We start from the raw sequence: 115,343 nt of genomic DNA on the forward strand, positions 1-115,343 counted from the left end.
TTCAACTTGATCGTGAATGATTTCGTTTACCATGTAAGGGTTGATCGCACTTGCGCCATATCCAAACAATAAAGCAAAATGATGCGGTTCGCGTGGTTCAGCAGATTCGATGATGATTCCGAATTTAGAACGAACTTGTAAAATGTTCAAAGAGTGGTGAATGTATGAACAAGCCAATAACATCGGAATTGGAGCTAATTCTTCGCTAACACCTCTATCAGATAAGATAATGATGTTGCATCCTTCTTCAACTGCTTTAAAAGTAGCTTGAACACATTTTTCAAGAGCACGCTCTAAACCGTTAACTCCTTTTTCTATTTTATATAAAGTAGAAATAGTAGCCGATTTGAAATCTGCATGATCGATATTTCTAATTTTATCCAAATCCTCATTAGAGATAACTGGATTTTGGATTTTTAATTTTTTACATTGTTTAGATTCGATTTCGAAAATATTGAAATCTCCTCCAATTGCTAAACTGATATCTGTAATGATTTCTTCACGAATACCATCCAAAGGTGGGTTAGTAACCTGAGCAAACAATTGTTTGAAGTAGTTGTATAGCAACTGTGGCTGATCAGATAATACAGCTAACGGCGTATCGTTACCCATAGAACTGATCGCTTCAGCTCCGTCGCTTCCCATTGGGTTGATGATTGTTTTTAAATCTTCAATTGTATAACCAAATAAACGCTGTCTTGTTAAGAAATCTAATTTTTCAACAGGAGTTGGGTTGTTGGTGTAAGGAACTTTAGCAAGTGGCAATAAGTTTTCGTCAACCCATTGTTGGTAAGGACGTTTTGTAACTATCGCTTTCTTAACTTCCTCGTCTTCGATGATACGACCTTCGTTCATATCAACCAAGAACATTTTTCCTGGCTCTAAACGACCGTGTTGAATTACATCTTCTGGATCGATGTCTAATACACCAATTTCAGACGACATAATTACGAATCCGCTATGCGTTAATGTATAACGAGAAGGACGTAAACCATTTCTGTCTAGTAAAGCTCCAATTACGTTACCATCTGTAAACGGAATAGAAGCAGGACCATCCCAAGGCTCCATGATACAAGCATTGTACTCATAGAAAGCTCTTTTTTCTGGAGACATTGTTTGGTGTTTTTCCCAAGCTTCAGGAACTACCATCATCATTGCTTCAGGAAGAGAACGACCTGTCATTAATAAAAGTTCAACCACCATATCCATAGAAGCAGAATCTGATTTTCCTTCTAAGATAATTGGGAATAATTTTTTGATATCATCGCCAAAAACTTTGCTCTGCATAAGCTCTTCACGAGCACGCATACGGCTTACGTTTCCACGAAGTGTGTTGATCTCACCATTATGACACATGTATCTAAACGGTTGAGCTAAGTCCCAAGATGGGAATGTATTTGTAGAGAAACGTTGGTGTACAAGTGCAAGACGTGTCACCAAGTCTGGATCTTTCAAATCTATATAATAACGGCTGATGTCTTCCGGCATCAATAGACCTTTATATATTATAGTAGTGGTCGATAAACTAGTAAAATAAAACATGTGGCTTTCAGAAGTTTTAGATCCTCTTACGGCATGTTCAGCAATTTTTCTAGCTGCAAAAAGTTTTGCATTAAATTCATTTTCAGTTAAATCCTGACCGTTTTTAGAAACGAAAACTTGTTTAACTGTTGGTTCTTTTTCTGCGGCGATTTCACCTAAATTTTCAACGTCAACTGGCACATCTCTCCAACCTAAAACTTTTAAGTTTTGGTCTTTAATAGTAGCCTCAAATGCATTAATACAGAAAGAAACTTGGTTTTTGCTTTTTGGTAAAAAAACCATTCCAACTGCATATTCACGTGCTTCAGGGATTTCAAAGTCACATACTTTCTTAAAAAAATCATGAGGAATGTCGAATAAAATTCCAGCTCCGTCTCCAGTTCTACCATCAGAACTAACGGCACCACGATGTTCTAATTTAATTAAGATGTCTAATGCTTTGTGAATAATATCATTTGACTTAATACCATTCAAATTACAAATAAATCCTGCACCACAATTGTCGTGTTCAAATTCAGGCAGATAAAGCCCTTGTTCTTTAACTCTCATTCTTGATATTTTTTCTACAAAAATAAAGATTTCGTTAAACATAATGTAGCGAAATTATATATTCACTTTCATTTTTACTGGAATATTAGAAAAAGGGTTCTTAAATGATAATATTGTTATATAAACCATTGCGAATTATCAAAATCATAATTGCGATTAAAATATATTAAGAAAAATCGTCTGTTAGGCATTGATTACAGTGAAGTTTTTGTTAAATCTCAAACGTTTTAGCGATTTTGTGTTAACTTTTTAGATACAATTGTTTAATGATTTTTTTTCTTTCAATTTAAATAGGTGAAGAATCAATTAAGGAGTAGTTATTAATTCAAAAAAGATTTTACTTTTAAGTTGTATTTTGTTACTTTTGTCGCACTTTTATTCTGAAATAAATTCAGGACCAGACAAATTCTATATTATGAACATACACGAATATCAAGGAAAAGAAATTTTAGCGAGTTACGGAGTACGTGTGCAACGCGGAATCGTGGCTAATAATGCAGTTGAAGCTGTGGCTGCTGCAAAACAATTAACTGCCGAAACGGGAACAGGATGGCATGTAATTAAAGCACAAATTCACGCAGGTGGTCGTGGAAAAGGTGGTGGAGTTAAGCTGGCAAAAAACTTACAACAAGTTGAAGAGTTAGCAGAACAAATCATCGGAATGCAGTTAATTACACCTCAGACGCCGCCTGAAGGTAAAAAAGTTAACAAAATATTAGTTGCTGAAGATGTTTATTATCCTGGAGAAAGCGAAACTTCTGAATTTTATGTTTCTGTTTTATTGAATAGAGGTACAGGACGCAATATGATCATGTATTCTACTGAAGGTGGAATGGATATCGAAGAAGTTGCTGAGCACACTCCACACTTAATCTTTACTGAAGAAATCGATCCTTCTGTTGGATTACAAGGTTTCCAAGCTAGAAGAATTGCTTTTAACTTAGGACTTTCTGGAAATGCTTTCAAAGAAATGGTTAAATTCATCGACGCACTTTACAATGCTTACATTGGTTCTGATGCTTCTATGTTTGAAATCAACCCTGTATTAAAAACTTCTGATAACAAAATCTTAGCTGTAGATGCTAAAGTAAATATCGACGATAACGCTTTATACAGACAACCTAAATATGCTGAAATGAGAGATATCCGTGAGGAGAATCCAATCGAAGTTGAAGCTAAAGAAGTTGGTCTTAACTATGTTGACCTTGACGGTACTGTAGGATGTATGGTAAACGGAGCTGGTCTTGCTATGGCAACTATGGACTTAATTAAATACGCTGGTTTTGAGCCTGCTAACTTCCTTGACGTAGGAGGAACTGCTGATGCTAAGCGTGTTGAAACAGCTTTCAGAATTATCTTGAAAGATCCAAACGTAAAAGCGATCTTAATTAACATCTTCGGAGGTATCGTTCGTTGTGACCGTGTTGCTCAAGGTGTTGTTGACGCTTACAAAAACATGGGAGACGCTATCAATGTGCCAATTATCGTTCGTTTGCAAGGAACAAATGCTGAAATTGCAAAAGAATTAATTGACAACTCGGGTATGCCAATCTTATCTGCAGTTCAATTCCAAGAAGCTGCTGACCAAGTTAAAGCTGCTCTTTCTTAATTAAATAAGAAATCAATTTATATAGAAAATCCATTCCTTTACGGGAGTGGATTTTTTTTTAACCGCAAAGCACGCAAAGTTTTTTTAAAAGTATTGTGAATATAAACGCAAAGTTCGCAAAGCTATGTGTTTAAAAGAGATAGAGATTATTTAATGAAAAGATTTATTGAAATGAATAAAAGGATTAGAAATTGTCTTTTAGCAGTATTAATTTTTGATGTATTCTTATTACTATCTTATTGGCATTATCAACCTTTTTGTGAACCTTGTCTGGATAATTATGATTGTCCTCCTTGTATTTCGCCAGAACAATACTTTATAATTTATCTGGGGGTAATATTGAATGTATTATTATGCCTTTATTGTTTTTTTAACCGCAAAGCACGCAAGAATTTTTAACTGTGAGATTTAATATAAACGCGAAGTTCGCGAAGCTATATCCAAATAACTTTGCGAACTTTGCGTAAATCTTTGCGCTCTTTGCGGTTAAAAAAATACTATTTCAAAACAGTTGATAATTCCACAATTTCGAAAGTAGGATCGTGCATTATGAATTCTCTAATGATTGAAGCATGACCAGCACCGACTAATATCATTATTTTGTTATCGTTACTTTCAGTTAATTTCTGAATTAAAGAATACATGTATAAGTTTCTTTTGTACCAATTTGAAACCAAGGAAGCTCCTGTAAAATCATCTGGATTTCCAGCTCTGTTTGCTATTTCCAAATACCAATTAAGATTTTCATTTTCAGCTTGTTTGGTATTGTAATACAACATCATTTCTTGTAAAGAGCTTTTTCTGATTTTTTCGTTATGTTGTTTTTCGAAAACTTCAGTTGTCAACTTATTTTTCGCCATCAAATCCTTTTGGTTTGCTTTTTCCATTGAAATCATTAAACTGTCATATCGAAAAGAAGTATAAAGATTCATTCCGTATAATTTTTTGTGATTCAGTTTTTTAGCGGTGCGAAGTGCCAATTGTGTTATTTCACTTTTGTTATTTTTAAAAAGACTGTCGGTGTTTTTATTGTAAAACTTGTCTAAGTCGGCTTGTTTCTTAAATTCCCATTCAACAAATATTTTATCGGGACCAAATTTTTTGATTTTGTCACTCATAATCTCGAGTTCTTTTTGACTCTTTTCAGACATGATATTGAAATTATTCAGTTGAGCGACATCAAGACCTGGATTGGCGTAATGAAAAGTTCCGATTAATAGGATCTGCTTTTTCTTGGTTTGAGCAGGTGTCATGTTGAATGTAATAAGAGCTAGTAATAGAATGATTTTTTGCATGATGGTTTGTTTTTAAATTCATGACAAATGTATTCCGTCTTTTGGCCTCTATTTTTTGTTTTTGATGAACATATCATTTCATTTTATAAACTCATGAAATCTGTAAGGTGATAATTTCGTGTAACGTTTTTTATAGTTCATCCCTAAAAAAGCATCTTTTAAATAAATCTAATTTTCTATTTATAGCTTAATTGTATTTTTGGGTTAATTATTAAAAACATGAAATCAAAAATTCCATTTTACTATCATATCATCCTTTTCTTTTTATTATTCCTAACCTATGTTTCTTGGGATGTTGGATTAAATAATAGAGATATAAAAATTATTCTAAAAGGTATTTATTTAGGCATTACCCCGTCTTACATGCTTGCCGTATTTGTTATTTACAGTCTTAATTTTTACTTTTTCTGTGAATGGTTTTTAAATAAAAAGAAATTAATTTTTTACATCCTGACAATTCCTGTTTCTCTATTGCTTTTTACTGCTGTTCGATATTTTTTGGACGAAGTTGTACTGTTTAATATAACTGGAATACACAACTATTACGAACAAGCAAGAGAAATTACCTATTACATAAAAGACAATTTTTTCTACGGATTACCAGCTGTGATTTTAAGTGCATTAACTTTTTTGTTTTGGCAATTTCAGACTGCACAACATCAAAATCAGGAATTATTGTTAGAGAATAAAAAAGCTGAATTTCAGATGCTAAAAGCGCAGGTGAGTCCGCATTTTTTATTTAATACTTTGAATTCTTTTTACAGTCAATTGATTCTAAAAGACGATAAAATGGCCGATGATGTTTTGGTGCTTTCTGATTTGCTTCGTTACGTAATTACAGAAACAGACAAAGATGAAGCGATACTTTCAAAAGAGATTCAGTTTATCCAAAATTATATTCATTTACAGAAGAAGAGATTTGAAGATCAGCTGTTTTTCGATTTTTCTGTTGAAGGAAATTATTCCAACGAAAAAATTATTTCTTCGGCTTTGGTTCATTTTGTTGAAAATGTTTTCAAACATGGAAAATTTAATAATGAAGAAGAAAAAGCGATTATTTCTATTCGAATAAATGGTGGTATTTTAGAAATTTCAACTTTTAATTATTTCATCGAAGGAGAAAACTATTCTTCAACCGGAATTGGTTTTGATAATTTAACTAAAAGATTGGAATACACGTATAAAGATCAATTTATTCTTAAAAAAACAGAAGAAAATAATACCTTTAAAACTTACTTAAAAATACCACTAAAGAAATAATTTATGGCTTTTAAATGTATAATTGTCGATGACGAACCGCCTGCAACTCGAATTTTAGAAAACTATATCGGGAAAGTAAATTTCCTTGAAAAAGTTGGCGTTTTTAATGATTCCTTAAAAGCTTTAGAATTCTTAAATAAAGAATCTGTAGATGTTATTTTTTTGGATATTCAAATGCCGCAATTAACAGGTTTGCAGATTTCTAAAATTATTTCTAAAGATATAAAAGTCATATTTACAACGGCTTATCCTGATTTTGCTTTGGAAGGATTTGAGTTGAATGCCGTAGATTATCTTTTAAAACCAATTGCTTTTGAACGTTTTTATCAAGCGGTTTCGAAACTAAATTCTGAACCCAAAATAGAAGTTTCAAATAGTAATAATAATGCTGCGCCAGATTTTCTATTTATAAAAACCGATGGAAAGAATAAATTTCAGAAAGTGTTTTTGAATGATATTTTATACGTGGAAAGTCTCCAGAATTATGTTTGCATTCATACGATAAGACAGCAGATTATTACACATTCGTCCCTAAAAAATGTAATTGAATCGCTTCCTTCAACTAATTTTATTCAAATCCATAAATCGTATGTAGTTTCATTACAGCACATTGAGTCAACAGATAATTTTTCTGTTTTTATAAACGAAAAAGAATTACCGATTGGAGCAACTTTTAAAGATGCATTTTTTGATGAAATTGATCAAAATAAGATTTAACCGCAAAGCACGCAAGGTTTTATATCTTTGGTGCTTTATAAAAACGCAAAGTTCGCAAAGCTTTATCCATATAGCTTTGCGAACTTTGCGTTTATATTCACAATCCTTGGCAAAAAAACCTTGCGTGCTTTGCGGTTAAACTACCCAGTTAAGACTTTTTCTTATTACCGTTTTTGTAAACCACTTTTTCTACAACAACTGGTTTTCCATTTCCTTTTGGGAATGATTTCTTTTTAGGTTTTCCAGTAGATGAACCTGATTTTGATGGACTTTGATTGCCTCTGTATTTTTCAGAATCTTTAGGCGATGCTTTAAATTCAGCTCTTTCTTTAGTGTTTTCCCTTTTCGGAATTTCAGCTTTATGTTTTGCTAAAACATCATTTGGGTTTTTCGGATTTTCTTTAGTTCCTCTCAAATGAATTACCAATCCGTTTAGGAAATTGCGTAAAACTTGATCACCACATTCCATATAATTTGGATGATCTTCAGCTCTAAAAAAAGCCCCTAATTCTGATTTTGAAATTCTAAAATCTACCAATTCTAAAATTTCAACTATTTGGTCATCACGGAGCATCAAAGCCACGCGAAGTTTTTTAAGTATATCGTTGTTTGTCATAATTCTTGTTTCAAGTTTTTTATTGTTTCAAGTTTCAAGTTTTCCAATCTTTACTTGAAGTTAAAACTATTATTAATTTTTTGCAAAGGTACGGTTTAAAAACAATTACGAAGATTTATTTTTAATCACAAATTACACAAATTTGCACAAATTCAAGAGGTTTAAAAGAAAAAGTAATTTGCGGAAATTTGTGTAATTTGTGGTTAATACATTTAATTGTTTAAGACGCTTATCAGTTTGTCTAAATCTTCTTTCAAATGATTTGCCGTTATCACAATACGATTCAAAGGATCGGCTTCTTTTGTATATCTGAAACTCGCTATAATTATGTTTTCTTCTTTTAATTTATGGACTAATTCATTCGATAATAAATAAATTAAAGGATAGCTTTTGTCAAACTTAATGTTTTCATTTTGAATTAAAATCGAATCAATGTAACTTAAATTATCTAGCAGTTTTTGATGCTGAACTTTATAAATTTCCGAAGCATCAGAAAGCGTTTGTACAAAAGCAGGATTCATTCCTGCAGCGCTGGTAAAAGTCTCGATTTCTTTTATTTGTACAATAAATTTAGAATCTGATGCGATTACACCGCCTGTTAATCCGAAAGCTTTTCCTAGAGACGAAACCAAGATTTTTCTTTTTATTGGGAAATCAATTGATGTATAAATTCCAGATCCATTTTTGCCAATAATTCCTAACGAATGCGATTCATCAACAACCAAAGTAATTTCTTTATGATTTGAAATTTCCTTTAAAAAAGATAAATCAACAGGTTTGGTTTGAAACGACGGAACTCCATCGGTTAAAATCGTTATTTTTTCTGGTTTTGAGTCTAATAATCTGTCATTCAACTTTTCATTTATAAATACAGGAAGACTATTTTCAATCTGAATAGCCGAATGAATTTCATTTAAATGATAAAAACAATCGGTTTGTTTTTTTAGTTTTTCTAAAACCAATTTTCCTGCCAACATTCCAGACGAAACCGTAACAGTATCTTCAGAACCAATATGTTGAGCCAAGAATTTTTCACCAGCGGTATAAGCGCTTAATTTAATATTTGCAGTTCTGGAACTTCCGTAAGTTGTTCCCCATTTTAAAATATTCTGAACGACTAAATCTTGAAATTTTTTGTTTGTTGGAAGTCCCAAATAGGCAGTTCCTCCAAAATACAAATATTGTTTTTGGTTGATTTCAATGATTCGATCTGGAAATTTTTCGACTATCATTTTAAAGCAATGTAACTCCTGTTCCGTTTAGGTTTGAATAATGAATAATACCATTTTCAATTGTTACTCCAGTTGCAATATCTTCGGCTAATAAAAGTGCACCGTCCATATCAACATAGTCTAATTGCGGAAGTAAATGCGCAATAGCAGAAATCCCGACAGTAGATTCGGTCATGCAGCCTACCATTGTTTTTAGACCTAATTTTTTCGCTTCTTCAATCATTCGTTTTCCTGGAGTAAGTCCGCCACATTTTACCAGTTTCACATTCACACCATGAAAATGATTGAAACATTTTGCTACATCCTCTTCAATAATACAGCTTTCGTCTGCAATTACGGGTAGTACAGAATGTTTGAAGACTTCTTTGTGGCCTTCCCAATTATCCGCTTTCATAGGCTGTTCTAGAAATTCAACGCCTAATTTTTTTAATTCGACTGCATTATTTATGGTTTCTTCAACTGTCCATCCGCAATTGGCGTCAATTCTAAAAATGGCATTGGTGTGTTTTCTAAGCGCTTTTACAATGGCAATATCTTCCTTAGTTCCTAATTTAATTTTATAAATAGGCCAAGGCAGTTCTTGCATTTTAAAAACCATTTTTTCAATCGTATCAATTCCGATTGTATAATCTGTCAACGGATTATGATCGGTTTTGTAGTTCCATAATTCGTATAATTTCTTGCCTTTTTTACGAGCATACAAATCATTGTAAGCCAAATCTAAAGCGCATAAAGCAAACATATCTTCTTTTAAATGTGGATGCATTTTAGACCAAAATACGTCTGGAGTTTCATCTTCCGTATTTTCGATAATAGATCTGATTTTCTCCAAATCGGCAATCATCATAGGAACCGTAATATGGTAATACGGATTTGAAGTTGCTTCTCCAAAACCAGAAAAACCATCGCTTTGCAATTCTACAATTAATGATGGCTGAATATCAATAGATTCTCTCGAAATAGTGAAAGTGTGCTTTAGTTTGAGATTGTATTCTCTTAAAATAAGTTTCATTTTATTGGAGTGTTTTTTATTTTTTAGTTAATAGCCTAGCCATAATAGTGCTTCGACAAAATGATCGCGCCACAGTTTTTCGTTGTGTTCTCCGCCTTTTACAATTTTCATTTTATCCAAATGAAGACAATAACAACGTTTGGTGTCTAATAAACGTTTCATTTTGGTTAAATCGTTTACCATATCGTCACTTTCTTTATCGCCACACAAAAAATAGATTTTGGTCTTGATTTTAGACTGTTTTTCTGTAAAAGTATAAATGTCATTAGAAAACCAAAAAGAAGGCGAGAATACACCTGCTTTTCCAAATACTTCAGGATATTTTAAAGCGCCATAATACGAAACCAATCCACCAAGCGAACTTCCAAATAAAATGGTGTTTTTAGCTTTTGTTTTGGTTCTGTAATTTTTGTCGATATGTGGTTTTAGCGTTTTTACAATAAATTCTAAATAATTATCGGCATTTCCGCCGCCGTATTTTTCGTTTTTGAAAGGAGTCAATTCATCAATACGTTTATCGTTTCCATGTTCAATTCCTACTACAATTACGGGTGCTTTTAAGCTGTCTAATTTTTCGTCGACATTCCATTCGCCAGAATAAGAAGTTTTGGCATCAAACAGATTTTGAGCATCATGCATGTAAATAACACTATATCTTTTTTGAATGTCTTTGGAATAATTTTCAGGAAGATAAACCCAGATTTTCTTAGTGATATTCAGTTGAGGGGCTTCAATTGTAAAAGTAGATATATTTTTGGAAGCTGTACTTTGTGCTTTTCCAATAGAAGAAAGTAATATAAGAAAAGCTAATAAAATCCTCGTCATCGTCCGTATTTTGTATTTATATTTAAAAGCAATATTTTAGCTAAAAATAATAAATTGATGAATACGGAAGCAGAAAAAAGAAGTTTACTTTTAGAAATGATTATGTTCGCCACCGTAGATGGACATTTGCACAAACGTGAACTGCATTTTCTAAAATTGGTCGCTTTGGAGTTGAGTATTAGTGAAGAAGAATTTCAGGATTTATTTCATCAGGAAACAAAACCTATTCCAATAAAATCAGAAATGCAGCGCATCAATCAGTTTTACAGATTGGCTTTACTGATGCATTGCGACGGGGTTTTGCATGAAAGAGAATTCAAAGCCATTCAACAGATTGCTTTAGAAATGGGATTGAATCTTTCTGCTGTAAAACGTGTTTTAGAAATGATGAAGAAAACACCGAATACAGTAATCAATCCAATTGTATTAATGGAAATTTTTCAGGAACAGCACAATTAAACCAGATGTTCCTGTAGTTTTTTAATTTCATCATGAAGTTTGGCGGCTTGTAGGAAGTCTAACTCTTTTTGATTGACATTTTTATTCCAATGCCTGTTTGTAAATCCGGTGCATTATCTAGATTTAAATCTTCCCGAAGATACACAAAATAAGAAAAACGCTTTGTAGAATAAGTACAAATTGCACTCCATCCTTCTAAATCTTCGTATAGATGAGAAATGGTTTTCTGCCAGTGCGTATTTATCCTTTGTCCTGTTAAAACAATATAATCCATATCTTTTTTCTTGTTGTACGAATTCTGGAAATTATAATTGATACCGTATGAAATGCGATTACTGTTTTTGAGTTTGACTTTGTAATTAATGAGTCCTTCAAAGCTGCATAAGAAATCTTGATTACTGAGGTTTACGCCATCTCCATATTCAAAAATATGCTGACGCAAAATTCCGGCACTTAACCCAAAGCTTAAAATGTTTTTATCCTTAATTATCATTTTCTTCAAGACAGAAGAAGAAACTCCAAAATCTGATGCAGGATTATATTTTGAAGTATTAATTCCTAATTGAGCGCCGAAATTCAAGTAAATATGATGTTTTTCATTCATCTCTAATTTAGGATAATACGTGTAGTTTATATCAAGTCCAGAAATTAGAAAATCGTTGTTTTCCATTTTTAAGACCTCATTATTTTTGTCTTTATAAGTTATTCCTGCTTTGTTTATGCCATAGTGATATCTTGAAAAAGGATCTTTTCCGCCAGCAATATTGCGATGAAACCATTCGATAGATTCATCTGAAGTAAAAATAGAATATGGATATTTGCCGCGATCAAGCGAATTAGCTCTAAGGCTAAAATTCAATTCGTGGTTTACTGTAACTGGTAAAGTAAAATTAAAACGATACGATCGAATAACGCCATCAGCTTCAAACTCTTTGATTTTTGATGGCACTTTATCTAAATCGAATGAAAATTCGCGGGTATGCCAAGGCTGATTTTTAGATATTTCGCGATCATTAGAATCGGTCAGTTCGTATGATTTTACATAAGGAAGCACGACGTTTCCACTTGAAACTTCAAATGAAAAAGAATATTCATCGGTTGAGCGAACGTTAAAATTATGGTTTAATCTTGAAATAAATATACCAAATGGATGAGTTGAAATCGTAGTAGGTTTTATAACATCAGATGAACTTTCTAATTCTTCATTCCAAAAATCGCTTTTATTTGATTGTGCTGTTGATAAGTCGTTAAAAATTAAAAAAACAAAAAAGAGTAAATAATATTTCATTACTGGATTTAAAAATTTTGATAAATCTAATGAATTTTAAAAAGATTAGATTGGTTAATTTTTAAAAAATGAATTTACTTTGTCATTGTTCTAATTGTTTTACAGTAAGGTTTTTAAGCCAACTGTTCCTGTAGTTTTTTAATTTCATCACGAAGTTTAGCAGCTTGCAAGAAATCTAATTCTTTAGCTGCTTTTTCCATAGTTTTACGTTTTTCACGAATCATTTTCTCTAATTCTGTTTTAGACATATAAGCCGTTTCAGGCTCTGCTGCAACAGGAATTGGATGCCCTAATTCATATTCAACTAATGGATTTTTTGTAAACGCACTTTCAATTTTCTTGTTTAATGGTTGCGGAACGATATTATTCTCGACATTATAATTGATTTGTTTGGTTCTTCTGTAATTGGTTTCGTCTATCGTTTTCTGCATACTTTCGGTAATTTTGTCAGCATACATAATAGCTTTTCCGTTAACATTTCTAGCCGCACGACCAATGGTTTGCGTTAAAGATTTTCTGTTACGAAGAAATCCTTCTTTGTCTGCATCTAAAATGGCAACAAGAGAAACCTCGGGTAGATCTAGACCTTCACGAAGTAAGTTTACTCCAATTAAAACATCAAAAATACCTTTACGTAAATCCTGCATGATTTCGATACGCTCTAAAGTATCCACTTCAGAATGGATATAACGGCAACGAATATTCACTTTTGTTAGATATTTAGCCAATTCTTCTGCCATTCTTTTGGTCAAAGTAGTTACTAAAACTCTTTCATCCAATTCGCAACGAACTTGAATTTCTTCAATTAAATCATCAATCTGATTTAAACTTGGGCGTACTTCAATTGTTGGGTCCAATAATCCGGTTGGACGAATAATTTGTTCTACGTAAATTCCGTCCGATTTTTGCAATTCGTAATCTGCCGGAGTTGCAGAAACATAAACAACCTGATTTTGCAAAGCTTCAAACTCTTCAAATTTTAAAGGCCGATTGTCCATAGCAGCTGGCAAACGAAAACCATATTCTACCAGATTTTCTTTTCGGCTTCGGTCGCCTCCGTACATAGCATGAACTTGCGAAACGGTTACGTGACTTTCATCAACCACCATTAAATAATCGCTAGGGAAATAATCCAAGAGACAGAAAGGTCTTGTTCCAGCTTCTCGTCCGTCTAAATATCTTGAGTAATTTTCAATTCCAGAGCAATAACCTAACTCACGAATCATTTCTAAATCGAAATTGGTTCTTTCTTCCAAACGCTTGGCTTCGAGATGTTTTCCTATTTCTTTAAAATAATCGACTTGTTTAACCAAATCCTGTTGAATCTGCCAAATAGCACCTTGTAAAACTTCTGGAGAAGTTACAAACATATTAGCCGGATAAATAGTCAGTCTTTTGAATTTTTCTATTACTTGAGAAGTCTTGGCGTCAAATGACTCGATTTCTTCGATTTCATCTCCAAAAAAGTGAATTCTATAAGCATCGTCTGCATAACTTGGATATACTTCCACCGTATCTCCTTTAATCCTAAAAGTTCCAGGATTAAAATCGGCTTCGGTTCTGGCATACAAACTCTGAACCAAACTGTGTAACAATTTAGTTCTCGAAATAACCTGATCTCTTGTAATTTCAATTACGTTTTTCTGAAACTCGACTGGGTTTCCAATACCATACAAACAAGAAACAGAAGCTACAACCAAAACATCACGACGTCCAGAAAGGAGTGAAGAAGTAGTGCTTAAACGCATTTTTTCCAGTTCTTCATTGATAGATAAATCTTTTTCAATGAAAACTCCTGTAACGGGCATAAAAGCTTCCGGCTGATAATAATCGTAGTACGAAACAAAATATTCAACAGCATTATTTGGAAAGAATTGCTTGAATTCTGAATACAATTGCGCTGCCAAGGTTTTATTGTGGGCCAAAACCAAAGTTGGTCTTTGTACTTCCTGAATTACATTGGCAACGGTGAATGTTTTTCCGGAACCTGTAACTCCCAATAAAGTTTGATATTTATCTCCGTCGACTATACCTTGCGCCAATTTTTGTATGGCTTGCGGTTGATCTCCTTTTGGACTATATTCTGAAGAAACTTGAAATTTCATTTTTGTATACTGAAAATTTGGTTTTGTAAAGATACGAAGTTTGAATCTAAATGAGCGTTGTAAAAGTTTGCCACTAATTACACGAATTGCACGAATTTTAGCTACTCTGTGAGATACACGGCAATTCGAATTTGTGAAAATTCGTGGCAAAAAAAATTAATCTAAAAAATTAATAATCGCATCGTTTACCACTTTAGGTTGATCGATTGTTAGAAAATGTCCTGCATCTTTTATCATTTTTGTTTTGCTGTTGACCAAAAATTTCTGTGCTCTTTCTAAACTTTCCTCCGAATTGATGACGTCTTTATCACCAATTAAAACCAAAACAGGATTTTTAATGGATTCCAGATCTTTATTGGAAAAAGGATGCATTTTCAGCATACTCGAATTAGATTTCGCATATTTATTAGCCAAATAAAATTGTCTTTTATAAATACGGCTTATGTTTTCTGGATGAGTTGAAAATGTATTTAACGTTTTTCCGAACTTCTTTTCGCTTGGAAAAAGTTTCAGCATTATAGCAGAAGTCGTTTTTCCAACCTGATCAATAAATTTAAAGGTTTGAGCCGGACTTAACAAAACGATTTTATCTATAGAATTAGTTTTTTGAGTGGCTAATAATGTTGCAATCCAGCCACCTCGAGAAGCTGCAACAATGTCAAATTTCTTTAATTTGTAATAATTGAAAACCTCATTGTAAAAAACAGCGATTTCTTCTGTAGAAAGTGCTTTTGAAGTTAAATTCGATTTATTAGGCTCCATAATAAAATCGATGGCATAAATGCGATGATTTTTGGCCATAACTTTTATATTCGGGTACCACATGGTCGAACTGGCATCCATTCCGTGGAGTAAAACCAAGGCTTTTGCATTTTTTGGACCAGCGATAACCACATGCGCGGTTCCAAAACTGGTTTTTACATCTTCTTCGGTATACGGAATGTTCCAAAGTTTTAAAGCTTTGTCGTAGGCAGCTTGGTATTTTAGTTCTTCACTTTTGGTTTTAAAAACATAATCTTCAAATTTTTCTTTTTTTGAAGCGCAACCTGTTAACAGGAATAAGGTAATTATGATTCGGGAATACTGTTTTAACATAGTAATAAATTCGATTTTGAACTTAAAGTTACGAGTATCGCAAGCGGAAAGTGTATCAGAATTTTATTTTAAAATATCATAATTTTAAGATTTGTCTTTTTTGACAGTCAAATAATAAATCTGCACAAAAGCTAAAATCGCATTCGGAATAATTACAGGCCAGAGCCATTGACTAAAATCTCGGTAATCATTTAAAAAAATCCCATAAATAACGAAACAAATACATCCGAACATATTAATCAATCGGATTGTTTGCAGGTTTTTTAGCAGGAAACCACCAACAATAAAAACAGATGCGAGATAACCAATGTATTCTGCCATAGCTTTGATATTTAATAAGTTGTATTAAATGTAGCAAAAGCAAATTATAAAATCAAGGTTTTGGTTTGGAAAACATAGATTTGGGGTAGCTTTATTATAGTTTTTTAGGATTTCGACTTGTATGTCGAATTCTTAGAATATGAATTTCTGAAGTTATTTTATATGAAATTCGATATTTATAGATTTCAAAGGCTCGATAATTTTTATCGTTTGGAATTTTCATTTCATCTAATTCGTAAATTTCCCAATTCGTCCGCAAGATTGTAACTGAACTATAAATTGCATCAATTATTTTATTTGAAATGTTTTTACTTTTAGATTCTTCAAATGTATGAAGATAAATTTTTTCAAGTTGTTTTTGAGCGGACTTTGACCATATTATTTCTTTTTCCATTGCTCAATTTTGTCTTTTATTTCATTATGAGAATAAAAGTTACCATCTCGGATATCTTCTTCTGCTACTTTTAGATCATTATTGTATTCTTCTGAATAGTTTTTAGGAGAAGGTTTTCTGCTGTCTAAAATTGTTTTTAACGCGGATAAAAAAGTATCATCATCAATTTTTTCGATTTCAGAAATCAAAATATTTTTAAGTTGAAGAGTGTTCATAATACTATAATTTAATCGAAGTTACGAAACAAAATTTAATATTGAGACTTAAGAAATCTTAAAATTTCCAAGATTTTTGTTGAACATCACTTAAAAAACTCCAAGCCACAATACGACTGTTTTTCTGACCTTGCGCCATTTCGATTGTTTTTACAGAAACAGCATTTACTTTCTTCAACGTTTTGTAAATCGATGGGAGATTATCTTTTTTAGAAACTAAAGTGGTAAACCATAAAACCTGCGAAGCGTATTTTGCACTTTCGTAAATCATTTGGGTGATGAATCCGATTTCGCCACCATTGCACCATAATTCGGCATTTTGACCTCCGAAATTTAAAACCGGATTTGTATTTCTTTTTTCTTTCGGATTTAAATTAGAAACTTTTCGAGAAGCACTTTTGTTCGCTTCTTCTGCAGAGGCATGAAAAGGAGGGTTGCACATTGTGAAAGTGAAGCGGTCTTCTGGTGTAATAATATTTTTAAAAATAAATCGAGATTCTGTCTGTTGTTGTAAACTTATTGCATCGATTAATTTTGGATTGGCCTCAATGATTTTACTGCAATTTTCGATTGCTTTTTTGTCAATATCGGTTGCAACAAAACTCCAATTGTAAATGGAATTTCCTAATATCGGATAAATTAAATTTGCGCCCGTTCCGATATCCAAACCTAAAATATTTGAATTGTCTGGAATTTGATTGTTATTGCTTTCTGCTAATAAATCGGCGATGTAGTGAATGTAATCGGCACGCCCCGGAATTGGCGGACAAAGATAATTTTTAGGAATATCCCAGTTTTGAATATCATAATACGTTTGCAGTAAAGCGTTGTTTAAAGTTTTAACCGCACTTGGATTACTGAAATCAATCGTTTCGATTCCGTGTTTATTGATGGAAATAAAAGTTTTTAATTCAGGACAATTTGAAATTAGTTTTTCAAAATCGTATCTCGTTCGATGAAGATTTCTTGGGTGTAAAATGTTTTTTTTAGAATTGTCGTTTGCTTTCATTTTCTTTTATTTCGAATGCAAAGATAGGGATTCAATTTTTGTTTAGAAAAAGCTCCAGAGGAGCTCCATATTTATAGCTTATTAATTTTAACCAAGAAAGAAGCTCCGTAGGAGTGAAATGGCAATTTATGTTACCCTTCTGGGGCTTTGATCTTTAAAATTTGGAAAAAAAACTATAGATATATCTTCCCGCTGGGACTTCCTAATCAAAACACTCCATTAAAAGAAGGTCACCATCGCGATGCGTAATCGTTACAATACCATCTTTTTCGACAGAATTACTACTTCCGGTTCTGTACCCCATTGTTAGGGTATCATCGTTTAATTCGTATTTTAAATTATTCGAAGAAATACCATTTACAACACCAATTGGAATCAAAGAAATTGGTGTTTTAGCTGTATACCATTTCTCGAATTTTGTTGGTAAAAGAAATATTTTAGAATGATCGTCAAGAATTACGATTTTTAATAAATCTCTATATCGAACAATTTGAGTAAGATTTGTGATCGTGTGGTCGGCACGTTTTCCGGTTGCCCAAACGACATTTACAGCAGGAATTTTTCTTTCAATTAAATAATCAAAAGCTTTTTCTAAATCGGTTTTTTCCTGATCTAGCGTATGAACAATTTCGATAGGAAATTGGGTCGTTTTATAAATTTCAGGATCAAAACCACGATCAAAATCGCCTAAAAGAACATCTACTTTTATGCCCAATTCAATTACTCTTTCTATCGCAGAATCCAAAACAATAACAAGCGGCGACCATTCAAGCAATTGTCCTAACAATTCAGGATTGCACGAAGCTCCGTTTGCAATTATTAAAGCAGGTTCCTGATCGTCGCGGACTATATGGTGTGATGACATCTGAATTTTTTTGAATGAATTACAAATGTACGGTTTACAATTTTAGAATTTAGAATTTTAGGAATACGTTCTGTAGAATTCTAAATTCTAAAACATTTTTATTTAGTAGGCTTTAAAAGCAACAGCATCAACTTCGATCTGCATTCCGTCAAGAGCTAGTTTGGGAACTGGGATTAATGTGCTGGCAGGAAATGATTTATCTTTCCAAACTTTGCTGATTTCTTCTTCCCATATTTTTAATTTTTCTGAAGAATGATCGACAATTAAAATCGTGATTTTCATGACATTTTCAGGTTTAAGTTGGTAACTGTTTAAAATAACGTTTAAATTTTCTAAAGCAGTTTTTGGTTGTGTTCTAAAATCGGGACTTAAAAGATGTTCTTTTCCCAAACCACCGCTTTGGCCAGAAATATAAATAAGTTCGCCAGCTGTTTTTACAGAAGAAGCATGGCTAAAACCATAAGGTGTAGGATCGAATAAAGATTCAGGATTTTTGAAAGATTGTGCTTTTGCATTAAAAGCATAAATTAGGATGAAAATGATAAAGGAATGTTTCATGTTTTAAAAATTAGAATGAATACAAAGGTTTGTCAATTCTAATTTTTAAAACATTTACATATGTTGAGAAGCTGCTTTTTAATCCAATAATCTTCTATGATAATTGATCTGTCCTAAATGATAAGTCAAATGAGTTGACAGATGCACTAAAAAGAAACCTGTAGTCATTTCTTTTTCAAAAACAATTTGAGGATAAATGTTTTCTAAATCTTTGTCATGTAAAGAATCTAGTGCATCATTTACCACTAAAATTGTATTTTCTATTTTAGAAATTAACTCCGCTCTAGGAATATCTTTCAAAGAGAATTCGAGTGGACGATTTCTTATATAATCTGTTTTTCCAATTTCTGCTCCAATATAAGTATTTAAATTTCCAATTAAATGCAGACAAAGGTTTCCTGCTGAATTGGAAATGTTTTTTTCTGTAACCCAAATTTGTTTTTCGAATTCATAAGATTCAATTTCAAATTTTAGTTTGTCTAAATCCCGATTAAAAAGTGTTTTTAGTGTTTGTATTAACATATTAATTTCTGTTTTTTATTGGAATCCAGATTTCTTCTTCAGAAGTCGGATCGTCTTTTTTGTATTTTTCATTCATTACAGCAAAATGAGGCCTTTCATCAACCACATATTCTGAATTTGGAAGCCATTCTGCAAATATATAATTGTAGGTTTTATGAGCTTCTGTTGCTGGCCCTAAATGAAGAAAAACAGCATATAAACCACTTGGAATAAGTAAGGGTTTCATTTCTTCTATTACATTTTCAAAATCTGGAACTTCGACAGCAGCCCATTTTTGGAAGTTGTTTTTTGGGTCAAAATTGTCAAAATAATTTTCAGGATAAACTTCTAAAGAATATAAATTAGAATTAACTAAATTGTTGATTTCTTTTCGTTTAGGCATAAAACCATTCCATAATTGAAACGTTTTGTTTTCTATGAAAGACATTTCGATGGAATGACCGATTAGTTTTTTTTCGTTTAGAGTTTTGATTAAGGGCTGCATAGTTTATTCAATTTTATATTTTTGAGAGTCCGTTTCGCTTAGAGAAAAATACCCCAGTGGATAATTACTTTTGTCTGTAGTGTTGATAATATTTCCTTTTACCGTTGCTGGTGGTGACTGAAATGGTCCACCAACATTAGAACCGGCAATACTTACCAGGATATTCATGTAATTGTAATATTGTTTTGAAATTCCGAAATGGGTGACTTCAACTTCGTCTCCAGCTTTCAGATCATCATCTTCTGTACTGCTGTATGTTTCATTTCCCTGATAAAATTTATCCTCTGAGACATAAAAAGTAGAAGTGACCTTACTTGAATAAACATATTTAAACAAATAGTAATTTTCTTCATCGGCTGGATCGGTAAAAAAAGATCGTATTTCAATATCTTTTCCAGTAAAACCGCCATCATTTTTTTGCTCAACTCGGTTTATTGCCGCAACCGATTTTAAAGTTTCTGTTGCCGTATAGGTATTTCCTCCGCTGACAACGGTAAGTGTATAAGTTTCATTAATTACTGGTCTGAAATTGTTACAGATATAACGTCCGGATTTATTGTATTCAATAAAATTGAATCGTTCGTTTTTACTGTTTCTAACGACAATTGTAGCCCCTGAAACTATCGGGATTAACTGGTCGAAGTAACCTGTAGTCGTAGTCAGTTTAATGACCTGTTGTCTTCCTGTGGAGCCTTTTTGCCAATTTATTGCTGCTTCAATAACTAATTTTGGAGGCGCAGTATTTAAGTCAACTTCAACAACATCTTCACAGCTTGTAATGAAAAATGAAGTGAGAAATGAGATTAAAAAAACTAATTTTTTCATAACTGTATTTTTAATTTTCAACTTAACTTTTTAAAATTTGAAATTATAACTCACCGCTGGAACAATTCCAAAAATAGACAATTGAACCGCTTCATTTACGCCGGTATCAACATTTTGGCGGAAGTTAATAGAGGCAGCATTCATACGATTATAAAGATTATAGATGCTAAAAACCCATTCTCCTTTCCATTTCCTGTCTTTGTTTTTTTGAGGTGTTAATGTAGCAGAAATATCTAAATGATGGTATGCAGGAAGTCGGTTTTCATTTCGTAATCCGTAACTTGGAACCGTGATTCCCAGATATTCGTACTGTCCATTTGGATAGGTTACAGGTTGTCCGGACTGTAAAGCAAAGTTAGCACCAAATGACCATTTTTCGTTTAAATTATAAGCAGTCGTAATGGCTAAATTATGAGTTTTGTCGTAAGCAGAGGCATACCATTTTCCGTTGTTGATTCCTGGTTCTTCAGCTGTTCTTCCCGGTGTCTGCTGTTCTGATTTTGATAAAGTATACGAAATCCATCCATTGAATTTACCTTTGTTTTTCTTGACCATAAATTCCAAACCATAAGATCTCATTTGACCATTTAAAATTACTTGTTCAATGGCGTTATTGGCGATTAAATCTGCACCATCTATATAATCCAGTCTATTTTGAATCTCTTTATAATAGGTTTCAATTTCTAAAGAATAGTCGCCGTCTTTAATGTTTCTGAAATAACCCAAAGCAACTTGGTCTGCAAGTTGAGGTTTGATATAATTGTCGCTAGGCATCCAGACATCTAATGGAGTAGGAGAGGAAGTATTGGAAATTAATTGAAGGTATTGTGACATTCTGTTATAACTTGCTTTTAAAGCTTGTTTTTCATTTAATTGATAAGAAACCGAAAAGCGAGGTTCGAAATTGTTGTAATTCTTAATCACCTTGTTTTTTCCAAAATATTGAGTAGAACTTGGTGTTCCTTTTTCGTAAATATCGAGTTCTGAATTGAAGACAACGGCTTGATTGTTATCGTAATAGTTAATTGTTGAAGAACCTAATCTGTAGAAAAGGCTATAACGAAGACCGTAAGCAATTGTGATTTTATTTGAAAGCTGACTTTCGGCATCCAGATAAACAGAAGGCTCGAAAGCATATTTTTTATCCAATTGATCCGGATTTATTCCAGAGTCTGTTCCGGTAGGTTTGATGGTTCCGGGGTTGAATTCATAATAGGTTCCATTAGCACCGTAACTCAATTTCAGTTTATCTGAAATATAATGTTTGAAATCGTATTTTATATTGTAATTCTTGATTCCTGAATCCCAATTGAATCCCACAAAATCAAGATTTAATCCGTAGTAATAATCGCTGTAGATTAAAGATAGATTCGAAAATAATTTATCTGAGAATAAATGATTCCATCTTAGATTCAGAATTGAATTTCCGTATGTATTGGTAAAACTTTTGTTTAGTCTAAAAACATCACGACCAAAATAACCCGATAAATACAAACTATTGTTATCGTTGAGCTTATAGCTTAGTTTAGTATTTAACTCGTAAAAATAGGCAGCGTTGTCTTTGTTGTCTTCAGAAAGTTTTAAAAATAAATGAGCATAAGAAGCACGTCCTCCAATTAAAAAAGAACCTTTGTCTTTTACAAGAGGTCCTTCGGCAAGTAAGCGACTAGAAATTAGCCCAATTCCGCCATTCAAGTGAAAATCTTTACTGCTTCCGTCTTTTTGGTAAATATCTAAAACAGAAGAGGCTCTTCCTCCATAACGTGCTGGAATTCCTCCTTTATATAATTTTAAATCTTTAATAGCATCCGGATTAAAAACAGAGAAAAACCCAAAAACGTGAGACGAATTAAAGATTGTAGCTTCATCTAAAAGAATGAGATTTTGATCTGCACCTCCTCCGCGGACATTAAATCCCGAAGCACCTTCGCCAGCATTCGTAACACCCGGTAGTAATAAAATGGATTTTAAAACATCAACTTCTCCTAAAACAACCGGCATTTTTTTTATGGTTGAAATGGAAAGTTTATTCACGCTCATTTCGGGCGACTTGACGTTTATCTTGCCTTTGTTTTCTGTTATAATGACTTCCTGAAGTTCTTCTCCGCCTTCCTTTATTGAAAAATTACTTTTTGTATTTTGATATAAAGTAATATTTTTTTGAATGGTTTGATAACCAAGATAACTGATTTCAATTTCGTATGCTCCTTTAGGAACAGAAAGAGAATAAAAACCGTATTCGTTTGTAGTAGTTCCAATTTTTAAGGACGGAATATAAATAGTAACTCCAATTAGAGTTTCATTGTTTTTGCTGTCGCTGATAGTTCCGCTTAGAGTGAATTTTTCTTGTGCAAATGAAGTGAAAATCGTTAAAATAAAAAGAAAAAATGTGCAGGTATTTTTTGTAATCATTGCATTGATTTTTATTCACATAGGTAACAATTCTTGCTAAGATATGATAAAGAAACCATTATTGAACATTAGTAAGATAAAAAAAGGACAACCTTGAAGTTGTCCTTTTTACTTATATCGAAATACAGATGTATTCTGAATTATTTGATTTTAGCAACAATTCCGTTGAAAGTTTCACTAGGACGCATTGCTTTGCTCACTAACTCAGGAGTTGGTTGGTAGTAACCGCCAATGTTCTGAGCTTTTCCTTGAGCACCAATTAATTCTGCATCGATTTTAGCTTCGTTAGCTTCAAATTCAGCAGCAATTGGAGTAAAGATTGCTTTCAATTCAGCATCTTTAGTTTGAGCAGCCAAAGCTTGAGCCCAATAGAATGCTAAATAAAAATGAGAACCTCTATTGTCAATCTGACCAACTTTACGAGCTGGAGATTTATCGTTTGCTAAGAATTTATCGTTTGCTTGATCTAAAGTTTCAGATAAAACAATTGCTTTAGAGTTGTCTAAAGTTTGTCCTAAATGTTCTAAAGAAGCACCAAGAGCTAAAAATTCTCCTAATGAATCCCAACGTAAATATCCTTCTTCTGTAAATTGCTCAACGTGTTTAGGAGCAGATCCTCCAGCACCAGTTTCGAACAATCCACCACCGTTCATTAAAGGAACGATAGAAAGCATTTTTGCAGAAGTTCCTAATTCTAAGATTGGGAATAAATCTGTTAAGTAGTCACGTAAAACGTTTCCAGTTACAGAGATAGTATCTAAACCTTTGATGATTCTGTCTAAAGTAAATTCAGTAGCAGCAATTGGGTTTAAAATACGGATATCTAAGTTTGTAGTATCGTAGTCTTTAAGATATTTTTGAACTTTTACGATCAATTCTCTATCGTGTGCTCTGTTTTCGTCTAACCAGAAAACAGCAGGAGTACTAGACAAACGAGCTCTGTTTACAGCCAATTTAACCCAGTCTTGAATTGGAGCGTCTTTAGCCTGACACATTCTGAAAATGTCATTCGCTTCAACGCTTTGCTCCATTAAAACAGTTCCGTTAGCATCAACAACACGAACAACTCCGTCAGCTTTCATTTGGAAAGTTTTGTCGTGAGATCCGTATTCTTCTGCTTTTTGAGCCATTAATCCAACGTTAGGAACACTTCCCATTGTTTTAGGATCAAAAGCACCGTGTTTTTTACAGAAATCGATAGTTGCAGTGTAAACTCCAGCATAAGAACGATCTGGAATAACAGCAAATGTATCTTGTTGTTTTCCTTCTTTGTTCCACATTTGTCCAGAAGTACGGATCATTGCTGGCATAGAAGCATCAACAATTACATCAGAAGGAACGTGTAAGTTTGTAATTCCTTTTTCAGAATTAACCATTGCCAAAGCAGGACCGTTTTCGATTGCTTGTGCGATAGCTGCTTCAACTTCAGCTTGCTCAGGTCTTCCAGCAATTTTAGCGTAGATATCACCTAAACCATTTCTAGTATCAACATTTAATTCAGCAAATAAAGAAGCGTATTTTTTGAAAACATCTGCAAAGTATACTTCAACGATAGCGCCAAAGATAATTGGATCAGAAACTTTCATCATAGTAGCTTTTAAGTGTACAGAAAGTAAAACTCCTGCAGCTTTAGCTTCGGCAATAGCATCTGCAGCAAAAGCTTTCAATTTGTTTACACTTAAAACAGAGCTGTCAATAATTTCTCCAGCTTTTAATGGAGTACTTGCTTTAAGAACAGTTGTAGATCCGTCTTTAGCAACAAATTCGATTTTTACATCGTTTGCTTCGTTTACAGTCAATGATTTTTCACTTCCGTAAAAATCACCACTTGTCATAGAAGCTACTTTAGTTTTTGAGTCAGCAGACCAAGCACCCATTGAGTGAGGGTTTGCTTTTGCAAAGTTTTTAACTGCTCTTGGAGCTCTACGGTCAGAGTTTCCTTCACGTAAAACTGGGTTTACAGCAGAACCTAATACTTTTGCATATTTTGCTTTAATTTCCTTTTCAGCATCGTTTTGTGGATCTTCCGGGAAATTTGGTACGTTGTATCCGTGTGATTGTAATTCAGCAATAGCCGCTTTTAATTGTGGTACAGATGCTGAAATGTTTGGTAATTTAATGATGTTAGCTTCTGGCTGAGTTGCTAATTGGCCAAGTTCTGCCAAAGCATCTCCAGTTTTTTGAGCATCAGTCAAAGAATCCGGGAAGTTTGATAAAATTCTTCCTGCCAGCGAAATATCTCTGGTTTCGATTTCAATTCCAGCTGTTGCTGTAAAAGCTTGAACAATTGGTAAAAGAGAGTAAGTTGCCAATAACGGCGCCTCATCAGTTAAGGTGTAAAAAATTTTTGATTTTGTCATTTTCTTTTTTTTTTTATAATCGTATCGTCATGGAGTTAACGATGTCAAAGATATATTCGGCTCAAAATGAGCGGAGCAAATATAGTAAAAACACAACGAAATCGGTTGAGTTTTGGTGAGAAAAGAAGAAATTAACAGATTGTTATTTCGAGCTCGTTAAATTGCTAAATCGATGATTTTGATATTAAAAAATTACGGTTTTGTTAGTGTTCAAATTAGAACATAAAAAAAACTCGTTTCAAACGATATGAAACGAGTTTTTTATAACATTTAGATAAATGATTATCTTCTTTTATCTTTAATCTTAGCTTTTTTACCAGTAAGTTGTCTGAAGTAGAAAATTCTAGCTCTACGTACAGCACCTTTCTTGTTGATTTCAATTTTTTGTAAAGCTGGTAAGTTTACTGGGAAGATACGCTCAACACCAACAGATCCAGACATTTTACGGATAGTAAAAGTTTCTGTGTTACCAGAACCTCTTCTTTGAATAACAACTCCTTTGAAAAACTGAGTTCTTGTTTTTTCACCCTCTTTAATTTCGTAGAAAACAGTAATTGTGTCTCCAGCTCCGAAATCTGGGAAATCTTTTTTAGCAACGAATTCGTCTTGAACGAATTTTAATAAATCTGCCATGATAATTTAATTATGGTTTTTATATTAGAACAACATTCACGGATCTCGCCAGAGGTTGATCAAATTCGGGTGCAAATGTAAAAAATAATTATGAATTATGAATTGTAAATTGTAAATTATTTTAACTATCTGATAAAAAGGTTTTTAATTGTAGTCTCAGTCACAGTTTTCAGTCGCAGAACTGAGACTGAAAACCAAGACTGAATATTTTTTTAATGTTCTTCCAACAAATCTGGACGTCTATTTTTAGTATGTTCGAATGCCTTGTCTTCACGCCATTTGTCGATTTTGGCCGCATGTCCGCTGGTTAAAACTTCTGGTACTTTCCAACCTTTATAATCTGCAGGTCTTGTATAGATTGGCCCTGAAAGTAAATTGTCCTGAAAACTATCTGTCAATGCTGAGGTTTCATCGCTTAAAACACCTGGAATTAATCGGATTAAAGCATCAGATAAAACTATTGCACCCAATTCTCCTCCAGAAAGAACATAATCTCCAATTGAGATCTCTTTTGTAATGAAATGATCTCTAACTCTTTGGTCAACACCTTTATAATGTCCACATAAAATGATAATGTTTTCATACATCGACATTTTATTGGCCATTTTTTGGTTTAAAGTTTCTCCGTCTGGAGACATATAAATGATTTCATCATAGTCACGTTGACTTTTTAAATGTGTAATACAATCGTCGATTGGCTGAATTGTCATAACCATTCCGGCGCCTCCTCCAAAAGGATAATCATCAACACTTTTTTGTTTGTTGGTGCTGTAATCACGAAGATTGTGAAAATGTACTTCGACTAAACCTTTGTCAATAGCGCGTTTCATGATTGAAGCTTCAAAAGGACTTCTTAATAATTCAGGTAAAAGTGTAATGATATCAATTCTCATTTTTTGTTGCGTAATTTTCTTCGGAGCAAAGATACAAAGTAAATATTTGTCAATTTCTAAAGATTTGTTTCCTACTTATTTTGAATTACTTATCAGATTTTACATCCATACAGTGTATTTCGTCGTATATATTATACATTTAATCGGATTTAATGTTACGGTAAACTTCCATGACGTTTATTTGAGAGAATTGTGTTAAATTTATATAGACTTACTACTAAACTTTAATATTAGCTTATTACTTATGAAACAAACTTTACTTTTACTTGCAGTTTTAATTTTACAAACTTCTTGCTCTTCTACAGACGTTCACGACAAATGGATTGGACAGTCTAAGCAAAAGTTGATCAAAACATGGGGACCTCCTGTACGAGTTCTTCATGACGATCAGGATAATGAAGTCCTTCTTTATGCAGATCAAATTTTTACGACCAATCATAGCAATCAGGTTTCTGGTGATGCAGGCCCTTATTATTGGAAATATGATTATATGTATGTAAATAAATCTGGGAAAATTACTTCGTGGAAAAACGAAAAGCAGAAATTCCCACCTCAATCAGTCGATGTCAAAATGTTAGGAATTGCTTCTCAGAATAAAACGTCCAGATAAAAACATTCACATTTGAGATTTAAATCTTTAAAAAATAGTATTTTTAAATGTTAATTTAGAAATACTATTTTTTATTTATAAAAATGTCATCACTAATAAAAATACTTGCTATATCGGGTAGCACAAGAAAAGATTCAAGCAATTTTAAATTACTGAAATATATTTCAGGTCAGTTAAAATCAAAATTTGAATTTGAAATATTTGAAGATTTAGATAAACTACCACATTTTAATCCAGATTTGGATACCGATAATCCACCAAAAGAAATTATTTCTTTTAGAAATAAAATTATAAATGCCGATGGAGTTGTGGTTTGTACTCCAGAATATGTGTTCAGTCTTCCGGGAAGTTTAAAAAATGCTCTCGAATGGTTGGTTTCAACTACTATTTTTTCGGGTAAAGAAACTGGGCTGGTAACCGCTTCGGCTTCTGGCGAAAAGGGGCACGAACAACTTTTATTGATAATGAAAACCTTAGAAGCGAAGTTCGATTCTAAAACAGAATTATTGATTCAGGGAGTTAGAGGGAAAATTAGTTCAGAAGGCAAAATTACAGACGAACAAACAGTTGTTGCACTTCAAAACTTCATAAATAATTTTGAGAGTCATTTTTTGTAATATATTTACTATCTGTAATTTATATCATTAAAATGATTAGTAGAAGAAACTTTATCGTAACCACAGGTTTTGCCACTACAGCAGTTTTGGCTTCTCCATCATTTGCATTTTCTATGAATAAAAAAGAAATAGGACTACAGTTATATACACTTCGTGAAGAACTTCCGAAAGACGTAAAAGGAACTTTGGAAAAAGTTGCAAGAGCAGGTTATACAGTCGTCGAAACTTACGGGTTTTCAACAAAAGATCAATTTTGGGGGCTAACACCAAAAGAATTAAAAAAGATTTTAGATGATAATGGCTTAAAAGCGGTTAGCGGACATTACAATTTAGGAAGTTTTCTATACGATGGAAATACCGAAGAGTTAATTGCTTCAATTGAAGCGGCGAAAATATTAAAAAGCGAATTTTTAACGATTCCATGGGTCGATGAACCTTTTAGAAAAAATATTCAGGATTATAAAAAAATTGCTGCACGTGTAAACGAAGCAGCTGAAATGTGCAAAAAAGCGGGTTTAAAACTGGCCTATCATAATCATGATTTTGAATTTCACAAACACGATGGGATTACAGGTTTCGAAATCTTGTTAGAGGAAACAGATAAAAATTTAGTATTTTTTGAATTGGATTTATATTGGGTAATTCATTCCGGAAATGATCCATTAAAATTATTTAAAGAAAACCCTGGCCGTTTTAAAATGTGGCACGTAAAAGATAAAGACAAAGTAAATAGTGATTGGAATACCGAAGTTGGTTCTGGAACAATAGATTTCAAGCCATTATTTGCGGCGGCAAAACAATCGGGAATGATTCATTTTTTTGTAGAGCAGGAAAATAATTTTGCTTCAACCTCTTTTGGATCAATTAAATCAAGTTGCGATTTTATTTCTAAAAACTTAATCTAAAATTTACGGTTTAATTTATGAAGAAACTTCTTTTTGTGGTTTTTGTGGTTCTTTTTGCTTGTCAATCAAATAAAAAAGAAAGTTCAAATCTGAAACCAGCTCTGCCACCTGCACCTTATTTTACAGATATTAAAACTAATGATGTTAAACTTTATCCTCCAGGACCGGGAGATTGGCTGTCTACTCATAAAGAAAAAGGAAAAAGTTTTGAGCAGTTTTACAATTCAAAACATTTAATTCCGACAAAAGAAAATAATATAATATATCTGCAGCCAATTGGTCAGTTTAATTCATTACAAGTCAAACAAATTGAATTGGTGCGTGAGTATTTAGAAATATTTTTTCAGTTAAAAACTAAAACTTTAAATAATGTTTCTAATGATGTTGTTCCAAAACATGCTAGAAGAATTGGTCCGGAAGAACATGAACAATTTTTAGCAGGCTTTATTCTGGATAGCGTTTTAAAGAAAGAAAAACTTCAAAACGGAATTGCATTAATGGCTTTGACTGAAGTAGATTTGTATCCGAAAACAGAATGGAATTATGTTTTTGGTCTTGCTTCTTATAGAGATAGAGTTGCAGTTAGCTCTATTTATAGATTGCATGATAAAAGCTTGCAAAATAAAGATTTTACCTTGTGTTTAGAAAGATTGCTAAAAATATGCTCTCATGAAATAGGACATATGTTTGGCTTATATCATTGTATTGCTGCTGATTGTGTAATGAATGGTACAAATAGTTTAGTAGAAACAGATGAGCATACACTTAGATTATGTTCAAATTGCCAAAGAAAATTACAGTCTGGAATAAAATACAACAACGAAAAAAGATTAACAGAATTAGAAAAGTATTTTAATAGAAACAATCTAGTAAAAGGTGTTGAGTTAATGGAAAAAGACCTTAAAAGTATTCAATAAAAATAAAAAAAGCATGAATTTAGGAACGAGTAAAGAGTTTATAAAAGGAGACGAAATCGAGTGGGAAGTAGTCGGAGAAGGAATCAAACGTAAGATTTTGGCTTTTGACGAAAGAGTGATGCTTGTAAATGTTCATTTTGAAAAAGGCGGAATTGGTACTTTGCACGAACATTATCATTCGCAAGTTACTTATATTGCAAGCGGAAAATTTGATGTAACTATCAGCGGAGTAACTCAAACCTTAAAAGGAGGCGATAGTTTCTATATTCCACCTCACGCAATTCATGGAGTTGTATGTCTGGAAGAAGGAATGCTAACAGATGTTTTCAGCCCTGCACGAGAAGATTTTTTGGGCTATTAAAAGTTGAAAAATATACCATATAAGTCAATATAAGTAAATTTAAGTTTAGCTATTTAAATGAGCTTATATGACTTATATGGTTTAAAAAAAGCTTAAAATTTATACTTTTTTTAAAGTTCTACTAAAGATTAGATTGGTATTTTTGCAGCATGAATTTATCAAAAACTAATGTACTGTTTATGGCAGTTTGCACTGGTCTTATAGTTGCAAATCTTTATTACTGCCAGCCTTTGATTGTTTTAATTGCAAACGAATTTAAAATTCCTGAAGCCAGCGCCGGAACGATTACTTATCTAACTCAAGCGGGTTACGCGATCGGATTGTTTTTTATGGTGCCTCTTGGCGACAAATTAGAACGAAAAAAGCAAATTTTAATGACCACTTTTGCTACTGTAATTGCCTTATTGATTGCAGCGACAGCCAAAAGTTTTCTTGTTTTACAAATTGCTTCCTTGTTAATCGGAATCACATCAATTGTACCGCAGCTTATTCTTCCTTTGGCCGCTTCTTTAAGTGCGCCCGAAGAACGAGGAAAAGTTGTTGGAACTATTATGAGCGGACTTTTAGTAGGGATTTTGCTTTCGCGAACTTTAAGCGGATTTATCGGTCAAGTTTTAGGCTGGAGATCGATGTTTTATATTGCAGCCGGAATTTGTCTTTTGATCTTTTTTGTCATTCAAAGTAAATTTCCGCAGAACAAACCGCAATTTCAAGGGACTTACGGTCAATTAATCAAATCTTTATTTACACTTATAAAGACACAACCTGTTTTGCGTGAAGCAACAGCAATTAATGTTTTCAGTTTTGCTCAGTTTGGAGCTTTCTGGACTACAATGGTTTTGTTGCTTTCTGGAGAACCATTCCATTTTAATAGTGCCACAATCGGATTGTTTGGAATTGTTGGTGCTTCTGGAGCTTTAGCCGCGCCTTTGGTTGGAAAATTGGGAGATAAAGGAAACTCAAGAATTGCTGTTGGTTATGGCTGTTTATTGGTTTTAATCAGTTTCATTACGTTCTATTTCGCCATTGAAAGCGTAATTGGAATTGCCATCGGAATTGTATTTATTGACATCGGAATTCAAGGTGTTCATATTTCAAACCAAACAAGAGTTTATTCGTTATTGCCAGAAGCTAGAAACAGATTAAATACAGTATTTATGTCGCTTACTTTCTTAGGAACTGCCGCAGGATCTGCTTATGGTTTGTTGTTATGGAAATGGGGTGGATGGCACGCTGTAACAATCGGCTGTATGGCTTTGTCTTTAATATCACTAATTATATACGGACTTACTTATAAATCTAAAAAACAGAAAGCGCAAATTGATTAAAAAATTAATTTGTAAATTTGCGTTCAAATTAAAAATAACAACATGGAAAACGGAATATACGCTAAATTCAATACTAGCAAAGGTTCAATTTTAGTGAAATTGACACACGATTTAACACCAGGAACTGTAGGGAACTTTGTGGCGCTTGCAGAAGGAAATATGGAAAATAAGGTAAAACCTCAAGGACAAAAATTCTATGACGGATTAACTTTCCACAGAGTAATTGCAGATTTCATGATTCAAGGTGGTTGTCCAAAAGGAACAGGAACAGGAGATCCAGGTTACAAATTTGATGATGAATTTCACCCAAGTTTAAAACACGATCGTCCGGGAGTTTTGTCTATGGCAAATTCTGGTCCTGGAAGTAACGGTTCTCAGTTTTTCATTACTCACGTTGCAACTCCTTGGTTAGATAATAAACATACTGTTTTTGGACACGTTGTTGAAGGACAAGATGTTGTTGATGCAGTTGCTCAAGGTGATAACTTAGAGTCTGTAGAAATTATCAGAGTTGGAGAAGAAGCTCAAAAATGGAATGCTATTGAAGCCTTCGTTGGTTTAAAAGGTGCGCGTCTAAAAAGAGAAGCAGCTTTAAAAGCAGAATCTGAAGCAAAAATGGAACAATTGGCTGCTGGTTTTGATAAAACAGAAAGTGGTTTACGTTATAAAATGATTCAAAAGGGAGAAGGAAAAAGAGCTGAAGCAGGAAAAACAGTTTCTGTACACTACGAAGGTTCTTTAGAAAACGGAAAAGTTTTTGATTCTTCTTACCCAAGAAAAAAACCAATCGAATTTAAATTAGGAATTGGACAAGTAATCGAAGGATGGGACGAAGGTATCGCTTTATTACAAGTTGGAGACAAAGCTCGTTTTGTAATTCCATCTGATTTAGGATACGGACCATCTGGTGCTGGAGGAGTTATTCCACCAAATGCAACTTTGATTTTCGACGTTGAATTAATGGACGTAAAATAAGAGTTTACAATCAATTTAGGATTGTTATAAATAGAATCCCATGTGTTTTGGCACATGGGATTTTTTTTATATTTACTAAAAAAACAAAGCCAATGAAAAACATTTTAATACTTGCGGGGCTTGCCTTATTTGTAGTTTCTTGCGGAACTCAAAAGTCAGCTTCAGTTGCTTCGACTCCTGCTACAGAAACAACAAAAGCAGTAGCATTAACACCTGAATTAGAAGCAGGCAAAAATTTATACGATAATAATTGTGCAAAATGCCACAAATTATATGAGCCTAAAAAGTTTACAAAGGAAGAATGGGCGCCAATTTTGGTAAGAATGGGTAAAAAAGCGAAATTAGATGAAACACAAATGGCTTCAATTTCCAATTATATAGATTCTCAGTTGTAATTTGTATTTCAAAAAAACAAAAAAACCGATTCAATATTTTTGAATCGGTTTTTTTGTTTTCAAATAGATATAAAAAAAACACCGTCACAGAATGAGGTGTTTTAAAAATTAGGAATGATGTACTTCAGTATTGTCTACTGCAATTACTTTTAAAGTTTTAATTCCGGCAGGAAGTTCCCAATCAACTTCGTCGTTTTGTTTAAAACCGATTATAGCAACACTTAAAGGCGCTAAAACTGATATTTTTGACTGTTTTAAATCTGCTGCAGAAGGCAATACGATCTGAATTTTCATTTGTTTTTTTGCATTGACATCTTCAATAGTAACAATAGAATTAATTCGAATGGTCGAATTGTCCAATTCGCTTTCCTTGCTTATTACAGCGCGATCCAGTTCTTGTGAAAGCTGATTCGCTTCTTTTGTATTTGTTGAATTTTTACTTTTTAAAATCAATTCTCTTAGAAATTGATAATCTGCTTTGCAGAAAGTAGGTGTTGGTTTCATATCTATTTGAATTTTATTATTATGCTTAATTATTATGTTATTTGAATGATTTCTTCTTTTATGATTTAGCAATAAATTAGCTGCCAATTTCGTCGGTAAATTAAAAATGGAAAAACAGAAAATATTTGATCAAAATATAATTTTGTCAAATAAAGAAATGTTTAAACTGATATAAAATCCTCCGCCCGAAAGAAGAAATTGAAATAGACGGAGGCCTAAAAAATAAAGGCCTTATTATGTGAAATAATTACAGCAGGAAGCGGTCTTGCTATGCAAAACGGCTTTATAGAGGCTGTAAATGGTATTATATTTCCCATAATGAATCAAAAATTGATTTGCAAAGATAGGTAATCTTTTTGGATTTAATGAGATATTACTTCCATTTTATGCCACAACCTAAACTTGGCTTCTGTGGTTCTTTCAAATTTCTGTTGTAAATTAAGGCATCTATGGCGCCTCTTAGATCGCTTCCGCTCAATGGAATTCCGTTACCTGGCCTAGAATCGTCTAATTGCCCACGGTAAAACAACTTGTCTTGATTATCAAATAAATAGAAATCTGGAGTGCAAGCTGCCTGATAAGCTTTTGCAGTTTCCTGACTTTCATCATACAAATAAGGAAAATCAATTTTATTTTCTAAAGCAAAATCTACCATCAATTCCGGAGAATCTGCGGGGTATTTTACAACATCATTACTAGAAATAGCAATTATTCCAATTCCTTGAACGCGATAATCGTTAGAAATCATTACAATTTCATTGATGACATGCAGTACAAACGGACAATGATTGCAGATAAACATCACCAAAGTACCTTTAGATCCTTTTAAATCTTCGAAAGAAAAAGTATCATTTGAATTGGTATCTTTTAAATAAAATTCTGGTGCAATCGTTCCCAATGGAAGCATCGTAGATTCTGTTCGTGCCATTTTATTTGAAATTTGATTTTCAAAAATAGTTTTAAAAATCTGTAAATAAAAGAGCACAGGAATAAAAAATACCCAAAGAAGCAGTTAGCTTGTTCAGCTTGCTTCTTTGGGTACTTTTTTTGTTTTTATGAATTCAGAAACTGAAGTAAATCTTCGTTTAGTTTTTCTCTATCGGTATAAAATAATCCATGTGGAGCGCCTTCATATTCAATAAATGTATTGTTTTTAATGGCTTCGGCTGCTTTTCTGGAAGTAAGATCAATAGGTACAATTTTATCATCATTTCCATGAATAATAAGTGTTGGAACTTTAATAAAATCCAATTCATCTCTGAAATCAGTGTATGAAAAAGATTCGGCACATTTAAGTGTTGCACGAGGAGAAGCCACAGAACATAATGCTCTGTAATATTCCAGTAAAGGTGTACTCAAAGGTTTGTTGATGATGTTAACGCCAAAAAAGGTTTTCCCGAAATTATCGATAAATCCGATTCGATCTTCTTTGATTGCCATTGCGGTGTTTTCACTTTTTTCTTTTGGGTGTCCATCTGGGTTGTCATTTGTTTTTAGTAAAAATGGAATAATAGAAGAAATTAGAGCAATCTTGCTTACATTTTTTCCACCATGACGACTAAAATAACGAACCACTTCGCCTCCTCCCATAGAGAATCCAACAAGAGTTACATTTTCTAATTCTAGTTGTTCAATAATTTCCTGAAGATCATCTGTTAAAGTGTCATAATCGTAACCGTCCCAAGGTTGAGAAGATTTTCCAAATCCGCGACGATCGTAAGCGATAACTCTATAATTGTTTTGTACTAAATGATCAATTTGATATTCCCACATTTCGTTAGAAAGTGGCCATCCGTGAATTAGAATTACTGGTTTTCCTTGACCGTAGTCTTTTACATAAAGTCTAACGTTTTGGGCAGTTTCTATATATTTATCAGTATGAATCTGTTTTAAATTAGATTCAAAGTCCTTAATTGTCATGCATGCGTTTGGTTCAGTATGTTCCATGATATATCTTTTTTACGTGAGTTTTATTCTTTAGTCTCGTAAAATTAGATTGGAAGCGAAAGAAAAGGGTTACAGAATTAGGAGGATTAATTACAAAATTAATAGGTTTGTACTTTAACACTAGTGAAAATGGATTTAACCTGGAGCGAATTTGAAAGAACCGATATGCGTGTCGGAACTATTATAGAAGTAAACGATTTTCCTGAAGCAAGAAAACCAGCTTTTCAATTAACAATAGATTTTGGTTCTGAAATAGGAATTAGAAAATCATCGGCACAAATTACCAAAAGATACCAAAAAGAAGATTTGGTGAATCGCCAGATTGTAGCGGTAGTCAATTTTCCAAAAAAGCAAATCGGAAAATTTATGAGTGAATGTTTGGTTCTAGGTGCTGTAGGTGAGGAGGGAGATGTAATTTTATTAGCTCCCGATTTTAAAGTAGAAAACGGACTACGTATTGGGTAGTTTTAGTCGCAGTTTTCAGTCTCAGTCTCAGTCTCAGTCTCAGTCTCAGTCTCAGTAATCAGTTGCAGTCACAGTTTTACACTGAAAACTGCGACTGCGACTTCAAACTTATTTTATTCTTTCAAGAAATTTTTGCAAAATCAACTGCCCGTCTTCCCAATATTTCAAATCAGAATCGGAGTTGATATGACCTTGTTTACCCACATTCACAAAATCACTTCCCCATCTTTCGGCAAAGTATTTTTTTCTTTCAAATAAGGAATAGGGGTCGTTTTCACTTGCTACCACAACCGATGGAAATGGTAATTTGTAAAGCGGCATTGGCGAAAAGTTTCTCGTACATTCTGGAGTATGTTCTGGCGAATCTATATCAGCTGGAGCAACCAGAAAAGCACCGATAATATTTGAATTATTGTATTTTTCTGCCCAATGCAAAACCAATGAAACGGCTAAACTATGGGCTACTAAAATAGTGGGTTTATTCAGTTTTAAGATGTTCTCGTTCAATCTTTCAAGCCATTCTTCTCGAAGTGGTTCATCCCAATTGTCTTGTACAACACGAATTGAATTTTCGAATTTTTGATGCCAAAAGGTTTGCCAATGCTTTTCTCCAGAATCTCCAAGTCCGGGTATAATTAATAGTTGTGTCTCCATTGCCGTGGATTTTATTTAGTGATTATTTTTTGCGTTCTTTCAAAATTCGGTTTACTTCCTTTACCAAAAGAGGAAAAGCAGGTTCAGTCATTCCGTGGTCGTAACCGTCTAATTCATATAATTTGGTTTGAGTATGTCCAACCAGTTTCATCATTCTGGCCATGTATGCGTTTTCTTCATAACGGCCTAGCATTTCCAGTTCGCGATCTCCTGTAATTAATAGCAATGGTGGAGCATCGGCACGAACGTGGTATAAAGGAGCAAATTCGTCAATTGTAGGCTGTTTTTCTGGAATTCCGTTTTCTCTTCTAATTTCGAAATGCGTAATACATTGGCTGCTAAACGGAATAAGTCCAGCAATTTGATTGGCATCGATATTTTCTTTTTGAAGCCATTTTTTCTCTAAACCAATCATCAGACTTAAATAAGCTCCAGCAGAATGTCCAGAAACAAATATCTGAGTTTTATCGCCTCCGTAATTGGTAATATTGTTGAAAGCCCAAGCAACGGCTGCAGCTGCATCTTCAATACATTTTGCAGCTTTTACTTTTGGAGATAATCTGTAATTAACACCGATGATAGCAAACCCCTTATTTTTTAAAGCTTCAGGAATTTCTTTGCTTCCGCCGGTTAATCCGCCGCCGTGAAACCAAACAATTGTTGCAAATCCAGTCTTGTTTTTTGGATAGTAGATGTCTAAAACACATCTTTCGCTGATGTATTTATCCGATTTATTTGCTGATGCATTGTAGTATTGAATGTTGTTTTTTGTTTCGTACTCTGTGTTTTGAGCAGAAAGGGAAATTCCGTATAGGAAGAAGCTTAAAAGGATAATAAATTTTTTCATTTTTTTAAAGTGAAATGTTAGAGGTAAAATGTAATTTGTGGAAGTTAAAGATGTGTAAATCGTACGTCTCACATTTTTACAATTCACATCCTGAAAATAAATATATAAAAAAAGTCCAAAATGCAGAACAATTTGGACTCGTACTTTTTGAAAAGTTTTATTTTGAATTAAATATCATCAAAATCAATGTCTGTAAAGCTAGATCTTTGTGCTTCCACTTTTTCAGAACCATATTCTTTTTTAAAATCTTTTTGATGTCTTTCAGATATTACTTCTTCGCCTTTGTGGTTCAAAACGTATGAAGTCATTTCTTCTAATATTTCGGCAAAAGCACTAAAATCTTCTTTGTATAAGTAAATTTTGTGTTTTTTGAAGTGAAAAGAACCATCTTCCTCAGTAAACTTTTTGCTTTCGGTAATAGTAATGTAATAATCATCAGCTTTGGTAGCTCTCACATCAAAGAAATAAGTTCTTCTTCCTGCTCGTAATACTTTAGAAAAAATCTCTTCTTTTTCTAACATGTCATTTTCTCTCATAATACGTTCTATCATTTTTGGAATTAATAGTACTCAAAAATCATAAAAAATTATCTATTACGCAACAATTAAAGTAATTCTTTTTCCGAAAGTTGTTTTAAATATAACGCTGCATAATAGCCTTCTTGATTTATTAATTGATTATGAGAGCCTTGTTGAATGATACGGCCATCTTCTAAAATGATAATTTTGTCTGCATTCTTTGCAGATGAAACTCTATGACTTACAATTATAGTGGTTTTGTCTTTAGAGATTTCAAATAAATTGTTCAAAATCATTTCTTCGGTCTCGGTATCAACGGCAGACAAACAATCATCAAAAAGTAAGATTGCAGGGTTTTTTATAATCGCTCTTGCAATAGAAACACGCTGTTTTTGTCCGCCCGAAAGGGTAATTCCTCTTTCTCCTAAAATGGTGTCGTACTGTTTGTTAAAACCAATTATATTATTGTGAACGACGGCATTTTTAGCTGCTTGCATGACTTCTTCGTCGGTTGCATTTTGATTTCCGAATTTGATGTTATTTTTAATCGTATCCGAAAATAAAAAAGCATCCTGAGGAACAATTCCGATGTTATTTCGAAGATCGTTGAGGTTTAAAGTGCTGATTTCATTTCCGTCAATTTTAAGAGCGCCATCGGTTACATCATACAATCTTGAAATAAGAGAAAGAATAGTTGATTTTCCAGAGCCTGTTTTTCCTAAAATAGCTAAAGTTTCTCCTTTTTTTACAGTGAAAGAAATATTTTTCAATGCTTCAATGTTCGTGTCTTTATAGGTAAAAGAAACATTTTCGAAACTAATATTTCCTTGAATATCTGCTGCGTTTTCGTTGTTGTTTTTAATTTCTGGTTCAATTTTCAAAAATTCGTTCAAGCGTTTTTGAGAAGCTTCTGCTTCCTGAACCATAGAAGAAACCCATCCTAACGAAGCGACAGGCCAAGTAAGCATGTTTACATATAAAATAAACTCGGCAATGGTTCCGATATTCGGAATACTTCCATTGATATACATTACACCTCCAAAATAAATTACAACCAAATTACTAATTCCGATAAGCGCAATCATTAATGGACCAAATAGAGATTGTACTCTTGCCAGGCTTAAACTTTTACGTTTGCTTTCTTCCGCCAAATCAACCATATTGTTTTGGTGCTGATGTTCTAATGAATAAGCTTTTATAACACGAATGCCGGAAAAGATTTCCTGAGTAAAGCTTGAAACTTTAGAAAGATATTGCTGGAAAGTAGTGCTTCGTTTATTGATTTCAGAACTTAGTTTAAAAATACAATACGAAAGAATCGGTAAAGGTAATATAGTATATAAGGTAAGAAGCGGAGAAACATTATACATATATAGTATAACGATTGCAAAACGAATAAATGTATTAATGCTGTACATTACCGCTGGCCCGACATACATACGAACCTTTGAAACATCTTCGCTAATACGATTCATTAAGTCGCCAGTTCTGTTTTGTTTGTAGAAATTTTGCGAAAGATTCTCGTATTGTCTAAAAACTTCATTTTTTAAATCAAACTCAATATGGCGCGACATTACAATTAAAGTCTGGCGAGTTAAAAAAAGAAAAAAGCCTGAAATAATTGTTGTTGCGATAATTAATAACACATTATGAATTAAACCTTCGTAATAAGAATTGATAATCAATGTATTAGATTGGTCTGCTGCTGAAAGTTTGTCAAATTTTTCAATAGAATTTAATGATTTACTAATTAGCTTTGGAGTGAATAAAGCAAATATTTGTGAGATTATAGTGATTAAAATTCCGAGTAAAAAACTGTATTTATATTTAATGAAATATTTGTTTAAATAGCGTAATTCTTTCATTTTTTTAAGAAATCTAGTATTGAATTGATTTGTATTTAAGAATTATTATTAAATAAAATTATAATAATTTGCGATTTAATCAAAACAATTATTTTGTAAAATTGTTATTTTATAGATAAAAAATTAGCACATGTGTATTTTTTGATTATGTTTGAGAAGTCTTTTTGACGAATTCGTAATTTTAACCTAATTAATACTAGCGCTATGGATGCAACTTTCGCAACTGGAAAGGAACTTCAAAAAATGGATCCTGTTTTTGGTCAATTATCTTTTGACGATCACGAACAAATTGTATTTTGCAATGACAAAGATACAGGTTTAAAAGCAATTATTGGTATTCATAATTCGGTTATGGGGCCAGCTTTGGGAGGAACCAGAATGTGGAATTATAACACAGAATGGGAAGCTTTAAATGATGTCTTACGTCTTTCGAGAGGTATGACTTTTAAATCGGCTATTACTGGACTAAATATTGGTGGTGGTAAAGCGGTTATTATTGGTGATGCTAAAACACAAAAAACACCTGAATTAATGCGCAAGTTTGGTGAATTCGTTCACTCACTTAGCGGAAGATATATTACAGCAGAAGATGTCGGAATGGAAACTAAAGACATGGATACTGTAAGAGATGTAACACCTTATGTTACGGGTATTTCTGAAGAAAGAGGTGGTTCTGGAAACCCTTCTCCTGTAACGGCTTATGGAGTTTATTTAGGTATGAAAGCTGCTGCTAAAAGTCAGTTTGGTACTGATGTTTTAGATGGTAAAAAAGTTTTGGTACAAGGAATTGGACACGTGGGAGAAACTCTAGTTGATTATTTAACTAAAGAAGGAGCACAGGTTACTATTTCTGATATTAATGAAGAAAAATTATACCAAGTTGCTTCAAAATACAATGCATCAATTTATACTGGTGAAGATTTGTATACTGCAGATGTTGATATCTACGCGCCATGTGCGATGGGAGCAACAATCAACGATAATACGGTAGATAAAATTAAAGCTAAAGTTATTGCTGGTGCTGCCAACAATCAATTAGCTGATGAAAATGTTCACGGTGCAAGATTGCAAGAAAGAGGAATTTTATATGCTCCAGATTTCTTAATCAACGCGGGTGGAATCATCAATGTTTATGCTGAATTGGCAAACTACGGTAAAGCTGAAATCATGAGCAAGACAGAAAATATCTACAATACAACTTTAGAAATTATTGATTTCGCTGCTAAAAACGGAATCACAACGCATAAGGCGGCTCTTACTATTGCTCAAAATCGTATTGATCAAAGAAGAATCGAGAACGCTGCTAAATAATTTTTTTTAGTTTAAAGTCTCAGTCTCAGTTTTCAGATTTACTGGAAACTGGGATTTTTTTTTAGTTTGCAGTCTCAGTTCTCAGTATTCAGTCACAGTCGCAATTCTCAGTTTTAGCGAATACTGCGACTGCGACTGAATACTGCGACTAAATTTTGAGTAAAACTGAAAACTGTGACCGAAAACTGTGACTTTTTTGCGAATTAATTTTAATATACGCCTTTAAAGTTATACTTTTGCAGACTAATTTTTAAATGTTCTTACACGGTGGTAAATAGAAGACACATACGCGTTAAAGTAATGCAATCCATTTATGCAATGCATCAAAGCGGTTCTGAAAATATGGAAAAAGAAGAGAAATTTCTTTTCTATAGTATTGATAATATTCAGGACTTATATCTTATAATGCTTTCTTCATTGATAGAAATTTGTAAAAAAGAATCTGTTTTTCTACATCTTTCTAGTAAAAAACACCTTGCTACTGCAGCAGAGCGTAATCCGAATGAAAAATTTATTAAAAACAAAATTTTTCAACTTCTTGCCGAAAGCAATTCCCTTAGCATCGCTTTAGAAAATCGTAAAATTAATAACTGGTCTTTAAATGACGATTATATTATTTTGCTTTTAAATGATGTCAAAGCAAGCGATATCTACAAAAAATACATGAGCAATAACGTAAACACGTTTGAAGAAGACAGACAATTTATTATTGATTTGTTTGAAAATGTTATTGTTCCAAATGAAAAATTATATGAATATTTGGAGGATGATAAATTAACTTGGGTTGATGATATTCCGGTTGTAAATACACATATTGTTAAACAATTGAAGGCAATCAAAACGGAAGATCCGGATGATTTTAGAGTTCCTAAATTGTACAAAGATGTTGAAGATAAGGATTTTGCAAAAGATTTGTTTAGAAGAACAGTTTTGAATGAAAACGAATTTGCAAAAGAATATGACGATAAAACACCAAATTGGGACAGCGATCGTATTGCCGAAATTGATACCATTATCTTAAAAATGGCAATTTGCGAGTTTATCAAATTCCCTTCAATTCCAGTAAAAGTAACTCTTAACGAATATTTAGAAATCGCAAAAGAGTATTCTACACCAAAAAGTAGTATTTTTATCAACGGAATTTTAGATAACCTTGTAAAAGAACTTACCGCCAACAAAAAGATGGTAAAAGTTGGAAGAGGTTTGATGTAAAACCACATACATTCAAATAAAGAATTAATAATTATAAAAAATAAAAAATGGAAAATTACATGTTGTATCTTCAGCTTGGTTTAATGGGAGTAATAATTTACCTGTTTATGTTTCGACCAGCTCAAAAACGTGCAAAAACAGAAAAAGAATTTAAAGAATCTTTGAAAGTTGGAGATAAAATTGTTACTATCGGAGGAATTCATGGAAAATTAACAGAATTAGGAGATGTATCAGTTGTAATTGAAACAATGTCAGGAAAATTGAAATTAGACAGATCTGCAATTTCAGTTGAGAAGACAGCAGCTTTGAATGCTAAGAAGGCTTAATTTTTTATTCTAAAGAATAAATTTCAAGATATGAAATCCCAAATTCCAACAATGGAGTTTGGGATTTTTTTTATGCATTCGTCATTGCGAGGAACGAAGCAATCTCATGCAGTACGACTTATTAGTAGTGTGATTGCTTCGTTCCTCGCAATGACAAAAGAAAAAACCTTTGTCAAAGTTTTAAACTTTGACAAAGGTCTCGTATAGTTTGGTTCTTTGACTTCGCTCAGGATGAAAAAGTTGTTGGAATTTGAATTTTAAAAAATTTGAATTTCAGAAAAAAAATTACCTGTATTTATCATTCAACCCAACATTGGTCAAAATCATCGGAAGCACTTTTTCTATTCTCGATAGTTTGGTTTTTTCCTGCTTCGCCGATTCGATATATTCTAAAAACTCATATTGCTTGTAAGGAGAAAACTTGGCGAAGGCTTCTTTTAAAGCTGGATTCTGCGTCATTTCTTTTTCTAAAAGTTCAGATATTATTGCTTCTTTTTTAGAAGGTTTAATAACTTTTCCTTGCTTTTCGTTTTCAATGGCTTCGTAAATATATTGTAGAACATCTTTTTCGTTAACTTCTTCTTTCGAAGTAAAACGCCATTGACGTAATGATTTTGTTACGTCTTCTTGAGCGTTTATGAGTTTCTTTTTCTCGTCTTTTAAGAAAACCCCATTAAAAAACCATAGAGCAAAATAATCTTTAAATCCTCCAATTCCGACAACATTTTTCTTGTTGTAAACATAAACAGTACCGCCCCATTTTGTGGTTTCGATTAGTCCAGTTTTGTCAATAATGGCTTTAAGGAAAATTAATTCTTCTTCCCATTGTGAGCCATATTTCCACATGCCTTTATTTTCAGATTTTGATTCCACTTATTTTTTCTTTTTTGATTTTTCAGGTGCGTCAAAAACCCCTGGAACTGCTGTCAATTCAGCAATCTTCACAATAACGTCAGTTGCCTTTTGTATGCTTTCTACTGGTACATATTCATATTTTCCATGGAAATTATGTCCGCCTGCAAAAATGTTCGGACAAGGTAATCCCATAAATGATAATTGAGAACCATCAGTTCCACCACGAATTGGTTTGATGATTGGTTTGATATTTAATTCTCTCATCGCTTTTTCGGCAATATCAACAATGTATTTTACTGGTAAAACCTTTTCTTTCATATTGAAATATTGGTCTTTTACTTCAGCAATAACAATATCTTCGCCAAATTTCTTCGCAAACTTCTTGTTGAATTTTTTGGCTATACTGTGAATTAATTTTTTTCTGTTTTCGAATTTTTTCTTGTTGTGATCACGAATAATCAATTCTAAAACAGTTTCTTCGATATTTCCTTTTATATGATGAACATGGAAAAAACCTTCGTATCCTTTAGTTTCTTGAGGCGTTTCTCCTTTTGGAAGTTCATTGATAAATTCATTTGCCAAAAGCATAGAATTGATCATTTTTCCTTTTGCATAGCCTGGATGAACACTTTTTCCTTTAAAAGTAATTTTCGCTCCGGCAGCGTTGAAATTTTCGTATTCTAATTCGCCAATCTGACTTCCGTCCATCGTGTAAGCCCATTGCGCTCCAAATTTTTCAACATCAAAATGGTGTGCTCCACGGCCAATTTCTTCATCAGGAGTAAAACCGATTCTGATTTTTCCGTGTTTGATTTCCGGATGCTGGATTAGGTATTCCATTGCCGAAACAATTTCGGTAATTCCAGCTTTGTCATCAGCTCCTAATAAAGTCGTTCCATCAGTTGTTATGATGGTTTGACCCTTATATAATAATAAATCTTTGAAGTAATTTGGAGATAATACAATGTTTTTTTCAGCATTCAAAATAATATCTTTTCCATCGTAATTTTCAACGATTTGCGGTTTAACATTCGCTCCGCTAAAATCTGGAGAAGTATCAAAGTGAGAAACAAAACCAATTGTTGGTACTTCGTGATCAACGTTACTAGGAAGCGTTGCCATGATGTAAGCCTTGTCATCTATTGTTACATCTTCAAGGCCAATTGCTTTTAGTTCGTCAACTAGTTTATTGGCAAGATTCCATTGTTTTTGAGTACTTGGTGTTGTTTGAGAATGTGGATCTGATTCTGTATCAATCGTTACATAACTGATAAAGCGATCTATGATATGTTGCATTTTTTTGAATTTTTAGCAAATATAGAAAAATTTTTCTCCGCGAAAATTTAGCTTTTCAATATCTGAATGAATAAAAAAGGGATTCTAAATTGAATCCCTTTTTGGTATTTTGATTTCGTTATTTGCTTTTTACGCATCTAAAACCAACGTGGTTTGCAGCAGATCTGATTTCACCTTTTCCTCTTGTCCCGACCATGTATCGAGTGCAATATTGATCAGTACATAAGAATGAACCTCCGCGGTGGACTCTTTTAATTTCTGCTGGATCATTTGGATCATAGTAAGCATCTGGTCCTTGCGGGTTTTTGGTTACTTTTCCGCTTTCGGCTAATGATTTGTAGTAATCTACACTGTACCAATCGTGTACCCATTCCCAAACATTCCCTGCAATGTCATACAAACCGTATGCATTTGGAGCATATTGTTTTGTTGGTGCAATTCCTTTAAATCCGTCTTCGCCAGTATCGCCATCTTTAATTGGAAAATGACCTTGATAAATATTTGCTTGAAATTTTCCTTGAGGTTTTAAGTCATTTCCCCAAGCATAAAGATTTCCTGTTTTACCACCACGAGCTGCAAATTCCCATTCTGCTTCGGTTGGAAGTCTTTTTCCTGCCCATTTAGCATAGGCTTCAGCATCTTCGTAAACAACATGAACAACAGGGTATTTTTCTTTTCCTTTTATAGTGCTTTGAGGGCCGTCGGGATGTCTCCAGTCAGCTCCTGGTTCGTAACGCCACCATTGCAGAAAATTATTCAGATTGACAGCTTTAGGAGTAGGAGTAAAGACAACAGAGCCTGTTACTAAATCTTCTTCGCTTGCCATTGGAAATTCTTCTTTAGTCGGTTTTTGTTCTGCAACTGTTACGTATCCTGTCGCTTTGACAAATTTTTCAAACTCTTCATTGGTTACTTCTGTTTCATCCATATAATAACCGTCAACATAAACTCTGTGAATTGGAGCGGCATCTTTAGTAACCCCTTTTATACTGCATAAGCTTTCATCTTCAACATTTGTGCCCATAGAAAATTCGCCTCCGGGAATCCAAACCATGCCTTTTGGGGCTTTTGTATCTGGTTTGAATTTATTTTCGACAGTTGGCTTAAACTCAGATTCTATATTGCTAGGAACTTCATGGCATTCTGCAGCTGTTTTTTCTGCCTTTTCTCCTTTTTCTTCCTTATTTGTAAATCTAGTATAGCTATAGGCAATTGAGATAATGGATAATGTGAGTAACGCAAAGATCCAAAAGGTTTTGTTTTTCATTTTGGTTAATTTAAAATTGTTTACTAAAGTAAGAATAAGATTTCAAAAATGGTCTTGTATATTTGTTTGTTTAGTTCAAATATATTAAATTATAGTAATTCTATAGGGTTAATTAAAATAAAGTTTAAAAACTTATTTTTCATCCTCTACCATTACAACTTCATATTTATCTTTTCCATCAACCTGTACAGGTTGATAATACGTTTCGCCAAACTTGATATATTTAACATCGCCCATTGTTACTTCTTCGCCTCCTTCTGGTAAGCTATCTACAATTGTTCCAGCAGTAGGAGCGACAACTTTATAATTACTTCCGTCTTTTTCATAATACGTTCCTCCGTAATAATAGTTGTTGACGGTTCCCGTATTGACGGTTTGTGCTCCGCTCGGAATATTGTTTACCGTACCGCCTACAGGTGCGGGTACCGCAGTATAACCTCCATTTGATGGGGAGTACCAAACTCCTTGATCGTAATGGTATTGCGTGTTTTCTACACTTACGACAATTGCAGTTACAGCCAAAGTAGCTACGAAGAATCCCCACGGATGCCAAACAGGTCCCCAATAGAAAGGTCTATATGGATGATAGTAATAAGGATGATATCCATAATATCTGCGACCACCGTATACATAAGGAGGACGTGTGTAAACTACTGGACCTCTTCTAACAACAGTATTTCGGTTATTGTTGATTGTTATATTTCGGCTTCTGTCTACATTGATGTTGTTTCTGTTAACCGTATTGCCACTAATGTTGGTGTTTCTGTTGCCAACATTGTTTCTGTTTACAGTATTCTTTTTGTTTACGGCGTTGTTTCTATTTACTGTATTTTTCCTGTTAGAATTGTTTGCTGGTCTGGTTACTTTTGTTCCAGAGTTGTTTGCCCCAGGTCTTGTTGTTGCTGCTGGCCTGGTAGTATTGGGTCTTGTTGCATTTGGTCTAGACTGATTTGCGGGTCTTGCAGGTCTTGTATGTGTTGCTCCGCCTCCGCGAGCACCGCCACCATGACGTTGAGCAAAACCATCAATAGAAAAAAAGAAAAATGTAGCGATCAGGCATATATATGCTGATTTCTTTACTGTTTTAGATATGTTTTTCATATTCAGTGTTTTAAGTCGATTAAAGTTATGAAAAAAAATGCCCCATTTGAAGAAATAAATCAAAAGTTTAAAAATGTATTTTTATGGTTAAAGTGAGATATCCCATTGAATTCTAAATCGCCACCCTTGTTCTAAAGGAAGTGTTTTATCTTGAAAACTAAAATAACTTACTTCGGAGGTCAGTTTATTTTTATGTCCTTTAAAGAACCAATTAAAAGCCAAAGTCGATTCGTCTTGTCTATTTTGTCTGATGGAATTGTCTGGTCTGTATGCAGCATGTCTTCCTGCTATTTCCAATTTTTTGGGCCACCAGTCAAAAATATTATGAAAAAAATAACCTGCCTGAACATAATATCCTTTCATAATTGTAGTGTCGTCGTTATTTATTTTATCAATGATTTCCTTGGTATGCCATTCGCTTTGCCATGAAAAGCCTCGGTACATAAAAGCGCTTTCAAAATTCCATTGATTGACTCTGTATTGTCCTGGAAGTCCATTTTCGAATCCGTCAAGAGAACCTCCTCCTGCTTGCGAGAATCGGGTGTAAGGGCTTCGATTGGTTACGGCCGAAAAAGCAATAATTGGAGTTAGTTTTTCGTGAAATTCTAAATCGCAGCCTTCAAAATCTAGAAATCTTCCTAAGAAATTCCATTGTGCTCTTCCAAAATACATCAAATTACCATCGTCATTTGAAGTGCTTCCTCGTCCAGTTCCTGTCAAAGCGGCAACCCAATAATTAAAATCAGCAATTCCGGATCCTTTTAAGTGGCCGTAAACTTCAACTCCCAGCTGTCTGTCTAAAGTAAAAGGACGATTGATTAACGAACGTTCTACCATTTGCTGCTCGCCACTGCTAATGTAACGTTCGCGAGTATATTCAACTTTCCATTGCCCTGCTTTAAAACTTAACCAATCCCATTTTTCAATCATAACCCGAAAATCAAGCAAATTGGACTGACTTAATTCGTATTCCCAATAATAGTTAAGCCAAGGTTCAAATGCATGGCCACCAATTTTTAATCTGGCACGGTTTATTTTAAAAGTAGTTTTGGCATCTTGACTGTAGTCATCATAAGTTAAAGGATCTGTATCATAAGGTGTAGAAAATCGAAATTGGAACCTGCTTTGTAATTGAAATAGAAATTTTTTATCTCTGGTTTCCAATTCAATTCCTTTATTACCATATCTGACGGTCATTAGTTTTGAAGTATCTTTTTCTTGTTGAGAAAATCCTTTGAAACCAATTAATAGTAAAATCAGCAGTAGTTTCTTCGAAATACAATTTGATTTATTAAGCATATACATAAGCACAACGGATTTGAATAAAAAAGAGATTTTACTGAGTCAATTATTTTCCTCCGAAATTTTTTGCAATTCCTAAACCAATTCCCCAACTATCATAAGCATTCCATTTAAAATCGTAACTAAAAGTGCCGAAAATCTCCCAGTTTTTTGGAAGTTCATAACCATATTCTACACCTGCACGAGTCAGAAAGAAATTTTCTTCTTTTGCAAATTCGCCTCCAAAACCTAACAAAAAACTCCAATTTTCATTTGGTTTGTAAATTCCCATTAAAGCTGGAGCGATAGGGTAGCTTCTTTCAATGGTTTCTTTTTCATCATCATTTGCATATACTTTTTCAACCTTAAATTTTTCAATTACAAAATCGGTATGAAGTCCAATTGCCCATTTTTCATGAAATTGAAAGGTGTAATCTAGTCCCCATGCCGGAAGGCTTAAGACTTCTCGATTTCCATCTTCATTACGGCCTTCAAAAACATGAACATGATTAATTGATAAACCGATTTGATGATGCGGATGAAAGCTTTTTTCTTCATTTTCTTGTGCTTTAGCAATATTGACTGAAAGGCAGACGCCGTAAAAAAGAAAAAGTATTTTTAAATGAATATTTGTACAGAACATTTTGGATTTTTCTATTGATTAAACATTTATTTAAAAAGGGAAAAGAGGTATTTCGATAACAAGTTATGTCATCGAAATACCTTTTTACTTTATTTTTTAATCTCTTCCTAAAGCTCTTTTTGCTTCATTGTTTAAGTCAGAATATTCGATTTTTCCAACATTTACGCCAACTCCTAAGATTTCACCTCCTTTAAATGTACCTGGAGTTTTGTATTCTTTACTAACAGCGTCACCGCTATCAAAACCAACACAAAGACCATCACCAGAAAGTGTAAATTTACCTGTTTGCGTTCTCATCGGACCAGAAGCAACTTCTTTTCCGTCGATATATAATTTCATCGTTCCAGTAGATTCGCCGTTTGGACCTTGTTTTTCACGATTAAATTCCATCCCGAAAACGTGTTTTCCAGGAGTTATAGCCACATTAGAAGTGAATTTTTGTTCTGGTTGAATTCCTAAGAAATTATAAACATAATTCAGTTTTTTGTCTTTTATGAATAAAGTATGTCCACCAAAACGAGAGCCATGCGCAAAAAGAACACCAGAAGCATTCGCATCTTTTACATCTACATCGGCTACGATTTTGTATGAACGTCCGCGAACATTTACCGCAACTCCTTCTGGTACTGGAGAAGTTCCTGGATAATAAATATATTGGTCACGAGGTTCTTCAGACGAAGGTCTTTCTGTTCCTAAGATTTCAATTGCAGAGCGGTCGTCAAGCGGAAGAACTAAGTTTTTAGCCGCTTCACTATTCCAATCGGCTATTAATTCTTTTAGTTTGTCTGGATTTTTTTTAGCTAAATTGTTTGATTCTGAACGGTCAACGTCTGTGTTGTACAGTTCCCAAACATCTTTATCAAAATTTCCTTTTCCAGACAACGGTGCGTGAAGTGCAACAGCTTTCCAGCCATCTTTCCATAAAGCACGGCTTCCTAGCATAGCAAAATACTGAATATGTTTTTGAGTTTTGGTATTTGGTGCGGCATCAAAAGTATAGCGCATAGAAACTCCCGATAAAGGATATTGTGGAACTCCACGATATTCTTTTGGCATTTCCAATCCGCAAATATCTAAGATTGTAGGAACAATATCTGTTGAATGGTGAAATTGGTCACGAACAACACCTTTTGCTTTAATGCCTTTTGGCCAAGAAATTACCAAAGGATCACAAGTTCCTCCAGCATATTGGCTGTATCTTTTAAACATTTTGAATGGAGTAGAAAATGCTGCTGCCCATCCTGTTGGATAATGTTCATAGGTATCAGGACTTCCTAGCTTGTCAAGATATTTTAGGTTTTCAGCCAATTCATCAGGATATCCATTAAAGAATTTGTTTTCATTAACAGAACCCGATTCTGAACCTTCTCCAGAAGCACCGTTATCGGCAGCATAAATTACAACTGTGTTCTCTAATTGGCCTGATTTCTCTAAATAATCAATAATTCTGCCCACTTGAGCATCTGTGTATTCTGAGAATCCAGCGTATACTTCAGCCAGTCTTGAAAATAGTTTTTTCTCTTCTGGTTTCAGTTTATTCCAATCTAGTACATTATCTGCTGGATTTGCAACTCCAGGAGGCATTGGGTTGAAATTGTCCAATTTTGTTCCTGCCGGAATAACACCTTTAGCAATCATACGAGGCAGAACCCATTTACGATAAGCATCATAACCTTCATCAAATTTTCCTTTATATTTGGCAATGTATTCTTCTGGAGCATGGTGTGGAGCATGGTTTGCACCAGGACAGTACCACATATACCAAGGTTTTGATGGATTTGTCGCTTGTTGGTCTTTAATATATTCTAAAGCATGATCTGCCAAATCTTTAGATAAATGATACCCTTCTTCTGGAGTTGCAGGCGGTTCAATAAAATGATTGTCTTCAACTAAATCTGGATACCATTGGTTAGTCTCTCCTCCAAGGAAACCGTAAAAACGATCAAATCCCATTTGTAAAGGCCAAGTAGCTCTTGGTCCTCCAGAAGCAATATCCTGTTCAGGAACGTTGTGGTTTTTTCCAATCCAAAAAGTGCTATATCCATTATCTTGCAAGATTTGTCCAATTGTTGCGGCTTGTTTCGGAATTCTTCCGCTTGCACCAGGATAACCGTCTGCAGTTTCTGTAATTGCCGCCATACCATTTAGGTGATGGTTACGTCCTGTAAGCAATGTTGAACGGGTTGGAGAACATAAAGCAGTTGTATGCCATTGAGAATAAGTGATTCCGTTGTCTGCTAATCTTTGCATGGTTGGCATATTGATAGCTCCTCCATAAGGCGACCAAGCAGCTAATCCAGTATCATCATATAAAATAAACAAGATGTTTGGAGAACCTTTAGGTGCTTTTTTGGGTAAATACGGTGCCCAATCACTTTTAGAATCTCGAATGTCTAAGGCCATTTTACCTTTAAAAGTTTCCTTGGTAACCTGTTGCGGGTCTGCTTGAGCAAATATTTTCGTCGTTGTTCCTATTGAAAAGCAAAATAAGAGCATGAAAATACTTTTTACAATTACTGGTGTACTGACTTTCATAATTTAAGTTATTAATGGTTTGTAGATGTTTAAAGTAGAGAGTTTCAAATTTATGTATTAAATGACCTACAAGAGCTTTTTGAAGGAGTCTAACTGGTTTCATTTTATAACTTGCAACATAAAAAGTAGTTTTTTGAACAAGATTTTTAGTTTTTCATACAAGATGTGAGTTTTTGCTTTTGCGGTACGTTTTAGATTTGTTTTTATTCCAAACTGAAGAATCAAACAAAATAGAAATGATTTGTTTTGGTAAAAAAGCACCTTTTTAAAACTATAATATTTAAATTTGCATCCGAAAAAATAACAACACAACTCTTATGTATAAATTGATAATTCGTCCGATACTTTTTTGGTTTGACCCTGAAGAAGTGCATTACTTTACTTTTTCATTTATTAAATTCATTTCAAAAATTCCAGGCGTTTCGGCGATTATAAAATCAATTTATGAGGTAAAAGATGCTCGTTTAGAAAGAGAAGTTTTCGGAATTAAATTTAAAAACCCAGTTGGACTTGCAGCTGGTTTTGATAAAGATGCCAAATTATACAAAGAATTAGGCGATTTTGGTTTCGGTTTTATTGAAATCGGAACAGTAACGCCAGTTGGTCAAGAAGGAAATCCGAAAAAACGTTTGTTTCGTTTAAAAGAAGATCAAGCAATTATTAACCGCATGGGATTTAATAATGGCGGAGTTCTCGAGGCGGTAGAACGTTTGAAGAAAAATTCTGGTGTTTTGATTGGTGGAAATATCGGAAAAAATAAAGTTACCGATAACGAAGATGCCGTTAAAGATTATATTATTTGTTTTGATGCACTTTTTGATCATGTTGATTACTTCGTAGTAAACGTAAGTTCGCCAAACACGCCAAATTTAAGAGCTTTGCAAGATAAAGAGCCTTTAACAGCTTTATTACAGACATTGCAAAATAGAAATGTCGAAAAACAGAAAACAAGCACTCAAAAAGTAAAACCAATCCTTTTAAAAATTGCTCCAGACTTAACAGATGAGCAATTATTAGATATTATTGATATTGTAAAGACAACTCAAATTGCTGGAGTAATTGCAACCAATACAACAATTTCAAGAGAAGGTCTGCAATCTGCAAATCAATCAGAAACAGGAGGATTGTCTGGAAAACCATTAACAAAACGATCTACAGAAGTAATTCGTTTTCTTTCAGAAAAAAGCAATAAGGCTTTCCCAATTATTGGAGTAGGAGGAATTCATTCTGCAGACGATGCCATCGAAAAATTAAATGCAGGAGCAAGTTTAGTGCAATTGTATACTGGATTTATTTATGAAGGTCCGGCTTTGATCAAAGCAATCAATAAGAAAGTTTTAGGGCAATTGTAAAAGAAGCGCCTGAATGGCCAAGCCGACTAATATTGAAATTCCGAAACTAATTAAAGTTCCGATCATTACATATTCAGTTAGTTTTCGGTCTTTGGCTTCTTTTAAATCTCCGAATCTAAAAATAGATTTTGCAGCCAATAAGAAACCGATTGCTTCAAAATGTCCCGTTAAAATAAAACAAACCACAAATAGACGTTCTAGAATGCCAATGTAGTTTCCTGCACTGGCAAGAGAATTGTCTTTTTGGCTGATCTGATTTTCGGGACTCCAGATTGAAATAATGGTTTTGATGAAAATCGAAGCAGGTTTTGTAACCAATAATATCCCTGTTATTAAAATCCAAAACGAATTAAAACTCAAAATAGGGATAATGCTATTTCGGTGATAAAAGAATGCAATTCCAATTAAAATCAGAAGGTGCGCAATTTGATCGACTATAAACCAAGTGCGTTTTGTTTTTGGTTTCTGAAAATTCAATTTCATTAAATCGATAATTCCGTGTGTTACAGCTATTAAAATAGCGTAAGGTATAAAACCGATGTCGGCAACAAGAACCGCAGCTAAAACACCATGCAGTAAAATATGAATATATAAGTAAATGCTTTTATGTTTTTTAATTTCTTTATCGGCTACCCAAGAATTAGGTTGCCAGATAAAATCACCTAATAAATGTGCCAAAAGCAGTTTTATAAATAAAATCATAATGCTGTAAGTTGTTTTATTTGTGTTCTAAAATATCGGTCTAAATTCGTTACCAAGTCAAACTGGGCACGTTTTTGTCTTCGGCTCACAGCAGCTTGATTGATGCCTAGTTTTTGTCCTAATTCTTCCTGAGACAAAGTCGGATTTTCTATTGCCAAAGCCACAAATTCTGCCGATTGTACAAGCCAGCTGTCCATAAAAGTAAGAGCTAGTTGAAGCATTAAATTCAAGTTTTCATCTAATTGTAAATCGCCGGTTCGCATAGCTAAATTGACTTTCTGTTTTTTTAAAGTTTCAAAAAGTTCCCCAGAATTGACAAAAGCAGAACCATTGCTTTCAGAAATTCTATCGGCATCGTGCGTTTTATCTCCAAAACCAATACTCATTCGCGCATCAGATTTTATGGTTCTTAAACGTGATTTTATTAAAATAGCAGTTAATAAAGCATCTTCTGGATTGCTAACTTCAACCTGAAATTCATCACCTCGATAAATTTCCCATTGGTGTGGTGTCTGACCAAATGAAGCTAAGATTTTTTTCAAATCCTCAACCCAATGTTCAGATTGTTGTTGTCGTGAATCGATGATATCTCCTGTAATTACACTAGTCATAAACCAAATATACTTAAAAATAAATAAACCTTCTATTACAAATATAAGTAATATTTTTTATTATTACGTTTTTTGGTAATATTTTAATTTATTACGTTTTTTGGTAATTCTTTTGAGTATTACAATATTTTGTAATAGTTAAAGATGCTGTGAAAATTATCTTTTATATCATTAAAAAAGAAACTAACTTAGCCTTTACAAATGAATCAGCTTTGAATAAAGAAATCAAAATTATTGAATGTCCCCGAGATGCCATGCAAGGTATCAAAGCTTTTATTCCGACCCAAAATAAAGTGACCTATATACAAGCATTGCTTCGTGTAGGATTTGACACTATTGATTTTGGAAGTTTTGTTTCTCCAAAAGCTATACCGCAAATGCAGGATACTGCTGAGGTACTAGAACAACTTGATTTATCTCAGACAACAAGCAAACTGCTTTCTATTATTGCCAATACACAAGGTGCAATTACAGCTTCAGCATACGAACAGATCAAATATTTAGGTTTTCCTTTTTCTATTTCTGAGAACTTTCAAATGCGTAATACCCATAAAACTATTGCAGAATCTTTAGTTACTCTAGAAGAAATTTTAGAAGTTGCTGATAAGAAAAACAAAGAAGTGGTGACGTATCTGTCAATGGGTTTCGGAAATCCTTATGGAGATCCGTGGAATGTCGAAATTGTAGCAGAATGGACAGAAAAATTAGCAGGAATGGGAGTAAAAATCCTTTCGCTTTCTGATACAGTTGGAACTTCAACGCCAGAAGTAATTACCTATTTGTTTTCAGATTTGATTCCCAAATATCCTGAAATTGAGTTTGGTGCTCATCTTCATACAACACCAGAAAGTTGGTTCGAAAAAATTGATGCAGCGGCTAAAGCAGGTTGTGCCCGTTTTGATGGTGCAATTCAAGGTTTTGGAGGATGCCCAATGGCGACAGATAAATTAACAGGAAACATGCCAACAGAAAAATTAGTCTCTTATTTTACTGCAAATAAGAAGGTTACGGGATTGAATTCTTTAAGTTTTGAAAGTGCTTACAACGAAGCGTCAAAATTGTTCGGAAAGTTCCATTAATAAATAGTTATATTTGCTAACTTAGATAATGATTGTAAGCATTAAGCGTTACATTTATTAGATATACTATCGTCATGAAATCTAAATACTATCATTTTTCAAGTATAATTTTACTTGTTTTTCTGTTTTTTTCGTGTTCAAGCGATTTAGATTTTGATCAGGTTAATGATCTTAAATTAGAGCCTGCTTTTGTGGCAAATGTGGCTTATTTTGATATTCCGGCAAATAAACTTATAGACGACGGAGGAAATCATGAGGCAGACGATGCAAGAAGTTTTGATGTTTTTAAAGATAAATTCTTTAACGATCATCTGAAAAAAGCCGAATTAGATTTTGAAATCGAAAATACTATTGATCGTGCTTTTGTCGTAAATCTATTTTTATTGGATGCCAACGAAAAAGTATTGCAAACCATCACCTTTAATGTTCCGGCTTACAGAGGAGCAGCAAATGTTATTAAATATCCAACAGAAGTTTTTGAAAATGAACGACTGGAACTTTTGAAACAAACCGTTAAAATTGGTTTTAAAATTTCTATTTCTTCAGGAACTCCATTAAATAGTCAAAGTTTAGGAAGTTTAAAGTTTAGATCAGGTGCAACCGCTTATTTAATCATTGGATGAGAAAAATATTTCTGATTATCTGCCTTGTTTTTCAGCTTTCTTGTTTTTCTCAAAATAAAGAAATCTTGTATAATTTTACTGCGATTCCACAATCATTAATGGTCAATCCTGGAGCCGATGTGTCTTATAAATATTATTTCGGATTTCCGATTTTATCAGGAATTTCGGCCAACGTAGGTTCAAGCAGTTTTACAGCGTACGATTTATTTGCCAACAATGGAGTCGATTTTAATCAAAAGGTTCGAAACGTAATCAATCAATCTACAAATAGAGATAAAGTTGTAACCAATCAGCAATTGGAAGTCTTCTCTGGCGGATTTAGAATTGGCGGGAGAGAAAGTAAATCCTATATCTCATTCGGTCTGTATCAGGAATTTGACTTTTTTATGTTTGTTCCAAAAGATTTGGCAATATTGGCTCTGGATGGAAATAGAAATTATATTGGAAAATCGTTCAATCTTGGAGATCTAAGTATGAAAGCTGAGGTTCTTTCTGTTTGGCATGTTGGTTTTCATAAAAAAGTAAGCGAAAAATTTGTTTATGGCGGACGCGCTAAAATTTATTCAAGCGGCGCAAATGCAACATCAACAAAAAATGCGGGCTATATTTATACAGGACAAAACTCAGGAGACGTAAACATTTATAATCAAATCATTTCGTCTGATTTGGAATTAAAAACCTCAGGACTTTCTAAATTTACAAAAGATGAATACGAAGGAAATGTCGTAAAAGATATTGCCAATAATACCTTTTTTAGCGGTAGTTTAGGTTTAGGTGTCGATGCCGGATTTACGTATTACATTAAAGACAATTTACAACTTACTGCCAGTGTCATAGATTTAGGATTTATAAGACAATCAAAAGATATGGAAACCCTGACTTACAAAGGAACATATCAATATAATGGTGTAAATCCTGATTTTACCGGAAATGATGAGCCAGAAGATATTTTTGACGAATTTGACAGAGCTATTCCAAGAGATACCTTATACAATAAGTATACTACTTGGCGTCCAACTAAATTTTACTCGTCTATACAATATTCCTTTGGAGAAGCCCGTCCTGACGATGAGTGCAATTGCCGAGGAAAAATCAATACCTATTATAAAAACGCAGTTGGAGCACAATTGTTTGCTATGACAGCTCCCAGAGAACCTTTATTTGCATTAACAGCATTTTATAAAAGAAGTATTTTTAGAAAACTGGAAGCAAAAGCAACTTATACTTTTGATACATTTTCAAATAAAAATATAGGTCTAGGACTCGCAGGAACGGTCGGCCCTGTAAATATTTACGCTTTATTTGGAAATGTTTTAGAATACAAAGACTTATCAAAAGCCAGTAGTGCCACATTCCAGCTCGGTATCAATTTCGTCTTTCAGGACCATGATGATGATTAATTTTTCTGCAGAATAATTAGAAGCTATTTCCAGCTGTCCATTTCAAGCACTCGAGCCAAAACACTTTTTTTCAAGGCTTAAAAAGAGCTTCCGTTGGTCGCTTTTTTAAACCAGAAAAAAATGTCTTTTAGCTTTTCGTGGCTTTTTATTTCCATCTGGGCTAGGGATTTCGTTTTGTAGGAAGATTCCTGTAAACATAAATTTATGATTAACTTAGTATTTAAGTTAGCAATTTATTCACTATATTTGCACGCAATTCAACTAGAAATTGCAACATGATAGCACACAACTCCAAGATTATCGGCGAAGGTTTAACTTACGACGATGTATTATTAGTACCTAACTACTCGAATGTGCTTCCTCGCGAAGTGAGCATTAAATCAAAATTCTCAAGAAACATCACATTAAACGTTCCAATCGTATCTGCTGCTATGGATACAGTTACCGAAAGTGCAATGGCAATCGCTATGGCGCAAGAAGGAGGAATCGGTGTTTTACATAAAAATATGACTATCGAACAACAAGCAGGAAAAGTTCGAAAAGTAAAACGTGCTGAAGCAGGAATGATTATCGATCCGGTAACATTACCATTAACTTCTACTATCGCAGATGCAAAAAATGCAATGAAAGAATTTGGAATCGGTGGTATTCCAATTGTTGACGAAAACAAGATCTTAAAAGGAATTGTTACTAATCGTGACTTACGTTTCGAGAAAAATGGTGCAAAACCAATTGTTGAAGTTATGACTAGCGAAAACTTAGTAACTGTTGCTGAAGGAACTTCATTAGAACAAGCTGAAGTAGTTTTGCAAGGTCATAAAATTGAAAAATTACCAGTTGTAAATGCTCAAAATGAATTAGTTGGTTTAATTACATTTAGAGATATTACAAAATTAACTCAAAAACCAATCGCAAATAAAGATTCTTTTGGTCGTTTGAGAGTTGCTGCTGCAATTGGAGTTACCGGAGATGCAGTTCAAAGAGCTGAAGCTTTAGTTGCTGCGGGTGTAGATGCAATCATTATTGATACAGCTCACGGACACACAGAAGGTGTAGTAAATACTTTAAAAGAAGTAAAATCAAAATTCCCTCAAATAGATGTAATTGTTGGAAACATCGCAACTCCAGAAGCTGCTAAATATTTAGTAGAAAATGGTGCTGATGGAGTAAAAGTTGGAATCGGACCTGGTTCTATCTGTACTACACGTATCGTTGCAGGTGTTGGTTTTCCTCAATTCTCAGCAGTTTTAGAAGTTGCTGCAGCTATCAAAGGAACTGGAGTTCCAGTTATCGCAGATGGTGGAATTCGTTATACAGGAGATATTCCTAAAGCAATCGCAGCCGGTGCTGACTGTGTAATGTTAGGTTCTTTATTAGCAGGAACGAAAGAATCTCCAGGAGAAACTATCATTTTTGAAGGAAGAAAATTCAAATCTTACCGCGGAATGGGGTCTGTTGAAGCAATGCAAACAGGTTCTAAAGATCGTTATTTCCAAGATGTTGAAGACGATGTTAAGAAATTGGTTCCAGAAGGAATTGTTGGACGTGTTCCTTACAAAGGAGAATTAAACGAAAGTATGCTTCAGTTTATTGGAGGTCTTCGTGCAGGTATGGGATACTGTGGTTCAAAAGATATTCCGACTTTACAAGAAACAGGACGTTTTGTTAGAATTACTTCTAGTGGAATTACTGAAAGCCACCCTCACAACGTAACAATTACAAAAGAAGCTCCAAATTATTCTAGATAATTTTTAGTTTAGTATATAAAAGAAAGGCGTAAGAAATAAATCTTACGCCTTTTTTTATTTGTTTTTAGTGATTTGACATGTCTGTTTAAAATCACTTTTTGATTTCATATCCAAATTAAAGTCGGGGTGTTTTACATGTAGATCAAAATCCATTCCCAAAGTATTTTCACTTATAAAATGATTTGGAATATCATAAATTAAATTTCCTTTTCCAACTCCGGCTCCCGTAGTCTCAAATCTTGCGTCGGACATTTTGATGGTATAAGTTTGTGAAACATCAAAGAACCCATTTTTAGAATTCATACTTTTTAAAGTATAAGTCGTTGTAATCTGCATTTCGATATTAATACCAGCAACAGGCAATGTTAATGGGTTTTCCTGAATAAAGGATTCTCCTACTTTTAATTTTTTTTGTGGTAGAATTACTTGCGAAAATGTACTTTGCACGGTTTGGAAAATGGTTTGCTTAAAACTTTCTTCCATGCCTTTTGAAACAATAGAGTCCATCACAGGCATGGCAGAAGATGAAGCTTTGCCGTAAAGCATTGTGCCGTTTGGAATTATGGTTTTTCCGTTTGCATCTAGAGATTTTAGATATTCAATTGTTATTGGAAAGTTTCCGCTTTTGTCAATTTTACCCGTTTTAGAAATCGTTTCTAGATTAAAGGCATTTTTGATTTTAGTTGGATTCGTTGTTCCATTTTGCTTTAATACATCTAAAAACTTTTCACTTCCTGAATAAAGAACCTCGTAATCTGAAGAATTAAAAGTGGTTTGCAGATAATTGCTTTCGGGCGAATAACCTGCTTTAAAATCTAATACTTGATTGGATTGTCCGTAATTGCAAAATGTTCCGGAAATAAAGAGGAGTAACAATAATTTTTTCATAGTGGAATTCAATGCACTTTTTTGTGCTTATTACCGACGAAAATAGTAAAATAAAAACAACTTAAGGCTTTTATTTAAACAAGATTTTTCTTTCTGAAAAATAATTTTGAAAAACTAGAAACGGCTATTCAAAATATCTTCAGCGACAATATCAGAATGCAGTAAATCTTCCATTTTCTTAGTCATTCGTTGTGCTTCTAAGGCGTAACCAAACATCTTTTTCTCATAATCTGCAATTGCCTCATCAATGGTATCGAATTTTCCATTAGTTAGATTTTCGGTTAAATGAAAAGCATCATACAATCCCATGTTTACGCCTTCGCCAGCAAACGGAGGCATTAAATGAGCGGCATCGCCAACAAGCGTAATATTAGAATGTTCTTTCCAAGGTTGTTCCAAAGAAAATAATCGTAAAGGCAAACCAGAAAATTCAGTAGAAGCAGCGAAGAATTTCTTGTAATCGTCTCCCCAGTTTTTGAAAGTTTCATTCAAAAAAGAAATAACAGATTGATTATCATTAAAATCAATTTCGTGATTTGAAATCCAATTTTCATCTGCTTTAAAAGAAACTCCGAAATGAACGGATCCATCGCGCATTGTGTGAGTGTAGAACATTTTATGTTCTCCCATTGCCATAACATTTCCGTTTCCATATTTAGGTTTAAATTCCGGATAGTCTTGATCAGGATTTACAATTTCACCTTGAATAATGTAAGTTCCAGAAAGTTTCGGTTCCTGATCGCTCACAAATTTTCTAGCATTCGATCTTCCGCCGTTGGCTACAATTACAAAATCGGCAGTTGCTTTCGAGCCATTTTTAAATTCTAAAAGATATTGGTTTTCAGATTTTTCAATAGTAATTAATTGACTATCCCAAACAACAGTATTTTCTTGAAGGTTTTCCAGCATAATTTTTCTCAAATCATTGCGGTCAATTTCTGGACGAGAAAAAGCATTCGTTTCATTTGGCATTTCGTCAGAAGTAATAGTTCCATCGATATCAGCCATTTTTTCGCCCGTTGGTCGTGCATATTCAAGAAATACATCCATTAATCCCGCTTTCTGAATCGCATATTGACCAGAATCGGAATGAATATCCAAAGTTCCTCCAGAAGTTCTGGCTTGTGCATTAATGTCTCTTTCATAGACCGTAACATCTGCACCATTAATTTGTAAAATTCGAGCAGTAGTTAATCCAACCGGTCCTCCGCCAATAATAGCAATCTTTTTATTTTCTATAATTGAAGTTTTCATCCTATTGAAATTATATTGTATTTAATATTGATATTGATATTGATATTGATATTGATATTGATTTTTGACATTGAATTTTGCCATTGATTTTTGATCTTTTTATGGAGTCAAAGCTTTTAAAACCAAATTGAAAGCCTCATTCTTCAAATTGTCATTAAGAGAAAATGGTTTTCCAGACATTGATTTTCCGTCTCTATGAAATTCTAAAAGAGAATAAAGCGATCCGTAGGCAATGCTCCAAAAAATTTCATAAGGAACAGCAATGAGTTCTTTTCTTTCAATTGCAGCGAGCATAAATTCGGTCATAATCTGTTTGTAATCTCCTGTAATTTCTTTTATAATGGCATCGCCGTAGGTAGAGTGTTTTAGAAGTTCAAAACAAGAAGTCTGTAATGGAAAATTTAAATTGAAAGCAATGCGATTTTCCCATTGATTTCTTAATCCATCCTTAAAAGACATTTCGGCAGAAAAACCATCAAACATCTTTTCAAAGAAATTTCGACCAATTTCAATTCCGATTTTTTTAATTAAATCTTCCTTATCTGAATAATAAATGTAAAGTGTCGCGACAGAAATACCACATTCTTTAGCAAGCCGATTCATTCCGAATCCTTCCACACCTTGCGAAACAATCATTTCGATTGCTTTTTGCTTTACAATTTCTTCCTTATTTAAATCTCTTGTTCTCATGATTCTAACTAATTAGGGGACAAAGATATAAATAATAAGTGAATGATCGCTTATTTATTGAGTTATTTTTTGGATGCTAAGGTTCTAAGATGCTGAGATGCTAAGTTTTTTTTTAGTGACAAAGTCGCAAAGTCGCAAAGTGATAATGTGAATAGCCTCCTGCTTTAGCTGGAGGTTTTTTGAAGGAGGCTGACAAATGGCTTTAGCCGAATAAGTTTAGTTTATCATACAAAAAAAAATCAGCTGAAACAATTTTTAATGCTCCAGCTGATTTAGTATTATTAGTATATTTTGAAATTCTATATAGTTTTTGTTGGCTCCGCTTCTCTAAGGTTTTGATTTTCTAAAATCTCTTTTAAGAATGGTTTTGTAGCAGTTTCAATATCGCCTTCTGATATATTTAATGCTTCTGGGTCGGAGGACAATTTAAGCCAAGGTTTTGGTCCGTCAAAATCGTAGTTTCCAAAAACTACTACTGGTGTTCCTTTAACTTTTACATTTTCTTTGTCTTTCAAAATCCATTCATCGGCGAATTTGTACAGATATTTGGCATCTTTTTCTAATAATCTTAGGCAAGAATGAGAGGCTGGATATCCAGGTAAATCATATTGGTGGAAACCAACTCCTAGCTTATTTTCGATATTAAAATTCCATTTTAATTCCCATTCGTCATTAAAAGTACTTGTTGTTTTTTCAGCTTTCCAATTAGTGAAAAACAATCCGGTTGGAGTAGGATCTTTTTTTCTTCCCATGTTTGTTGGACCTGTGCGAACCAACTCACCATTCTCGTAAGCGGCAAAAGTCTGAGTAGGATAGGAGAAAAGAATGATTTTTGAAACTTCTTCTAAAGCAGAAACATGCAAAGGAAATGGAAGATAATAAACCAAATCACCCGTAAAATCTGCTGGAATTACAACAGAATCTAGTTTTTTAAAATTAGTTTTATCAGTTCTGTTTAAGGCGTATACGATATTCATTTTACTGCTGTCAGCTTCGTTTAGATTCAGCCATTCTTTTGTATTCGAAATTTGAAAGGAAACTGTTTTGGGTTTCTTGTATTCAATTACTTCTTTTTTCTCCGTTTTATTTTCTGTCAATGTGATCGTATCGGTTTTTTTACAAGAACCTAATAAAACCAACATTAAAATCACTAATCCGTTTGCTGTGTAATATAACTTTTTCATAGGTCGTATTTTTATGAAAATAAAGTTAAGATTATGATAGTTCAAAAGGGTTACATAATTTTTTGAATTGGTTTCGGGATTTTCATTTTAGTTTGAAGATAAAAAACTTGAAATATCGCTTGTCCATTTCTTTTTGTTTTTGATTAGATAATTTTCATGACCTGTAGATTTATAGGTGCTTAGTTGTTTTTTGCCTTTTAAATTTAGGTAAATTTCATCTATTTCTTCTCTGCTAACACTTTTATCTTCTTCTCCATAAAGTAGTAGTACGGGACAAGAGATATTTTTTGCGTATTCTGACGGATTGTGGCTAAATCCCCAAAAACCATTTTGTAAACCTCCCCAGAAAAGTAATATTGCTGCCATTGGAAATGTTGGCGCATTCATTCTGTTGAATCGTGCACAAACCGTTTGATACATTGATCCAAAAGGACATTCAATTATAATTCCTTTTGGATTTATTTTCTGATCGGAAATAGATTTCATTATCGCTACTGCTCCCATGGATGTACCAAACAAATAAATATTTTTCTCTCCTTTTTTCGATATAAAGTCAAAGCATGTTTTAACCTGGCTGGCTTCTTTAAAACCAATTGTAGTTTGATTTCCTTCTGAATTTCCGCTTCCCATAAAATCGACCAACATTGTATTGTAGCCTAATTTTATAAATTCATCTGATTTCTTAATCAAAGATGATTTTTCACTTCCGTAGCCATGAAATAATATGACTGTACCTTTTGCTTTTGGAGTTTCGATAAACCAGCACTCAATTTTTTTATTGCTTTTTAAACTTATTGTTTGAAAGCTTTGAGTTGGGAATTTGGTGTTTTTAGGTTTAGGATTATTGACTCCAAAAAGTAATGTTTTTGTCTTTTCTAAGGCAGATAATTTGTTCGGGCTTTTTGTTTTTTCAGAATTATCAGTTGAAAAATGGGTGAATTTGTAAGCATGAAAAAAAGCTATCATGTTCATACTTATAAATATGAATAATAAGGCTTTTAAAAATCTACTTTTTTGTAATCTCATTTTTCTTAAATTATATCAATCGTATTTTTTGTTATTGTAAAGTTTTCGTATGGCTATGAAATTCTGACTTACTTAATTTTATCCTGTAGAAGATTAAATTCTTTGTCAGTATATTTTAGCTCAGTTGCAATTTTTTTTAATTTTTCTTTCTTTATTTTTCCTAATGGAGAGTAATAAACATATTGCCCAAATCCTCCTGCTTGAAAGATGTCGTCATTGTCTTGTTCTTGACCAAGTAAAGGTTTTACTGTTGTAAGGATTTCTGTTATTCCCCTCTCTTCATTAAACAGAATCATTTTTTCAGGTAAATTTGGCGGAATTATAGTCATTGGCATTGTTGCAATAGAAGACAGGTATTGTTTCATAAGCGCCCAAGAATTTTCATCTTTTACTTTTGCCATTATATCTGCTAGATTTGTAATTGTGCAAGTTGAGACATCACTTTGAAAAAGGTTGTTAACTTTCTCAATAGCTGGTTTTCCAATATTTTTTAATATTTCGGTAGCTTTTTCTTCAACACCATTTCCATGATTGGTATGAAGTTTTAAAATCATCAAACAAACATCGATGGTATACTGCTGATTGTTTTGGTTTGAAATCTCTTGAAGTTTTTTTAATTTTTTACCAGCTTTATTTTCTCCCGATCCAAAGAATTGCAACAATTCAAGATTTTCTTTGCTGTATTGAAGGTCAGAATCTGTTGGCATATTTTGGTAAAAAATACTTTTGTTGCCTAATTCTGTCGTTTTTGCTTTGTCGTTTTTTAATTCATAAATTTCTGTAAGCTTATCGTAAAGTATTGGTTCTTTTGGGTTTTCTGCCAGCAGTTTATTTAATTCTGTTTCAGCATTATTAAGATCTTTTAAAGAAATGTAATTATCTGCTATATTAAATGATGCTATATTTTTAAACTTTTCATCATCTAATAGGGTTTTGAATGTTTCAGTAGATTTTTGGTAATCCTTTAAAAGTTGCTGAATTTTAGCTGTATAGTAAATTTCTTCAGTTCTATTATATGTCTTAACTAAATATTCTAAATCAACAAGGGCCGATCTTAAGTTTTCATCTTTAAATTGATCTTCATTATATTGAAGTGAATCTGCTTTAAAGACGGAATTTCCATCTATGTTTTTCTGACTTGTACCCAATTCAGCCATTTCCAGACTCATGTCCGATTTTCTTTTTATAAGCTCAGGAACACTGCCAAATTTCTGAATACCTTTTTCTATAATATCAATTCCTTCTAACCATTTTCCGTTTCGAAATAATGAGTAACCATAGATTTCAAATATACCAAAACAATCATTTTTGTTTTCATAAAGCTTTTGAGAAATTGAAACAGCAGATGCACTTTTATTTTCCTCAATTTTGACTAAAATATTTTGCAGTTCTTTATTAGTATTGTCATCACATTCAGCGAAATGATCAGATTTTAGTTTTTCATATTCAAAAGTATTTCTTTGAAATTTTTGTGAAAAAAGAAGTATTGGAAAACTTAAAAATAGAGGTAAAAGTTTCAATTTCATTTATAGTTATTTTTTGTTTGATTAATAAACCGAAATCGAAAATGCTTTTAAACAAGAACCAATTTCGGTTTAAAAATAATAAAAAATACCTTACTTAAATCAATCCTTTTATTTTCGCATGCTGCAATAACATGATAGTTTTAGCATCGGTAATTTCTCTAGATTCGATCATAGCATAAGCTTGATCAAAAGTAAATTCTAAAACTTCTATATTTTCTTGTTCAGCGTCCAATCCGCCGCCTTCGCTAACTTTCATGCTTTCGTCATACTCGCCAACAAATAGATATAAAATCTCTGTAACGGCACCAGGAGACATATAAGTTTCAAAAACTTTTTGAACTTTAGAAATACGATAACCTGTTTCTTCTTCTGTTTCACGAATAATGGCGTTTTCAGGATTGTCCTGATCCAAAAGTCCAGCGCAAACTTCGATCATCATTCCGTCTTTGTTTCCGTTAAGAAAAGTGGGCAAACGAAACTGACGCGTTAAAATCACCGTTTTTTTGGTTGAATTGTATAATAAGATTCCAGCGCCATTACCACGATCGTAAACTTCACGATTGTGAGTTTCAATTTCGCCGTTTTCTTTTTTGTAATCAAAAGTAACTCGGTTTAAGATATACCAATTGTCTGATAATAATTTAGTTTCTTTAATTTGAACTTCTGGATTTTTCATAAATGAAATAAATTGTATAAAAAAAAACGCTCTGATTATCAGAGCGTTTAAATATATTATTTTGTGATTGTTTGTTTTCTATCCGGTCCAACCGATACAATTTTGATTGGCACTTCGATTTCTTTTTCAATAAACTCAATATATTCTTTTAGCTCGATTGGCAACTGATCGTAAGTTGTTAATCCAGTTAAATCTTGTTTCCATCCTTTAAATTCTTTGTAAACAGGAGTAACATTTTCTGGTTCAATGTTGTAAGGGAAGTGAGAAATGTTTTGTCCTTTGTAGTTGTACTCAGTACAAACTTTTAAAGTTTCAAAACCAGAAAGTACATCACCTTTCATCATCATTAACTGTGTAACTCCATTTACTTGAACAGCATATTTTAAAGCTACTAAGTCTAACCATCCGCAACGTCTTTGTCTTCCAGTTACAGAACCAAATTCGTTACCAACTTTTGCCATTGTAGCACCAACCTCGTCAAAAAGTTCCGTTGGGAAAGGTCCGCTACCTACACGCGTAACGTAAGCTTTGAAAATTCCGTAAACTTCTTTGATTTTGTTAGGCGCAATTCCTAAACCAGTACAAGCTCCAGCAGCAGTAGTGTTAGATGAAGTTACGAAAGGATAAGTTCCAAAGTCAACATCTAATAAAGATCCTTGAGCACCTTCGCAAAGAATAGATTTACCCGCTTTTTGAGCTTGGTGCATGTATTCTTCACTGTCAATGAAATCTAATTTCTTTAATTCTTCAATAGCTTCAAAGAATTCTTTTTCTAATTCAGCTAAATTATATTGAATAGCAACATCATAAAAAGCAATCATTGCCTCGTGTTTGTCTGCTAAAGCTCTGTAACGTTCTTTGAAATCTTCTAATTCGATATCTCCAACACGTAAACCATTTCTACCTGTTTTGTCCATGTAAGTTGGTCCAATTCCTTTAAGAGTCGAACCAATTTTAGCTTTACCTTTTGAAGCCTCAGAAGCAGCGTCAAGCAAACGGTGTGTTGGTAAAATTAAGTGTGCTTTTCTAGAAATGATCAATTTACTTTTGATATCAAGGTTGAATTTTTCTAAACCTTCGATTTCTTTTTGGAAAACTACAGGATCAATTACAACACCATTTCCGATGATGTTTACTGAATTTGGATGAAAAATTCCAGAAGGAATAGTTCTTAGTACATGTTTGATTCCGTCAAATTCTAATGTATGTCCTGCATTTGGTCCTCCTTGGAAACGTGCAATAATATCATAATTTGAGGTAAGTACGTCAACAATTTTTCCTTTACCTTCATCTCCCCATTGTAATCCTAGTAATAAATCTACGGTCATTCTGTTTTAATTTGCGTTGGGACAATCTCCGTCATCCCACTGATTAATGTAGTTAATTTTTCTTTTTTTATTTTTTGAATAAATCCTTTGCGGACTATTGTTTTTGCTTTTTGTTTCCGTAGAAATATAGCGAGTGATTTGTAATCTCGATATCAAATATTTCTTCGATTGTTTTTTTGATGGTTTGAATTCTTGGATCGCAAAATTCAATTACCTCACCAGAATCAGTCATGATAATGTGATCGTGCTGTTTATCGAAATATGATTTTTCGTAATAAGCCTGATTTTGCCCAAATTGATGTTTCCTAACCAAAGCGCAGTCCAACAATAACTCGATCGTGTTGTATAGCGTAGCTCTACTTACACGATAGTTTTTGTTTTTCATTTTGATATAAAGGTTTTCTATGTCAAAATGTTCCTCGCTATCGTAAATTTCCTGAAGTATAGCATAACGCTCAGGAGTTTTGCGATGCCCTTTTTGCTCAAGATACATTGTAAAAACGTTTTTTACAATTTCTTGATTCTTAGTGTTGTCAGTTGAAATGAGTGTCATATCCGGCAAAGATAAATTTTTATTTTTAATCAATAAAAGTTTCGGGTTTAAAGTTTAGTTATAAATCCCTTATAGATAGGTTAAAAAGTTAGGTTCTGTACTCTCGTGTAACTTTATCAACTCCGTCAATTTTCTTAATTGCATTGATCATTTTCTTCAAAATCGTATTGTTTTTCACAATTACTGCAATCTGACCGTGAAAAATCCCAGCATCTGTACTCAATGAAATACTTTGGATATTTACGCTCATATTGTTCGAAATTACTCTTGTCAATTGGTTGGTAAGTCCTAAAACATCCATTCCGGTAATATTGATAATCGCTTTGAATTCTTCTTGAGAAGAGTCAATCCACTTCGCGCTCATGATTCTGTACGCATAGTTAGATTGCATTCCGATTGCGTTTGGACAATCTTTTTTGTGGACTTTAATTCCTTCATTAATCGTCACAAAACCAAAAACATCGTCACCAGGAATAGGGTTGCAGCATTGCGAAAGTTTATAATCCAGCTTGTCATGTTCGGTGCCAAAAACCAGCATGTCATAATTACTGCTGATAACTGGTTTGTGAATGTCTTCGTCGGCAGTATCTTTATTTCGCTTGATTTTATTTTTAAAGAAATTGATGAATGAATTTCCTTTTTGAGCCGCGTAGTCTTTTAACTGCTGATTTTCGATCGCGCCAATTCCGACTCTATAAAATAAATCTAAGCTTGTTTTTAATTTAAAGAAATTGACTAATTCGTTTGTAACTTGCTCATTGAAAGTAATTTTTAAATGTTTCAGTTTTCGAATAAGCAATTCTTTTCCTTCTTCTGCAATTTTTTTAGTGTTTTCGTTTAGAACGTTTTTTATCTTGTTTTTTGCTCTAGAAGTCGTTACATATTCCAGCCAGTTCACAGTTGGCTTTTGATTAGCAGAAGTAATTACTTCGACCTGATCACCACTTTTTAATTCGTAATTTAATGGAACTAAACGGCCATTTACACGAGTTCCACGTGTTTTGATTCCGATTTCGGAGTGGATGCTAAAAGCGAAATCCAAAGAAGTGGCACCTTTCGGTAACGATTTGATTTCTCCTTTTGGCGTAAATATGAAGATTTCTTTAGAATATAAATTCATTTTAAAATCTTCCACAAAATCAACAGCGTTGGTTTCAGGGTTTTCTAATGCTTCACGAAGTAAATTCAACCAAACATCCAGACCGCTTTCTTCGCTTGCACCATTTTTATATTTATAATGTGCTGCGTATCCTTTTTCTGCGATTTCATCCATACGTTCACTTCGAACCTGAACTTCGACCCAACGACCTTTTGGTCCCATTACAGTAATGTGAAGGGCTTCATAACCAGTTGATTTTGGTGATGAAATCCAATCACGCAAACGACTTGGACTTGGTCTGTAGTGATCTGTAACGATAGAATATATTTTCCAGGCTATGAATTTTTCCTGATTCGGATCTGATTTGTAAACAATTCTGAGAGCAAATTTGTCGTACACTTCATCAAAACTTACATTTTGTGCACGCATTTTTCTGCGAATAGAATAAATAGATTTTGGACGGCCTTTTATGATGTAATCAACGCCTTCGTTGTCTAAAGATTTTTTCAAAACATCTGAAATGTCTTTGATGTAGGCGTCTTGTTCTTCTTTCGTTTCACGAATTCTACTTACAATATCATTATAAACCGCCGGTTCAGTGTATTTTAAACCTAAATCTTCCAGTTTGGTTTTAATGTTGTAAAGTCCTAATCGATGGGCTAAAGGGGCATAAATATATAGCGTTTCAGACGCAATTTTGGTTTGTTTATACTCCGCCATCGAATCCATTGTTTGCATGTTATGAAGACGGTCAGCTAATTTTATTAAGATCACGCGAACATCATCATTCAAAGTCAGAATCATTTTTCTGAAATTCTCAGCCTGCATGGAAGCATTCAAATCTTTTTGAACTAATGAAATTTTAGTAAGACCTTCAACCAATTGCGCTACTTTCGGATTGAATAAACGTTCAATATCTTCAACCGTAATAGGAGTATCTTCGACAACATCATGTAATAGGGCCGCAGCAATAGAAGTCGCGCCCAAACCAATTTCTGAGGCAACTATTTTTGCAACTGCAATAGGATGAAAGATATACGCTTCTCCAGATTTTCTTCTCTGTTCTTTGTGTGCATCAACAGCAACATCAAACGCTTTTCGAATTAATTTTTTGTCAGCTGTGTCTAAAGTTTGGTAACTTATTCGTAGTAATTCTTTGTATTCCTGCGCAATAGCTTTGTTTTCTTTTTCAATATCTATTTCTGTCATAACGGCATAGTTCAAGTACTAAAAATAAGAATTAGTTTGAACATACGCAAGGGGGGAGGATTGTTGATTTTAGATTTTAGATTTTAGATTTTTTCCTGTAAGAATGGGACTTCGACTTCGCTCAGTCTGACAACAAAAAAATGAAAATAATCAAATTTTATTGCTTCGCCTGTTTGCTATCGCTCGAGCCCAAATTCAAGAAAGAGCGAAGCGATTTTTAAAATCTAAAATCTAAAATCTAAAATCTAAAATCTAAAATCTAAAATCTAAAATCTAAAATCTAAAATCTAAAATCTAAAATCAAAAACCTCTTTGTCTCTTAGCTTCAAAAATTAAAATTGCTGCGGCAACCGAAACATTCATACTGTCGATTTCGCCTTGCATTGGAATAATAATGTTTTGAGTGGCTTCATCACGCCATTGCTGTGTTAATCCAGTTGCTTCAGTTCCAACAACTAATGCGGTTGGAGTAATGAAGTTTTGTGTATGATATGAAGTTGAATTTTGTAAAGTAGCACTGTAGAAATTGATGTTTTTTTCTTTTAAAAATGCAATAATTTCTTCGGATGTTCCGGTTGCAATTTGATTCGTGAAAAGACAACCAACACTAGAGCGTACGATGTTTGGGTTGTATAAATCGCTTTTTGGATTGGCGATTAAAACGGCATCTAAATTGGCTGCATCGGCAGTTCGTAAAACCGCACCAATGTTTCCTGGTTTTTCAAGCGATTCAACAACCAGAATTAATGGATTATCAGATAGTTTTAAATCAGATAATTTTAATGATTTGCTTTTTGCAACCGCCAAAATTCCTTCTGTGGTATCTCGGTAAGCTAGTTTTTGGTAAACTTCCTTGTTGATTTCTATAATTTGAAAAGGGTTTTGAATCATCTTGTTGATTTCTGATTCAGAAACTAATTCAGGTAAAAATAAAACCGTTTCGATTTCGTAACCGCCTTTAATTGCTAACGAAATTTCACGTAAGCCTTCAATCAAAAAAGTTCTAGTTTGTTTTCTGGCTTTAGATTTTTCCTGAAGTAAAACCAAAGATTTTATAAACGGATTTTGAATTGAAGTGATTTGTTTCATTTTTTAAAAGGCTCAAAGTTGCGAAGTTGCAAAGGTACAGAGATTTTTTTTAAAGTAACAAAGAGACAAAGCTTCAAAGGTACAAAGTCTTTTTATTTTGCCACGAATTTCACGAATTCACACTAATTATTCTCGTACAAAAACAAAAAATAATTCGTGAAGATTCGTGAAATTCGTGGCTAAAAAATATTACTCTTCAGTAGAGTTGTTATTTTCTTCTAACTGAGCAGTTTCCTTAATAGGTTTTGTCACTACTTGGTTTTTATCTCCAAAAAGGAATTTCTTTATTGCAGCAAAAGCAGCTATAATTCCGATCACGATAAACTTTCCGAATTTTGCCAAAACAGCAAAAAATCCAACTTTTGCTAAAACTTTTCCAGCAACTAAACCTCCAATTGTCCAAGCAGCTACAGTATCTGTATCAGCATCAAAATCTAAATATTTATGGCCTTCGTTAAATTCTACACTTTTAATGATTCCTGGAATACTTGCTTTAACTTCTTCTAACTGATCTACGCCCGCAACAGCAGAAATATTGTACATTCCTTTTCTTCCCAAAACTCTCAAATCATAGTTAAGCGTATGATTTTTATCGGTTCCAAATTGCAATTCTTTTGCCCAATGTAATACTTTTAGGTTGTTGTCGTAATAAGGCTTTGATGCCCATCCAATCAATTGAACTTCAGGATAACCTCCTTTTTTTCGTTCTTCATTTGCGGCAGCAACATCTTCTTTCATGGTTTTTAGAAGATCATCATAATCAATATCATCTGCATCATCATCTTTTACATAACCGTCTCCTTGATAGCTAATTACAAACATCCAACTGTTGGCGTGTGTAACACCTTTTCCATCTGGAACAAGCGACCCCAAGATAGATTTATCTTCGGGATTTCCCCATAAATTAGTTAAGACATTTTGGGTTTGTTCGGCATTTAAAAACTTAAATCCTTTTGGGACATTTAAATTTCCATCGCCTTCAGGAAGCGTAATTTTTCCTGATTCATACTTAAAAGATTTTTCAATTTTTTCGTAATAAGCATTTAGAGTATCCGATTGTTGAGCGCTGATTTTAGAAATTGAAATCAGAGCTAAAAAAAGAAACAATAGTGTTTTTTTCATTTGGGGTTGGTTTTAAAAAGGTTAATTATTTAGGGTTTTTGGTTACTTTGAAATAATTCTGAAACTTCTTTTTCAACAGGATGCGTCGTTTTAAAATCATATCCAGTTAATTTTGCCAAGGTTTGGGCAAACTGTTTTTGATAAATCTGAGATTCTGTTTTGATTTCTCCTTTTGGGGCAATTTCTGGTCCCATTGCCGCAAACCAAATTTCAGATGCTCCTTCAACATCGGCTCCATGATCTCTCCATTGCGATTTTACTTTGTCACCGCGACCATGATCTACAGTTATAAATAAGGTTGTTTTGTTTTTGTATTGAGGATCATTTTGGATGAAATTCCAAATCTCAGCAATCCATTTATCTACCTGATTGGCAGCGTCAAGATACGATCTGTAATCTCCATGATGCGCCCATTCATCCGTTTCTCCGTAAGCGATATAAAGTACTTTAGGTTTTTTAGTTTTCAATTCGTCCAATGCCTGATAATGTGTAAAGACATCTAAACACTCATCTTCATGAAATGGTTTGAACGAGTTATCTCGCATTTCGTTTAGTAGTTTTTGAGACGCTGTTGGTTTATTTCCTCCAACTTTGTCAAAAGCAGAAATTACTGGAAAACCGCTTCTTTCTTCATTTAAAATTCTATCAAAAGCATCCCAAGCGCCAAAAGCAGCAACTTTGCCTTTAAATTTTGATTGCTGATTTAAAAATTCTAAAACATTTACGTTTGGATTTGGTTTGTACCCGTTTGAGTTAACCTGAAGATCAACATTTCCCGTCATAATTTCGCTATATCCGGGATAACTAAACCAATAAGGATTGGCAACGTCTACTTTGTTTCCGAAATCTCTATTGCCATAAATTTGTCCTTTCGAAACAATTTCTGACCAGAAAAAAGGCATTAATTTTTTACGAGATACAGCAATTTCAGGGTTGCCATACTTTTTATAAATGTAAGCACTGTCGCCTTGATTGAATTTTTTGTCATTGGCAATTGCCGGATCCACTCCTTTAAAAACTTCCTGCCATCTAAAACCATCCGTAGTAATAATGATAATGTTTTCTGTTTTTTGAGCCTGAGAGGCAAAGCTTAAGAAAATAAACAGAGTAACGATTGCTTTTTTCATTTTTTGGTTAATTAGAAATCACGTAGAATTTTGAATTTGTTCCAAAACTAATTAATTTAATTAATCAATCTTTACGTGATAACGTAATGTAACTATAAATTAATAAAACACGGATTTACAAAATTCCACGAGCTTTAATCTCTAAATATTTATTGATGGCATCCAATGTCAGGTTTTCAGGCTGAGTTAAGATCGAATGAATTCCGTATTTCTTTAACTCATTGACAATTAGTCGTTTTTCAAACATGAATTTTTCTGCAATCACCTTATCGTAAACTTCCTGAATCGTATTTGTTTTTTTATTGATAATACTGTTTAATTCGGTATTACTAAAGAAAACAACAACCAGTAAATGACTTTTAGCAATAGCTTTCAGATAGGGTAGTTGACGATTTAAACCGTCCATCGTTTCGAAATTGGTATAAAGGATAATTAAGCTTCTCTGATTGATGTTTTTCTTAATGTCGACATACAGTCTGCTGTAATCACTTTCAAAAAAATCTGTTTTTATATTGTATAGAGTTTCTAGGATTTTCTGCATTTGAGACGCCCTTCTTTCTGCAAAAACTCTGTTTTCTACTTTTTTTGAAAAAGAAAAAAGTCCCGCTTTGTCTTGTTTTTTCAAAATGACATTCGATAAGACCAAAGCCGAATTTATCGCATAATCTAATAAACTCAATCCGTCAAACGGCATTTGCATGACGCGGCCCTTGTCGATAGCCATATAAACAGATTGTGATTTTTCGTCCTGAAACTGATTGACCATTAACGAATTTTTTTTCGCAGTAGCTTTCCAGTTTAAAGTTCGTAAATCATCGCCTTGAACATATTCCTTAATTTGTTCAAATTCCATTGTATGCCCAATTCGTCTGATTTTTTTGATACCGTATTGAAACAAATTATTTGAAAAAGCAATCAGATCGTATTTTCGTAATTGAATAAAAGACGGATAAGTTGGAACCATCTGATCTTTGTCAAAAATAAATCTTCTGGAAACTAATTTTAAAGGCGAAGAAACATAAATGTTTAAAGTTCCAAACACATATTCGCCACGTTCGGTTGGACGTAAATCATAGCCAATTTCTTTTTGTGTGGATGCTTTTATGGTTTTTAAAATTTTAAAATCACGAACTTGAAACTGAAAGGGAATTTCGTCAATAATCTTAATCAAAATAGGAAAATTATAATGATTTTTCAAATTGATTTTAATTGGATTCAGATCTCCGTTTGATAATTTTTCAGGTATAATTCTTTCTGCTTCAATTCCTGTTCGAGCGGTATACAATAATAGAATGTCAATTCCTAAAAAGGTAACTAATCCTAAAACTAACAACCAAACGGCATTATAAATATTTGGAAAAATAAAAGCACAAACAAATAATCCTATAATACTCGTAAGTAAATAGAAGAAGAAATTATTCAGATATAGACTTTTTATGAATTTCACTTTTTTGTAGTTTCAGGTTTTCAAAGTTTCAAGTTTCAGGTTTCAAGTTTCAGGTTTCAAGTTTCAGGTTTCAGGTTTTAGGTTTGTACTTACGTTTAAATTAACAATTCACCATTTACCATTTACCATTTACCATTTACCATTAACAATTATCTTGGAATCTCAACTGTTTCAATAATTTGTTTAATGATTTCTGAGCTTGTAATACCTTCCATTTCACGTTCGGGAGTTACAATAACGCGGTGTTGTAAAACCGGAATCGCAGCTTCTTTTACATCTTCAGGAGTAACAAAATCGCGTCCGCGTATTGCAGCAAAACCTTTGGAAGCATTCAAAATTGCAATTGAGGCACGGGGAGAAGCTCCTAAATATAAAAAAGCATTTTCGCGCGTATTGACTACAATTCTTGCAATGTATTCCAACAAGTTTTGTTCAACTCTAATTTGTTTAACCAAACCTTGATATTCTTTAATTTCTTCAGAGGAAAGGATTGTTTGAATTGCATCCAGTTTTCCGTGATCCTGTAATGAATGTTCTCTTTGAATAATTAAAATTTCTTCATTCAATTTTGGATAATCTATGGTAATTTTAAAAAGAAAACGGTCTAATTGTGCTTCAGGCAAACGATAAGTTCCTTCTTGTTCAATTGGATTTTGAGTAGCAATAACCAAAAACGGAGTTTCTAGTTGATAAGCTGAGCCGTCAATTGTAATCTGACGCTCTTCCATAACTTCAAAAAGTGCTGCCTGAGTTTTTGCCGGAGCACGGTTTATTTCATCAATTAAAATTAAGTTGGAAAAAATCGGACCTTTTTTAAATTCAAATTCTGAACTTTTTAAATTGAAAATAGAGGTTCCTAAAATATCAGAAGGCATCAAATCTGGTGTGAACTGAATTCTGCTGAAACCAATATTTAAAGTTTTAGACAACAATTTAGCTGTGATGGTTTTAGCTACCCCGGGAACACCTTCTAAAAGAACATGACCGTTGGATAAAATAGCAACCAAAAGCTGATCGACCATTTTGTGCTGACCTACAATTACAGTTTCAATTTCTTTTTTAATTGTGTTTACATGATCTAAAAGCGGCCCTAAATTGATTCGGGTTTCAAAATTCACATTTTCGTTTGTGATTTCGTTTGCGTTTGTATTGATATCGTCCATATTTTGGTCTGTTTTCTTTTTAAATTTCGTTTTGCAATTTAGTGTAAGATCTTTTCGATTGCTGCATTTATTCGAAGTAAATCTTCTTCGAGACTTCCATGATAACTATTTCTATGATTGTTAATTAAAGAAACAAGTTCCTGAATGTCTTTTTCATCTTTTCCTGTTTTATAATGCAGTTTTTTTATGAAATCATCATCTAATTTCGTGGTGTCAAGTAAATAATCTGTCCTGATTTTTTCCAGAAAATAAATAATTTTTTTATCAATGATATTGGTATGATCGCCTTCTTGATAATATAAATTCCCAATTGTTTTGGTAAAATCAACCGTCAAATTCTGCAATGGCTTTATTATCGGAACGATACGTTGTTTTCGTTTTGCATTAAAGATCATAAAAATCAAGATTCCGAGTAAACCGAGAAACCAAGCAGATTTTAGTGGCGGCTGGCTCATGATGTAACGCAATGGCGAACCCGATATTCTTTCATCATTTACGCCTTTATTATACCAGAAAATTGAGCCTTTAGAAAAATAAGACAAAATATTCTCAGCATATTGATACTGTTCTTTTTTCAGCAGATTATAATTGGTAAAAGCTGCTGGTTGTGTGTGTAAATACAAATAACCGTTTTTGTACGGAACTTCGATAAAATTAACTTGTTTTTTGTTCTTATAATCATTTTGATATCCTAAAACAACCGTGTTTAAAGTGTCTATTTTAGAAAAATAATCGCTTACGCCAGTATTGAAAATATATTTTTTAGTGCTTACTTTTTTATTCGCCATCCAAGCTGTCACTTTTTCAGTAGGCATAAAATCGGTATTTAACTGAATTTTTAAAGAATCGAGCAATAGTTTAGGAAATGCTTTCATGCTTAAAAAAGCTTTGTTACCGTGCGATACAAAATACAGAATCTCTGTCATCGATTGGTCGTCGATATTGTTTGCTTCTGAAATATTAATAAAAGTTCCTTTTACTTTATAAGTCTCTACATCTTTCGTTTCATCATATTGCGAATCTAAAAATTCGTAAGGCGTTTCGGTTGCAATTCTCTTTACTTTCTGATTCTTAAAAAAATGATTGGCTTCCTGATCAAAAACATAAAGACCAAACGGAATTTTATCGTGTACTGAATACGTCGGAGTCCAGTCGATTGGTTTTGGCGTTCCTTTGTCTGTTATTAGAATTATACCAAAAACTAATACTAGAATTGCAATGTATATTTTAAGATTTTTATCCATTGCCAAAAGTTTTTAAAGCTTTTTTAAATCTGTTTTCTGTATTACTGAATCGGATATCATCAATTTCAAATTCACCATACCAAATGTAATTGTACAAATAAGAAAGATAAGTAAACTCTTCTTTATGAGCAGGTTGTTGCAATTCGTATAAATAATCAGAATTTGTTTTTTCAATGTCCCATTCAATATAATTATGTTGTGCCATAGTTTTTAGAAGCCACAGATAATAATAACGGATGGCAATTCTTTTTTCGTTGTTTTCAATACTTTCTCGAATCAGTTTTTCGAAATCTAAAAGGTGAATGTTTTTTTCGGCATCAGTGTAAAACAATGTTTTTTTATCAGGTTTTCCAAAAATCCATTTTCCTTCCTGATTTGAGATGTTTTTTGCGATAAAATAAACCACAGTGATAATTACCAAAATCGCTATTATCCTGAATAAAATAACAACAAAATTCAATGAAGTCTGGGCACTTTTGAAACGGAAAAGATTTGAAAATAACCTTGCGAGCCATTGCTTAAAATTATCCCACCAATTTTTCTCTGGAACTTTATACTCGTATATAAATTCAGGTCCAGTATATTTTTTCTTGAAATTTTTGTCAAAATGTTTCGCTTCTATCGTAGCCGAATCAATCTGAATATCTTTTTCAGTATACTTTATTGTAGCAATCTTTGGAGGGTCTTCGGGTACAATAGTACTATCCTGAGCCGTCGAAATTCCGAAGCAAAAAAGAAAAGATAAAATAAAAAAGAATTTTGTCATTACTCGATATTAAAGATTTGCGGCTGTTAAAGAATGCATTTTTCTGTGTACAATAAAAGGATAAATCAAGTAATAAAATGAAATTATACTTAAGGTAATCAAAATGATAAAAATACTTAACCAATTTGGCATGTCAATAGAATATCTTGTAATGAAACCTTCTAGAAAACCGGCACTTATTGTAAAAGGAAAAGTGCTCAGGAATATCTTGAAACTATTTTTAAAACCTATTTTAAAAGAATTTATTCTCGAAAAAGTTTTAGGGAAAAGAATCGAAGCTCCTAAAATAAATCCTGTTGTTGCTTCAATTACGATAGTAAAGATTTCCATGGCTCCGTGAATCCAAATACCTCTTACGCTTTTCCAAAATACGCCATGTTCGTAAAAAAAGTATTGAAAAGAACCTAACATGATACAGTTTTGCAGAAAAATATAAAAAGTACCAATTCCGGCAAAAATTCCGTAGAAGTAACATTTGGCACCCACACTCAAATTATTGTAGGTTATACCAATAAAACTACCCCAGTTGCTGCCAGAACCATATACCGCCATTGGATTGCCTTTTTTGATATTTTCTAAAGACATATTTACATATTGGTCCCCCATAATCAATCGGGTAAAATCCTGGTCAAAACGAGCCGAAAGAACACCAATGGCAACAGTTATAAAAAATAAAGAAAAAGCATATATTAAATATCTTCTATATTCGTAAACCAGTAAAGGAACATCAATTCTAAAGAATTCAACAAATTGGTTTTTGTCGGTACGTTTGGTCTTGTAAATTTTTTGATAAATCTGAGAAGCGAGATGATTTAAGTAAACAACCGTTTTACTTTTAGGATAATACGTTTGGGCGTAAGATAAATCATTCATCATTTGAATGTACAAATTAGCTAATTCATCAGGATTTTTTTTAGCTTTACCGAAAATTGCCAGCTCAAACTCGAGCCATTTTTCTTTGTTTTGTTTTATAAAAGCGATTTCTCTCATTGTTGGCTAAAATATAAAATATGTCAGAATTATCTATTAATACGACACAAAATGTTAAAATAAATTTTATTGCCGCTAGTGTAGGCGAGCGATTGGGTGCATTATTTATCGATTTGTTCATAATGATCTGTTACGCTACTGCAATTTCTATCATTGTTTTTAACTGGTTAAAACTAGGAATATTGATGGATAATCTAGATGAATGGTCGAGACGTTCTATTTTATTAATTTTATATTCACCTCTTATTGTCTATTCTTTAGTACTCGAAAGTGTTTTTGAAGGACAGTCACTTGGCAAAAAAATCGTTAAGATTAAAGTAGTCAAAATTGATGGATATCAGGCAAGTTTCGCGGACTATGTGGTGAGATGGTTTTTTAGAGTAATAGATTTTTTTAGCCTGTTTGGTCTTCCAGGTTTGATTGCTGTGATTACGAGTAAAAATGCACAGCGTTTAGGCGATATGGCGGCAGGAACGGCAGTAATTACCTTAAAAAATAAAATCAATATCAGTCATACAATTTTAGAAGAAATAGACGAATCTTATGTGCCGACTTATCCTTTGGTAATCAAGCTTTCAGATAATGATATGCGTATTATTAAAGAAACTTTCAAAAAAGCTGAAGCTAAAAATGATCACGAAGTCATTTATAAATTGATGGCAAAAATTGAAAGTGTGACCGGTATTAAAAATCAATCGGGTAATCACAGCGATTTTATTCGAGTTATTTTAAAAGATTATAATTTCTATACACAGCATATGTAATCTTTTTTTTAAGGTTTTGAAAATGTTTATCGGGCTTTAATGATAATTTTTTATATTTAACTGATTATTAATTAGTGAATTAATTTAAAAAAAAAGATCATGAAAATCCTGAAGCCATTCTGTACCGCATTAATGTTGTTTATTGCTTTTTTTAGTTTCGCTCAAGGCGGAAAAAAATTGGATAAAATTATAAAAAGGGATTATCAGATTATTGAATGTACCATTTCTAAAATGTCTGATAGTACAGTAGAATATTCACTTCCTGGAGAAACGCTTCAAATTTCGATTGATGTTTCAAAAATTGCAAGAATTGATTTCGCAAGCGGAAGATCACAGACTTTTGATGTGTCTGCAAATAATACTGTTGCAGCTTCAAATCAGGTTATTAGCGCACAAGATATAAAACCTAATACCATTGCGGTACTTCCGGTTCCTTATGTCAATTCTGATAATCAGGAAGCTTCTGAAGATATGGCTAAATTTGCGCAAAACGATTTGTACAATAAGTTATTAGATAAGTCTTCAAACATATTTCCTTTAACCGTTCAGGATTTGCGAACTACAAATAGTTTACTGCACAAAGCAGGCATCGATTATAAGAATATTGATGAAACACCAATTGATGATCTCGAAAAAATATTGGGAGTTGACAATATCGTTGCTGCAAAAGTTTCTTATACAATTGGTACAACATCGACAGCAACAACTTACAATAGTGGAAACGCAAAAGTAAGCGATAACAATAAAAAAGTAACTACAAACGACGTTTCAACAACAACGGCAAATAATCAGAGTTACTACTATTACACCGTTTATTTTGATATGTATAAAAATAAAGACAAGATCTACTCTCAAACCCGTAAACCATTTTTAGCAGTAAAAGACAGTTGGATGGAATCTGTTTCTTATTTGTTGAAGAGAAGTCCGATTTATACAAAGAAATAGCAAATGTTAACCTTTTAAATTGTTAAGATTATTCCTGACAACTTTGTAACTTTGGCCCTTTGCATCTTTGTAACTAAAAAGAAAAATGTTTCATTTACTAGATATTATTGGGACAATGGCTTTTGCTATGTCAGGCGCATTAACGGCAATGCATAAAAAACTGGATCCGTTTGGTGTTTTTATTATTGCATTTGTAACGGCTGTAGGCGGAGGAACACTTCGCGATGTTCTTATTGGGCGAACTCCAGTAGGTTGGATGCGTGATATGCAATATGTTTACGTCATAATTTTAGGATTTTTTTTGGCTATTATTTTTAGAAAACGATTCGACAAACTTCGAACTTCCTTGTTTTTATTTGATACCATCGGACTGGGGGTTTTTACCTTAATTGGTCTGGAAAGAGGACTTTTAACGGGGCTTCATCCTGCAATCTGTATTGCTTTAGGTACCATGACAGCATGTTTTGGAGGCGTAATTCGGGATATTTTATGTAACGAAATTCCAAACGTTTTTAGAGAAGAAATTTACGCAACAATTTGTATTTTGGGCGGAATCGTATTTTTTGGTTTAAGAAAATTAAATCTAGATGATGATGTTTTATATTTGGTAACTTCACTTGTTATTATAGTAATACGTTTAATGGCAGTTAAATACAAATGGCATTTAAAAGCATTTGATCATAAATAATTCGAAGAATGTTTAACATTAGACTATACCAGCAAAACGATTATTCCATCTGGAACGATTTTATCGCACAGGCAAAAAATGCAACTTTTTTGTTTCATCGTGATTTTATCGAATATCATAAAGATCGTTTTGAAGATTTTTCACTTTTAATTTTTGAAGACGATAAATTGCGAGCTGTTCTTCCCGCAAATAAAAAAGAAAATGTTATATATTCTCATCAAGGCTTAACGTATGGAGGTTTGGTATTTTTATCAAAATTAAAAGCAGAAAAAGTCAAATCAGTTTTGGATGAAATTTTGCTTTTTTTGAAAGAAAATCAAATTACTACCTTTTATTATAAACCAATTCCTGATTTTTATTTAACAGAAGGCAATAAAGAAATGGAATTTTTTCTACTAAAAAAAGGTGCCGTTTTAGAACAAAAAGAAATGAACCTGGCCATTAATTTGTCGACAACTTTGAAGATTTCTAAAAGTAAAATGAAACACTTCAGAAGAATTGAAAACCTAGATTTAGATATTATAGAAGAACAAGATTTCGAGCCATTTTGGGAAAAAGTTTTAGAACCAAGATTATTAGATAAATTTGATGTAAAACCTGTTCATACCAAAGAAGAAATAAAACTTTTACAATCTAAATTCCCTAAAAACATCAAACAATATTCTGCCTATAGAAATGACGAAATTATTGCCGGAATAACGATTTTTGAAACCAAAAATGTCATCAAATCGCAATATGGAGCAACTTCTAAAGCGGGAGAAGAATTTAGAGCGTTAGATTTTTTATTCATTAATCTGATTCATAAATACAAACGAAAAGGAAAGCATTTTTTTGATATGGGAATTGTCAATTCTGATACCGAAGATTATAATTCCGGACTTTTAAAACAAAAAGAAGAATTAGGCTGTACTGTTTACAATCAGGATTTTTATAAAATTGACATTAAATGATTTCCTTTTTAGATCTAAAAAAAATAAACGAACCGTATGAAACTGCTTTTCAGGAAAAACTGAAATTGGTTTTAACGAACGGCTGGTATATTTTAGGAAAAGAAGTAGAAACATTTGAAAAAGCATTTGCAGAATATTGCAATACAAAACATTGTATCGGAGTCGGAAACGGTTTTGATGCTTTAGTTTTGATTTTTAAAGGATATATTGAACTTGGAAAACTCAAAAAAGGTGACGAAGTTATCGTTCCGGCAAACACCTATATCGCGAGTATTTTAGCCATTTTACAAGCCGATTTAATTCCAGTTTTGGTAGAACCAAAATTAGAAACCTACAATATCGATCCCGATTTAATTCAGGAAAAAATCACTGCAAAAACAAAAGCCATTTTAGTCGTTCATTTATATGGACAAATGTGCGAAATGGATAAAATCAGTGAAATTGCGAAAAAAAATAATCTGATCGTTGTAGAAGACGCAGCACAATCTCACGGAGCAATTAACAATCAACAATTAACAATTAACAATTTAAATTCGGCAATCGCTTACAGTTTTTATCCAGGAAAAAATTTGGGTTGTTTAGGTGACGGCGGAGCAATAACAACAAACGATTCGGAATTGGCAAAAGTGCTTTTTTCACTTCGAAATTATGGTTCTGAAAAGAAATATCACAATGAATATATTGGCGTAAATTCAAGATTAGACGAATTGCAAGCAGGTTTCTTAAATTTAAAATTACCTAATTTGGATTCTGACAATGAAAAAAGAAGAAAGATTGCAAAACGTTATTTAGAAGAAATTAAAAACGACAAAATTATTCTGCCGTTCTGGGATATTTCAAATAATCATGTTTTTCATTTATTCGTTATTCGAACAGAAAATAGAGATAAATTGCAGGAATATTTAACTCAAAATAATATTCAAACTGTGATTCATTATCCGATTCCACCGCATAAACAAAACGCTTTTTCAGAGTGGAATGCACTTTCATTTCCAATTACAGAAAAAATTCATAATGAAGTTTTAAGTTTGCCGATAAGTCCGGTTTTAACGGATACAGAAATTGATTTTATTATCGAAATTTTAAACCAATACAATTGAATTTCTACAAAAAAATAATTCAGACAAGCCTGTTTAAAATTACTTCTTTAAACAGTTTTAGTGTTGTTTTAAAAATCGGAATTGGTTTAATTACGTCAAAAATATTGGCGATTTTCGTTGGTCCAAGCGGAATGGCGTTGGTTGGAAATCTACGTAATTTCCTGACTTCATTGGAGAATATTTCAACATTAGGATTTCAAAACGGAATTGTAAAGTATGCCGCCGAAAATGATAAAAACAAAGGCGAACTTCAGAAAATAGTATCGACCGTTTTTATTAGTTTGGCGACCATAGCAATTCTTTTAAGCGCAATATTATTTTTTAGGGCTTCTTTTTGGAATGAAAAAATATTTGGAAATACGACCGAATATCTAATAGTTTTTAAAGTGCTGGCCTTAGTTTTACCAACTTACGGACTTTCTATTTTTTTAATTGCTGTAATCAATGGTTTAGGAAGGTTTAAAAAAGTAATCTGGATCAATATCATTGGAAATGTCATAGGTTTGCTAACTTCTATTTTTCTGATTTTACAATTTAAAACTGTTGGAGCTTTATTGGCAATTGTTCTCGCTCCGGCTTTACTGTTTTGCATTACTTTTTATTTGGTACAGAAAGAGATTCAGTTTCTTCAAATCATCAAATTCAGTTTGTTTGACTTTAAAATTATAAAAAACCTTTCGTCCTATTCTTTGATGGTTTTGGTTTCTTCGGTTTTTGGACCATTTGTTTTTATGGCTATTCGAAATCATATTATTCAGAATTTAGGGATCGAACAAGCTGGGTATTGGGAAACCATGACGCGAATTTCTACTTATTATTTACTGTTTATCAGTACGATTCTGAGTGTTTATTTCTTGCCGAAATTATCAAAAGCCCAAAATAATTCAGAAACAAAAAGCATCTTTTGGCAGTATTATAAATTTATTTTGCCCGTTTTTGTTTTAGGTCTAACGATTCTTTATTTCACAAGATTTTTTATCACCGAATTACTGTTTACAAAAGAATTTCTGCCTGTAACCGATTTGTTTTTCTGGCAGTTTTTGGGAGATGTTTTTAAAGTCTGTGCGCTGATTTTAGGCTATCAGTTCTTTGCAAAAAAAATGACTTCTGCCTTTATAATAGCCGAATTGTTTTCGCTTTCTATTTTATATTTTGCCAGTTTGTATTTTGTGAAACTGTTTAATATTGAGGGCGTTGTAATAGCTTACGCTTTTGATAATTTCGTTTATCTGTTGGTTTTGGCGATTTATTTTAGAAAGTACTTATTTTAGTTTTCCGTCCACTTCTGGATATATTTTTCTGCAATTTTGATATAATTATGATTTTCCTCAATAAAAGCTCGAGCACGTTTTCCGATTGCAGTAATTTCTTCAGGATTTTCAATTAAAAAAGACAATTCTTTTACGAGATAATTTACATCAGGAATCGCATTAATGCAGACTTTTTCAGAAAGATTATAATATGCTGAAAATTCATTTTCGGCGCCAGTAAAAACGACTTTTCCTTTTGCCATGGCTTCCAAAGCATTATAACCTTGATCATAAGCATAAACCATATCTAATAAAATATGAGAGCTGTTGTACAAATTGATGTATTCAGAATAAGGAACGCTTCGAACCGTAATAATTTCAACTTTTGAACCGTATTTTGCTTCAATTATTTCTAAAGCTTTTTCAAAGTAATCATTTCCTTTTTTAAGATAATTATCATTGTTGATGCCATGAAAAATGATGATTTTATCTGTGATTTTTAGTGGGGCAAAAGCTAATTTTTCAATATTTATTGGATTCGGAATTAAACCTAAATATTTTTTATTTCCTTGAAGCGGAAGATGATAATCAAAATCGGTGGCAATTATCCCGCGACAATTTTTATAAATAAATTGATGCAACTTGAAGAAAGTTTTTTCTCGAAATTTTAAAACATTTCCAAAAGACATTTTGTCAATTTTATGATTTAAATAGAGAGGAAATACAGACTTAAAATCAGGATTTTCAAAGCAATATTTCACATTCAAATAATCGTAACCACAACTCAGTAAGAATAATTTTTTGTTGTTTTTTAAAAGATGCGAGATGATTTTTTTTTCGAAATAAGGTTGGCACTCAAAACTATTTTCGTTAATCAGTTGCACCACATCAAAACCAGAAGAGTGATTTTTGTATTTTAGAAATTGGCGATACGTTAAATAAGAACTGATATCGAATCCTGAAATTTTATATATACCTACTTTGATTTTTTTGAGTAAACCCGAATCCCATTTTTTTTGAATAGGAAAATCAACAGGAAAATTTTTAAAACCGTCTTTCAGACCAATTATAGAAACTTCATGTCCTAAAGCCTTTAGACCATCTTGTAACGAATTGTGTAAATGGCTGTATTCGCCTACCAATAAAACTTTCATTTATATGTATATTTGACAAATATATTTACTTTTTTTGTCAAAACATGAATAAAAAGAAAGTTGCAATTGTTTCACATTCCTTAGGTATAGGAGGAGCAGAGCGTTTTGCTGCTTTACTGACTTTTATCTTAGAAGATTCGGGTTTTGAGGTTCATTCTATAATTGTAAATAATGCAGTTGATTATTCGTATACAGGTTCTTTATTCAACTTAGAAACAGAAAGTTCGAATTCTTTTTCTTTCTATAAAAAAATAAAAAAAGGCGTTTTACTGCGTCGTTATTTAACTCAAAATAATATAGAAATTGTTATTGACAGTCGATCGAGAAATATATTGCTAAGAGAATTAATTACGAAGTTGATTTACCGTAATTTAAAAATCTATTATATCGTTCATAGCTACAATTTTCAGATTTATTTCCCTTCTTCAAAGTTTTTCTCCAAACTACTTTACAAAAATGTAAAAGCTTTGATCTGCGTTTCAAAAGCGATTGAAGAGAAAGTAAAACGTCAATATGCGCTAAAAAACGTAATTACGATTTACAACCCCTTTTATCTCCTTGAAGAAGAATTAAAAAAAGAAACTTTAGAAAAGAAAAAAGTGATTTTGTTTTTTGGAAGATTCGAAGAAAAAGTGAAAAATTTTACGTTAATGTTAGAGGCTTTTTCGCAATCAAAAATATACGAGAAAGGGTATCTTCTACATTTGATGGGAACAGGAAATGATATCGTTTTCATACAGCAAAAAATTAAGGATTTAAATCTGAATGATTTTGTTGTAGTTCTTCCTTTCAAACAAAACCCTTTTGATGAAGTTCGAGCAGCAAAATTTACCATTTTGACAAGTAATTTTGAAGGTTTTCCATTATCAATTATAGAATCTTTAGCTTTAGGAACGCCAGTAATTGCAGTTGATTGTAATTCTGGGCCAAGAGAAATAATCCAGAATGAATTTAATGGTTTGTTAGTCGAAAATCACAATCCGAAGGCTTTTGCAGAAGCGATGAATCGATTTGCAGATAACGATGAATTGTATCATTTTTGTAGAATGAATACTGTTGAGAGTGTAAAACATTTGTCGCTAAAAAATATCTCAGAACAATGGAAGAATCTTCTAACACATCAATAATGAGTACTATTTCAGAAGTTCGATTGATCGAAATTCCAAAAATCCAAGATCGAAGAGGAAATCTTTCCGTCATTGAAGGAGAAACCATTCCGTTTGTTTCACAAAGGGTATATTATTTGTACGATGTACCAAGCGGAAGTAAAAGAGGTGGACACGCGCATATTGAGCAGCAAGAGTTTTTAATTGCTTTAAGCGGTAGTTTTGACGTGATTTTAAAAGACGGAAAAAATACAAAAACAATAACCTTAAACAAACCAAATATAGGTTTGTTAATCGTTTCAGGAATTTGGCGTGAGCTTAAAAACTTTTCTTCCGGAAGCGTTTGTTTGGTTTTGTCATCTGGTGAATTTAGTGAAGAAGATTATATTCGAGAATACAAGAGTTTTAGGTTATTTAAAGACCGATGAACCAATTCCTAAGTTTGTCAAAAAGGTTTTTAAAGGAATTAAAAGATGTAGGACAAATGAAGGTAGACACAATAAAGTTCTTTTTTTCCATCCTAAGTTTTTTAAGTCAATAGCATTTAAGTATTGATGAAAAAGTGCTTTTTCTCCCACTAATTTGCATTTTATGGCAGAAGAAAATCGATTCAAATCTAAGTATCTTTTTAGATTTAAATTTGTTTTTTCTGCTTCTTCAAATTTCGAAAAATTCATTTTTTCTTTAATGAATTTACTGTTGTTCGAAAGACTTTTTGGGTCATAAACATATCTTGCCAATATTTTCCACGAAAAAACAACCGGATAAGTCAATCCGATTCTGATCCATAAATCGGTGTCTTCACCAATTTTAATTTTTGAGTCGAAATTTCCAATTAATGCAAAAACAGATTGATGAAAAACAGAACAAGAAGTCCAAAGAACTGCTTCTTTTAAACTGGATTTGAAATAATTAACAATTTCAAAATCTTCATTTGTTTTAGAAATGGAATATTGTGCAGGAATTATTTTTTTGGAAGTTTGTACTTCAATTGCTGCAGAAAAAACTTTGTGATCAGGAACTTTAGAAATAAGCTCAAACATCGTTTCTAAAAATGTTGGATACCAGAAATCATCTGCATCGAGAAACGTTATAAATTCTGTCGTTGCTTTTTCGATTCCGTAATTTCTTGCACTTGAAACGCCTTCATTTTTTTTACTGAAATATTGAATCCGTGAATCTTTAAACTGCAGAATCTTTTCCTCGCTTTTGTCTGTAGATCCATCATTTACTACAATAATTTCAAAATCCTGAAAAGTTTGATCGAGAACGCTTTGCATCGTGTTTTCGATAAAATTTTCTTTATTGTATAATGGAATTATGATAGAAAAGAATGCCATCTATTTTGTCTTTAGAAAACAAAAATAACCTAATTTATAAATGTCAAACAAAAAAAGAGATGGTTTTTCTGAAAGTAAATTCCGTTCGATTTTTGATTCTGACTTTCTAAAAATAAAAGAAAAAACAGAAAGCAATCGAACTGTTTTCAAAAGCTCAAAAGAGGCAATAATTCTGCTTTCGTTTACTGAAATTTTATTTTGAGTATTTAAAAAGGCCAGATTTTCTAATGCCGTTTTTGTTTTGTTTAAAAAAGCAATTGAAGTTTCTAAATTCAAATGAAAAACTGGATTTTCGATATGCTCAATTTTAATTTCATTTGATTTTAAAACAGCGAAAAAAAGCAAATCTTCATAACCATATCTTGTTAAGTTTTCATCAAAGGGAAAACGGATAAGAATTTCTTTTTTGACTAATAAATTGGAAGCCAAAGCGAAATCTGAACCGTTTTTAATGCGTTCAGACAAGTCTAAAGCTTCTCTTTCTTTGCCGTAAATCCATCGTAAAAGCAATTTTTTTGCAGGTTTTTGATTTTCATATAATAATCCTCCAAAAATTACATTGGTGTTTTTTTCTATTTCAGAAATATAATTCGAAATAAATTCATTCTGCGCAGGAATTACATCTGCATCCAAGAAAAGCAAATTTTGATAAGTTGCTTTTTTAGCGAGTAAATTTCGAATGGCACTTCTTCCGATATTTTTTTCTAAAACAGTAAAAGAACAATTTTGAAATTGATCAATTTTTTGATTTTCTTCTTTAAAAAGAATTGAGGCATCGTCGTAACAAAGAATTTCAAAGTTAATTCCACAGTCATTACATTGCTTTACAAGTTCGCTCACAAGCGGTAAAACATTATAATTATAAACCGGAATTAAAATGGAAAGCATTACACGCTTTTTTGCACCACTTCGAAGATTCTCTGATCTTCGCACTTCAATGTTTTAGAAGGGAATTTCATCAATAAAGCATAATCGTGAGTTGCCATAATGACTGTTTTACCTGCGGCATTAATCGCCTTTAAAACTTCTAAAACTTCAGAACTTGTTTGTGGGTCAAGGTTTCCAGTTGGTTCATCTGCTAAAATGAACTCAGGATCATTAAGAAGCGCTCTTGCAATTGCAACACGTTGCTGTTCTCCTCCAGAAAGTTGGTGAGGCATTTTGTTTAAGAAGTCTTTCATTCCAACTTTATCCAAAACTTCATCAATTTTGTGTTGCATCGCTTCTTTTTCAGTCCATCCTGTAGCTCTTAAAACAAAAAGCATATTGTCTTTAATAGAACGATCTGGAAGCAGTTTAAAGTCTTGAAATACGATTCCAATTTTACGTCTTAAATACGGAATGTCGTTTTCTTTTAAAGTTGCCAAATCAAACTCAACGATATGTCCTTCGCCTTCAACTAATGGTAAATCAGCGTATAAAGTTTTTAAGAAACTACTTTTTCCAGAACCTGTTTTCCCGATGATGTAAATAAATTCACCATGGTTGACATCTAAATTAATGTGAGAAATAATTTTTCTTCCTTCTTGATATATAGTGACTTCTTTAAGAGACAGTACGTTTTGTGACATAATAAAATTGGTTTGAATGGTAAAAGTAATAAGATAACGTTTGGATTCAAAATAAATTTGAAAAATTCAATGATATAAGTGATACTAAGTTTGTCTTAAGGAATTTTAAAGCGAATTTTTCTGCTCCTAAATACGTTATATGACTTGTATGGTTTAAAATTATTAATTTTTGGAAAGTTTGAGAACCAATAATTTGAAGTTTATTAAACCGAAAAATCACACTAATTTGATAATTTGTTCATAATAAAACCTCGAAACGTTTCGTTATAAACCGTATAAAATGATAAATTTGAATACTAAATATTTTGAAAATGCGTAAACTTTCCTGGTTCTTTTTATTCCAAATTATCCTTATTTCGACCACGATTTCGGCACAAAAATCAGCTATATATACTTACGATTTAAAGGATTTTGACAAAGCACTGGCTTTATATAATGACAAACAATATGCTTCGGCACAACTTATTTTTGAAAAGGTAAAAAGTGAAGCAAAGACAGAGGTAATCGAGTCAGATTGTGCTTATTATATTGCCAATTGCGCGATAAGAACCAACAAAGCAAATGCCGATGCTTTGGTAGAAAAATTCGTTAGCGACTATCCAACGAGTACCAAACAAAATCAGGCATACATAGAAGCGGCCCAATATTTTTTTGAACAAGGAAATTATCCAAAAGCTTTGCAATGGTTTGATAAAGTAGATGAAAGTTATATGAGCAAATCAGAATCTGATAAGTTCAATTTCATGAAAGGTTACAGTTATTTCAATGCTAAAAAGAAAAAAGAAGCGACCAATTATTTTAATAAAGTGGTGAATTCTAAAGAATATGGTTCTCAGGCCAAATATTATTTAGGATTTATGGCTTATGAAGGCGACGATTATAAAGAAGCAACCAAATATTTTGACGAAGTTTCTGGAGAAGAAAAATACAAAGAAAAGCTTTCGTATTATCAAGCTGATATGAATTTCAAATTAGGGAATTTTCAAAAAGCAATTGATTTAGGTCAGGTGGCAATGGGAAAATCAAACGAAATTGAAAAATCGGAACTGAATAAAATTATTGGAGAAAGTTATTTCAATTTAAAACAATACGGAAAAGCTATTCCTTATTTGGAACAATACGCAGGTAAAAAAGGAAAGTGGAACAACACCGATTTTTATCAATTAGGTTATGCGTATTACGAACAGAAAAACTACGAAAAAGCGATTTCTCAATTCAATAAAATTATTGAAGGAAAAGATTTTGTGGCGCAAAACGCTTATTATCATTTAGGTTTAAGTTATCTGAATATTGGTAAAAAACAAGAAGCTTTAAACGCTTTTAAAAATGCTTCAGAAATGGATTTCAATGCGCAGATTCAGGAAGATGCAGCTTTGAATTATGCCAAATTAAGTTATGATATCGGAAATGCTTATCAGGCTGTTCCAGGGATTTTGTTGGATTTCCTTAAAAAATATCCAAACAATTCAAATCGTGCAGAAGTAGAGAAATTATTGGTTGACTCTTATATTTCTTCTAAAAACTACAAAGAAGCATTGGTTTTATTAGAAAAGAACAGAACAGCAGAAAATAAAGCCGCGTACCAAAAAGTACTTTTCTATCGTGGATTAGAATTGTACAACGAATCGAATTATCAGGAAGCAGGTAAGATGTTCAAAAGCGCTATCAGCGAACAAAAAACACCTGAATTTACAGCTCGTGCCACTTTCTGGAAAGCTGAAACAGAATATCTAAACGACGATATGCAAAACGCTTTGCTGACTTATAAGCAATTTGCAGGAATGGCCGCAGCAAAATCTACAGACGAATATAAAAACATCAATTACAATATCGGTTATACGTATTTCAAACTAAAGGAATATGATCAGGCAGCGAATTCTTTTCAGGCTCAGATTGATAATGCTCCGTCTGATAAAGTCCGTTTAAACGATTCTTATCTACGTTTGGGAGATTGTCGTTTTGTAACTTCAAAATACAGTGCAGCAAATGAAGCTTATGGAAAAGCAATCGCAGCAAAAGGCGTTGATGCAGATTATGCGCAATTCCAAAGAGCACTTTCTTATGGATTTATGTCAAATAATGCTAAGAAAGCAGACGAGTTGAACAACTTTATTCAGATGTATAAAAAATCATCGTATCGTGACGATGCTTTATTTGAATTAGGAAATACTTATGTTGCAGAAAAGAAAAATGAACAAGCTATTAAGGCTTACGATCAACTGATTACAGAATTTAAAGATGGTTCTTTTACTTCTAAAGCAATTTTGAAACAAGGTCTGATTTATTATAATTCTGATCGTGATCAGCAAGCATTAACAAAATTCAAAAAAGTAGCGGCCGAATTCCCGAAAACTCCAGAAGCATTAGAAGCAGTTGCAACAGCAAGACTTATCTATGTTGATTCTGGAAAAGTAGATGAATATGCAACTTGGGTTAGAACTTTAGCTTTCGTTGAAGTTACAGATGCAGAGTTGGATAATGATACTTATGACGCAGCATTTAAACAATACAGTCAAAATAATTCTAAACAAGCCATTACTGGTTTTGCAGGTTATATTGCTAAGTTCCCGAACGGAATGCATGCTTTGGAATCTAATTTCTATTTAGCGCAATTGACTTACGCAGATGGTTCTGAGACAAAATCTATTGCAAATTATCAATTTGTAGTTGATCAGCCGAGAAATGAATTTACGGAGCAAGCTTTAAACAGACTTGCTCAGATTTATCTAAAAGCAAAAGACTGCGATAAAGCGATTCCGGTTTTAGTGCGATTAGGAAGCGAAGCTGATTATCCTCAAAACAAAAACTTTGCACAAGCCAATTTGATGAAATGTTATTATGACAAGAAAGATTATGATAATTCGGTGATTGCAGCAGACAAAGTTTTAGAAAATCCAAAGGCAGACGCCGGAGTAAAAGCCGATGCACAGATTATTGTTGCGCGTGCTGCAATGCAGACTGGAGACGAAGATAAGGCGAAAGCTGCTTACGCAAAACTTTCTGCCACTTCTAAAGGAGAATTAGCAGCAGAAGCGTTGTATTATGATGCTTATTTTAAAACTAAAGAAGGAAAATACGATGCTTCAAATACTGCGGTTCAGAAATTAGCGAAAAGCTATTCTGCTTACAAATATTACGGAGCAAAAGGTTTGGTTTTAATGGCGAAAAACTTCTACGGATTAAAAGATAGTTATCAGGCAACTTATATTTTAGATAACGTAATCAACAATTTTACAGATTATCCGGATGTTGTTGAAGAAGCGAAAAAAGAATTAAGTGCTATAAAATCTGAAGAGTCAAAAACAAATTCGTCAATTAACCGATAAGAATATAGAAAATAGAATTTAGAACATAGATAGCGAGCGTAAAGTTTGGAAAGTCTATTCTCTATTTTCTTTGTTCTATTCTCTAAAAGAAAAAAGAAAGAAATGAATTTACCTTTTTATATAGTTGATGTTTTTGCTGATAAAAAATATGCCGGAAATCAGCTCGCGGTTTTTTTAGAGGCTGAAAATTTAAGTCCGTTAGAAATGCAGCAGATTGCCCGCGAAATTAATTTTGCAGAAAGCACATTTGTTACTAAACTGGATAAAGAAAATAATAAAGCGGAGATTAAAATTTTTACTCCGGCTCATGAAATGCAGTTTGCGGGACATCCGATAATTGGAACTTCGTGGGTTTTGATGAATAAGGTTTTTGATAATTCACCAAGTGAAATTAAACTAAATGTTCCAATAGGACCAATTGCAATTCACAAAGAAGAAGAGCTAATTTGGTTAAAAGCAGCTCAACCTAAATTTTGGGATGTTTTTTCGAAAGAAGATTTTACATTATTCAGTAATTTGAAAGTTAGTGATTTTGAAAATCAATACCTGATTCAGGAAGTTTCTACAGGAAGCGCTTTTGTGATTGTGCCATTGAATAGTAAAAGAGCCTTAGAAAATTTAGTTTTAGATAAAGACAAAACAGACGAATGGCTGAAAAGAAATTGTAAAACCAGTCACAGAGGTTTATATTTTTATTGCATTGAAGATTCAAAAATCATAAGTAGAATGTTGTGTATAGAACACAATCAATTGGTTGAAGACGCCGCTACAGGAAGTGCCAGTACTTGTTTGCAAGCTTTTCTTTTAAAATATCATTCACCAGAAATCGAAATGATAAATTATCAGGGAGATTATATCAACCGACCGTCGCAAATTTATTTCAAAGGAAAATTAAGCAACGATGAGTTTGATATTAAAATTGGAGGAAAAGCTCAGTTTGTTGCGAAAGGCGAGTGGGAAGCTAATTGATTTTAGATTTTAGAATGTAGATTTTAGATTTAAGAAAAAAGAATATAGAATATAGAGAATAGAACAAAGAGTTTGAGTAAAAGAATTGAGATATAGCAAAGTCTATATTCTATGATCTTTTCTCTACACTCTCAAATAAAAGAAATATGAAATTAAACTGCCGACATAAAATCATCATTTTGTTAGTATTATTTGCTGCTCAGTTTTCGTTTGCGCAGGTAAAGAAAAACGAAAGTATCGGAACTGAAACAGTAAACGTAGTTAAACCTTATTCGCCAACTATTTCGGATGCTTTTAAAGTGAAAGAAACTCCTTCGCTGGACGATAGCGGTAATCAGCCGAAAGAAGTAATTAAGTATAGTATTTTGTCTGTTCCGGTAGCTTCAACTTTTACGCCTTCAAAAGGGAAAGCAGAAGGTGTTGAAAAAGCTAAAAAAGAAAGGCTGTTTAATAATTATGCTACTTTAGGACTTGGAAATTACAGTACTTTAAATGCTGAATTGTTCGTTAATCAGGATTTAGGAAATAATGATTATGTAGCTGGAATGTTTCGTCATCATTCTTCGCAAGGCGGAATTAAAGATGTGGAACTAAATGATGAATTTTACGATACAGCAATTAATATCGGATATGGACAAAACAACAGAGATGCTGCCTGGAATGTGGATTTGGGATATCAAAATCAAATCTATAATTGGTACGGACTTCCATCAGATTTTGGTTCTACAATTCCTGACCAACGTTATAATTTAATAAATAGTATTAATCCAGATCACTCTTATAATACAATTTGGTTGGGAGGAAATGCTGAGTTTACAGAGAGTATTTTTAGTAAACTTTCAGCAAAATTCACTCATTTTTCAGATAGCTATTCTTCTTCAGAAAACAGATTTTTTGTAAAGCCGACTTTTACAGTAGATATAATGGATCAGGCAATTAAAACAAACGTAATTGTAGATCATGTAAACGGTTCTTTTAAGAATAATTATTTACAAGATAATACGGAAGCTTTAAAATATAGTTTTACAAATGTTGGAATTGAACCAAGTTTCGTAATTAATGAAAATGACTGGACATTAGAATTAGGAGCCGGAGTTTTCTATAGTGCGGATTCAGAAAATAGTGGGAACAAATTTTATTTATATCCAAAAGTAAATGCTTCCTATAAATTGGTGGGCGATTTGATGATTTTTTATACAGGAGTAAATGGAGGTTTAAATCAGAATTCTTATGCTGATTTTGTAACCGAAAATCCGTTTTTATCTCCGACTTTAAATATGCGCCCTTCAAGCACACAATATAATGTGTTTGCTGGTTTGAAAGGAAAATTGGCTAATAATGTGAGTTACAATTTGACAGGTTCTTATCTTAATGAAAAAGATAAAGCATTATTTAAAGCGAATGATTACACAGAAGTGATCACGAATGAGGACTATGCGTTTGGAAACTCATTTGGAGTGGTCTATGAAGATATTAGAACTTTACGTTTTTATGCAGAACTAAAGGCCGATTTCTCTCAAAATGTAACTTTCGGAATCAACGGAACATTTAATAGTTATAATACAGATAACGTTGTTGAAGCATGGAATTTACCTTCAATGAAATTAAGTTCAACTTTAGACGTTAATATTACTAAGCAATGGTACGCAGGATTAAATGTGTTTTATGTTGGTGAAAGAAAAGATATGCAGGTGAATTCGGCAATTACAACCAATTCTGCTCCGATAACTTTAAAAAGTTATTTTGATGCCAATGCACATTTAGGATATAAATTCAGTGAGCGTTTGACGTTTTTCTTGAAATTGAACAATATTGGAAATCAAGCTTATGAAAAATGGTTAAATTATCCTGTTCAGGGATTCCAAGTTTTAGGAGGTGCCAATTACAAATTTGATTTTTAGTACGATTGAATCATAAGTACCAAGGCACTAAAACATTTTAAATGAATGTGCCTTTTTTTTTCAGCCATGAACTCATGAATTTTTTGGAGTAGATTCGTGAATTCGTGGCTGTTTTTTTATTTAGTTTAGGAATTATGGAGGTTTTATTACGACAGGAAAATAGCAATGACTTTGAAGCGGTTTTTAGTTTAATTGAAGAAGCGTTCAAAGATTTGGAATACAGTGATCACAAAGAGCATTTTTTGGTAGAGCGATTGAGAAAATCAGATGTTTTTATTCCTCAATTATCTATTGTTGCTGAGGTTAATGGACAAATTGTAGGGCATATTTTATTTACAAAACTGCAAATTGTAAATGAACTGAATACTTTTGAATCTTTAGCTTTAGCGCCTGTTTCGGTATTGCCAGAATATCAGGGAAAAGAAATTGGTTCAAAACTTATTTTGTATGGCCACGAACAGGCTGAAAGATTGGGTTATGAGTCAGTCGTTTTGCTAGGTCATGAAGATTATTATCCAAGATTTGGTTATCAGCGTTGCGATAAATACAATATTAAAATGCCATTTGATGTCCCGGCAGAAAATTGTATGGTCGTGCCTTTGGTAAAAGATGGGTTGAAAAAAGTAAATGGGAATGTAGTATATCCTGATGTTTTCTTCGAATAAATTTTAGACAAAGAAAAAAAACTTTGCACCTTTGTATCTTAGAATCTCAGAACCCAAAAAGAAATGACTTTTAAAGAAAAAATATATACGCACTACACTCAAATGGTTCAAGATCGAATTGATGTCTTTAAAGACATGATTTCTGGACTGACCGAAGATTCCAAAAACGATGCAAAAGGCTCAGCTGGCGACAAACACGAAACCGCTTTGTCGATGATGCATATCGAGCAGGAGAAATTGACCAATAAACTTAAAGAAGCAATCGAGCAAAAGGCAATTTTAGATAAAATTGATTCAGCAAAATCAACTGAAAATATTATTTTAGGAAGTTTGGTAAAAGCAAACGGAATCTATTTGTATGTAAGTGTTGCACTTCCAAAAATTGCAATTGACGGAATTAATGTTATTGCACTTTCTCCGCAATCTCCTTTAGGAAATCATTTAATGGGAAATAAACCTGGGTTTCAGTTTGAAATTAATAAGACGCATTACACTATAGAAAGTGTAGAATAGTTTTTTTCTTCTTTGTCAAAGTTTTAAACTTTGACAAAGTTCTGTACGTAAAATATTCTGTGCACAATCTTGTCATTCTGAGGAACGAAGAATCACACTAGAGATTCCGTAAAGATTGAACATTAAGAAATTCCGAAATAGTTTGTCATTCCGAGGAACGAGGAATCTTCGCAAGTAGCTCCACAATATAAATCGCCAATCTTTGTCGAGTTTCTCGCGAAGATTCCTCGTTTCTCGGAATGACAAAACAGTACGTTTAACTGTTGTTAATATTTTTGTCTAGCGACAATCATTATATAAACCACAATTTCAGAACAACTTTTCTGCTTCTCTTTACGAATCTTTCATTTGTAATGAAATAACTCGAAATTTAATTCAAAAAACTAACTTAAACTTTAAATTTTAAAGCAGTTTTCTTCTCAAAATTAAAAATTTCAAGTTTTAAGCTTTTTTTGATATTAAAATTTTACATTTAGTATGTAAATTGATTGTTTTGGTTGATATTTGTAATTGATATTGTCAAATGTGTTTTTCAATTGTAACTAATACTTCATCTTTGCCCTATCAAATTAAAATTTAAAAATAAAAATATAGAATTATGTGTGGAATTGTATGTGCCTTTGATCTTAAACAAAAAGCCGAAGCGTTAAGACCTCAAGTATTGGAAATGTCAAAAATCATTCGTCACCGTGGACCAGACTGGAGCGGAATTTACAGCAATGATAAAGCGATTCTTTCTCACGAGCGTTTGGCAATTGTAGATCCAGCGTCAGGAAAACAACCTTTATTTACAGAAGATAAAAAATTGGTTTTGGCTGCAAATGGTGAGATTTACAACCACAGAGAATTGCGCAAACAATTCGAAGGAAAATACAACTTTCAAACTGAAAGTGACTGCGAAGTAATTTTAGCTTTATACAGAGAAAAAGGGGCGAACTTCGTTGATGAATTGAACGGAATCTTCGGATTCGCAATTTATGATGTTGATAAAGATGAGTATTTCGTTGCTCGTGATCATATGGGAATTATTCCATTATACATTGGGTGGGATCAGCACGGAACTTTCTACGTAGCTTCTGAGTTAAAAGCTCTTGAAGGATATTGTACAAAAATCGAATTATTCCCTCCAGGACACTATTTATCAAGTAAAGATGGAGAATTTGTACAATGGTACAAAAGAGATTGGACCGAGTATGAAGCTGTAAAAGACAACGAAACAAGTATTCCAGAAATCAGAAAAGCATTAGAAGCAGCTGTTCACAGACAATTAATGAGTGATGTTCCTTACGGAGTTTTACTTTCTGGAGGTTTAGATTCTTCTATTACTTCAGCTGTAGCTAAAAAATTCGCTCAAAAAAGAATCGAGTCTGATGATACAACAGATGCTTGGTATCCTCAATTACACTCATTCTCAGTTGGATTAGAAGGTTCTCCTGATTTAGCAGCTGCAAGAAAAGTAGCAGATCATATCGGAACTATTCACCATGAAATTAAATTTACAATTCAAGAAGGTTTAGATGCTGTTCGTGACGTAATTTACAACTTAGAAACGTACGACGTAACTACAGTTAGAGCTTCGACTCCAATGTGGTTAATGGCGAGAGTAATCAAATCTATGGGAATTAAAATGGTTCTTTCAGGAGAAGGAGCAGATGAGTTGTTCGGAGGATATTTATACTTCCATAAAGCGCCAAACGCAAAAGAATTCCACGAAGAAAACGTTCGTAAATTAGGAAAACTTCACATGTACGACTGTTTACGTGCAAACAAAAGTTTAGCAGCTTGGGGAATCGAAGGTCGTGTGCCATTCTTAGATAAAGAATTTATGGATGTTGCCATGCGCATCAACCCACAAGATAAAATGATCAACAAAGAACATCCGATGGAAAAATGGGTTGTTCGTAAAGCATTCGAAGACATGCTTCCAGAAAGTGTTGCTTGGAGACAAAAAGAGCAATTTTCTGATGGAGTAGGATATAGCTGGATTGATACTTTGAAAGAAGTGGTAGGAAGAGAAGTTTCAGATGAGCAATTGGAAAATGCGAGATTTAAATTCCCATTGCAAACACCAACTTCAAAAGAAGAATATTACTATCGTTCAATCTTCTCAGAGCATTTCCCAAGTGATGCAGCGGCATTGTGTGTACCTCAAGAAGCAAGTGTTGCTTGTAGTACAAAAATCGCTTTAGAATGGGATGAAGCATTCAAAAACATGAACGATCCATCAGGAAGAGCTGTTGCAAGTGTTCACGATGATGCTTATGTTAAAGCCTAATGAAGTTTAATTTTTAGAATTAGTATATATTATATTTTTTGAAAAACGTTCTCTTTCCAGAGAGCGTTTTTCTTGTCTTAGGATGTTAAAATCTGTATTTTTCAGTTTGTTATAAATTGCCTTAGGTAATTATTTAACTTTCTTTTAATATATTTGAAATCTGCATTATTAAGATTGAATGCAGAATATTTTTAATCATTTTAATGGCTAAAAGCAAAAATTAATACATAGTTTTGCTTTCATCGAAAAATTTTAATGATTTTTTAATGTTCAATTTAAGTTGAACAATACAGAGTTAAATAATAAAATAAAAAAATTATGTCTGGATTATTGGCCGTAATTGGTAAAGGAAAAGCCCCACAACTAGTAAAAGAACTTTCAGAAAGAATGTCTCATCGAGGCCCCGACGAAAGTGATATTCATATTATGGAAAATGGGAGTGTGCTTTGTCACGAAAGTTTATCGATTATCGACTTAAATTCGGGTAAACAGCCAATTCAAGGAACTGATAAAGCCTGGATGATTCATGACGGTGAAATTTATAACTACAAAGAGCTTAAAGAAACCGTTTTGAAAAATCATACTTTTAGGACAGAATCAGATTCTGAAGTAATTGTGCATCTTTATGAGGAATTTGGATATGATTTCTGTAATAAATTGGATGGTGATTTTGCTTTTGTTGTAATCGATGGTGATAAATATATTGCCGGTCGTGATCCGATTGGTGTAAAACCTCTATATTATGGTTTAGATGAAAGGGGAAGAATCTATTTTTCGTCAGAAATGAAATCTATTGCGGATCAATGTAAATCATTTTCAACTTTTCCCCCGGGTCACTATTATACAGCAAAAACTGGTTTTGTAAAATATTACAAACCAGAATATGAAGATTGTAAAAATGCCAATCAATCATTAGATTTAGAGTTAATTCGTGAAAGTTTAGTTCAGGCAACTCGTAAGCGTTTGTTGGCCGAAGTTCCTTTGGGAGTCGTGTTGTCAGGAGGTTTGGATACTTCCTTGATTTCGGCGGTTACTTCAAGGTTGTTAAAAGAAAAAGGTGAAAAATTGCATTCATTTTCTATTGGATTAAATGCAGATTCGCCAGATAATATTTCAGCAAGAAAAGCAGCAGAATTTTTAGGTACCGAACATCATGAGGTTCATTTTTCTGTACAAGAAGGAGTTCAGATTTTGGAAAAGGTAATTTATCATATTGAAACCTATGATATTATTTCTGTCAGATCTGGAGTTCCGATGTTTTTGTTGTCTAAAGCTATTGCGGATCAAGGGATAAAAGTGGTTTTGTCAGGAGAAGGAGCAGATGAGGTTTTTGGAGGGCATCTTTATTTTAGAAATGCTCCTACGGAAGAAGAATTTCAGGATGAAACAATAGAGAGAGTTCAGAAATTGTTTACTGCAGATTTGCTTCGTGCAGATAAAACAACAATGGCGCATGGATTAGAGGTAAGATTTCCATTTTTGGATACCGAATTTCTAGATACAACTATTCGAATTAAAACAGAAGAGAAACAGCCTAAAACTTATGATGGAATTGAAAAATACATCTTGAGAAAAGCCTTTGATGTTTCGGAAGATCAATATTTGCCTTCAGATGTTTTATGGCGTCAGAAAGAACAATTTTCAGATGGAGTAGGATATAATTGGGTAGATGAATTAATTGAATATTGTGCCTCACAGGTAACAGATGAGCAGCTGGCAGGTGCAAGTTTAGAATTTCCGTACAATTCACCAACGACAAAAGAAGCGTATCTGTATCGATCAATTTTTCATAAATTCTACCCGCAGGTCAGCGCAGCCCAAACAGTTCGTAAATGGATTCCGAAATGGCAGGAAAACTTAGATCCAAGTGGAAGAGCAAATGCCGCTCATTTAAATGGGAATTTTGAAGCTGTAAAATCCGGAGTTACTGTTTAAATGTAAAATTTCAATAAAAAATAATTCCAAAAGAATGTTGCTTTTAAAGGAATGAAAAATAAAAAACCGAAATGCATTAAATGTAGTTTCGGTTTTTTTATTCTTAAATTTTCAGTTTCGGAAATTTGAGATTTTGAAAAATTGGAATTTTAAAAACGGTTGGTTTTTTGAGTAATTTCCAATCTTGGATTTCGGAATTTAAGAAAATTGGAATTTTTATTCATTTTTTCATTTATTTTTTAGTTTTTCAGACAATTGTGTTAATAACTTAAGTGCTTTATGTCGTATTTTACTGGATATATAGTCTGCGTTTTTATATATTTGCGTGTTAGACAATAATTACATTTTTAGAATAAATTATATGAGCGAAGAAATCAAGAAGAACAATTATTCAGCAGATAGTATTCAGGCATTAGAAGGGATGGAGCACGTAAGAATGCGTCCATCGATGTATATTGGTGATGTAGGGGTTCGAGGACTACACCATCTGGTTTACGAGGTTGTTGATAACTCTATTGATGAGGCGATGGGAGGACATTGTGACGCTATTAGTGTCTCAATAAACGAAGATGGTTCGGTTACAGTTGAAGATAACGGTCGTGGTATTCCAGTTGATTTACATAAAAAAGAAGGAGTTTCTGCACTTGAGGTTGTAATGACTAAAATTGGTGCCGGAGGTAAATTTGATAAAGACTCTTATAAAGTTTCTGGGGGACTTCACGGTGTTGGGGTTTCTGTAGTAAATGCACTTTCGGTTCATATGAAATCGACTGTTTTTAGAGAAGGAAAAATCTATGAGCAAGAATACGAAAGAGGGAAATCATTATATCCTGTTAAACAAATCGGAGAAACAGAAAAAAGAGGTACTCGCCAAACTTTTTTCCCAGATGATACCATCTTTACTCAGACTACTGAGTTTTCATACGATACGCTTTCAGCACGTATGCGTGAGCTTTCTTTCTTAAATAAAGGAATCACGATTACTTTTACAGATAAGAGAGAAGTTGATGAAAAAGGCGAATTCAGAAGTGAAGTATTTCATTCTGATGAAGGTCTTAAAGAATATATCCGTTATTTAGATGGTAACCGTGAGCCAATTGTTTCTCACGTTATCAGTATGGATAATGATAAAGGAGAAATTCCAGTTGAGGTTGCCTTAATCTACAACACAAGTTATACAGAAAATATCTTCTCTTACGTAAATAATATTAATACGCACGAAGGAGGAACGCACTTGCAAGGTTTTAGAAGTGGTTTGACAAGAACACTTAAAAAATATGCTGATGCTTCTGGTTTATTAGATAAATTAAAATTCGAAATTGCAGGAGATGACTTCCGTGAAGGATTAACCGCGATTATTTCTGTAAAAGTTTCAGAGCCTCAATTTGAAGGTCAGACCAAAACTAAACTTGGAAATAGAGAAGTGGTTTCTCCAGTTTCTCAAGCTGTTGGAGAAATGTTAGAGAATTATTTGGAAGAAAATCCAAATGATGCGAAATTGATTATCCAAAAAGTGATCTTAGCAGCTCAAGCACGTCACGCGGCGAAAAAAGCGCGTGAAATGGTACAGCGTAAAACCGTTATGGGCGGTGGTGGATTGCCAGGAAAATTATCTGACTGTTCTGAACAAGATCCTGCAAGATGTGAGGTTTACCTTGTCGAGGGAGATTCGGCTGGTGGAACAGCAAAACAAGGACGTGATCGTAACTTTCAGGCGATTTTGCCTTTGCGTGGTAAAATCTTGAACGTTGAGAAAGCGATGCACCATAAAGTGTTCGAAAACGAAGAGATTAGAAATATCTTTACTGCTCTTGGAGTAACGGTTGGAACTGCAGAAGATAGTAAAGCATTAAATCTAGAGAAACTAAGATATCACAAGGTAATCATCATGTGTGATGCCGATGTCGACGGTAGTCACATTTCTACCTTAATATTAACGTTCTTCTTCCGTTTCATGAAAGAGCTAATCGAAGAAGGTCACGTATATATTGCAGCGCCACCTTTGTACTTAGTTAAAAAAGGAAACAAGAAAGAATATGCTTGGAATGATGTTCAACGTGATCAGGCTAACGAAAGAATGGGCGGAAGTGCTAATATTCAGCGTTATAAAGGTCTTGGAGAGATGAACGCGGAGCAATTATGGGAAACTACAATGGATCCGAACTTCAGAACTTTACGTCAAGTGAATATTGATAGTTTGGCTGAAGCTGACCAAGTTTTCTCTATGTTGATGGGTGATGAAGTGCCACCTCGTAGAGAATTTATCGAGAAAAATGCAGTTTATGCAAATATTGATGCATAAAATGAAAAATTAATAATTCCAATTCGTTTAATTGTTTAAATTTACTAGACAATTAAACGAATTGTCTTTTTAAAGAATAGGCAATATTAATAACCGATAAAGTATAAAATATGAAAGTTACCATTGTAGGAGCGGGAAATGTTGGAGCTACATGTGCAGATGTTATTTCTTATAGAGGAATTGCAAGCGAAGTAGTATTGTTGGATATTAAAGAAGGTTTTGCAGAAGGTAAGGCATTGGATATTACACAGTGCGCTACAAATACTGGTTTTAATACAAAAGTATCTGGCGTAACCAATGATTATTCTAAAACTGCAGGAAGTGATGTAGTTGTAATTACATCAGGTATTCCTAGAAAACCAGGAATGACAAGAGAAGAATTAATCGGCATCAATGCAGGAATTGTGAAAACAGTTGCTGAAAATGTGTTGAAATATTCTCCTGATACGATTATTGTTGTGGTTTCGAATCCGATGGATACGATGACGTATTTAGCATTAAAAGCTACAGGTCTTCCAAAAAACAGAATTATAGGAATGGGAGGAGCTTTAGATAGTTCTCGTTTTAGAACGTATCTTTCATTGGCTTTAGACAAGCCTGCAAATGATATTTCGGCAATGGTTATTGGTGGACATGGCGATACAACTATGATTCCATTGACTCGTCTGGCATCTTATAATGGAATTCCTGTAACAGAGTTTCTTTCTGAAGAAGTGTTGCAAAAAGTTGCGGCAGATACAATGGTAGGAGGGGCAACTCTTACGGGTTTATTAGGAACTTCAGCATGGTATGCTCCAGGAGCTTCTGTAGCTTATTTAGTAGACAGTATCTTGAACGACCAGAAGAAAATGATTGCTTGTTCTGTATTTGTTGAAGGAGAATATGGGCAAAGTGATATATGTATAGGTGTTCCATGTATTATTGGTAAAAATGGAGTTGAAGAAATTTTAGATATTAAATTAAATGATCAGGAAAAAGCATTGTTTGCCAAAAGTGCAGATGCAGTTAGAGGTATGAATGATGCTCTAAAAACGATTTTAGTATAATAAAAACAGAAAAAAAAGGAAAAGGCTGCACTTTTGCAGCTTTTTTTTTGAGATTAATTAATAAATAAATTGGTTAATATTTCCGTTAATTATATATTTGCTCGGTTTAAAAAAAAATTGGTAATTCGTGATCTCGTATTTTTGTTTTAAAAAATCATGTCAGGGCTTATTTTATGGGACTTTAAAACAAAAACAAAAATAAAACATAATTAATTTTTAGTAATAATGCAGAATAAAGGACTTATTAAATTTTTCGCAATTCTATTTGCATTGGTAAGTATTTACCAACTATCATTCACTTTTGTGGCAAATGGTGTCAAAAGTGAAGCTAAAGCTTTCGCAGGAGATAATCCTGACAAAGAGCTGAAATATTTAGATTCTATTGGTAAAGAAAAAGTATTAAATCTTGGTTTTACTGATTTCACTTACAACGAAGTGAAAAACAAGCAACTTAATAAAGGTCTTGACTTAGAAGGAGGAATCAACGTTATTCTTCAAATTTCTATTAAAGATGTATTAAAAGGTTTGGCTAATAATTCTAAAAATCCAGTTTTTAATAAATCATTAGCTGATGCATCTGCAAATTTAGAAGGAAACAAAACGTATTTAAATAAGTTTTTTGAAGCTTTTGATGCGAATTCAAAAGGTTCTGTAAAATTAGCATCTCCAGATATCTTCGCTAACAGAAGTCTTCAGGGAGAAGGTGGAGTAGATTTTCAAATGTCTGATGCTCAGGTTCAGAAAGTTATCAAAAGAAAAGTTGATGAGTCTGTAGAAAGTGCTTTTAAAGTATTAAGAGAGCGTATCGACAAATTTGGTGTTACTCAACCAAACATCCAAAAATTAGGAGAAACAGGAAGAATCTTAGTAGAGCTTCCAGGTGCTAAGGATGTTGATAGAATTAAAAAATTATTAGGTGGAAAAGCTCAATTAGAGTTCTGGGAAACTTATAAAATGGAAGAGATTGGAAACTTCCTTGTTTCTGCAAACGAAGCTTTAAAGAAAACTGAAGTTAAGACAACTGAAACAAAAGCAGTAGCTAAAGATTCATTAAATGCGTTGTTGACTGATGCAAAAGATTCTCTTGATACTAAAAAAGGAAATAATCCTTTATTTGATAAAATTGTAGGTAATGGTGGTGGGCCGGTTTTAGGTTATTTTGCACCAAAAGATACAGCAGCTATCAATGCTTATTTTAAAAGACCTGAAATTAGAGTTTTATTGGCTGCTGACCAACACTATGCGAAATTTGTTTGGAGTAAGCCAACTACAATAAAAGATCAAAAAGCAAAAGATTTAAAAAGTGCTAAAGATATTGAGGTTGTTGAATTATATGCTTTAAAAGGAAATAGAGACAACAATCCAGCAATGAGCGGTGGTGTTGTTACTGATGCAAAAGATACTTTTGACCAAATGGGTAAACCTGCGGTTTCTATGCAAATGAACAGCCAAGGTGCTAAAGTTTGGGAAGAGTTAACAGGAAGAGCATTTGCTCAAAAAAGCTATATTGCTATTGTATTAGATGATATCGTATATTCTGCTCCAGGTGTAACAAGCGGTCCTATTGCTGGAGGAAGATCTGAAATTACAGGTTCATTTGATGTTGCTGAAACTAAAGATTTAGCTAACGTGTTAAATGCAGGTAAATTACCAGCTTCTGCAGATATTATTCAATCAACTGTTGTAGGTCCATCTTTAGGACAAGCAGCTATTGATGCAGGTACAATTTCTTCTGTATTAGGTTTCTTATTAGTTTGTGTTTGGATGGTATTCTATTATGGTAAAGCTGGTTGGTATGCAAACCTTGCTTTATTATTAAACTTACTGTTCTTATTCGGAATTATGGCAAGTTTTGGTTTTGTATTAACATTGCCAGGTATTGCAGGTATCGTATTAACATTAGGTACGGCGGTAGATGCGAACATTATTATTTATGAAAGAGCGAAAGAAGAGTTGCGTGAAGGTAAATCACTTTCTGAAGCAGTTCAGGCTTCTTACGGATGGCATGGTGCAATGCGTTCTATCATTGATGCTAACGTTACTCACGTTTTAACTGGAGCAATCTTGTTTATTTTTGGAACAGGTCCTATTAAAGGTTTTGCTTTAACATTATTAATTGGTATCGTAACTTCATTGTTTACATCAATCTTTATTGCTAGAATCTTTATTGACAGAAATATTGCTGGAAAAGCAGATTTGACTTTCTGTACAAATATTACTAAAAACTGGTTTACAAACTTCCACTTTGATTTCATTAAAGTGAAGAAATTTACGTATATCTTCTCTTCTATTGTTACGGTAGTAAGTTTAGTTTCGATCTTCTTTGTAAACGGATTAGATGAAGGTGTTGATTTTGTTGGAGGAAGAACTTTCCAAGTTAAATTCGAAAAACCAGTTGATGCTACTGTAGTTTCAGATGAATTATCTGCAGCTTTCGGTACTCCTGTTGAGGCTAAAATTTTAGGTGATGATGATCAGTTGAAAATCACTACGAAATATAAAATTAAAGAAGATGGTGTAGCTATTGATGAAGAAGTAAATCAGAAATTATATGCTGCATTACAGAAATATTTCCCAAATACTACTTACGATAAATTTACTAATTCTTATAATGGTAAAACTGTAGGGGTATTACAAGCTTCTAAAGTTGGTGCTTCAATTTCTGAAGATATTAAAACTAACTCATATTGGGCAGTTCTTGGTGCTATGGCAGTTATCTTCTTATACTTAATGGTATCTTTCCGTAAATGGCAATATTCATTAGGTGCGATTGCAGCTGTTGCGCATGACGTTGTATTTGTATTAGGAATTTACTCTTTATGTTATAAATTCATGCCATTCCACATGGAAATGGATCAGCACTTTATCGCTGCAATTCTTACGGTAATTGGTTACTCAATGAACGATACAGTAATTGTATTTGACAGGGTAAGAGAGTTTATCATCGGAAACCGTAAAGGAAGTTTCGAAGATATCGTAAACGCTTCTATTAATACTACATTGTCAAGAACATTGAATACTTCATTAATGATGATCATTGTATTGTTAACAATGTTTATCTTCGGTGGAGAGTCTATCAGAGGATTTATCTTTGCAATGTTAATTGGTATTATCGTGGGTACTTACTCTTCATTATTCATTGCAACTCCAGTATTGGTAGATACGATTTCTAATGATGAGAAACACACAATTGAAGACAAACACAATAAGGCATAATCAAAAACCTTATTTTTAAATACTAAAAGATCCAGTTTTCACTGGATCTTTTTTTTATGTTTGTAATTATGAATGGAATTTATTTATGATAAAAAAATTACTAGTCTTTTCTATATTCTTTTTTGTTTTTATGCAAATCAAAGGACAACAGAAAAATGAGAAGTTTAGGGTAGGTATTGGTTATGGTTTTGGAAGTGAATTCAATAATCGAAATTATACTTTTACAAATCATTTTTATAAAGCACAATTGTATTACCAATTTAAAGAGTCTCAAAATTTTAGATATGAAATTTTGGTTCAGCCCGAAATTAATTTTGGAAAGCATCAATTGTTGAATTTATATTTTGTCAAACCAGAAACTCCTAATTTCGAACAAAAAAGAGCTGAATATCTGAAATTGAAAGATGTTCATGAATATGTGTTGAATATTGGTTTTATAATTAGAAAACCAATTTCAAAATATTATTCGTTTTATCTTTTGGGGAGTGTAGGTCCGTTAATTACCGATACAGAAACAGAGCGTATGTCTAAAGGTTTTGCTTTTGCGGATGTTTTCGCATTTGGTGTTACAGCTGATTGTGATCCATTTCGATTTGATGTTCGACCAAGTGTAAGGCATGTTTCTAATGCAGGGCTAGGAAGTTCGAATGCGGGTTATAACACAAAAAATATTGAATTTGGTATTTCTTGTCGACTATAAAAAGAAATAGCCCGATATCTTAGATATCGGGCTATTTTATAAATTAAATAAATTTTATGATTCAGAGAGTGGGTTTCTTTGTGCTCTAATGATAAAGAAAAGACCGATTATGATAAAAGGGATACTTAACCATTGTCCTGTAGAAAAGTAACCTAAAGTATCTTCTAATCCACCTTGTTTTGATTTTACAAATTCAATAATAAAACGAACAACGAATAAAAGGACTAAAAACGTTCCAAATAATAATCCTGTTTTAAGTCTTGCATTTGTTTTCCAATAAAGAAAAAATAAAATTGCAAATACAAAAATGTAGCAAAAGGCTTCGTACAATTGAGTAGGGTGTTTTACAGGTACTTCTGCTAATATATTAGCAAATTTAGGATCTGTTATAACTGCATTATAAGCTTCTTTAGGATCGCTAATTCCTGTTTTGCCTACGATTTGATATCTGTCAAATTTGTCGTGTAAAAAACGGATTCCGAATGGTGATGTAGTTTCGTTTCCTACAATTTCCGAATTCATAAAATTACCAATACGAACAAAAATGGCACCACTGGCAACGGGAATTACAACACGATCTAAGATCCATAGCATAGGACGTTTTAAAATCTTTTTACTATAATAATACATCGCAACTATAATAGCAATTGCAGCACCATGACTAGCTAAACCTTGAAATCCTGTAAAGTGGAATTCTGGTTCAAATTTGACAGGAAGAATGATTTCTAATAAATGATCTTTGAAATAATCCCAATCATAAAAGAAAACATGACCTAAACGTGCTCCAATCAAAGTGGCAAGAACTGTCCAAACAAATAAAGAATCTAATTTTTCGAGTGATTCGTTCTCTCTTTCGAAAATCTTTTTCATTAGAAACCATCCTAATCCAAACGCAATTACAAACATTAAGCTATAATAGCGAATCATAAAAAAACCTAAATCGATTCCTTCAGAAGGATTCCAGATTAAATGTAGGGCATGTGTCATGTAGTATGTTTTTGTATATATGTAAAAATAAATATTTAATGTAAAGTAGCTCTTTATAAAAAGTTAATGTTTATGGCTACATTTCTTTTCCGGTACGGGATCATATCCAGTTCTTCCCCAAGGATGACAGCTTAAAATGCGCTTTAATCCTAGGTATCCTCCGTAAAATAATCCATGAATTTGTAAAGCCTGAATCATATAAGTGGAACAAGTCGGTTCAAATCTGCAAGATGCCGGTGTAAATGGCGAAATTGCGGTTTGATAAAAACGGACTAACAGAACAAAAGGATATATTAGAAATTTCATAATCTAAAAATTAGTAATCAGTATTCATGTTGTTAGTGTTCAGAGATTGTATGTTTTTTAGTCAAACTGAATGCTAAAAACGGTTTACTGAATACTAAATGTTGTTCCTTCTTTTCCGTCTTTCAGCTGTATTCCTAAAGCAATTAACTGATCGCGAATTTGATCAGAAAGAGCGAAGTTTTTATCTGCTCTGGCTTGATTTCTCATCCCGATGAGCATATTTACTACACCTTCTAGTTTATCGTCTTCATCAGCATTTTTTTCGTCACTTAATCCTAACACATTAAAAACAAAAGCATTTACGGCTGCTGTAAAACTAGCTAGATCTTCAGTAGAAATAGTCTCTTTGCCATCTTTTAATAAATTGATGTATCGAACAGCTTCAAACAACTGGGCAATTAAAATAGGAGTGTTGAAATCATCGTTCATTGCATCGTAGCAAAGTTGTTTCCAAGCTCCAAAATCAATTGAACTTGTATTTCCTGCTGTAATACTTGGTAGTGTTTCAACTGCTTCCATTAATCTTTTGTATCCTTTTTCAGCGGCTACGATTGCATCATCAGAAAAGTCCAAAATACTTCTGTAATGTGCTTGAAGCATGAAAAAGCGAGTTACAGAAGCAGAAAATGGTTTGCTTAGGATATTATTATCTCCGCTTAGAATTTCGCCTGGTAAAATGTTGTTCCCAGTCGATTTTGCCATTTTTTTTCCGTTTAAAGTAAGCATGTTTGCATGCATCCAGTAATTTACCGGAGATTGACCTGTGCAAGCTTCGTTCTGTGCAATTTCACATTCGTGGTGAGGGAATTTTAAATCCATTCCACCTCCGTGAATGTCAAAATGATTGCCAAGGTATTTCGTGCTCATTGCAGTACATTCTAAGTGCCAGCCTGGAAAACCATCACTCCAAGGTGAAGGCCATCTCATGATATGTTCTGGTTCGGCTTTTTTCCAAAGGGCAAAATCCTGCGGATTTCTTTTATCAGATTGCCCGTCAAGATCACGAGTATTGGCAAGCATATCTTCGATATTACGCCCACTTAAGATTCCGTAATTGTTGGTTTCATTATATTTTACGACATCAAAATAAACCGATCCGTTGGCAACGTAACCAATTCCTTTATCAATAATTTTTTTGATGATTTCGATTTGCTCAATAATATGTCCCGTTGCTGTTGGCTCAATGCTTGGTGGCAAAAAGTTGAAAGCTTTTAGGATGTCATGAAAATCGACAGTATAGCGTTGTACGACTTCCATTGGCTCTAACTGCTCCAAACGTGCTTTTTTAGCAATTTTATCTTCGCCTTCATCAACATCATCTACAATGTGTCCAACATCGGTAATGTTACGAACATAACGAACTTTGTAATCCAGATGCAGAAAATACCTGAAAATTACATCGAAAGACATAAAAGTTCTTACGTTTCCTAAGTGAACATTACTATATACTGTTGGTCCACAAACATACATTCCAACATTTCCTTCATGGATTGGTTTGAAATCTTCTTTTTCACCCGAAAGCGAATTGTATATTTTTAAGGGCTGACTTGTATATAAAGGCATATTTAATGTTTGTTTGTTGTTTATTGTTTGTCGTTTGTTGTTTTAGCTAATGTCTAAAAAGTTACTTGAATTTAAGTCCTTTTATTTCACAATTGTTTAAATAATTCATCATTGCTCCAATTTTGTTCTTTACGAGTTCAGTCATTTCATTTAGTTTTAAATGTTGTTCCTCGTTAATCAGCTTTTTGTCAAAAGCTCGATAAGACTGCGATTTGACTTCTCCTGCAGAACCTTTAGCTATACTTAAGAAGTTAATAAATTCTCTGTTTCCATTTCTTTCAAAACCTTCAGCGATGTTATCCATAATCGATCCTGAACTTCTGTCAATTTGATTTCTTAAGGCATAATTTGTTTTCAAGTCGCTGTTTTGAATTAAGGTGTCAATTTGCTTGCAGATTTCTCGTGCCAATCTCCAAATTTCTAAATCTTCAAACTTTTGAATTTTCGCCATCAGAACTATGAACAATTAACCAAAAACAATAAACTATTAAAACTGCGTATCTAGTTTAATATAATCTAAAAATTCTCTCTTAGTTTGAGGGTCTTTGAATTTTCCACCGAATTCAGAAGTTACTGTACTACTTTCGATATCTTTAATTCCGCGAGAGTTTACGCAAAGGTGTTTTGCATCGATAACGCAAGCCACATCTTCTGTACCCAAAGCTTTTTGAAGTTCTTGAACAATCTGCATTGTTAAACGCTCTTGAACTTGAGGTCTTTTTGCATAATATTCAACGATACGGTTCATTTTTGATAAACCAATAACGCGTCCGCTTGAGATGTAAGCTACGTGAGCGCGCCCAATGATTGGCAGTAAATGGTGCTCGCAAGTAGAATAAACGGTAATGTTTTTCTCTACAAGCATTTCGCCATATTTGTAATTGTTGTCAAAAGTGGATGCTTTTGGCTGTTTTGCAGGATTTAATCCTCCAAAAATTTCTTTTACAAACATTTTTGCAACTCGATTTGGAGTTCCTTTAATGCTGTCATCTGTCAAATCCATTCCAAGAGTTTGTAGAATGCTTTCGACATCTTTTTTAATTTTTTCTATTTTTTCTTCGTCAGTTATATCAAAAGCATCATCTCTTAGAGGGTTTTTGGCATTACTGCTAAAGTGATTATCTCCTATTTCGTCTAAAAATTCTTCGTTGTTTATCATTAAAAACTACTATTAGTATGTGTATTCCTTTTTAAGGCGGTAAAGATAATTAATAAATAGGAAACCTTTTCTATGCTTTTTAGGATTTAATTGCTCCTTTTTGAATATAATTTAATTTAAAAATAATTCAAAGCAGTTTAAAAACGAAAAAGGCAATAACGAAAGAGTTATTGCCTTTTAAAATTATAATATAATCAATTGATTATCTGTTGTTGTAAACCAATAAACCTTCCTTTAAAATGTTTACGGCTGTGATCAAATCTTTTTTGTTTAAAACATAAGCAATACGAACCTGATTTAGTCCCATTCCAGGTGTCGAATAGAAACCTTTTGCAGGAGCAATCATTACCGTTTCGCCATTTAAGTTGTAACTTTCTAAAAGCCATTGTGCAAAATCGTCTGAGTTTTCTATTGGCAATTCTGCAATACAATAAAATGCTCCTTTTGGTTTTGTTACAATAACACCGTCAATTTTGTTTAATTCGGCAATTAAAGTGTCACGGCGTTCTTTGTATTCTGAAATTACTTCATCAAAATAACTTTGAGGAGTGTCAATTGCAGCTTCGCAAGCGATTTGTTCAATAGTAGGTGGACTTAAACGTGCCTGTGCAAATTTCATTACTGTCGCCAAAACTTCTTTGTTTTTAGTAACCAAACAGCCAATTCTTGCTCCGCACATACTGTAACGTTTAGAAACAGAATCGACCATGATGACATTTTGCTGAACATCTTCCAAATTCATCACAGAAAAATGCACATCATTACCATCGTATAAAAACTCACGGTACACTTCGTCGGCAATTAAATATAAGTCGTGTTTCTTTATCAAACCCGCCAATTGTTTAATTTCTGCTTCAGAATATAAATATCCAGTCGGATTTCCAGGATTGCAAATCAGAATGGCTTTTGTTTTAGGTGTAATTAATTTTTCTACTTCTTCAATGCTAGGTAAGGCAAATGCAGTTTCAATTGTAGAAACCAAAGGTACGACAGTTGCGCTCGTTGATGAAGCAAATGCATGATAATTAGCATAGAAAGGCTCCGGGATAATGATTTCATCTCCTGGATCTGTAATTGTGGCCAGTGCAAAAAGTAAGGCTTCAGAACCACCAGTTGTAACAATGATGTCTTCTGGGTTAACGTTTACATTTTGGCGCTGGTAAAAATGTGCTAATTTTTTTCTATAGCTTTCATATCCGGCAGACGGACTGTATTCTATAAGTGTCAAATCAATATTTTTTACCGCCTCGATGGCCACTTCGGGTGTCTTGATATCCGGTTGACCAATGTTTAAGTGATACACTTTGTGCCCTTTTTGCTTTGCTAAATCTGCGAAAGGTGCCAGCTTGCGTATCGGTGATTCAGGCATGTTTTTGCCCTTGAGTGAAATTGTTGGCATGATATAAATTATTGAAGTGCAAATTTGCATTTTTTTTTCGTATTTAACGTAAATAATACGGGTACTTCTAAAAATGTAACAATAATAAATATATTTACTAATTTTATAATAAAATATTGTCAATGAAAAAATATAAAGTGCTGTTTTTTGGGTTATTCTTACCTTTTTTGCTTTTTGGACAGGGCGATTTTTTGATGGAGAACAATGCGACAAAGGCTACAATACCTTTTAAATTAATAAATAACCTCATTTTTATTCCCATAAAAGTAAACGGAGTAGAACTTAATTTTTTGTTGGATTCTGGAGTTGAAGAAACAATTCTCTTCAGCATGGAAGAAAAACAGGAAGTGAGTTTTAATAATGTTGAAAAAATCAAACTTCGAGGATTAGGAAGTGAAGAGGAAATAGAAGGACTCAAATCGACTAAAAATATTTTAGAAACACATGGTTTAAAATCAAGTGATCACATGGTTTATATCATCTTGGA

The 115,343-nt window shown here is 33.1% G+C and carries 107 protein-coding genes (2 of these 107 running past the window's edge); 41 read left to right on the plus strand and 66 right to left on the minus strand.

All coding sequences use genetic code 11. The features are described from left to right. On the minus strand, positions 1-2,091 hold the start of the coding sequence (gene gltB / locus K6T82_RS06250) for a glutamate synthase large subunit (protein ID WP_223705076.1). 2,424 nt of this gene lie to the left of the window's left edge; only the first 2,091 of its 4,515 coding nucleotides appear in the window; it begins with the start codon at positions 2,089-2,091; its stop codon lies beyond the left edge, outside the window. Between the two features lie 415 nt (positions 2,092-2,506). On the opposite strand from gltB, the gene sucC reads away from it, so the two are divergent. Continuing rightward, positions 2,507-3,700, plus strand: coding sequence for an ADP-forming succinate--CoA ligase subunit beta (sucC, locus tag K6T82_RS06255; protein ID WP_223705077.1), 1,194 nt, complete (start codon positions 2,507-2,509; stop codon positions 3,698-3,700). 497 nt (positions 3,701-4,197) lie between these two features. Here the strand turns inward: sucC and K6T82_RS06260 are convergent, their stop codons facing one another. Further along, positions 4,198-4,995: a DUF5694 domain-containing protein gene (locus K6T82_RS06260; protein WP_223705078.1), complete on the minus strand. Its 798-nt coding sequence runs from the start codon at positions 4,993-4,995 to the stop codon at positions 4,198-4,200. Positions 4,996-5,214: 219 nt separating this feature from the next. Between K6T82_RS06260 and K6T82_RS06265 the strand changes: the two genes are divergently transcribed. Both K6T82_RS06265 and K6T82_RS06270 read left to right on the plus strand, forming a co-directional pair. After that, complete coding sequence (locus K6T82_RS06265) at positions 5,215-6,255, plus strand: sensor histidine kinase (protein WP_223705079.1); 1,041 nt, start codon at positions 5,215-5,217, stop codon at positions 6,253-6,255. A gap of 3 nt (positions 6,256-6,258) precedes the next feature. Then, positions 6,259-6,972: a LytR/AlgR family response regulator transcription factor gene (locus K6T82_RS06270; protein ID WP_223705080.1), complete on the plus strand. Its 714-nt coding sequence runs from the start codon at positions 6,259-6,261 to the stop codon at positions 6,970-6,972. Between the two features lie 148 nt (positions 6,973-7,120). Here K6T82_RS06270 and K6T82_RS06275 read toward each other — a convergent pair whose 3' ends face one another. From K6T82_RS06275 to K6T82_RS06290, 4 genes are all read right to left on the minus strand, one after another. Beyond that, positions 7,121-7,588 carry a DUF1456 family protein gene (locus tag K6T82_RS06275; protein ID WP_223705081.1) on the minus strand — a complete coding sequence of 156 codons (468 nt, stop codon included), beginning with the start codon at positions 7,586-7,588 and terminating at the stop codon, positions 7,121-7,123. 212 nt (positions 7,589-7,800) lie between these two features. Then, on the minus strand, positions 7,801-8,820 hold the full coding sequence (locus K6T82_RS06280; RefSeq protein WP_223705082.1) for an aminotransferase class I/II-fold pyridoxal phosphate-dependent enzyme: 1,020 nt from the start codon (positions 8,818-8,820) through the stop codon (positions 7,801-7,803). 1 nt (position 8,821) lies between these two features. Further along, entirely contained in the window at positions 8,822-9,832 is a 1,011-nt protein-coding gene (locus tag K6T82_RS06285) for a dipeptide epimerase (protein ID WP_223705083.1), read from the minus strand. Between the two features lie 27 nt (positions 9,833-9,859). Next, positions 9,860-10,657 (minus strand): alpha/beta hydrolase, encoded by a 798-nt coding sequence (locus tag K6T82_RS06290; RefSeq protein WP_223705084.1) that lies wholly within the window; start codon positions 10,655-10,657, stop codon positions 9,860-9,862. Positions 10,658-10,714: 57 nt separating this feature from the next. On the opposite strand from K6T82_RS06290, the gene K6T82_RS06295 reads away from it, so the two are divergent. Continuing rightward, the gene (locus K6T82_RS06295) at positions 10,715-11,116 is read left to right on the plus strand and encodes a TerB family tellurite resistance protein (protein WP_223705085.1); all 402 of its coding nucleotides are present in this window, start codon (positions 10,715-10,717) and stop codon (positions 11,114-11,116) included. Positions 11,117-11,174: 58 nt separating this feature from the next. Here K6T82_RS06295 and K6T82_RS06300 read toward each other — a convergent pair whose 3' ends face one another. From K6T82_RS06300 to trmD, 16 genes are all read right to left on the minus strand, one after another. Then, entirely contained in the window at positions 11,175-12,404 is a 1,230-nt protein-coding gene (locus K6T82_RS06300; RefSeq protein ID WP_223705086.1) for a hypothetical protein, read from the minus strand. 113 nt (positions 12,405-12,517) lie between these two features. Continuing rightward, entirely contained in the window at positions 12,518-14,509 is a 1,992-nt protein-coding gene (gene uvrB, locus K6T82_RS06305; RefSeq protein ID WP_223705087.1) for an excinuclease ABC subunit UvrB, read from the minus strand. Positions 14,510-14,665: 156 nt separating this feature from the next. Further along, positions 14,666-15,604 carry an alpha/beta fold hydrolase gene (locus tag K6T82_RS06310; RefSeq protein WP_223705088.1) on the minus strand — a complete coding sequence of 313 codons (939 nt, stop codon included), beginning with the start codon at positions 15,602-15,604 and terminating at the stop codon, positions 14,666-14,668. Positions 15,605-15,688: 84 nt separating this feature from the next. Next, positions 15,689-15,925 (minus strand): uroporphyrinogen decarboxylase, encoded by a 237-nt coding sequence (locus K6T82_RS06315; protein ID WP_223705089.1) that lies wholly within the window; start codon positions 15,923-15,925, stop codon positions 15,689-15,691. A 94-nt stretch (positions 15,926-16,019) separates the two neighbouring features. Further along, complete coding sequence (locus tag K6T82_RS06320) at positions 16,020-16,319, minus strand: type II toxin-antitoxin system RelE/ParE family toxin (RefSeq protein ID WP_223705090.1); 300 nt, start codon at positions 16,317-16,319, stop codon at positions 16,020-16,022. Then, positions 16,304-16,534, minus strand: a complete 231-nt coding sequence (locus K6T82_RS06325; protein ID WP_223705091.1) for a hypothetical protein — start codon at positions 16,532-16,534, stop codon at positions 16,304-16,306. Before K6T82_RS06325 ends, K6T82_RS06320 begins: the two co-directional genes overlap by 16 nt. A 58-nt stretch (positions 16,535-16,592) precedes the next feature. Then, entirely contained in the window at positions 16,593-17,543 is a 951-nt protein-coding gene (rlmF, locus tag K6T82_RS06330; RefSeq protein ID WP_223705092.1) for a 23S rRNA (adenine(1618)-N(6))-methyltransferase RlmF, read from the minus strand. Positions 17,544-17,745: 202 nt separating this feature from the next. Next, positions 17,746-18,408 (minus strand): thiamine diphosphokinase, encoded by a 663-nt coding sequence (locus K6T82_RS06335; RefSeq protein WP_223705093.1) that lies wholly within the window; start codon positions 18,406-18,408, stop codon positions 17,746-17,748. Between the two features lie 102 nt (positions 18,409-18,510). Continuing rightward, positions 18,511-18,966, minus strand: a complete 456-nt coding sequence (locus K6T82_RS06340) for a RidA family protein (protein WP_223705094.1) — start codon at positions 18,964-18,966, stop codon at positions 18,511-18,513. A gap of 78 nt (positions 18,967-19,044) precedes the next feature. Continuing rightward, positions 19,045-19,488 (minus strand): DinB family protein, encoded by a 444-nt coding sequence (locus K6T82_RS06345; protein ID WP_223705095.1) that lies wholly within the window; start codon positions 19,486-19,488, stop codon positions 19,045-19,047. 1 nt (position 19,489) lies between these two features. Beyond that, positions 19,490-19,972, minus strand: a complete 483-nt coding sequence (locus tag K6T82_RS06350; RefSeq protein ID WP_223705096.1) for a GyrI-like domain-containing protein — start codon at positions 19,970-19,972, stop codon at positions 19,490-19,492. Positions 19,973-19,975: 3 nt separating this feature from the next. After that, positions 19,976-20,797, minus strand: coding sequence for a DUF4249 domain-containing protein (locus tag K6T82_RS06355; protein ID WP_223705097.1), 822 nt, complete (start codon positions 20,795-20,797; stop codon positions 19,976-19,978). Positions 20,798-20,827: 30 nt separating this feature from the next. Further along, positions 20,828-23,209 (minus strand): TonB-dependent receptor, encoded by a 2,382-nt coding sequence (locus tag K6T82_RS06360; RefSeq protein ID WP_223705098.1) that lies wholly within the window; start codon positions 23,207-23,209, stop codon positions 20,828-20,830. 140 nt (positions 23,210-23,349) lie between these two features. Beyond that, a complete protein-coding gene (locus K6T82_RS06365; protein ID WP_223705099.1) occupies positions 23,350-25,569 on the minus strand; it encodes an NADP-dependent isocitrate dehydrogenase in 2,220 nt (739 codons plus the stop codon). Positions 25,570-25,851: 282 nt separating this feature from the next. Continuing rightward, positions 25,852-26,202, minus strand: a complete 351-nt coding sequence (rplS, locus tag K6T82_RS06370; RefSeq protein ID WP_223705100.1) for a 50S ribosomal protein L19 — start codon at positions 26,200-26,202, stop codon at positions 25,852-25,854. Positions 26,203-26,414: 212 nt separating this feature from the next. Further along, positions 26,415-27,095, minus strand: a complete 681-nt coding sequence (gene trmD / locus K6T82_RS06375; RefSeq protein ID WP_223705101.1) for a tRNA (guanosine(37)-N1)-methyltransferase TrmD — start codon at positions 27,093-27,095, stop codon at positions 26,415-26,417. A 244-nt stretch (positions 27,096-27,339) separates the two neighbouring features. Here trmD and K6T82_RS06380 point away from each other — a divergent pair, with 244 nt between their 5' ends. The 8 genes from K6T82_RS06380 (at position 27,340) to K6T82_RS06415 (ending at position 33,203) form a co-directional block, all read left to right on the plus strand. After that, positions 27,340-27,705: a hypothetical protein gene (locus K6T82_RS06380; RefSeq protein ID WP_223705102.1), complete on the plus strand. Its 366-nt coding sequence runs from the start codon at positions 27,340-27,342 to the stop codon at positions 27,703-27,705. 83 nt (positions 27,706-27,788) lie between these two features. After that, positions 27,789-28,322: an NADPH-dependent FMN reductase gene (locus K6T82_RS06385; RefSeq protein WP_223705103.1), complete on the plus strand. Its 534-nt coding sequence runs from the start codon at positions 27,789-27,791 to the stop codon at positions 28,320-28,322. Positions 28,323-28,354: 32 nt separating this feature from the next. Next, positions 28,355-29,227: a sugar phosphate isomerase/epimerase family protein gene (locus K6T82_RS06390; protein ID WP_223705104.1), complete on the plus strand. Its 873-nt coding sequence runs from the start codon at positions 28,355-28,357 to the stop codon at positions 29,225-29,227. Positions 29,228-29,244: 17 nt separating this feature from the next. Beyond that, the gene (locus tag K6T82_RS06395) at positions 29,245-30,144 is read left to right on the plus strand and encodes an archaemetzincin (RefSeq protein WP_223705105.1); all 900 of its coding nucleotides are present in this window, start codon (positions 29,245-29,247) and stop codon (positions 30,142-30,144) included. A gap of 13 nt (positions 30,145-30,157) precedes the next feature. After that, the gene (locus K6T82_RS06400) at positions 30,158-30,505 is read left to right on the plus strand and encodes a cupin domain-containing protein (protein WP_223705106.1); all 348 of its coding nucleotides are present in this window, start codon (positions 30,158-30,160) and stop codon (positions 30,503-30,505) included. A gap of 179 nt (positions 30,506-30,684) precedes the next feature. After that, positions 30,685-31,833 (plus strand): MFS transporter, encoded by a 1,149-nt coding sequence (locus K6T82_RS06405; protein ID WP_223705107.1) that lies wholly within the window; start codon positions 30,685-30,687, stop codon positions 31,831-31,833. A 42-nt stretch (positions 31,834-31,875) separates the two neighbouring features. After that, complete coding sequence (locus tag K6T82_RS06410) at positions 31,876-32,808, plus strand: peptidylprolyl isomerase (protein WP_223705108.1); 933 nt, start codon at positions 31,876-31,878, stop codon at positions 32,806-32,808. 92 nt (positions 32,809-32,900) lie between these two features. Next, entirely contained in the window at positions 32,901-33,203 is a 303-nt protein-coding gene (locus K6T82_RS06415; RefSeq protein ID WP_223705109.1) for a c-type cytochrome, read from the plus strand. Between the two features lie 108 nt (positions 33,204-33,311). Here K6T82_RS06415 and K6T82_RS06420 read toward each other — a convergent pair whose 3' ends face one another. The 3 genes from K6T82_RS06420 to K6T82_RS06430 form a co-directional block, all read right to left on the minus strand. Beyond that, a complete protein-coding gene (locus K6T82_RS06420; RefSeq protein ID WP_223705110.1) occupies positions 33,312-33,707 on the minus strand; it encodes a GreA/GreB family elongation factor in 396 nt (131 codons plus the stop codon). Between the two features lie 373 nt (positions 33,708-34,080). Beyond that, positions 34,081-34,635, minus strand: a complete 555-nt coding sequence (locus K6T82_RS06425; protein ID WP_223705111.1) for a thioredoxin family protein — start codon at positions 34,633-34,635, stop codon at positions 34,081-34,083. Positions 34,636-34,760: 125 nt separating this feature from the next. Then, positions 34,761-35,654 (minus strand): alpha/beta fold hydrolase, encoded by an 894-nt coding sequence (locus tag K6T82_RS06430; RefSeq protein ID WP_223705112.1) that lies wholly within the window; start codon positions 35,652-35,654, stop codon positions 34,761-34,763. Positions 35,655-35,783: 129 nt separating this feature from the next. Between K6T82_RS06430 and K6T82_RS06435 the strand changes: the two genes are divergently transcribed. Next, entirely contained in the window at positions 35,784-36,119 is a 336-nt protein-coding gene (locus K6T82_RS06435; protein ID WP_223705113.1) for a tRNA-binding protein, read from the plus strand. A gap of 108 nt (positions 36,120-36,227) precedes the next feature. On the opposite strand, the gene K6T82_RS06440 is transcribed toward K6T82_RS06435, so the two are convergent. From K6T82_RS06440 to K6T82_RS06455, 4 genes are all read right to left on the minus strand, one after another. Then, complete coding sequence (locus K6T82_RS06440; RefSeq protein ID WP_223705114.1) at positions 36,228-36,773, minus strand: RBBP9/YdeN family alpha/beta hydrolase; 546 nt, start codon at positions 36,771-36,773, stop codon at positions 36,228-36,230. Positions 36,774-36,795: 22 nt separating this feature from the next. After that, positions 36,796-37,620, minus strand: a complete 825-nt coding sequence (locus tag K6T82_RS06445) for an alpha/beta hydrolase (protein ID WP_223705115.1) — start codon at positions 37,618-37,620, stop codon at positions 36,796-36,798. Positions 37,621-37,787: 167 nt separating this feature from the next. Further along, positions 37,788-38,156, minus strand: coding sequence for a PUR family DNA/RNA-binding protein (locus K6T82_RS06450; RefSeq protein ID WP_223705690.1), 369 nt, complete (start codon positions 38,154-38,156; stop codon positions 37,788-37,790). 68 nt (positions 38,157-38,224) lie between these two features. After that, positions 38,225-40,003: an ABC transporter ATP-binding protein gene (locus K6T82_RS06455; RefSeq protein ID WP_223705116.1), complete on the minus strand. Its 1,779-nt coding sequence runs from the start codon at positions 40,001-40,003 to the stop codon at positions 38,225-38,227. Between the two features lie 204 nt (positions 40,004-40,207). Between K6T82_RS06455 and K6T82_RS06460 the strand changes: the two genes are divergently transcribed. The 3 genes from K6T82_RS06460 to yajC all read left to right on the plus strand — a co-directional run bounded on the left by K6T82_RS06460 (position 40,208) and on the right by yajC (position 42,852). Further along, complete coding sequence (locus K6T82_RS06460) at positions 40,208-41,314, plus strand: Glu/Leu/Phe/Val family dehydrogenase (RefSeq protein WP_276572837.1); 1,107 nt, start codon at positions 40,208-40,210, stop codon at positions 41,312-41,314. 300 nt (positions 41,315-41,614) lie between these two features. Further along, entirely contained in the window at positions 41,615-42,526 is a 912-nt protein-coding gene (nusB, locus tag K6T82_RS06465) for a transcription antitermination factor NusB (protein WP_223705117.1), read from the plus strand. Positions 42,527-42,573: 47 nt separating this feature from the next. Beyond that, positions 42,574-42,852 carry a preprotein translocase subunit YajC gene (gene yajC / locus K6T82_RS06470; RefSeq protein WP_223705118.1) on the plus strand — a complete coding sequence of 93 codons (279 nt, stop codon included), beginning with the start codon at positions 42,574-42,576 and terminating at the stop codon, positions 42,850-42,852. A gap of 285 nt (positions 42,853-43,137) precedes the next feature. On the opposite strand, the gene K6T82_RS06475 is transcribed toward yajC, so the two are convergent. The 7 genes from K6T82_RS06475 to K6T82_RS06505 form a co-directional block, all read right to left on the minus strand. Beyond that, on the minus strand, positions 43,138-43,725 hold the full coding sequence (locus tag K6T82_RS06475; RefSeq protein ID WP_223705119.1) for a YdeI/OmpD-associated family protein: 588 nt from the start codon (positions 43,723-43,725) through the stop codon (positions 43,138-43,140). Then, positions 43,726-45,003: a peptidase T gene (pepT, locus tag K6T82_RS06480; RefSeq protein WP_223705120.1), complete on the minus strand. Its 1,278-nt coding sequence runs from the start codon at positions 45,001-45,003 to the stop codon at positions 43,726-43,728. 118 nt (positions 45,004-45,121) lie between these two features. Beyond that, positions 45,122-46,270 carry a formylglycine-generating enzyme family protein gene (locus K6T82_RS06485; RefSeq protein WP_223705121.1) on the minus strand — a complete coding sequence of 383 codons (1,149 nt, stop codon included), beginning with the start codon at positions 46,268-46,270 and terminating at the stop codon, positions 45,122-45,124. A gap of 132 nt (positions 46,271-46,402) precedes the next feature. Continuing rightward, positions 46,403-47,371 carry a DUF6515 family protein gene (locus tag K6T82_RS06490; RefSeq protein ID WP_223705122.1) on the minus strand — a complete coding sequence of 323 codons (969 nt, stop codon included), beginning with the start codon at positions 47,369-47,371 and terminating at the stop codon, positions 46,403-46,405. 87 nt (positions 47,372-47,458) lie between these two features. Continuing rightward, on the minus strand, positions 47,459-48,676 hold the full coding sequence (locus K6T82_RS06495) for an OprO/OprP family phosphate-selective porin (RefSeq protein WP_223705123.1): 1,218 nt from the start codon (positions 48,674-48,676) through the stop codon (positions 47,459-47,461). Between the two features lie 43 nt (positions 48,677-48,719). Beyond that, the gene (locus K6T82_RS06500; RefSeq protein ID WP_223705124.1) at positions 48,720-49,295 is read right to left on the minus strand and encodes a hypothetical protein; all 576 of its coding nucleotides are present in this window, start codon (positions 49,293-49,295) and stop codon (positions 48,720-48,722) included. 96 nt (positions 49,296-49,391) lie between these two features. Then, complete coding sequence (locus K6T82_RS06505; protein ID WP_223705125.1) at positions 49,392-51,830, minus strand: arylsulfatase; 2,439 nt, start codon at positions 51,828-51,830, stop codon at positions 49,392-49,394. A gap of 317 nt (positions 51,831-52,147) precedes the next feature. Here K6T82_RS06505 and K6T82_RS06510 point away from each other — a divergent pair, with 317 nt between their 5' ends. Then, a complete protein-coding gene (locus K6T82_RS06510) occupies positions 52,148-53,182 on the plus strand; it encodes a quinone-dependent dihydroorotate dehydrogenase (protein ID WP_223705126.1) in 1,035 nt (344 codons plus the stop codon). Here the strand turns inward: K6T82_RS06510 and K6T82_RS06515 are convergent. Further along, positions 53,168-53,884 (minus strand): DUF3307 domain-containing protein, encoded by a 717-nt coding sequence (locus tag K6T82_RS06515; protein ID WP_223705127.1) that lies wholly within the window; start codon positions 53,882-53,884, stop codon positions 53,168-53,170. The genes K6T82_RS06510 and K6T82_RS06515 overlap by 15 nt on opposite strands. Then, positions 53,881-54,495: a SatD family protein gene (locus tag K6T82_RS06520; RefSeq protein WP_223705128.1), complete on the minus strand. Its 615-nt coding sequence runs from the start codon at positions 54,493-54,495 to the stop codon at positions 53,881-53,883. Before K6T82_RS06520 ends, K6T82_RS06515 begins: the two co-directional genes overlap by 4 nt. 212 nt (positions 54,496-54,707) lie before the next feature. Between K6T82_RS06520 and K6T82_RS06525 the strand changes: the two genes are divergently transcribed. The 4 genes from K6T82_RS06525 (at position 54,708) to guaB (ending at position 59,345) form a co-directional block, all read left to right on the plus strand. Then, complete coding sequence (locus K6T82_RS06525; RefSeq protein WP_223705692.1) at positions 54,708-55,574, plus strand: hydroxymethylglutaryl-CoA lyase; 867 nt, start codon at positions 54,708-54,710, stop codon at positions 55,572-55,574. 74 nt (positions 55,575-55,648) lie between these two features. Further along, positions 55,649-56,197 (plus strand): hypothetical protein, encoded by a 549-nt coding sequence (locus K6T82_RS06530; RefSeq protein ID WP_223705129.1) that lies wholly within the window; start codon positions 55,649-55,651, stop codon positions 56,195-56,197. Continuing rightward, positions 56,194-57,597: a DUF5723 family protein gene (locus tag K6T82_RS06535; RefSeq protein ID WP_223705130.1), complete on the plus strand. Its 1,404-nt coding sequence runs from the start codon at positions 56,194-56,196 to the stop codon at positions 57,595-57,597. Before K6T82_RS06530 ends, K6T82_RS06535 begins: the two co-directional genes overlap by 4 nt. Positions 57,598-57,872: 275 nt before the next feature. Next, the gene (gene guaB, locus K6T82_RS06540; RefSeq protein WP_223705131.1) at positions 57,873-59,345 is read left to right on the plus strand and encodes an IMP dehydrogenase; all 1,473 of its coding nucleotides are present in this window, start codon (positions 57,873-57,875) and stop codon (positions 59,343-59,345) included. Between the two features lie 54 nt (positions 59,346-59,399). Here guaB and K6T82_RS06545 read toward each other — a convergent pair whose 3' ends face one another. The 18 genes from K6T82_RS06545 to K6T82_RS06630 form a co-directional block, all read right to left on the minus strand. Further along, entirely contained in the window at positions 59,400-60,233 is an 834-nt protein-coding gene (locus tag K6T82_RS06545; RefSeq protein WP_223705132.1) for a hypothetical protein, read from the minus strand. A gap of 114 nt (positions 60,234-60,347) precedes the next feature. Beyond that, positions 60,348-61,487 carry an FAD-dependent oxidoreductase gene (locus K6T82_RS06550; RefSeq protein ID WP_223705133.1) on the minus strand — a complete coding sequence of 380 codons (1,140 nt, stop codon included), beginning with the start codon at positions 61,485-61,487 and terminating at the stop codon, positions 60,348-60,350. A gap of 99 nt (positions 61,488-61,586) precedes the next feature. Continuing rightward, entirely contained in the window at positions 61,587-62,177 is a 591-nt protein-coding gene (locus K6T82_RS06555) for a TetR/AcrR family transcriptional regulator (RefSeq protein WP_223705134.1), read from the minus strand. Positions 62,178-62,476: 299 nt separating this feature from the next. Beyond that, complete coding sequence (locus K6T82_RS06560; protein WP_223705135.1) at positions 62,477-63,361, minus strand: L,D-transpeptidase; 885 nt, start codon at positions 63,359-63,361, stop codon at positions 62,477-62,479. A gap of 87 nt (positions 63,362-63,448) precedes the next feature. After that, positions 63,449-64,327: an alpha/beta hydrolase gene (locus K6T82_RS06565; RefSeq protein WP_223705136.1), complete on the minus strand. Its 879-nt coding sequence runs from the start codon at positions 64,325-64,327 to the stop codon at positions 63,449-63,451. 128 nt (positions 64,328-64,455) lie between these two features. Beyond that, positions 64,456-65,913 carry a tetratricopeptide repeat protein gene (locus K6T82_RS06570; RefSeq protein ID WP_223705137.1) on the minus strand — a complete coding sequence of 486 codons (1,458 nt, stop codon included), beginning with the start codon at positions 65,911-65,913 and terminating at the stop codon, positions 64,456-64,458. 94 nt (positions 65,914-66,007) lie between these two features. Further along, complete coding sequence (nudK, locus tag K6T82_RS06575) at positions 66,008-66,589, minus strand: GDP-mannose pyrophosphatase NudK (protein WP_223705138.1); 582 nt, start codon at positions 66,587-66,589, stop codon at positions 66,008-66,010. A gap of 56 nt (positions 66,590-66,645) precedes the next feature. Beyond that, positions 66,646-67,917: an adenylosuccinate synthase gene (locus K6T82_RS06580; protein ID WP_223705139.1), complete on the minus strand. Its 1,272-nt coding sequence runs from the start codon at positions 67,915-67,917 to the stop codon at positions 66,646-66,648. A 94-nt stretch (positions 67,918-68,011) separates the two neighbouring features. Continuing rightward, the gene (locus K6T82_RS06585; RefSeq protein WP_026981862.1) at positions 68,012-68,470 is read right to left on the minus strand and encodes a Fur family transcriptional regulator; all 459 of its coding nucleotides are present in this window, start codon (positions 68,468-68,470) and stop codon (positions 68,012-68,014) included. Between the two features lie 88 nt (positions 68,471-68,558). Next, positions 68,559-70,778 (minus strand): RelA/SpoT family protein, encoded by a 2,220-nt coding sequence (locus K6T82_RS06590; protein ID WP_223705140.1) that lies wholly within the window; start codon positions 70,776-70,778, stop codon positions 68,559-68,561. 300 nt (positions 70,779-71,078) lie between these two features. Then, positions 71,079-71,867 (minus strand): TrmH family RNA methyltransferase, encoded by a 789-nt coding sequence (locus tag K6T82_RS06595; protein WP_223705141.1) that lies wholly within the window; start codon positions 71,865-71,867, stop codon positions 71,079-71,081. A 189-nt stretch (positions 71,868-72,056) separates the two neighbouring features. After that, positions 72,057-72,989, minus strand: a complete 933-nt coding sequence (locus K6T82_RS06600; protein ID WP_223705142.1) for a DUF2167 domain-containing protein — start codon at positions 72,987-72,989, stop codon at positions 72,057-72,059. A gap of 29 nt (positions 72,990-73,018) precedes the next feature. Then, entirely contained in the window at positions 73,019-74,116 is a 1,098-nt protein-coding gene (locus tag K6T82_RS06605; protein WP_223705143.1) for a phosphoglyceromutase, read from the minus strand. Between the two features lie 115 nt (positions 74,117-74,231). Then, positions 74,232-75,563 (minus strand): DUF58 domain-containing protein, encoded by a 1,332-nt coding sequence (locus tag K6T82_RS06610; RefSeq protein ID WP_223705144.1) that lies wholly within the window; start codon positions 75,561-75,563, stop codon positions 74,232-74,234. A gap of 149 nt (positions 75,564-75,712) precedes the next feature. Then, positions 75,713-76,726: an AAA family ATPase gene (locus K6T82_RS06615; protein WP_223705145.1), complete on the minus strand. Its 1,014-nt coding sequence runs from the start codon at positions 76,724-76,726 to the stop codon at positions 75,713-75,715. Positions 76,727-76,764: 38 nt separating this feature from the next. Further along, entirely contained in the window at positions 76,765-77,970 is a 1,206-nt protein-coding gene (locus K6T82_RS06620; RefSeq protein WP_223705146.1) for a DUF4350 domain-containing protein, read from the minus strand. After that, the gene (locus K6T82_RS06625) at positions 77,963-78,736 is read right to left on the minus strand and encodes a DUF4129 domain-containing protein (protein ID WP_223705147.1); all 774 of its coding nucleotides are present in this window, start codon (positions 78,734-78,736) and stop codon (positions 77,963-77,965) included. The genes K6T82_RS06620 and K6T82_RS06625 overlap by 8 nt, the downstream gene beginning before the upstream one ends. 9 nt (positions 78,737-78,745) lie before the next feature. Beyond that, positions 78,746-79,726, minus strand: coding sequence for a stage II sporulation protein M (locus K6T82_RS06630; protein ID WP_223705148.1), 981 nt, complete (start codon positions 79,724-79,726; stop codon positions 78,746-78,748). Between the two features lie 20 nt (positions 79,727-79,746). On the opposite strand from K6T82_RS06630, the gene K6T82_RS06635 reads away from it, so the two are divergent. From K6T82_RS06635 to K6T82_RS06660, 6 genes are all read left to right on the plus strand, one after another. Continuing rightward, the gene (locus K6T82_RS06635; RefSeq protein ID WP_223705149.1) at positions 79,747-80,490 is read left to right on the plus strand and encodes an RDD family protein; all 744 of its coding nucleotides are present in this window, start codon (positions 79,747-79,749) and stop codon (positions 80,488-80,490) included. Positions 80,491-80,589: 99 nt separating this feature from the next. Then, a complete protein-coding gene (locus K6T82_RS06640) occupies positions 80,590-81,435 on the plus strand; it encodes a hypothetical protein (protein WP_223705150.1) in 846 nt (281 codons plus the stop codon). Positions 81,436-81,520: 85 nt separating this feature from the next. After that, positions 81,521-82,123, plus strand: coding sequence for a trimeric intracellular cation channel family protein (locus K6T82_RS06645; RefSeq protein ID WP_223705151.1), 603 nt, complete (start codon positions 81,521-81,523; stop codon positions 82,121-82,123). Between the two features lie 8 nt (positions 82,124-82,131). Further along, positions 82,132-83,073 carry a GNAT family N-acetyltransferase gene (locus tag K6T82_RS06650; RefSeq protein WP_223705152.1) on the plus strand — a complete coding sequence of 314 codons (942 nt, stop codon included), beginning with the start codon at positions 82,132-82,134 and terminating at the stop codon, positions 83,071-83,073. Continuing rightward, positions 83,070-84,173, plus strand: a complete 1,104-nt coding sequence (locus K6T82_RS06655) for a DegT/DnrJ/EryC1/StrS family aminotransferase (RefSeq protein ID WP_223705153.1) — start codon at positions 83,070-83,072, stop codon at positions 84,171-84,173. Before K6T82_RS06650 ends, K6T82_RS06655 begins: the two co-directional genes overlap by 4 nt. Continuing rightward, positions 84,170-85,444: an O-antigen translocase gene (locus K6T82_RS06660; protein WP_223705154.1), complete on the plus strand. Its 1,275-nt coding sequence runs from the start codon at positions 84,170-84,172 to the stop codon at positions 85,442-85,444. Before K6T82_RS06655 ends, K6T82_RS06660 begins: the two co-directional genes overlap by 4 nt. On the opposite strand, the gene K6T82_RS06665 is transcribed toward K6T82_RS06660, so the two are convergent. Next, positions 85,441-86,577 (minus strand): glycosyltransferase, encoded by a 1,137-nt coding sequence (locus tag K6T82_RS06665; RefSeq protein ID WP_223705155.1) that lies wholly within the window; start codon positions 86,575-86,577, stop codon positions 85,441-85,443. The two genes, K6T82_RS06660 and K6T82_RS06665, sit on opposite strands and share 4 nt — an antisense overlap. A gap of 44 nt (positions 86,578-86,621) precedes the next feature. Between K6T82_RS06665 and K6T82_RS06670 the strand changes: the two genes are divergently transcribed. Together K6T82_RS06670 and K6T82_RS06675 are read left to right on the plus strand one after the other, a co-directional pair. After that, entirely contained in the window at positions 86,622-87,704 is a 1,083-nt protein-coding gene (locus tag K6T82_RS06670; protein WP_223705156.1) for a glycosyltransferase, read from the plus strand. Continuing rightward, entirely contained in the window at positions 87,704-88,111 is a 408-nt protein-coding gene (locus K6T82_RS06675) for a sugar 3,4-ketoisomerase (RefSeq protein ID WP_223705157.1), read from the plus strand. Before K6T82_RS06670 ends, K6T82_RS06675 begins: the two co-directional genes overlap by 1 nt. Here K6T82_RS06675 and K6T82_RS06680 read toward each other — a convergent pair. The 3 genes from K6T82_RS06680 to K6T82_RS06690 are packed head-to-tail and all read right to left on the minus strand — an operon-like array spanning position 88,094 to position 90,594. Beyond that, positions 88,094-89,023, minus strand: a complete 930-nt coding sequence (locus K6T82_RS06680) for a glycosyltransferase family 2 protein (RefSeq protein ID WP_223705158.1) — start codon at positions 89,021-89,023, stop codon at positions 88,094-88,096. The genes K6T82_RS06675 and K6T82_RS06680 overlap by 18 nt on opposite strands. Next, entirely contained in the window at positions 89,024-89,911 is an 888-nt protein-coding gene (locus K6T82_RS06685; protein ID WP_223705159.1) for a glycosyltransferase family 2 protein, read from the minus strand. Further along, positions 89,911-90,594, minus strand: coding sequence for a cell division ATP-binding protein FtsE (locus K6T82_RS06690; protein ID WP_223705160.1), 684 nt, complete (start codon positions 90,592-90,594; stop codon positions 89,911-89,913). The genes K6T82_RS06685 and K6T82_RS06690 overlap by 1 nt, the downstream gene beginning before the upstream one ends. Positions 90,595-90,905: 311 nt before the next feature. On the opposite strand from K6T82_RS06690, the gene K6T82_RS06695 reads away from it, so the two are divergent. The 11 genes from K6T82_RS06695 to K6T82_RS06745 all read left to right on the plus strand — a co-directional run bounded on the left by K6T82_RS06695 (position 90,906) and on the right by K6T82_RS06745 (position 109,442). Continuing rightward, a complete protein-coding gene (locus tag K6T82_RS06695) occupies positions 90,906-93,920 on the plus strand; it encodes a tetratricopeptide repeat protein (RefSeq protein ID WP_223705161.1) in 3,015 nt (1,004 codons plus the stop codon). 102 nt (positions 93,921-94,022) lie between these two features. Next, complete coding sequence (locus K6T82_RS06700; RefSeq protein WP_223705162.1) at positions 94,023-94,889, plus strand: PhzF family phenazine biosynthesis protein; 867 nt, start codon at positions 94,023-94,025, stop codon at positions 94,887-94,889. Between the two features lie 146 nt (positions 94,890-95,035). Next, positions 95,036-96,790, plus strand: a complete 1,755-nt coding sequence (locus tag K6T82_RS06705; RefSeq protein ID WP_223705163.1) for a TonB-dependent receptor — start codon at positions 95,036-95,038, stop codon at positions 96,788-96,790. Between the two features lie 134 nt (positions 96,791-96,924). Beyond that, the gene (locus K6T82_RS06710) at positions 96,925-97,455 is read left to right on the plus strand and encodes a GNAT family N-acetyltransferase (RefSeq protein ID WP_223705693.1); all 531 of its coding nucleotides are present in this window, start codon (positions 96,925-96,927) and stop codon (positions 97,453-97,455) included. Positions 97,456-97,518: 63 nt separating this feature from the next. Then, entirely contained in the window at positions 97,519-97,968 is a 450-nt protein-coding gene (locus K6T82_RS06715) for a hypothetical protein (protein ID WP_223705164.1), read from the plus strand. 598 nt (positions 97,969-98,566) lie between these two features. Further along, positions 98,567-100,243 carry an asparagine synthase B gene (gene asnB / locus K6T82_RS06720; RefSeq protein WP_223705165.1) on the plus strand — a complete coding sequence of 559 codons (1,677 nt, stop codon included), beginning with the start codon at positions 98,567-98,569 and terminating at the stop codon, positions 100,241-100,243. A gap of 318 nt (positions 100,244-100,561) precedes the next feature. Next, positions 100,562-102,178 carry an asparagine synthase B gene (asnB, locus tag K6T82_RS06725; protein WP_223705166.1) on the plus strand — a complete coding sequence of 539 codons (1,617 nt, stop codon included), beginning with the start codon at positions 100,562-100,564 and terminating at the stop codon, positions 102,176-102,178. Positions 102,179-102,539: 361 nt separating this feature from the next. Beyond that, positions 102,540-104,480 carry a DNA topoisomerase (ATP-hydrolyzing) subunit B gene (gene gyrB / locus K6T82_RS06730; protein ID WP_223705167.1) on the plus strand — a complete coding sequence of 647 codons (1,941 nt, stop codon included), beginning with the start codon at positions 102,540-102,542 and terminating at the stop codon, positions 104,478-104,480. 110 nt (positions 104,481-104,590) lie between these two features. After that, positions 104,591-105,526 carry a malate dehydrogenase gene (gene mdh, locus K6T82_RS06735; RefSeq protein WP_223705168.1) on the plus strand — a complete coding sequence of 312 codons (936 nt, stop codon included), beginning with the start codon at positions 104,591-104,593 and terminating at the stop codon, positions 105,524-105,526. 225 nt (positions 105,527-105,751) lie between these two features. Then, the gene (secDF, locus tag K6T82_RS06740; RefSeq protein WP_223705169.1) at positions 105,752-108,742 is read left to right on the plus strand and encodes a protein translocase subunit SecDF; all 2,991 of its coding nucleotides are present in this window, start codon (positions 105,752-105,754) and stop codon (positions 108,740-108,742) included. A gap of 130 nt (positions 108,743-108,872) precedes the next feature. Continuing rightward, entirely contained in the window at positions 108,873-109,442 is a 570-nt protein-coding gene (locus K6T82_RS06745; protein WP_223705170.1) for an acyloxyacyl hydrolase, read from the plus strand. 54 nt (positions 109,443-109,496) lie between these two features. Here K6T82_RS06745 and lgt read toward each other — a convergent pair whose 3' ends face one another. The 6 genes from lgt to K6T82_RS06775 all read right to left on the minus strand — a co-directional run bounded on the left by lgt (position 109,497) and on the right by K6T82_RS06775 (position 114,856). Beyond that, on the minus strand, positions 109,497-110,429 hold the full coding sequence (gene lgt / locus K6T82_RS06750) for a prolipoprotein diacylglyceryl transferase (RefSeq protein ID WP_223705171.1): 933 nt from the start codon (positions 110,427-110,429) through the stop codon (positions 109,497-109,499). 63 nt (positions 110,430-110,492) lie between these two features. Beyond that, a complete protein-coding gene (gene yidD / locus K6T82_RS06755; protein ID WP_223705172.1) occupies positions 110,493-110,735 on the minus strand; it encodes a membrane protein insertion efficiency factor YidD in 243 nt (80 codons plus the stop codon). 84 nt (positions 110,736-110,819) lie between these two features. Continuing rightward, positions 110,820-112,298 carry a cysteine--tRNA ligase gene (gene cysS / locus K6T82_RS06760; protein ID WP_223705173.1) on the minus strand — a complete coding sequence of 493 codons (1,479 nt, stop codon included), beginning with the start codon at positions 112,296-112,298 and terminating at the stop codon, positions 110,820-110,822. 61 nt (positions 112,299-112,359) lie between these two features. After that, on the minus strand, positions 112,360-112,749 hold the full coding sequence (locus K6T82_RS06765) for a four helix bundle protein (protein WP_223705174.1): 390 nt from the start codon (positions 112,747-112,749) through the stop codon (positions 112,360-112,362). A 36-nt stretch (positions 112,750-112,785) separates the two neighbouring features. Further along, complete coding sequence (gene folE / locus K6T82_RS06770) at positions 112,786-113,457, minus strand: GTP cyclohydrolase I FolE (protein ID WP_223705175.1); 672 nt, start codon at positions 113,455-113,457, stop codon at positions 112,786-112,788. Between the two features lie 202 nt (positions 113,458-113,659). Beyond that, positions 113,660-114,856, minus strand: coding sequence for a pyridoxal phosphate-dependent aminotransferase (locus K6T82_RS06775; RefSeq protein ID WP_223705176.1), 1,197 nt, complete (start codon positions 114,854-114,856; stop codon positions 113,660-113,662). A 122-nt stretch (positions 114,857-114,978) separates the two neighbouring features. Between K6T82_RS06775 and K6T82_RS06780 the strand changes: the two genes are divergently transcribed. Then, on the plus strand, positions 114,979-115,343 hold the start of the coding sequence (locus tag K6T82_RS06780) for a PDZ domain-containing protein (RefSeq protein WP_223705177.1). It continues 955 nt past the right edge of the window; the window shows 365 of its 1,320 coding nt (coding positions 1-365); it begins with the start codon at positions 114,979-114,981; its stop codon lies beyond the right edge, outside the window.

This window comes from Flavobacterium potami (genome assembly GCF_020026915.1).
GTDB classification, from domain to species: Bacteria; Bacteroidota; Bacteroidia; order Flavobacteriales; family Flavobacteriaceae; genus Flavobacterium; species Flavobacterium potami.

What these genes read in the sequence shown, in the direction of transcription:
- K6T82_RS06530 (WP_223705129.1), top strand. Translation starts at nt 55,649, where the DNA reads ATGAAATCTAAATACTATCATTTTTCAAGTATAATTTTACTTGTTTTT.
- rlmF (WP_223705092.1), bottom strand. Translation starts at nt 17,543, where the DNA reads ATGAAAGCAAACGACAATTCTAAAAAAAACATTTTACACCCAAGAAAT.
- K6T82_RS06650 (WP_223705152.1), top strand. Translation starts at nt 82,132, where the DNA reads ATGTTTAACATTAGACTATACCAGCAAAACGATTATTCCATCTGGAAC.
- K6T82_RS06365 (WP_223705099.1), bottom strand. Translation starts at nt 25,569, where the DNA reads ATGACAAAATCAAAAATTTTTTACACCTTAACTGATGAGGCGCCGTTA.
- K6T82_RS06560 (WP_223705135.1), bottom strand. Translation starts at nt 63,361, where the DNA reads ATGAAAAAGTTATATTACACAGCAAACGGATTAGTGATTTTAATGTTG.
- K6T82_RS06565 (WP_223705136.1), bottom strand. Translation starts at nt 64,327, where the DNA reads ATGATAGCTTTTTTTCATGCTTACAAATTCACCCATTTTTCAACTGAT.
- K6T82_RS06495 (WP_223705123.1), bottom strand. Translation starts at nt 48,676, where the DNA reads ATGTATATGCTTAATAAATCAAATTGTATTTCGAAGAAACTACTGCTG.
- K6T82_RS06640 (WP_223705150.1), top strand. Translation starts at nt 80,590, where the DNA reads ATGAAAATCCTGAAGCCATTCTGTACCGCATTAATGTTGTTTATTGCT.
- K6T82_RS06690 (WP_223705160.1), bottom strand. Translation starts at nt 90,594, where the DNA reads ATGTCACAAAACGTACTGTCTCTTAAAGAAGTCACTATATATCAAGAA.
- K6T82_RS06715 (WP_223705164.1), top strand. Translation starts at nt 97,519, where the DNA reads ATGACTTTTAAAGAAAAAATATATACGCACTACACTCAAATGGTTCAA.
- K6T82_RS06390 (WP_223705104.1), top strand. Translation starts at nt 28,355, where the DNA reads ATGATTAGTAGAAGAAACTTTATCGTAACCACAGGTTTTGCCACTACA.
- K6T82_RS06265 (WP_223705079.1), top strand. Translation starts at nt 5,215, where the DNA reads ATGAAATCAAAAATTCCATTTTACTATCATATCATCCTTTTCTTTTTA.
- K6T82_RS06435 (WP_223705113.1), top strand. Translation starts at nt 35,784, where the DNA reads ATGGATTTAACCTGGAGCGAATTTGAAAGAACCGATATGCGTGTCGGA.
- gyrB (WP_223705167.1), top strand. Translation starts at nt 102,540, where the DNA reads ATGAGCGAAGAAATCAAGAAGAACAATTATTCAGCAGATAGTATTCAG.
- K6T82_RS06450 (WP_223705690.1), bottom strand. Translation starts at nt 38,156, where the DNA reads ATGAGAGAAAATGACATGTTAGAAAAAGAAGAGATTTTTTCTAAAGTA.
- K6T82_RS06680 (WP_223705158.1), bottom strand. Translation starts at nt 89,023, where the DNA reads ATGGCATTCTTTTCTATCATAATTCCATTATACAATAAAGAAAATTTT.
- K6T82_RS06630 (WP_223705148.1), bottom strand. Translation starts at nt 79,726, where the DNA reads ATGAGAGAAATCGCTTTTATAAAACAAAACAAAGAAAAATGGCTCGAG.
- K6T82_RS06325 (WP_223705091.1), bottom strand. Translation starts at nt 16,534, where the DNA reads ATGAACACTCTTCAACTTAAAAATATTTTGATTTCTGAAATCGAAAAA.
- K6T82_RS06765 (WP_223705174.1), bottom strand. Translation starts at nt 112,749, where the DNA reads ATGGCGAAAATTCAAAAGTTTGAAGATTTAGAAATTTGGAGATTGGCA.
- K6T82_RS06440 (WP_223705114.1), bottom strand. Translation starts at nt 36,773, where the DNA reads ATGGAGACACAACTATTAATTATACCCGGACTTGGAGATTCTGGAGAA.
- K6T82_RS06315 (WP_223705089.1), bottom strand. Translation starts at nt 15,925, where the DNA reads ATGGCAGAATACATTGGTTATCTCGCATCTGTTTTTATTGTTGGTGGT.
- K6T82_RS06515 (WP_223705127.1), bottom strand. Translation starts at nt 53,884, where the DNA reads ATGATTTTATTTATAAAACTGCTTTTGGCACATTTATTAGGTGATTTT.
- mdh (WP_223705168.1), top strand. Translation starts at nt 104,591, where the DNA reads ATGAAAGTTACCATTGTAGGAGCGGGAAATGTTGGAGCTACATGTGCA.
- K6T82_RS06570 (WP_223705137.1), bottom strand. Translation starts at nt 65,913, where the DNA reads ATGAAATTGAAACTTTTACCTCTATTTTTAAGTTTTCCAATACTTCTT.
- cysS (WP_223705173.1), bottom strand. Translation starts at nt 112,298, where the DNA reads ATGCCTTTATATACAAGTCAGCCCTTAAAAATATACAATTCGCTTTCG.
- trmD (WP_223705101.1), bottom strand. Translation starts at nt 27,095, where the DNA reads ATGAGAATTGATATCATTACACTTTTACCTGAATTATTAAGAAGTCCT.
- K6T82_RS06280 (WP_223705082.1), bottom strand. Translation starts at nt 8,820, where the DNA reads ATGATAGTCGAAAAATTTCCAGATCGAATCATTGAAATCAACCAAAAA.
- yidD (WP_223705172.1), bottom strand. Translation starts at nt 110,735, where the DNA reads ATGAAATTTCTAATATATCCTTTTGTTCTGTTAGTCCGTTTTTATCAA.
- K6T82_RS06490 (WP_223705122.1), bottom strand. Translation starts at nt 47,371, where the DNA reads ATGAAAAACATATCTAAAACAGTAAAGAAATCAGCATATATATGCCTG.
- K6T82_RS06595 (WP_223705141.1), bottom strand. Translation starts at nt 71,867, where the DNA reads ATGAAACAAATCACTTCAATTCAAAATCCGTTTATAAAATCTTTGGTT.
- K6T82_RS06670 (WP_223705156.1), top strand. Translation starts at nt 86,622, where the DNA reads ATGAATAAAAAGAAAGTTGCAATTGTTTCACATTCCTTAGGTATAGGA.
- K6T82_RS06410 (WP_223705108.1), top strand. Translation starts at nt 31,876, where the DNA reads ATGGAAAACGGAATATACGCTAAATTCAATACTAGCAAAGGTTCAATT.
- K6T82_RS06695 (WP_223705161.1), top strand. Translation starts at nt 90,906, where the DNA reads ATGCGTAAACTTTCCTGGTTCTTTTTATTCCAAATTATCCTTATTTCG.
- K6T82_RS06705 (WP_223705163.1), top strand. Translation starts at nt 95,036, where the DNA reads ATGAAATTAAACTGCCGACATAAAATCATCATTTTGTTAGTATTATTT.
- K6T82_RS06295 (WP_223705085.1), top strand. Translation starts at nt 10,715, where the DNA reads ATGAATACGGAAGCAGAAAAAAGAAGTTTACTTTTAGAAATGATTATG.
- K6T82_RS06455 (WP_223705116.1), bottom strand. Translation starts at nt 40,003, where the DNA reads ATGAAAGAATTACGCTATTTAAACAAATATTTCATTAAATATAAATAC.
- asnB (WP_223705165.1), top strand. Translation starts at nt 98,567, where the DNA reads ATGTGTGGAATTGTATGTGCCTTTGATCTTAAACAAAAAGCCGAAGCG.
- K6T82_RS06355 (WP_223705097.1), bottom strand. Translation starts at nt 20,797, where the DNA reads ATGAAAAAATTAGTTTTTTTAATCTCATTTCTCACTTCATTTTTCATT.
- K6T82_RS06585 (WP_026981862.1), bottom strand. Translation starts at nt 68,470, where the DNA reads ATGACACTCATTTCAACTGACAACACTAAGAATCAAGAAATTGTAAAA.
- K6T82_RS06675 (WP_223705157.1), top strand. Translation starts at nt 87,704, where the DNA reads ATGAGTACTATTTCAGAAGTTCGATTGATCGAAATTCCAAAAATCCAA.
- K6T82_RS06385 (WP_223705103.1), top strand. Translation starts at nt 27,789, where the DNA reads ATGTCATCACTAATAAAAATACTTGCTATATCGGGTAGCACAAGAAAA.
- K6T82_RS06340 (WP_223705094.1), bottom strand. Translation starts at nt 18,966, where the DNA reads ATGAAACATTCCTTTATCATTTTCATCCTAATTTATGCTTTTAATGCA.
- K6T82_RS06545 (WP_223705132.1), bottom strand. Translation starts at nt 60,233, where the DNA reads ATGAAAAAATTATTGTTACTCCTCTTTATTTCCGGAACATTTTGCAAT.
- K6T82_RS06260 (WP_223705078.1), bottom strand. Translation starts at nt 4,995, where the DNA reads ATGCAAAAAATCATTCTATTACTAGCTCTTATTACATTCAACATGACA.
- K6T82_RS06400 (WP_223705106.1), top strand. Translation starts at nt 30,158, where the DNA reads ATGAATTTAGGAACGAGTAAAGAGTTTATAAAAGGAGACGAAATCGAG.
- K6T82_RS06310 (WP_223705088.1), bottom strand. Translation starts at nt 15,604, where the DNA reads ATGTTAAAACAGTATTCCCGAATCATAATTACCTTATTCCTGTTAACA.
- folE (WP_223705175.1), bottom strand. Translation starts at nt 113,457, where the DNA reads ATGATAAACAACGAAGAATTTTTAGACGAAATAGGAGATAATCACTTT.
- K6T82_RS06685 (WP_223705159.1), bottom strand. Translation starts at nt 89,911, where the DNA reads ATGCTTTCCATTTTAATTCCGGTTTATAATTATAATGTTTTACCGCTT.
- K6T82_RS06645 (WP_223705151.1), top strand. Translation starts at nt 81,521, where the DNA reads ATGTTTCATTTACTAGATATTATTGGGACAATGGCTTTTGCTATGTCA.
- K6T82_RS06535 (WP_223705130.1), top strand. Translation starts at nt 56,194, where the DNA reads ATGAGAAAAATATTTCTGATTATCTGCCTTGTTTTTCAGCTTTCTTGT.
- K6T82_RS06460 (WP_276572837.1), top strand. Translation starts at nt 40,208, where the DNA reads ATGGATGCAACTTTCGCAACTGGAAAGGAACTTCAAAAAATGGATCCT.
- K6T82_RS06345 (WP_223705095.1), bottom strand. Translation starts at nt 19,488, where the DNA reads ATGTTAATACAAACACTAAAAACACTTTTTAATCGGGATTTAGACAAA.
- K6T82_RS06405 (WP_223705107.1), top strand. Translation starts at nt 30,685, where the DNA reads ATGGCAGTTTGCACTGGTCTTATAGTTGCAAATCTTTATTACTGCCAG.
- K6T82_RS06285 (WP_223705083.1), bottom strand. Translation starts at nt 9,832, where the DNA reads ATGAAACTTATTTTAAGAGAATACAATCTCAAACTAAAGCACACTTTC.
- pepT (WP_223705120.1), bottom strand. Translation starts at nt 45,003, where the DNA reads ATGCAACATATCATAGATCGCTTTATCAGTTATGTAACGATTGATACA.
- K6T82_RS06485 (WP_223705121.1), bottom strand. Translation starts at nt 46,270, where the DNA reads ATGAAAAACAAAACCTTTTGGATCTTTGCGTTACTCACATTATCCATT.
- K6T82_RS06335 (WP_223705093.1), bottom strand. Translation starts at nt 18,408, where the DNA reads ATGTCATCACACCATATAGTCCGCGACGATCAGGAACCTGCTTTAATA.
- yajC (WP_223705118.1), top strand. Translation starts at nt 42,574, where the DNA reads ATGGAAAATTACATGTTGTATCTTCAGCTTGGTTTAATGGGAGTAATA.
- secDF (WP_223705169.1), top strand. Translation starts at nt 105,752, where the DNA reads ATGCAGAATAAAGGACTTATTAAATTTTTCGCAATTCTATTTGCATTG.
- K6T82_RS06320 (WP_223705090.1), bottom strand. Translation starts at nt 16,319, where the DNA reads ATGGAAAAAGAAATAATATGGTCAAAGTCCGCTCAAAAACAACTTGAA.
- K6T82_RS06420 (WP_223705110.1), bottom strand. Translation starts at nt 33,707, where the DNA reads ATGAAACCAACACCTACTTTCTGCAAAGCAGATTATCAATTTCTAAGA.
- guaB (WP_223705131.1), top strand. Translation starts at nt 57,873, where the DNA reads ATGATAGCACACAACTCCAAGATTATCGGCGAAGGTTTAACTTACGAC.
- K6T82_RS06290 (WP_223705084.1), bottom strand. Translation starts at nt 10,657, where the DNA reads ATGACGAGGATTTTATTAGCTTTTCTTATATTACTTTCTTCTATTGGA.
- sucC (WP_223705077.1), top strand. Translation starts at nt 2,507, where the DNA reads ATGAACATACACGAATATCAAGGAAAAGAAATTTTAGCGAGTTACGGA.
- nusB (WP_223705117.1), top strand. Translation starts at nt 41,615, where the DNA reads ATGCAATCCATTTATGCAATGCATCAAAGCGGTTCTGAAAATATGGAA.
- K6T82_RS06425 (WP_223705111.1), bottom strand. Translation starts at nt 34,635, where the DNA reads ATGGCACGAACAGAATCTACGATGCTTCCATTGGGAACGATTGCACCA.
- nudK (WP_223705138.1), bottom strand. Translation starts at nt 66,589, where the DNA reads ATGAAAAATCCAGAAGTTCAAATTAAAGAAACTAAATTATTATCAGAC.
- K6T82_RS06600 (WP_223705142.1), bottom strand. Translation starts at nt 72,989, where the DNA reads ATGAAAAAAACACTATTGTTTCTTTTTTTAGCTCTGATTTCAATTTCT.
- K6T82_RS06275 (WP_223705081.1), bottom strand. Translation starts at nt 7,588, where the DNA reads ATGACAAACAACGATATACTTAAAAAACTTCGCGTGGCTTTGATGCTC.
- uvrB (WP_223705087.1), bottom strand. Translation starts at nt 14,509, where the DNA reads ATGAAATTTCAAGTTTCTTCAGAATATAGTCCAAAAGGAGATCAACCG.
- K6T82_RS06430 (WP_223705112.1), bottom strand. Translation starts at nt 35,654, where the DNA reads ATGGAACATACTGAACCAAACGCATGCATGACAATTAAGGACTTTGAA.
- asnB (WP_223705166.1), top strand. Translation starts at nt 100,562, where the DNA reads ATGTCTGGATTATTGGCCGTAATTGGTAAAGGAAAAGCCCCACAACTA.
- K6T82_RS06655 (WP_223705153.1), top strand. Translation starts at nt 83,070, where the DNA reads ATGATTTCCTTTTTAGATCTAAAAAAAATAAACGAACCGTATGAAACT.
- K6T82_RS06590 (WP_223705140.1), bottom strand. Translation starts at nt 70,778, where the DNA reads ATGACAGAAATAGATATTGAAAAAGAAAACAAAGCTATTGCGCAGGAA.
- K6T82_RS06350 (WP_223705096.1), bottom strand. Translation starts at nt 19,972, where the DNA reads ATGCAGCCCTTAATCAAAACTCTAAACGAAAAAAAACTAATCGGTCAT.
- K6T82_RS06415 (WP_223705109.1), top strand. Translation starts at nt 32,901, where the DNA reads ATGAAAAACATTTTAATACTTGCGGGGCTTGCCTTATTTGTAGTTTCT.
- K6T82_RS06270 (WP_223705080.1), top strand. Translation starts at nt 6,259, where the DNA reads ATGGCTTTTAAATGTATAATTGTCGATGACGAACCGCCTGCAACTCGA.
- K6T82_RS06775 (WP_223705176.1), bottom strand. Translation starts at nt 114,856, where the DNA reads ATGCCAACAATTTCACTCAAGGGCAAAAACATGCCTGAATCACCGATA.
- K6T82_RS06665 (WP_223705155.1), bottom strand. Translation starts at nt 86,577, where the DNA reads ATGAAAGTTTTATTGGTAGGCGAATACAGCCATTTACACAATTCGTTA.
- K6T82_RS06580 (WP_223705139.1), bottom strand. Translation starts at nt 67,917, where the DNA reads ATGACCGTAGATTTATTACTAGGATTACAATGGGGAGATGAAGGTAAA.
- K6T82_RS06700 (WP_223705162.1), top strand. Translation starts at nt 94,023, where the DNA reads ATGAATTTACCTTTTTATATAGTTGATGTTTTTGCTGATAAAAAATAT.
- K6T82_RS06520 (WP_223705128.1), bottom strand. Translation starts at nt 54,495, where the DNA reads ATGACTAGTGTAATTACAGGAGATATCATCGATTCACGACAACAACAA.
- K6T82_RS06615 (WP_223705145.1), bottom strand. Translation starts at nt 76,726, where the DNA reads ATGGACGATATCAATACAAACGCAAACGAAATCACAAACGAAAATGTG.
- K6T82_RS06510 (WP_223705126.1), top strand. Translation starts at nt 52,148, where the DNA reads ATGTATAAATTGATAATTCGTCCGATACTTTTTTGGTTTGACCCTGAA.
- K6T82_RS06550 (WP_223705133.1), bottom strand. Translation starts at nt 61,487, where the DNA reads ATGAAAACTTCAATTATAGAAAATAAAAAGATTGCTATTATTGGCGGA.
- K6T82_RS06395 (WP_223705105.1), top strand. Translation starts at nt 29,245, where the DNA reads ATGAAGAAACTTCTTTTTGTGGTTTTTGTGGTTCTTTTTGCTTGTCAA.
- K6T82_RS06445 (WP_223705115.1), bottom strand. Translation starts at nt 37,620, where the DNA reads ATGAAAAAATTTATTATCCTTTTAAGCTTCTTCCTATACGGAATTTCC.
- K6T82_RS06745 (WP_223705170.1), top strand. Translation starts at nt 108,873, where the DNA reads ATGCAAATCAAAGGACAACAGAAAAATGAGAAGTTTAGGGTAGGTATT.
- K6T82_RS06380 (WP_223705102.1), top strand. Translation starts at nt 27,340, where the DNA reads ATGAAACAAACTTTACTTTTACTTGCAGTTTTAATTTTACAAACTTCT.
- K6T82_RS06505 (WP_223705125.1), bottom strand. Translation starts at nt 51,830, where the DNA reads ATGAAAGTCAGTACACCAGTAATTGTAAAAAGTATTTTCATGCTCTTA.
- K6T82_RS06360 (WP_223705098.1), bottom strand. Translation starts at nt 23,209, where the DNA reads ATGATTACAAAAAATACCTGCACATTTTTTCTTTTTATTTTAACGATT.
- K6T82_RS06710 (WP_223705693.1), top strand. Translation starts at nt 96,925, where the DNA reads ATGGAGGTTTTATTACGACAGGAAAATAGCAATGACTTTGAAGCGGTT.
- K6T82_RS06555 (WP_223705134.1), bottom strand. Translation starts at nt 62,177, where the DNA reads ATGAGAACAAGAGATTTAAATAAGGAAGAAATTGTAAAGCAAAAAGCA.
- K6T82_RS06500 (WP_223705124.1), bottom strand. Translation starts at nt 49,295, where the DNA reads ATGTTCTGTACAAATATTCATTTAAAAATACTTTTTCTTTTTTACGGC.
- K6T82_RS06620 (WP_223705146.1), bottom strand. Translation starts at nt 77,970, where the DNA reads ATGGATAAAAATCTTAAAATATACATTGCAATTCTAGTATTAGTTTTT.
- K6T82_RS06635 (WP_223705149.1), top strand. Translation starts at nt 79,747, where the DNA reads ATGTCAGAATTATCTATTAATACGACACAAAATGTTAAAATAAATTTT.
- K6T82_RS06625 (WP_223705147.1), bottom strand. Translation starts at nt 78,736, where the DNA reads ATGACAAAATTCTTTTTTATTTTATCTTTTCTTTTTTGCTTCGGAATT.
- lgt (WP_223705171.1), bottom strand. Translation starts at nt 110,429, where the DNA reads ATGACACATGCCCTACATTTAATCTGGAATCCTTCTGAAGGAATCGAT.
- rplS (WP_223705100.1), bottom strand. Translation starts at nt 26,202, where the DNA reads ATGGCAGATTTATTAAAATTCGTTCAAGACGAATTCGTTGCTAAAAAA.
- K6T82_RS06300 (WP_223705086.1), bottom strand. Translation starts at nt 12,404, where the DNA reads ATGAAATATTATTTACTCTTTTTTGTTTTTTTAATTTTTAACGACTTA.
- K6T82_RS06605 (WP_223705143.1), bottom strand. Translation starts at nt 74,116, where the DNA reads ATGAAAAAAGCAATCGTTACTCTGTTTATTTTCTTAAGCTTTGCCTCT.